This is a genomic window from Paenibacillus allorhizosphaerae, assembly GCF_042659105.1.
Taxonomy (GTDB): Bacteria; Bacillota; Bacilli; order Paenibacillales; family NBRC-103111; genus Paenibacillus_G; species Paenibacillus_G allorhizosphaerae.
This window is the reverse complement of sequence record NZ_JBHSRV010000001.1, coordinates 1325794-1441136: the sequence shown is the minus strand read 5'-3', so window position 1 is coordinate 1441136 and position 115343 is coordinate 1325794. Positions and strand designations below refer to the sequence as shown.

Annotated in this window: 102 protein-coding genes, 1 other RNA gene and 1 other annotated feature (2 of these 104 only partly in view); of the genes, 91 read left to right on the top strand and 12 right to left on the bottom strand. The window is 52.8% G+C overall.

What is annotated here, in order from left to right; translation table 11 throughout:
• The 3 genes in view from ACFQI7_RS06385 to ACFQI7_RS06375 are tightly spaced (at most 48 nt apart) and all read left to right on the top strand, a layout consistent with a single transcriptional unit that may run on beyond the window.
• Positions 1–1091, top strand: partial view of an efflux RND transporter periplasmic adaptor subunit gene (locus tag ACFQI7_RS06385; protein ID WP_218098441.1) — the 3' portion only. The gene continues 988 nt to the left of window position 1, outside the view; the window shows 1091 of its 2079 coding nt (coding positions 989–2079); its start codon lies beyond the left edge, outside the window; it ends in the stop codon at positions 1089–1091.
• Positions 1088–4231, top strand: coding sequence for an efflux RND transporter permease subunit (locus ACFQI7_RS06380; protein WP_218098440.1), 3144 nt, complete (start codon positions 1088–1090; stop codon positions 4229–4231). The genes ACFQI7_RS06385 and ACFQI7_RS06380 overlap by 4 nt, the downstream gene beginning before the upstream one ends.
• Before the next feature lie 48 nt (positions 4232–4279).
• A complete protein-coding gene (locus ACFQI7_RS06375) occupies positions 4280–7108 on the top strand; it encodes an RCC1 domain-containing protein (RefSeq protein ID WP_218098439.1) in 2829 nt (942 codons plus the stop codon).
• A gap of 107 nt (positions 7109–7215) precedes the next feature.
• Here ACFQI7_RS06375 and ACFQI7_RS06370 read toward each other — a convergent pair whose 3' ends face one another.
• The 3 genes from ACFQI7_RS06370 to ACFQI7_RS06360 form a co-directional block, all read right to left on the bottom strand.
• Positions 7216–8538, bottom strand: a complete 1323-nt coding sequence (locus ACFQI7_RS06370; protein WP_218098438.1) for an ABC transporter substrate-binding protein — start codon at positions 8536–8538, stop codon at positions 7216–7218.
• Positions 8539–8889: 351 nt separating this feature from the next.
• On the bottom strand, positions 8890–10152 hold the full coding sequence (locus tag ACFQI7_RS06365) for a glucuronate isomerase (RefSeq protein ID WP_218098437.1): 1263 nt from the start codon (positions 10150–10152) through the stop codon (positions 8890–8892).
• Positions 10153–10472: 320 nt separating this feature from the next.
• Positions 10473–10679 (bottom strand): DUF1657 domain-containing protein, encoded by a 207-nt coding sequence (locus tag ACFQI7_RS06360; protein ID WP_218098436.1) that lies wholly within the window; start codon positions 10677–10679, stop codon positions 10473–10475.
• Between the two features lie 178 nt (positions 10680–10857).
• On the opposite strand from ACFQI7_RS06360, the gene ACFQI7_RS06355 reads away from it, so the two are divergent.
• The 17 genes from ACFQI7_RS06355 (at position 10858) to leuS (ending at position 27686) form a co-directional block, all read left to right on the top strand.
• Complete coding sequence (locus ACFQI7_RS06355; RefSeq protein WP_218098435.1) at positions 10858–11718, top strand: DUF421 domain-containing protein; 861 nt, start codon at positions 10858–10860, stop codon at positions 11716–11718.
• A gap of 48 nt (positions 11719–11766) precedes the next feature.
• Positions 11767–12228, top strand: a complete 462-nt coding sequence (gene spoVAC / locus ACFQI7_RS06350) for a stage V sporulation protein AC (protein WP_218098698.1) — start codon at positions 11767–11769, stop codon at positions 12226–12228.
• Complete coding sequence (gene spoVAD / locus ACFQI7_RS06345) at positions 12229–13242, top strand: stage V sporulation protein AD (protein ID WP_218098434.1); 1014 nt, start codon at positions 12229–12231, stop codon at positions 13240–13242. It abuts the gene before it with no gap.
• A gap of 9 nt (positions 13243–13251) precedes the next feature.
• On the top strand, positions 13252–13617 hold the full coding sequence (spoVAE, locus tag ACFQI7_RS06340) for a stage V sporulation protein AE (protein ID WP_218098697.1): 366 nt from the start codon (positions 13252–13254) through the stop codon (positions 13615–13617).
• A gap of 281 nt (positions 13618–13898) precedes the next feature.
• Positions 13899–14858, top strand: coding sequence for an AAA family ATPase (locus tag ACFQI7_RS06335; RefSeq protein ID WP_218098433.1), 960 nt, complete (start codon positions 13899–13901; stop codon positions 14856–14858).
• A 2-nt stretch (positions 14859–14860) separates the two neighbouring features.
• Entirely contained in the window at positions 14861–16108 is a 1248-nt protein-coding gene (locus ACFQI7_RS06330) for a DUF58 domain-containing protein (protein ID WP_218098432.1), read from the top strand.
• On the top strand, positions 16105–18330 hold the full coding sequence (locus tag ACFQI7_RS06325) for a transglutaminase TgpA family protein (protein ID WP_218098431.1): 2226 nt from the start codon (positions 16105–16107) through the stop codon (positions 18328–18330). The genes ACFQI7_RS06330 and ACFQI7_RS06325 overlap by 4 nt, the downstream gene beginning before the upstream one ends.
• A gap of 116 nt (positions 18331–18446) precedes the next feature.
• The gene (locus tag ACFQI7_RS06320) at positions 18447–18941 is read left to right on the top strand and encodes a YqeG family HAD IIIA-type phosphatase (protein ID WP_218098430.1); all 495 of its coding nucleotides are present in this window, start codon (positions 18447–18449) and stop codon (positions 18939–18941) included.
• A gap of 7 nt (positions 18942–18948) precedes the next feature.
• On the top strand, positions 18949–20079 hold the full coding sequence (gene yqeH / locus ACFQI7_RS06315; RefSeq protein WP_218098429.1) for a ribosome biogenesis GTPase YqeH: 1131 nt from the start codon (positions 18949–18951) through the stop codon (positions 20077–20079).
• A 59-nt stretch (positions 20080–20138) separates the two neighbouring features.
• On the top strand, positions 20139–21008 hold the full coding sequence (locus ACFQI7_RS06310) for a shikimate dehydrogenase (RefSeq protein WP_218098428.1): 870 nt from the start codon (positions 20139–20141) through the stop codon (positions 21006–21008).
• Between the two features lie 56 nt (positions 21009–21064).
• On the top strand, positions 21065–21358 hold the full coding sequence (gene yhbY, locus ACFQI7_RS06305) for a ribosome assembly RNA-binding protein YhbY (protein ID WP_218098427.1): 294 nt from the start codon (positions 21065–21067) through the stop codon (positions 21356–21358).
• 15 nt (positions 21359–21373) lie between these two features.
• The gene (locus ACFQI7_RS06300) at positions 21374–21961 is read left to right on the top strand and encodes a nicotinate-nucleotide adenylyltransferase (RefSeq protein ID WP_218098426.1); all 588 of its coding nucleotides are present in this window, start codon (positions 21374–21376) and stop codon (positions 21959–21961) included.
• Positions 21951–22529: a bis(5'-nucleosyl)-tetraphosphatase (symmetrical) YqeK gene (yqeK, locus tag ACFQI7_RS06295; protein ID WP_218098425.1), complete on the top strand. Its 579-nt coding sequence runs from the start codon at positions 21951–21953 to the stop codon at positions 22527–22529. The genes ACFQI7_RS06300 and yqeK overlap by 11 nt, the downstream gene beginning before the upstream one ends.
• Positions 22530–22551: 22 nt before the next feature.
• The gene (rsfS, locus tag ACFQI7_RS06290) at positions 22552–22899 is read left to right on the top strand and encodes a ribosome silencing factor (RefSeq protein ID WP_218098424.1); all 348 of its coding nucleotides are present in this window, start codon (positions 22552–22554) and stop codon (positions 22897–22899) included.
• The gene (locus ACFQI7_RS06285; protein ID WP_218098423.1) at positions 22896–23798 is read left to right on the top strand and encodes a CvfB family protein; all 903 of its coding nucleotides are present in this window, start codon (positions 22896–22898) and stop codon (positions 23796–23798) included. Before rsfS ends, ACFQI7_RS06285 begins: the two co-directional genes overlap by 4 nt.
• A 47-nt stretch (positions 23799–23845) precedes the next feature.
• The gene (locus ACFQI7_RS06280) at positions 23846–24637 is read left to right on the top strand and encodes a class I SAM-dependent DNA methyltransferase (protein WP_218098422.1); all 792 of its coding nucleotides are present in this window, start codon (positions 23846–23848) and stop codon (positions 24635–24637) included.
• A 310-nt stretch (positions 24638–24947) separates the two neighbouring features.
• Positions 24948–25180: a binding site (T-box leader), on the top strand.
• A gap of 55 nt (positions 25181–25235) precedes the next feature.
• On the top strand, positions 25236–27686 hold the full coding sequence (leuS, locus tag ACFQI7_RS06275; protein WP_218098421.1) for a leucine--tRNA ligase: 2451 nt from the start codon (positions 25236–25238) through the stop codon (positions 27684–27686).
• A gap of 69 nt (positions 27687–27755) precedes the next feature.
• On the opposite strand, the gene comER is transcribed toward leuS, so the two are convergent.
• Positions 27756–28589 carry a late competence protein ComER gene (gene comER / locus ACFQI7_RS06270; RefSeq protein ID WP_218098420.1) on the bottom strand — a complete coding sequence of 278 codons (834 nt, stop codon included), beginning with the start codon at positions 28587–28589 and terminating at the stop codon, positions 27756–27758.
• Positions 28590–28687: 98 nt separating this feature from the next.
• On the opposite strand from comER, the gene ACFQI7_RS06265 reads away from it, so the two are divergent.
• Positions 28688–29260 carry a ComEA family DNA-binding protein gene (locus ACFQI7_RS06265; protein ID WP_218098419.1) on the top strand — a complete coding sequence of 191 codons (573 nt, stop codon included), beginning with the start codon at positions 28688–28690 and terminating at the stop codon, positions 29258–29260.
• Positions 29261–29312: 52 nt separating this feature from the next.
• Here the strand turns inward: ACFQI7_RS06265 and ACFQI7_RS06260 are convergent, their stop codons facing one another.
• Positions 29313–30851 carry an ABC-F family ATP-binding cassette domain-containing protein gene (locus tag ACFQI7_RS06260; RefSeq protein WP_218098418.1) on the bottom strand — a complete coding sequence of 513 codons (1539 nt, stop codon included), beginning with the start codon at positions 30849–30851 and terminating at the stop codon, positions 29313–29315.
• Between the two features lie 602 nt (positions 30852–31453).
• On the opposite strand from ACFQI7_RS06260, the gene ACFQI7_RS06255 reads away from it, so the two are divergent.
• The 7 genes from ACFQI7_RS06255 to holA all read left to right on the top strand — a co-directional run bounded on the left by ACFQI7_RS06255 (position 31454) and on the right by holA (position 41012).
• Complete coding sequence (locus tag ACFQI7_RS06255; protein ID WP_218098417.1) at positions 31454–32746, top strand: homocysteine synthase; 1293 nt, start codon at positions 31454–31456, stop codon at positions 32744–32746.
• Positions 32747–32760: 14 nt separating this feature from the next.
• Entirely contained in the window at positions 32761–33273 is a 513-nt protein-coding gene (locus ACFQI7_RS06250; RefSeq protein ID WP_218098416.1) for a deoxycytidylate deaminase, read from the top strand.
• An 83-nt stretch (positions 33274–33356) separates the two neighbouring features.
• The gene (locus ACFQI7_RS06245) at positions 33357–36083 is read left to right on the top strand and encodes a DNA internalization-related competence protein ComEC/Rec2 (RefSeq protein ID WP_218098415.1); all 2727 of its coding nucleotides are present in this window, start codon (positions 33357–33359) and stop codon (positions 36081–36083) included.
• A gap of 422 nt (positions 36084–36505) precedes the next feature.
• Positions 36506–37408 (top strand): EamA family transporter, encoded by a 903-nt coding sequence (locus ACFQI7_RS06240; protein WP_218098414.1) that lies wholly within the window; start codon positions 36506–36508, stop codon positions 37406–37408.
• Between the two features lie 277 nt (positions 37409–37685).
• Positions 37686–38243 carry an RNA polymerase sigma factor gene (locus ACFQI7_RS06235; RefSeq protein ID WP_218098413.1) on the top strand — a complete coding sequence of 186 codons (558 nt, stop codon included), beginning with the start codon at positions 37686–37688 and terminating at the stop codon, positions 38241–38243.
• Positions 38244–38340: 97 nt separating this feature from the next.
• On the top strand, positions 38341–39699 hold the full coding sequence (locus tag ACFQI7_RS06230; RefSeq protein WP_329958216.1) for an anti-sigma factor family protein: 1359 nt from the start codon (positions 38341–38343) through the stop codon (positions 39697–39699).
• A 293-nt stretch (positions 39700–39992) separates the two neighbouring features.
• Positions 39993–41012, top strand: coding sequence for a DNA polymerase III subunit delta (gene holA / locus ACFQI7_RS06225; RefSeq protein ID WP_218098411.1), 1020 nt, complete (start codon positions 39993–39995; stop codon positions 41010–41012).
• Between the two features lie 116 nt (positions 41013–41128).
• On the opposite strand, the gene rpsT is transcribed toward holA, so the two are convergent.
• On the bottom strand, positions 41129–41401 hold the full coding sequence (gene rpsT / locus ACFQI7_RS06220) for a 30S ribosomal protein S20 (RefSeq protein ID WP_218098410.1): 273 nt from the start codon (positions 41399–41401) through the stop codon (positions 41129–41131).
• A 187-nt stretch (positions 41402–41588) separates the two neighbouring features.
• On the opposite strand from rpsT, the gene gpr reads away from it, so the two are divergent.
• The 21 genes from gpr (at position 41589) to ACFQI7_RS06115 (ending at position 63980) form a co-directional block, all read left to right on the top strand.
• Positions 41589–42587, top strand: a complete 999-nt coding sequence (gpr, locus tag ACFQI7_RS06215; protein ID WP_218098409.1) for a GPR endopeptidase — start codon at positions 41589–41591, stop codon at positions 42585–42587.
• Between the two features lie 276 nt (positions 42588–42863).
• Entirely contained in the window at positions 42864–44117 is a 1254-nt protein-coding gene (locus ACFQI7_RS06210; protein ID WP_218098408.1) for a stage II sporulation protein P, read from the top strand.
• 27 nt (positions 44118–44144) lie between these two features.
• Entirely contained in the window at positions 44145–44501 is a 357-nt protein-coding gene (locus tag ACFQI7_RS06205) for a hypothetical protein (protein ID WP_218098407.1), read from the top strand.
• Positions 44502–44600: 99 nt separating this feature from the next.
• Positions 44601–46412 carry a translation elongation factor 4 gene (gene lepA, locus ACFQI7_RS06200; RefSeq protein ID WP_218098406.1) on the top strand — a complete coding sequence of 604 codons (1812 nt, stop codon included), beginning with the start codon at positions 44601–44603 and terminating at the stop codon, positions 46410–46412.
• Positions 46413–46469: 57 nt separating this feature from the next.
• Positions 46470–47660 carry a radical SAM family heme chaperone HemW gene (hemW, locus tag ACFQI7_RS06195; RefSeq protein WP_218098696.1) on the top strand — a complete coding sequence of 397 codons (1191 nt, stop codon included), beginning with the start codon at positions 46470–46472 and terminating at the stop codon, positions 47658–47660.
• A gap of 70 nt (positions 47661–47730) precedes the next feature.
• Positions 47731–48192: an N-acetyltransferase gene (locus ACFQI7_RS06190; RefSeq protein ID WP_218098405.1), complete on the top strand. Its 462-nt coding sequence runs from the start codon at positions 47731–47733 to the stop codon at positions 48190–48192.
• Between the two features lie 87 nt (positions 48193–48279).
• Positions 48280–49311: a heat-inducible transcriptional repressor HrcA gene (hrcA, locus tag ACFQI7_RS06185; RefSeq protein ID WP_218098404.1), complete on the top strand. Its 1032-nt coding sequence runs from the start codon at positions 48280–48282 to the stop codon at positions 49309–49311.
• A complete protein-coding gene (locus tag ACFQI7_RS06180; RefSeq protein WP_218098403.1) occupies positions 49308–50849 on the top strand; it encodes a TCP-1/cpn60 chaperonin family protein in 1542 nt (513 codons plus the stop codon). Before hrcA ends, ACFQI7_RS06180 begins: the two co-directional genes overlap by 4 nt.
• 137 nt (positions 50850–50986) lie before the next feature.
• Entirely contained in the window at positions 50987–51610 is a 624-nt protein-coding gene (gene grpE / locus ACFQI7_RS06175) for a nucleotide exchange factor GrpE (protein WP_218098402.1), read from the top strand.
• Positions 51611–51663: 53 nt separating this feature from the next.
• A complete protein-coding gene (gene dnaK / locus ACFQI7_RS06170; RefSeq protein ID WP_218098401.1) occupies positions 51664–53502 on the top strand; it encodes a molecular chaperone DnaK in 1839 nt (612 codons plus the stop codon).
• A gap of 105 nt (positions 53503–53607) precedes the next feature.
• Positions 53608–54720 (top strand): molecular chaperone DnaJ, encoded by a 1113-nt coding sequence (gene dnaJ / locus ACFQI7_RS06165; protein ID WP_218098400.1) that lies wholly within the window; start codon positions 53608–53610, stop codon positions 54718–54720.
• 182 nt (positions 54721–54902) lie between these two features.
• A complete protein-coding gene (locus ACFQI7_RS06160; RefSeq protein ID WP_218098399.1) occupies positions 54903–55061 on the top strand; it encodes a YfhD family protein in 159 nt (52 codons plus the stop codon).
• 14 nt (positions 55062–55075) lie between these two features.
• Positions 55076–55462, top strand: coding sequence for a hypothetical protein (locus tag ACFQI7_RS06155; protein ID WP_218098398.1), 387 nt, complete (start codon positions 55076–55078; stop codon positions 55460–55462).
• 275 nt (positions 55463–55737) lie between these two features.
• Positions 55738–56715, top strand: a complete 978-nt coding sequence (prmA, locus tag ACFQI7_RS06150) for a 50S ribosomal protein L11 methyltransferase (RefSeq protein WP_218098397.1) — start codon at positions 55738–55740, stop codon at positions 56713–56715.
• A 12-nt stretch (positions 56716–56727) separates the two neighbouring features.
• On the top strand, positions 56728–57417 hold the full coding sequence (locus ACFQI7_RS06145) for a site-2 protease family protein (RefSeq protein WP_218098396.1): 690 nt from the start codon (positions 56728–56730) through the stop codon (positions 57415–57417).
• 177 nt (positions 57418–57594) lie between these two features.
• On the top strand, positions 57595–58377 hold the full coding sequence (locus tag ACFQI7_RS06140; protein WP_218098395.1) for a 16S rRNA (uracil(1498)-N(3))-methyltransferase: 783 nt from the start codon (positions 57595–57597) through the stop codon (positions 58375–58377).
• Positions 58365–59777, top strand: a complete 1413-nt coding sequence (mtaB, locus tag ACFQI7_RS06135; RefSeq protein ID WP_218098394.1) for a tRNA (N(6)-L-threonylcarbamoyladenosine(37)-C(2))-methylthiotransferase MtaB — start codon at positions 58365–58367, stop codon at positions 59775–59777. The genes ACFQI7_RS06140 and mtaB overlap by 13 nt, the downstream gene beginning before the upstream one ends.
• Positions 59778–59879: 102 nt before the next feature.
• A complete protein-coding gene (locus ACFQI7_RS06130) occupies positions 59880–60308 on the top strand; it encodes an NUDIX hydrolase (protein ID WP_218098393.1) in 429 nt (142 codons plus the stop codon).
• Positions 60308–60991 carry a deoxyribose-phosphate aldolase gene (gene deoC, locus ACFQI7_RS06125; protein WP_218098392.1) on the top strand — a complete coding sequence of 228 codons (684 nt, stop codon included), beginning with the start codon at positions 60308–60310 and terminating at the stop codon, positions 60989–60991. Before ACFQI7_RS06130 ends, deoC begins: the two co-directional genes overlap by 1 nt.
• 25 nt (positions 60992–61016) lie before the next feature.
• Positions 61017–62387, top strand: a complete 1371-nt coding sequence (locus ACFQI7_RS06120) for a class I SAM-dependent rRNA methyltransferase (protein WP_218098391.1) — start codon at positions 61017–61019, stop codon at positions 62385–62387.
• A 249-nt stretch (positions 62388–62636) separates the two neighbouring features.
• Positions 62637–63980: an ABC transporter substrate-binding protein gene (locus ACFQI7_RS06115; RefSeq protein WP_218098390.1), complete on the top strand. Its 1344-nt coding sequence runs from the start codon at positions 62637–62639 to the stop codon at positions 63978–63980.
• Between the two features lie 86 nt (positions 63981–64066).
• On the opposite strand, the gene ACFQI7_RS06110 is transcribed toward ACFQI7_RS06115, so the two are convergent.
• The gene (locus ACFQI7_RS06110; protein ID WP_218098389.1) at positions 64067–64954 is read right to left on the bottom strand and encodes an AraC family transcriptional regulator; all 888 of its coding nucleotides are present in this window, start codon (positions 64952–64954) and stop codon (positions 64067–64069) included.
• Between the two features lie 128 nt (positions 64955–65082).
• Between ACFQI7_RS06110 and ACFQI7_RS06105 the strand changes: the two genes are divergently transcribed.
• Positions 65083–65886, top strand: a complete 804-nt coding sequence (locus ACFQI7_RS06105; RefSeq protein ID WP_218098388.1) for a protein phosphatase 2C domain-containing protein — start codon at positions 65083–65085, stop codon at positions 65884–65886.
• Positions 65887–66179: 293 nt separating this feature from the next.
• Entirely contained in the window at positions 66180–66767 is a 588-nt protein-coding gene (locus ACFQI7_RS06100) for a nitroreductase family protein (RefSeq protein ID WP_218098387.1), read from the top strand.
• On the opposite strand, the gene ACFQI7_RS06095 is transcribed toward ACFQI7_RS06100, so the two are convergent.
• Positions 66757–67248: a hypothetical protein gene (locus ACFQI7_RS06095; protein ID WP_230414834.1), complete on the bottom strand. Its 492-nt coding sequence runs from the start codon at positions 67246–67248 to the stop codon at positions 66757–66759. The genes ACFQI7_RS06100 and ACFQI7_RS06095 overlap by 11 nt on opposite strands.
• Positions 67245–68102 carry a DNA alkylation repair protein gene (locus tag ACFQI7_RS06090; protein WP_218098386.1) on the bottom strand — a complete coding sequence of 286 codons (858 nt, stop codon included), beginning with the start codon at positions 68100–68102 and terminating at the stop codon, positions 67245–67247. Before ACFQI7_RS06090 ends, ACFQI7_RS06095 begins: the two co-directional genes overlap by 4 nt.
• 192 nt (positions 68103–68294) lie before the next feature.
• On the opposite strand from ACFQI7_RS06090, the gene addB reads away from it, so the two are divergent.
• The 12 genes from addB to ACFQI7_RS06030 all read left to right on the top strand — a co-directional run bounded on the left by addB (position 68295) and on the right by ACFQI7_RS06030 (position 86547).
• Positions 68295–72038 carry a helicase-exonuclease AddAB subunit AddB gene (gene addB / locus ACFQI7_RS06085; protein ID WP_218098385.1) on the top strand — a complete coding sequence of 1248 codons (3744 nt, stop codon included), beginning with the start codon at positions 68295–68297 and terminating at the stop codon, positions 72036–72038.
• On the top strand, positions 72035–76162 hold the full coding sequence (gene addA / locus ACFQI7_RS06080) for a helicase-exonuclease AddAB subunit AddA (RefSeq protein WP_218098384.1): 4128 nt from the start codon (positions 72035–72037) through the stop codon (positions 76160–76162). Before addB ends, addA begins: the two co-directional genes overlap by 4 nt.
• A 30-nt stretch (positions 76163–76192) precedes the next feature.
• Positions 76193–77368, top strand: a complete 1176-nt coding sequence (locus tag ACFQI7_RS06075; protein WP_218098383.1) for an exonuclease SbcCD subunit D — start codon at positions 76193–76195, stop codon at positions 77366–77368.
• Between the two features lie 84 nt (positions 77369–77452).
• Positions 77453–80938, top strand: a complete 3486-nt coding sequence (locus ACFQI7_RS06070) for an AAA family ATPase (protein WP_377516709.1) — start codon at positions 77453–77455, stop codon at positions 80936–80938.
• A 186-nt stretch (positions 80939–81124) separates the two neighbouring features.
• A complete protein-coding gene (locus tag ACFQI7_RS06065; RefSeq protein WP_218098381.1) occupies positions 81125–81589 on the top strand; it encodes a hypothetical protein in 465 nt (154 codons plus the stop codon).
• Positions 81590–81809: 220 nt separating this feature from the next.
• Positions 81810–82334 carry a CbrC family protein gene (locus tag ACFQI7_RS06060; RefSeq protein WP_218098380.1) on the top strand — a complete coding sequence of 175 codons (525 nt, stop codon included), beginning with the start codon at positions 81810–81812 and terminating at the stop codon, positions 82332–82334.
• Between the two features lie 92 nt (positions 82335–82426).
• Positions 82427–83227 carry a VanW family protein gene (locus ACFQI7_RS06055; RefSeq protein WP_218097005.1) on the top strand — a complete coding sequence of 267 codons (801 nt, stop codon included), beginning with the start codon at positions 82427–82429 and terminating at the stop codon, positions 83225–83227.
• A gap of 210 nt (positions 83228–83437) precedes the next feature.
• A complete protein-coding gene (locus ACFQI7_RS06050; protein ID WP_218097006.1) occupies positions 83438–83599 on the top strand; it encodes a hypothetical protein in 162 nt (53 codons plus the stop codon).
• A 384-nt stretch (positions 83600–83983) separates the two neighbouring features.
• Complete coding sequence (locus tag ACFQI7_RS06045; protein ID WP_377516752.1) at positions 83984–84697, top strand: phosphotransferase; 714 nt, start codon at positions 83984–83986, stop codon at positions 84695–84697.
• A gap of 235 nt (positions 84698–84932) precedes the next feature.
• Complete coding sequence (locus tag ACFQI7_RS06040) at positions 84933–85208, top strand: S-layer homology domain-containing protein (protein WP_377516751.1); 276 nt, start codon at positions 84933–84935, stop codon at positions 85206–85208.
• 145 nt (positions 85209–85353) lie between these two features.
• Entirely contained in the window at positions 85354–85779 is a 426-nt protein-coding gene (locus tag ACFQI7_RS06035; RefSeq protein WP_377516750.1) for a VanZ family protein, read from the top strand.
• Between the two features lie 339 nt (positions 85780–86118).
• Positions 86119–86547 (top strand): NUDIX domain-containing protein, encoded by a 429-nt coding sequence (locus ACFQI7_RS06030; protein ID WP_218097010.1) that lies wholly within the window; start codon positions 86119–86121, stop codon positions 86545–86547.
• A gap of 61 nt (positions 86548–86608) precedes the next feature.
• On the opposite strand, the gene ACFQI7_RS06025 is transcribed toward ACFQI7_RS06030, so the two are convergent.
• Positions 86609–87070, bottom strand: coding sequence for an N-acetyltransferase (locus ACFQI7_RS06025; protein ID WP_268966801.1), 462 nt, complete (start codon positions 87068–87070; stop codon positions 86609–86611).
• Between the two features lie 192 nt (positions 87071–87262).
• Here ACFQI7_RS06025 and ACFQI7_RS06020 point away from each other — a divergent pair, with 192 nt between their 5' ends.
• From ACFQI7_RS06020 to ACFQI7_RS06005, 4 genes are all read left to right on the top strand, one after another.
• Entirely contained in the window at positions 87263–87757 is a 495-nt protein-coding gene (locus ACFQI7_RS06020) for an NUDIX hydrolase (protein WP_218097012.1), read from the top strand.
• 367 nt (positions 87758–88124) lie between these two features.
• Positions 88125–88760 carry a pyridoxamine 5'-phosphate oxidase family protein gene (locus ACFQI7_RS06015; RefSeq protein ID WP_218097013.1) on the top strand — a complete coding sequence of 212 codons (636 nt, stop codon included), beginning with the start codon at positions 88125–88127 and terminating at the stop codon, positions 88758–88760.
• Positions 88761–88803: 43 nt separating this feature from the next.
• On the top strand, positions 88804–89253 hold the full coding sequence (locus ACFQI7_RS06010; RefSeq protein ID WP_268966803.1) for a histidine phosphatase family protein: 450 nt from the start codon (positions 88804–88806) through the stop codon (positions 89251–89253).
• Positions 89225–91405, top strand: coding sequence for a stalk domain-containing protein (locus tag ACFQI7_RS06005; protein WP_230414620.1), 2181 nt, complete (start codon positions 89225–89227; stop codon positions 91403–91405). The genes ACFQI7_RS06010 and ACFQI7_RS06005 overlap by 29 nt, the downstream gene beginning before the upstream one ends.
• A gap of 90 nt (positions 91406–91495) precedes the next feature.
• Here the strand turns inward: ACFQI7_RS06005 and ACFQI7_RS06000 are convergent, their stop codons facing one another.
• Positions 91496–93415, bottom strand: coding sequence for an FAD-dependent oxidoreductase (locus ACFQI7_RS06000; protein WP_218097015.1), 1920 nt, complete (start codon positions 93413–93415; stop codon positions 91496–91498).
• A gap of 177 nt (positions 93416–93592) precedes the next feature.
• Here ACFQI7_RS06000 and ACFQI7_RS05995 point away from each other — a divergent pair, with 177 nt between their 5' ends.
• The 24 genes from ACFQI7_RS05995 (at position 93593) to rnpB (ending at position 114616) form a co-directional block, all read left to right on the top strand.
• Positions 93593–93937: a histidine triad nucleotide-binding protein gene (locus tag ACFQI7_RS05995; RefSeq protein ID WP_218097016.1), complete on the top strand. Its 345-nt coding sequence runs from the start codon at positions 93593–93595 to the stop codon at positions 93935–93937.
• Between the two features lie 130 nt (positions 93938–94067).
• Positions 94068–94241 (top strand): 30S ribosomal protein S21, encoded by a 174-nt coding sequence (gene rpsU, locus ACFQI7_RS05990; RefSeq protein WP_010491812.1) that lies wholly within the window; start codon positions 94068–94070, stop codon positions 94239–94241.
• 12 nt (positions 94242–94253) lie between these two features.
• Positions 94254–94697: a GatB/YqeY domain-containing protein gene (locus tag ACFQI7_RS05985; RefSeq protein ID WP_218097017.1), complete on the top strand. Its 444-nt coding sequence runs from the start codon at positions 94254–94256 to the stop codon at positions 94695–94697.
• A 130-nt stretch (positions 94698–94827) separates the two neighbouring features.
• Positions 94828–96231, top strand: a complete 1404-nt coding sequence (locus ACFQI7_RS05980; RefSeq protein ID WP_218097018.1) for an NfeD family protein — start codon at positions 94828–94830, stop codon at positions 96229–96231.
• A gap of 44 nt (positions 96232–96275) precedes the next feature.
• A complete protein-coding gene (gene floA / locus ACFQI7_RS05975; RefSeq protein WP_218097019.1) occupies positions 96276–97265 on the top strand; it encodes a flotillin-like protein FloA in 990 nt (329 codons plus the stop codon).
• Positions 97266–97298: 33 nt separating this feature from the next.
• A complete protein-coding gene (locus ACFQI7_RS05970) occupies positions 97299–97769 on the top strand; it encodes a hypothetical protein (protein ID WP_218097020.1) in 471 nt (156 codons plus the stop codon).
• A 197-nt stretch (positions 97770–97966) separates the two neighbouring features.
• The gene (yqfC, locus tag ACFQI7_RS05965; RefSeq protein ID WP_218097021.1) at positions 97967–98245 is read left to right on the top strand and encodes a sporulation protein YqfC; all 279 of its coding nucleotides are present in this window, start codon (positions 97967–97969) and stop codon (positions 98243–98245) included.
• Between the two features lie 20 nt (positions 98246–98265).
• Entirely contained in the window at positions 98266–99447 is a 1182-nt protein-coding gene (gene yqfD, locus ACFQI7_RS05960; RefSeq protein ID WP_218097022.1) for a sporulation protein YqfD, read from the top strand.
• Between the two features lie 72 nt (positions 99448–99519).
• Positions 99520–100488, top strand: coding sequence for a PhoH family protein (locus ACFQI7_RS05955; RefSeq protein WP_218097494.1), 969 nt, complete (start codon positions 99520–99522; stop codon positions 100486–100488).
• A 101-nt stretch (positions 100489–100589) separates the two neighbouring features.
• Positions 100590–102830, top strand: coding sequence for an HD family phosphohydrolase (locus ACFQI7_RS05950; RefSeq protein ID WP_218097023.1), 2241 nt, complete (start codon positions 100590–100592; stop codon positions 102828–102830).
• Complete coding sequence (gene ybeY / locus ACFQI7_RS05945; RefSeq protein ID WP_218097024.1) at positions 102827–103360, top strand: rRNA maturation RNase YbeY; 534 nt, start codon at positions 102827–102829, stop codon at positions 103358–103360. Before ACFQI7_RS05950 ends, ybeY begins: the two co-directional genes overlap by 4 nt.
• Entirely contained in the window at positions 103357–104064 is a 708-nt protein-coding gene (locus ACFQI7_RS05940) for a diacylglycerol kinase (RefSeq protein ID WP_218097025.1), read from the top strand. Before ybeY ends, ACFQI7_RS05940 begins: the two co-directional genes overlap by 4 nt.
• A gap of 25 nt (positions 104065–104089) precedes the next feature.
• Entirely contained in the window at positions 104090–104500 is a 411-nt protein-coding gene (gene cdd, locus ACFQI7_RS05935; protein ID WP_218097026.1) for a cytidine deaminase, read from the top strand.
• 5 nt (positions 104501–104505) lie between these two features.
• The gene (era, locus tag ACFQI7_RS05930; RefSeq protein WP_218097027.1) at positions 104506–105423 is read left to right on the top strand and encodes a GTPase Era; all 918 of its coding nucleotides are present in this window, start codon (positions 104506–104508) and stop codon (positions 105421–105423) included.
• 228 nt (positions 105424–105651) lie between these two features.
• Positions 105652–105795, top strand: a complete 144-nt coding sequence (locus ACFQI7_RS05925; protein ID WP_218097028.1) for a YqzL family protein — start codon at positions 105652–105654, stop codon at positions 105793–105795.
• 50 nt (positions 105796–105845) lie between these two features.
• Entirely contained in the window at positions 105846–106592 is a 747-nt protein-coding gene (recO, locus tag ACFQI7_RS05920; protein WP_218097029.1) for a DNA repair protein RecO, read from the top strand.
• A 282-nt stretch (positions 106593–106874) separates the two neighbouring features.
• Positions 106875–107684, top strand: coding sequence for a pyruvate, water dikinase regulatory protein (locus tag ACFQI7_RS05915; protein WP_218097030.1), 810 nt, complete (start codon positions 106875–106877; stop codon positions 107682–107684).
• 96 nt (positions 107685–107780) lie between these two features.
• Positions 107781–108242 (top strand): YaiI/YqxD family protein, encoded by a 462-nt coding sequence (locus ACFQI7_RS05910; RefSeq protein WP_218097495.1) that lies wholly within the window; start codon positions 107781–107783, stop codon positions 108240–108242.
• Positions 108243–108282: 40 nt separating this feature from the next.
• Positions 108283–110121 carry a DNA primase gene (gene dnaG, locus ACFQI7_RS05905; RefSeq protein ID WP_218097031.1) on the top strand — a complete coding sequence of 613 codons (1839 nt, stop codon included), beginning with the start codon at positions 108283–108285 and terminating at the stop codon, positions 110119–110121.
• Between the two features lie 56 nt (positions 110122–110177).
• The gene (rpoD, locus tag ACFQI7_RS05900; protein ID WP_218097032.1) at positions 110178–111299 is read left to right on the top strand and encodes an RNA polymerase sigma factor RpoD; all 1122 of its coding nucleotides are present in this window, start codon (positions 110178–110180) and stop codon (positions 111297–111299) included.
• Positions 111300–111411: 112 nt separating this feature from the next.
• Entirely contained in the window at positions 111412–112248 is an 837-nt protein-coding gene (locus tag ACFQI7_RS05895) for a hypothetical protein (protein ID WP_218097033.1), read from the top strand.
• The gene (locus ACFQI7_RS05890) at positions 112248–113009 is read left to right on the top strand and encodes a tRNA (adenine(22)-N(1))-methyltransferase (RefSeq protein WP_218097034.1); all 762 of its coding nucleotides are present in this window, start codon (positions 112248–112250) and stop codon (positions 113007–113009) included. The genes ACFQI7_RS05895 and ACFQI7_RS05890 overlap by 1 nt, the downstream gene beginning before the upstream one ends.
• Positions 112985–114100, top strand: coding sequence for a Nif3-like dinuclear metal center hexameric protein (locus ACFQI7_RS05885; protein WP_218097035.1), 1116 nt, complete (start codon positions 112985–112987; stop codon positions 114098–114100). Before ACFQI7_RS05890 ends, ACFQI7_RS05885 begins: the two co-directional genes overlap by 25 nt.
• 61 nt (positions 114101–114161) lie before the next feature.
• Positions 114162–114616: RNase P RNA component class A (gene rnpB, locus ACFQI7_RS05880), an RNA gene on the top strand.
• A gap of 210 nt (positions 114617–114826) precedes the next feature.
• Here rnpB and ACFQI7_RS05875 read toward each other — a convergent pair.
• On the bottom strand, positions 114827–115343 hold the 3' end of the coding sequence (locus ACFQI7_RS05875) for a S8 family peptidase (RefSeq protein WP_218097036.1). It continues 1370 nt past the right edge of the window; 517 of the gene's 1887 nt are visible here — the last part of the coding sequence; its start codon lies off the right edge, out of view; it ends in the stop codon at positions 114827–114829.

The window sequence follows — 115343 nt, the reverse complement described above, 5'->3', positions numbered from 1 at the left end:
AGCTGAACCGCGATTTATTGACGCTCACGAATGCGCAGAACAACTTGGCAATCATTATGGAATCCAACCAGCAATCGCTGAAAAAAGACCAGCTTTCGTTGCAAAACACGTTGGCTTCGCTCGAGACGAACTTGAACGTATCGAAAGCGCAGGTAGCCCAAACCGAACAAACGCTGGAAAACAATAAATCGGCAAGTTTGACGGTAAACGATGCCCAATTGCAGCAGGCGCAAAACAACCTGCGCGTTCTGGAAGAGCAGCTGCAGGACGGGGTGCTTTCTTCGCCGGTGGATGGGGTCGTCACGTCGATTAACACGCCGATCGGACAAAATGCGGGGAACAATGGCAACATCGTGTCCATCGCCGCGCTGGATCCGGTTCAGGCGAGCGTCAGCGTGTCCGAGGCCAATGTAGGCAAGATCAAGATCGGCATGGAAATGAAGGTCAACGTCCCGACGTTAGGGAAATCGTTCGACGGCGTTGTAACGGTCATCCGTCCTACGCTTGATTCAGTTACGAAGTCGTACGGCATCGACATTAAAATAAACGATCCGAAGAAGGAACTGCTTCCGGGCATGTTCGCTTCGTCAAGCTTGAAAAACGAAGGTCGCAAAGCCATTATGATTCCTGCCGACGCGGTCATCAGCCAGCCGAGCGGAAATGCGGTTTTTATCGTACAGGAAGGCAAAGCGAAAAAAGTGTCTGTCAAGGTCGGAGCCCTCACAAGCGCGATGTTTGAAATAACGAGCGGACTGAAGGAAGGCGACGAAGTCGTCGTGAAAGGCCAGGAGATGCTTTCCGACAAGGCGGCCGTTCAAGTCGTTCAACCAGGCCAGGAAGGCAGCCAGCAGCAGGGTGCCGGGCAAAAGCAGCAAGGGCAGCAAAACAATCAACAGAATGGTCAACAGAACGGTCAGCAAAAGCAAAACAACCAACAAAACAATCAGCAGCGGCAGCAGGGCCAAAACCAAGGGCAGACGCCGGCAAACGGTCAGACGCAGCAGCAGGGTCAGGGACAGCGTCCGGCACAAGGTAACGCTCCGGCTAACGGCACGCAAGGTCAGGCCGAAAGAGCAGGTGGAGGTCAGTGAATTTAGCGAATTTTTCAGTCAATCGGCCCGTAACGATTTTGATGCTAATGATTGCGCTTGTGATCGTCGGATCGATCGCAGCGCCTTTGCTTCCGGTTGACTTGTATCCGAATATGGAGATTCCTACCGCTACCGTATCGGTAAGCTGGTCGGGGGCTTCGCCGGCGCAGGTGGAAAGCCAGGTGACGAAAAGGGTAGAGGCGTCGATGGCAACCATAGCCAATGTCACCTCGGTTACGTCAAATTCACGAACCGGCTCAAGTAACGTCACCTTGCAGTTTAATTACGGCACGGATATAGAACAAGCGACACTGGAGATGCGCGACAAGCTGGACCGGGTGCGGCGCCAGCTCCCGACCGATGCCGATGCGCCTGTCGTGTCCCGTGCGGACCCGAACAGCGCGCCGATCATGAGCCTCTCGCTGTACGGCAGCGATATGGATCTGATTTCGCTGCGGGACTTGGCCGACAATATCGTCAGCCCGGCGATGCAGCGAATTGAAGGCGTCGCATCCGTAGGGGTTACCGGCGGGCGGGTTAGGCAGATCCAGGTGCTCCTTGACCAGAACAAACTTACCCAATACGGACTCACCTTCAACCAAGTGACGCAGGCGCTTTCGAATGATAACCAGTCGACCGACGCCGGTCTCGTATACAAAGGGCAGCAGCTCGTGCCATTACGCATCAACGGCGAGTTCAAATCGACGGGTGAAATCGAGAAAGTGCGCATTCCGCTTTCCCGCGGACAATCGATTCCGGTCTCGGAAGTCGGAACCATCGTCGACAAGTACCAGGATGTCACCTTCGATGCGCGGCGTAACGGCGAAACAAGTGTCAGCTTGTCGATTTTGAAGCAGTCGGACGGCAATACCGTATCGGTTGCGGACAACATTCGCGAGGCACTGATCGATATCAGAAGCAAGCTTCCGGAAGGCGTCAAGATCGACGTGTTGAACGATACTTCGAAATTTATTAAAAACTCCGTTAATACCGTTATCGAGCATACGCTGCTAGGAGCCGTATTCTCGATTATTGTTTTGATGCTGTTCCTGAACAGCATTCGCGCGACGCTCATTATCGGCGTCGTCATTCCGATTTCGGTTGTCAGTACGTTCAGTATGATGTATTTCGCCAATCAGACGATCAACACGATTACGCTCGGAGGACTTGCGCTCGGCCTCGGCTCTCTCGTTGACTTTGCCGTCGTCGTGCTTGAAAGTATTTTCCGGAAAAAAGAAGAAGGCTTGTCTCCGGTAGAAGCGGCCAAACAGGGCACCGCGGAGGTCGGTACGGCCGTACTCGCTTCCGCGCTTGCCCAAATCGCCGTATTCGCGCCGACGGTATTCATTAACGGCATTATCAAAAACTTTTTCGCACCGATGGCTTTGACGATCAGTTTTTCCCATATCGCCGCATTGTTTGCGGCGATTACGCTCGTGCCGATGCTCGCCGCCAAACTGTTGACGAAGCATCATTCCGAGGAACTGCCGGAAGGGCGGTCCTACAACCCGGCCGTTTGGTTCGGCCGAGGAATGAACCGTTTCACGAACGGGTACACTGCATTGCTTCGATGGTCGCTCGGTCATCGCTGGACGATTGTCTTGATCACGGTCGCAATGCTCGGAGGCAGCGTTTATTTGGCCCGATTCGTCGGCTCGGAGATGATGCCGCGAACGGACGAAGGGCAGTTGAATATTAACATCAGCTTGCCGCAAGGCACGAAGTTCGAGATCACCAATGACATTGCCAGCAAGGTAGAAGACAAACTGAAGGATATTCCGGACATCGAAACGGTATTTACGACGGTCGGCAGCAGCGGGGGCGGTTCGTTCCAAACCGCATCCACGAACTCGGCCAACATTTCGGTTACGCTGAAGCCGATCCATGAGCGGAAGATGAAAACCGAGAAGGTCGTTGAACAGATCCGTACGTTCACGACAAGCTACCCCGGCGCACAAATCAACGTCAACGCCCGTTCTTCCGTCAGACTTCCGGGTCTCGGCGGCGGCGGCGGCGCCGATATTACCGTAAGCTTGAACGGTCCGGATATGGCGGTGCTCGGCAAGCTGGGAGACATTGTCGCTGAAGAGCTGCGCAGCATACCAACGCTGCGGAGCGTCCAAAATACGCTGGAACGCAGCGTGCCGGCTTTTGACTTGACGATCGACCGCGACGCGGCTTCCTATTACGGCGTTACGAGGCGGGAGGTCATGACTTCCTTGCGGACGGCATATCAAGGCTCCGTAGCGACGCAGTTCAAAACGGGAGATACGCAGATCGCGGTAGTCGTGAAATATCCGCAGGAATTTACCAACAATTTGGAAAATTTGAATCAAATTATTATTAACGGTGCAGGCGGAGCGCAAATTCCTCTCAGCGCCATTGCCAAAGTGGAGCCAGGCTCCAGCCCGGTACAAATTCGCCATATTAACCAGCAGCGTCTCACGACCGTGCAAGCCTCGGTCAGCGGAGCGGCCATCGGCGATGTGGAGAAGCTGGTTCAAGAACGGCTGGATACGATTCAGGCACCGGACGGATACTCGATTTCGCTGGCGTCGAAGAGCAGCACTAATGATACATTCAAAAGCTTGTATATGATGCTGATCCTTTCCGTCGTCTTGGTCTACATGGTCATGGCGAGCCAGTTCGAATCGCTGTATGGTCCTTTTATCATCATGTTCTCGCTGCCTCCGACATTTATTGGCGCGATTCTCGGCCTCTGGCTGACTGACCGGACGATCAATATGAACTCCGTCATGGGGATGATCATGCTGGTCGGGATCGTGGTGAACAACGCGATCGTGCTGATCGATTACACGAACCAGCTGCGAAAACGCGGGTTTACGCTGCGCGATGCGCTGCTGGAAGCGGGAAGAATCCGGCTGCGTCCGATCATGATGACGACGGCGACTACCGTTTTGGCGATGCTGCCGCTTGTTATCGGATTCGGCGAAGGCGCTGAAGCTCAAGCTTCCATGGCAACCGTGGTCGCTTTCGGATTGACGTTATCGACCATGATCACGCTCGTGCTTGTGCCGGTTGTTTATATGCTGATGGATGGCGGGATTGATGTCATCCGCCGCAAGTTTAAACGGCAAGCCCCTCCATCCCTACAGACGGACAATACCCCTACCGCCTAGACAGGTACGGGCAAACCTATGAATAAAGCATGGAGGAGAAGCGGAACTATGAATGCAACCATACACACCAAATTCAATCTGGCGCTATTACTGAAGATCGGATTGGCTTTGCTCGTTATTTTCGGCTCCTTCGCAGCCGCGAGACCGGCCTGGGCGGACGCGTCCTCCCAGGCGGGAGAAGCCGGAATCGCGCAAATTACCGGCGGTCTCGGACACACCGTCGCTCTGAAAACGGACGGAACCGTGTGGACCTGGGGCGATAATCAGCGCGGAAAGCTGGGGGCCGGGAAGCTCGTCAACCGGTATACGCCGAGCCGGTTGAGCGATTTAACCGACGTGAAGGCGATCGCATCGGGAAACAACCATACGCTCGCTCTCAAGAAAGACGGTTCCGTCTGGGCGTGGGGAGGCAACAACTCCGGACAGTTGGGAGACGGCACCAGAAAAGATAGCGGTACCCCGGTCCATGTCGAAGGCCTGAACTCCATTATGGCCATCGCCGCGGGAGCAAACCATTCCGTCGCTCTTCGCGAAGACGGCGTCGTGTTTGCTTGGGGAGACAATGATTACGGCCAACTCGGCGATGTGACAACGGAAGATCACGATACGCCGAAAGAGGTTGTTGGATTACCCGAAATTACAAGCATCGCATCAGGCGTCAACCACGTGCTAGCCGTAACGAAAGAGAAAACCGTTGTCGGCTGGGGCGATAACAACGGTGGGCAACTGGGGTACGGTACGGTCGGAGGCAAAAGAACGTACCGTGTATTCGTCGAGTTCATCCAGGACGTCAAAGCGGTAGCCGCGGGAAACAACTTTTCGCTTGCGCTCAAAGAAGACGGCTCGGTATTTGCTTGGGGGTCGGATACGACAGGGCAGTTGGGAAACTCGTACGGTTACCACTACATTAACGTCGCTGCGAATCCCAAAGTGGTCACAGGCTTAAGGGGGATCACGGCCATTGCAGCCGGTAACACGCACGCGATGGCGATGTCCAAAGACGGCGATTTGTACACTTGGGGCGGCAATCAATTCGGTCAGCTCGGCATCGGCAATACCGATAATAAATTGATTTTCAGCAAAATCGCCGGATTCGAACATACGACCCTTATCGGAAGTGGTGCATTCCATGCGATGGCAATGAAGGCGGACGGTTCGGTATGGACGTGGGGGAGCAATGTAATGGGGCAGCTCGGTGACGGTTCGACAACGAACCGTACTACACCCGTCATGCTTCCGAGGTTTTCGCTGATTGTGAATAAGACCGATATACCTGAAAGCACGTTATCCTACTCCAACTCGATCACTCCGTTTCCGATTGCCGCCGGTGACGGCTTTACTGCGGTAATCAAGGACGGCCAAGTGTGGACGTGGGGAGAAAACACCTTCGGACAGCTCGGGATCGGATCGAGCGTCTTCAAAAATACGCCGCAACCGGTAAGCTCGCTTCCGGATTCCGTGCTGCTTTCCGCAAAACTCGCGCAAGCAGCGGCGCTCCAGAAGGACGGAACCGTACGGGCATGGGGCAGCAATATTTCGGGCCAGTTTGGCGATGGAACGACAGAGAATAAAAATATTCCTGCTGCCGTACCGGCTTTGACGGACGTCGTTTCTATCGGTTCTGGTACTAATTTCAGCGTATTTCTGAAAAAGGACGGTTCAGTGTGGACGACAGGCGACAATTCTTTCGGCCAACAAGGCGATGGATTGGCCGAAGATCGCACCTCACCTGCGAAGGTGGAGGGCCTTCCGTTAATTCAAGCTGTGGCGGCGGGCGGTTATCATGTTCTCGCGCTGACGCCGGACGGACACGTATGGTCCTGGGGCGATAACAGTTCAGGTCAGCTGGGCGATGGCACGACGATGCCGCGCCGCAGTCCTGTCGCCGTTCCCAAACTGGAAGAAGTGACGGCGATCGCTGCCGGCCGCAATTTCTCTCTTGCCTTGAAAGCGGACGGATCGGTGTGGGCTTGGGGCTACAACGCGTTCGGTCAATTGGGGGACGGGACAACGTCCAGCCGAAAAGAACCGGCGCCGGTAAGCGGTTTGTACGGAGTGAAATCGATCGCTGCCGGTGCATACCATGCAATTGTCGTCAAATCGGACGGAACGGTATGGTCCTGGGGCAACAACTTGTTCGGACAATTGGGCGATGGTACTACGGAGAACCGGAGTACGGCGGTGCAGGTGAAAGCGGCGACAGGCATTCAATATGTTGCGGCGGGTACTTACCATTCCGCGGCGATCGATAAGAACGAGGCCGTATGGACATGGGGCTCCAACGGGGGAGGTCAATTAGGAGACGGCGAGTACAAGAGCCGTTCGATTCCCCAAGTGATTGTCGGGTTCAATCCGATGTTTAGCGACTTGGCCGGTCATTGGGCGCAATCATCCATTGACGCGGCAGTACAACAAGGGATGGTAGACGGCTATCCGGACGGCACCTTCCATCCGGACAGCTCGATTGCCCGCAGCGAGCTTGTGAAGCTAGTCGCCTCGGCGCTGAAGTTGAATACCCCTGTACAAGAGGCGGGACAGCCATGGTACGTGCCTTATGAAAAAGCATTGCAGGATGCGGGGATTCTCCGACAGGACGACTTGCAGGGTGCTTGGGAAGACGCTGCGACCCGAGGCGAGCTGGCCCGGATAGCGGTACGCGCTTCCTCGAATGTCCCTAGCGCATCTGCTGTGGATACAGCCAGTGCGATGCAGGAAGCTTTAAAGAAGGGCATTATGCAAGGGTTGGACGGGGGGAGACTCGCACCGGAGGACACGACAACGCGCGCGCAGGCGATCGTTGTCGTGGAACGTCTTCTTGCCGTGAAAGCCGGGACTGTTTTGCCCGTAGACGTCCAGTCACTTGTGAAGACGCCATAAGCAACGACATAAAAAAACCTCTCTTTTCGGAAACGAAAGGAGAGGTTTTTTCGGTCATAAACGCCTTACGAACGGATAATCCGATTGTCTTGGCTGCCGCGGTAGGGTTATTTCATTTCCGAAAGCTTTTGATCGGATTTTTCCTGTATTTCGCGAATAAGTGTATTTACGTCTTTGTTGCCGGTAGCGATATCTTTTCTACCGTTGTTGATTTCCGTGCGAACCGTCGCATCATATCTCGTAATGACATGCGGTACGCGGGGCGTGGTTTTGAAGAACGCTTGAACGTTTTTGCCTTTGTATTCGGGCAGCTTGGAGCCGTAAGCCTTTTTGATTTCTTCGTTCTTCATTACCGTTGGCGTGCCGTATTCGCTCATCAACCGCTGCACTTCATCGGAAGTGATCGCTTTAATGACGTCCATTGCGGCATCTTTGTTTTTGCTTACGTTAGAAATGGCGAGCATATGGATGTCGACTTCCCGTCCTTGACCCAAATCTTCTTTAAAATTGGGCAGCGATACGACATCCCAGTTGACATTGGCCAAATCCGATTTGGCGTTCATAATTTGCAATGCCCAAATCGGTCTCATGGCAACATTGCGATCTTTGATGAAGCCGCCGGTGCCGTAATCGTATTTTCCCGCGTTCACAAATCCGGGAACCGCGTACGCCCGTTTTAACATGTCGAATATTTTTTTCCACTGGTCGTTGTTAACCAAAGCCTTCATCGTTTGGGTGTCCACATATGGCAAGGAAAGCGCTTGACCGATATCGGTAGCCACGCCCGGATCAAAGCCGATATAATTGATTCCATCCTGGGTACGCGTCAGCTTGCGGCCCAGCTCAACGGTTTCGTCCCAAGTCATGCCGTCTTTCGGATACGCCACGCCGAATCGGTCGAATATATCTTTATTGTAGATGAGCACGCCCAAATTGGTTGAGAACGGAATCGCATACAGCTTTCCTTTGTCGTCGAACGTTTTCACTGCATTGATGAAGGTCGGGTCAAACCGGTTCAAATCGAGGTTATGCTTTTTGACCAAATCGTTCATGTCGTATTGGAGTTCTTTGAGTAAATAGGGGGGGAACTGGGGGTTGCTGCCATAATTGATGTCGGTAAAATTGCCCGCAGCCACCAGCTCATCCATCGTCGTGCCTTTTGCATCTTTCACGACTTCGAAGGTGACATGAGGTAACTTTTGTTTGAGCGGCTCGAGTATAAATTGCTGCAGCCGGTCGTCCGAGATCCCGTTGCTTTGGTTAAACATCGTAACGGTTACGGGCTTGGGCGGTGCGGTGTCCGCCTGTTTATTGCCGGGAGGATCCGACGTATTGCCGTCGGGATTTCCTGCGTTCCCGCATGCGGTGAGAGCGGTTACAACAAACAATGCGGTGAAAAAGCAAACCGTAGTTCTATGAAACTCTTTCATCGAAAAAGCCCCTTTCTTGAAATCGGCATGGATTTTTCAATCGGCAGCGAATTCAGCAGCGAATAGGCATCGGTATCGATCATCTCTAAGTTTCGTAAAGCGACCTACGGAAAAACAAGCTGGCGTACTTCTGCATCCCCTCCGTGAGCAGTATCTATCAATAAAACGGAATATTACCCATTTAATGCGATTTTATCATATTGCCCCATCGCTGCATATAATGAAATCGCTGCGTTCAGGCTTTGCCGAAATATATTGCTGCCAGGGCAATGACTAACAACCTCCCTGCGATTGAACAGGGAGGCTATCACGAGTGATTTCCTACATCGGAGATCGGTGTCCGACGTCATTTTATAGAGTAGGGTCCGGTTTTCCAAGGAATTTCCAGAAGACGCCGCCAAGCAAATCTTCCACATCCCGGCGAATTTCCTCTTCGGTGAGACGCCATCCGGTATCGAATAAATCGCCGTATTTGTCGCATAACACTTTGGCGATAATGCCGCGGGAATGATCCCATTTGTACAGCAATTGATCGAGGATGCGGCAATCGGAATGCTGCGGAATGACGCTGCCGCCAAGCAGCTCCAGTCTCATTCGCGTAATCTCTTCGATCAAGCTCGGGTTGTTCAAAAACCACCAGCAGCCGAATACGAGCAGATTGCGGTTTTTCCGTGCTGTCACGGCGAGCTCATGCTGATTTTCGCGGGATAGCATCGTTACGAGGAATTTAACATCCTGGTACTTGCTGACGATCCGCTCCACCGTTCCGATATCGCTTTTGCCCACGCTGTCGCCCGCATCTTTAAGCGAAGGATTCACTTTCCGTTTCACGCCGATCATCATCGCAAACGGAATGTCGGCTTCCCGGGCCACAGGAATGATGCACTCGTCGATAATGCGGACGCGAACGGAATCCTCGGGATATGCAAAATCGTTAGGCAAAGATACGGCCATATACAGCGGGTTCATACGGCCGATCCAATCCTTGAGAAACCGGCGTATTTCGGCCATCGTTTCGCCCGAAAGATCCTGCTGCACCTGGTATCCTTGCTCGACAAGCTTTGTCCATGAAGTATCCCACAAATTAAGCAGCGGGTCGATCCGAAGCGCAGCAAGGAAGCGGGAATCCGTGCTTCCTCCTTTCTCCCATACACCCCGTTCATAGGCGTCGAACGGATCGTTCGTCATGACCACGGTTTTTACTTTGGCAAGCTCGAGAATGCGATTGATGTAATCGCTTGCTTTCACGTTGCGGAAGTAGGTGCGGTATTCCTCCAAATCCCGCTTCGATACATCGAATCCAAGTCGGTTCAGGACCGTCACAACCCCGCGGCATGCTTCGCTGTACGGTGTGTGCTCAATAAACAGCGTTTGCCAGATAAGGTCCGCTTGCTCCTGCTTGGACATTTGCCAGAAAGCGTCATAAGATAAGTCCGGCCGAAAACGAAAAGTTTCGGCAATCAAGTAATGATAAGTGAGCAATTCATCGACGCCCCACAGCAGCAAATCGCCAAACGATTCTGCGAACAAATGCGTATGAATGTCGGTCACCGGCGTCGTTTTTACCGTTTCCGATACAAAAGAAAGCAGCTGCTCTTTCGATTGAATAGTCATGAAAATGAATCGCCTCTCTCCGCAAGAAAAGTTTATGTTAACGTGAACAATGAACATATTATAACATTGATTTTAAAAAACGCCTATAGTTTGGGCTCCAGCACAAACTTATTTTTTATATGAGGCATATGATGCACAAGCGAGCCGACTTCCCGGATGGAGGAACTTGTATGGAGCCGTTAAATAATCGGGTTCTGCTAATTCTTGTCTTGTTTGTACTGCTTCTGATCGTCGTGTCGTTTGTATAGCCAGGCACAAGCAAAAAGAAAACAGCCTTTCACCTGATCGGGGAAGGCTGTTTTGCTGTGTACCGCAACGGATTAGAAGCCTTTGTATTGCGGCTCTTCGCTTTCGAGCTGCTGCACGCGGCTGCTCACTTGATCCACGATTTGCTGCGTTTGCTTTGCGCAGTTTTCAAAAACCGATTTTGCTTCCTGATTTTGCGTGCTCAGCGCGAACGTTTCAAGACTTGCTTGCGCGCTTTTCAAGGAAGCCAACGTTGTTTTCACCTGGGATGCCACTGTCATTATTCTCACCTCCACCCCGATAATATGTACAATCTGTATTCGGGTAATGAATGTAAAAAATATCCTATAAATAACAATTCCGATTTTGACAAATAATTTGTATGTTCCAGCAGTCCAGCAGCAGCCTTGTGTGCGTGTGACTTTGCATGGTTTGCCTCAATACAAAGGAGTGAGTAGCTTGCCGGAGTGGACACACATTGCGGTGCGATCCTTGGCCGCTGTTGCCATTTTATTTTTATTGACTCGCATATTAGGAAAAAAACAAATTGCCCAGCTTACGTTTTTCGAATATGTCGCGGGCATCACGCTCGGGGAAATCGCTGGTTTTATTTCTACCGATATCGAAGCTCATTTTATGCTTGGAATAACGGCCATATTGGTCTGGTTTTCCGTTCCGTTCCTGTTCGAATTCATTACCTTGAAAAGCAAAAGAATTCGCGAATTGGTTGAGGGAAAAGGAACGATTTTTATCAAAGAAGGCAAAGTACTGGAAGATAACTTAAAGAAAGAACGGTATTCTACGGACGAATTGCTTGGGCAGCTGCGAAAGAAAAACGTGTTTAACATGGCCGATGTCGAATTCGCCGTTCTTGAAGCGACGGGAGAATTGAGCGTTTTGCTGAAAGCGGAAAATCAGCCGCTGACACCGAAAAAGCTGGGCATTAAAGTCGGGCCGGAACAGGAAACGCAAACGGTCATCATGGACGGAAGCATAATGGACGAGCCGCTGGCCACTCGTGGATTGAGTCGGGAATGGTTGCTGACGGAGTTGGAGAAAATAGGCGTAACCTTGGAGAATGTGTTCATCGGGCAGGTGGATTCCTACGGTCAGCTACAGATAGATGTATACGACGATATGCTCCAACTCCCGCAGGCGTCTCAAAAGGAGACACTGCTCGCTACGCTCAAAAAATGCGAAGCGGATCTGGCTTTGTACAGCCTGTCAACGGACAAATTTTTAGCTAAGCGCATGTACGGTCGCTGCTCGGAGCAAATGGCCGGGGTTATCGAATCCGTGATGCCGCTGCTCAAACGGTAATTCATCGATCATACGAAGGGGGAATCGCAGTTGTCAACGAAGACAAAGATGCAGAAACTAACTTGGACACAGCAGGAATATCAGGAATTCGCCAAAAAGCGGGAACCGGCACGTCCCGTATTCAAAAATTGTATCCGCGCATTTTTGGTTGGCGGGTTTATTTGTCTCATCGGCCAATGCTTGATGCAAATGTTCATTAACGTATTTGGCTTCACGCAGCAAACGGCAGGGAACCCCACGGTCGCCGTGCTTATTTTTATTTCCGTCGTACTGACCTGCCTCGGCGTATACGACAAAATTGCGCAATGGGCGGGTGCCGGCTCGGCCGTTCCGGTTACCGGTTTTGCCAACTCCGTTTGTTCAGCGGCGTTGGAGCATAAAAGCGAAGGACTCGTTCTCGGCGTTGGCGGCAATATGTTCAAGCTCGCAGGTTCCGTCATCGTATTCGGTACGGTCGCCGCGTTCATTATCGGATTAATTCACCTGGCGCTTGGCATAGGGGGGAAATAAATGCTGAAAGGGTATCAAAGCTGGGAGTTTACGAACCGTCCCGTCATTATCGGAACCGCAACCGTCGTCGGACCGGACGAAGGCTCAGGGCCTTTGGGAGATCAGTTCGATATCGTGCACGCCGATACGATGGTCGGACAGGATAGCTGGGAAAAAGCGGAGAAAAGACTGCTGGAGGAAGCGGCCAAACTCGCCATCGAAAACGCTGGCCTGACGAAGGACCACATCCAATTTTACGTCGGCGGAGATTTGCTTAACCAAATCATCAGCAACAGCTTTGCCGTCCGTACGATGCAAATCCCGTATTTGGGCATATTCGGTGCCTGCTCCACGTCGATGGAGGGTCTTGCGATCGCATCGATGATGGTCGATTCCGGGTTCGGCCATCAGGTGATGGCCGGTACTTGCAGCCATAACAGCACTGCGGAAAAGCAGTTCCGCTACCCGACCGAATACGGCTCGCAGAAGCCTCCTACAGCGCAATACACCGTAACGGGAGCGGGGGCGGCCGTCGTGGCGAAAGAAGGCAAAGGGCCGGTCGTCACGGGGGCGACCATCGGGCGGGTTATCGATATGGGGATCAAGGACCCGTTCAACATGGGGGCGGCGATGGCTCCGGCGGCGGTGGATACAATGCAGTCCCACTTTCGCGACTTCGGGCGCGAACCCGGCTACTATGATCTGATCGTAACCGGCGACTTGGCTTCGGTAGGCTACGACATTGCTTGCGGTTTGCTGGAAAAACATAAAATTCCGATCAAACAAACGAATTATTACGATTGCGGACTGATGATTTACGATCTGGAAAAACAAAACGTACAGGCGGGAGGAAGCGGCTGCGGCTGCTCGGCAACCGTCACTTATGGACATATATTGAAAAGAATGAGCAAGGGCGAGCTGAAGCGCGTGCTTGTCGTGGCGACCGGGGCGTTGTTATCCCCTTTATCCTTTCAGCAGGGCGAAAGCATTCCGTGCATCGCGCACGCGGTAGCGATAGAAAGCGAGGAAAAATAAATGAATTGGATGCAGTTTGTGTGGGCTTTTGTGATCGGCGGAGCCATATGCGTCGTAGGCCAGCTGCTAATGGATGTATTTCGGCTGACGCCGGCTCATACAATGAGCACGCTCGTTGTTGCCGGCGCTGTCGTCGACGGCATCGTGATCGGCAATAAGAGCTTGTACGACCGCTTTATCGAGTTCGCCGGTGCCGGCGCCACCGTACCCATTACGAGCTTCGGCAACTCGCTGGTGCACGGGGCGCTGGCGGAGCTCAAGACGAACGGCGCGATCGGGATTATCACCGGCATTTTCGAGGTGACGAGCGCGGGGATTTCGGCGGCGATTATTTTCTCCTTCTTGGCTGCGCTGGTGTTCAAGCCGCAAGGATAAAACACATCATAATCCCCATTTTTCAGGCGAAGCTCCGGTATATTTCCGGAGCTTTTTTGGCGATCGATTCAAACGCCCCGAACCGCTTAGTAAAAATATTCTGAAATGTGTAATTATACAAACAATTTCAGCATTTTTACAAGTATACGCCGATTTTGGAATCCTGTACAATGTAAATAAGCTGCTTACTTTCTGTTTGTTGTCAAATAACAAGATAACTAGAACTTTAGACCTCTTGTTACGTATATATTACGAGCCCACTACTCAAGGAGGACCGGAAGATGGAGACAATGATCAGAGAAGAAGTTCAAGCGTTAAAACGCATACAAGAAAATTTGGAGTCTTGTATATTAGGCAAAACCGACGAAATTAAATTGCTGCTCACGGCGATGCTGGCCGGAGGCCACGTGCTTCTGGAAGACGTGCCGGGCACAGGCAAAACGGTTTTGATCAAAGCGCTTGCCAAATCGATTCGCGGCCAATTCCGCCGCATTCAATGCAATCCCGACCTCCTTCCTACCGATATCACCGGCGTATCCATTTATCATCCCCGGGATGAGGTTTTCATGTTCCGGCCGGGTCCGATCATGACCAATATTTTGCTTGCCGACGAAATCAACCGCGCAACGACGAAGACGCAGTCCGCTCTGCTCGAAGCGATGGAGGAACGCCATATTACCGTAGACGGGGAAACGCATGAGCTGCCGAAGCTGTTCCTGCTGCTCGCTACGCAAAACCCGATCGATTTCGAAGGAACTTATATTTTACCGGAAGCACAGCTCGACCGGTTTATGATGAAATTCAGTCTGGGCTATCCCGACGAGCAGACCGAGATGCGCATGATCGTATCACAAAGTATCGTTCATCCGCTGGAAGCGCTCGAGCCTGTTGCAGACAGCGAGCAAATTCTCTCGATTCAGCAGTTCGTCAAACAAGTACATCTGGAAGAAGCGGTTGCTGCTTATTTGATTGCCATCACGCGCTTGACACGTGAGCATCCCGCGATTTTTTTGGGCGCGAGCCCGCGGGCTACCCTCGCGCTGGTACAAGCGGCCAAGGCGTATGCGCTGCTGAATGAACGTGAATTTGTAATTCCGGACGATATTAAGTTTTTGGCGCCTTACGTGCTGGGCCACCGGATTTTGCTCCAGGCGGAAGCAAGGATGGAAGGAGCGACGGTGCAGTCCGTGCTTCAATCGGTATTCCAGCAGGTGAAAGTGCCCGTGCGTTGGGAGAAATGACGATGATTAAATCTTCCTATGCCCACAAGCTGGCGGAACGGCCGCGGTACAGCCGCAAATTTTGGGCTGTGCTCATCACCTTTTTGTGTAGTCTGGGATTTTTATTGTTCCAGGGCGGGAAGCTGGCTTTCATGCTGTTTGTCATTATATCGATTCTTAGCGTTTACTTGCTGCTCGGGCAGTGGAGCGGCATTCGGAGAACCCAGGGCAACCGCACGTTGTCAAATGTCGATTTCGGATCGACGATTGAAGCGGGCACGTCGCTCACCATTTCCTTGCAGCTGCAAATCCCGGGCTTTTGGCCGATGCCGTATATATTCGTGAAGGATCGGATGTTCCACAAGACCGGGCGGGAGCTGACGTTCGAGGCGACGCTTGTGCCCGATTGGCGCCGGCGGGCGCATTGGGAATACAAGACGCCGTCCATGCGCCGCGGGCATTATTACTTCGGCCGGACGGAATGCGTCACCGAAGATATATTCGGCCTGTTCGAGCACAGCGGCGAGCTGGATCTGCCTCAGAGCATTTCCGTGCTGCCGCAAATGGTCCCGATCCGGGAATGGCAGCAATTCCATCATATGCTGAAGGGAACGAATCACCATTCGACAACGACCCGGGCGTCCCGGGAGACGACGCAAATTAACGGCGTTCGCGAATATATTTACGGCGATCGTATTTCGCGGATTCACTGGAACGCGACAGCCAAGACGGGGACGTGGAAGTCCAAGGAATTCGAACGTGAATCGCTTCCCAAATCTTATCTCGTGCTTGACCGGTCCGTGAAAGCGTACGGCGGGGAGGAACAGTTCGAACTGGCCGTTTCGGTCGCGGCGTCCTTGTTCCAATACGGCTCTAGCCGCGATCTTTCTTTCGGCCTTGTTTCACGGGGGAGTGACGACGTTTACTTTGAACCTCGCTCGGGGCAATCCGTTTATAATGCGGCCATGCAGCACTTTATCGATGTGGAGGCCGACGGCCCGATGGGACTTAGGCAAGTACTGCTGGAGAAAGTGCAGCAGCTTGTGCCCGGCAGCTTTATGGCTATCGTCAGCCCGCTGTCCGGCGAGCCTATGCTGCAAATATTGACTTGGCTGAAGCAGCAGCAGATGAATCCGTGTCATCTTTGGATCGGCAACGATTCCACCGGCAAGGATGCCTGGATTTTGCAGCTGAAATCCAAAGGAATTACCGGCTATTCGATCCAGACGTTGTCGGAGCTTCCGGCCCGGTTGGGAGGGCGGCACGGATGACCAAAAAAATGACATGGTGGAAACTCCTGCTGTGGGGCGGTTGGACGCACCGGTTATCGGTGTTGTTGAGCGGAATTTTTCTTTTGCAGTTTACGATCTGGTTCGGCAAGGAAGACGGCATGTGGCTGGCGGAAACAGTGGTCATCGTGCAGCTCGCCCTGGTTGTAACCGCGGTGTTCGAGCACTTCCCGAGGCTTCATTGGCTTGTGCGCGGTGCGCTGGAGCTCATAGCGATCGTAACCATCAACGTGCAGGTGCTTGAACGCTATAAAGTGATCGATTCGATGGATCTGCAAAGCTTCTTTTCATCGCAATTATTTTTAAATTTGTATGAGCTTACCCCTTATCTCTGGTTTGGGCTTGGTGCCTGGGTTGCTTATTTGACCGTCATCTGGTTTGTGGAGGTCAAGTGGCGCATTTATTTGCTGCTTATCGTAAGCGTGCTTGCACTGTGCATACGCGACTCTTTCTCGTCCATTTATTTGTGGCCTCAAGTGGCTGCGGTCGTAGGCTGCGGATTGTTTCTGCTTATTCTCAGCCACTTTAGCCGCCTGCGCCGCAAAGATCCGGAAGCTTGGAACCGGCTTGCCGATTACCCCGCGTCGATCGCGGTTCCGGTCGTGAGCCTGATCAGCTTAACCGTGTTTGCGGGCGTCCTCATGCCGGAAACCGGGCCGCTGCTGACCGATCCGTACACCGCTTGGAGACAGTTCCGCGGCGAGCCGGTAAATTTCACGACGGGTAAAGGCATTCAAGTGTCCGCAAGCGTGGATGGCTATGATTCGTCCTCAGGCTATAGCCGCAGCGATACGATGCTCGGCGGCGGCTTTCAATTTGACTATACGCCGGTGATGACGATCGATACGACGCACCGCGGATATTGGCGAGGCGAATCCCGTTCGATGTATACGGGCCGGGGCTGGGACGAAAGCGACAGCGAGCGGCGAGGCGCATGGAGTGCGGTTCGTCCGGACTTTGCGGTCACGCCGGATCCCCGTCAAGCGGCGGGTAAAGTCAAAACGGTAGAAGTCGTTCAGACCGTGACGCTCCTTACGGACCAGCGCTATCCTGTATTGTTCGGCGCCTATGCCATGGAGAAAATGGTGGACATTAACGGCGCGAAGAGCGGCTTCGAGCCGCTGCAATGGAATGCGCCGCAGTCCGAGCTGCGTTACAGCGAGCGGCAGCCTTATCCAAAGACGTATACCGTCGTTTCGCAAATGCCGGTCATAGACGAAGAGGCGCTGCGCAAGCTGCCGCTAGAGGCGTCAAAGCCGGATATGGCCGAATTTTTACAGCTGCCGGACAGCTTGCCCGAGCGCGTGCGGAAGCTGGCGGCCGACCTTACCAAGGACGCGACCAACGCGTACGATAAAGCCAAAAAGCTGGAGCAGTACTTGCAAACGGCGTACCCGTATACGAATAAGCCGGATTTATCCAAAGGCCGAAGCCGCGACTTCGTTGACCGGTTTCTGTTCGAGATCAAGGAAGGGTATTGCGACTATTACTCCTCCGCTATGGTTGTGATGGCTCGTTCGCTCGGACTTCCTGCCCGATGGGTGAAAGGTTATGCTTCCGGCACGAGTGCCTATGAAGAAGAAATGCTTGGGATGACCATGGATGAGGGACTGCTGGACCCGGATATCGGCGGGTTGTACACCGTACGGAATTCGGATGCGCATTCCTGGGTGGAGCTGTATTTTGCCGGTTACGGGTGGATTCCTTTCGAACCGACCTCCGGGTTCGTGCTTCCGCGCGCAGTGCCGGAAACGGAAGTGGCCATTGATACATCGACGGTTCCGGCCACGCCGCCAGACTCGGCGGAAACGGACGGCAGTTTGATTACGGGCAAACATGTCGGTTGGGGCGCTGCAGTTCTCGTTCTGCTCGCCGTGCTTGCGTACCTTGCACGCCGCTTCCAGCTGATCGATTTGATCGCGGAATGGGCCCGCCGCAGGCGCGCGCAGCTGCTCAAGCAAAAAATCATTATCGAGTGCGAACGGCTGCTCCGCATATTCCGCCGCTACGGCTACGTGCGCGAGGAGCATGAAACGCTGCGCGAAGCGGTCCGAAGGTGGACGAAGCAGAGCAAGTGGATGACAGCGGAGCTGGATACGATCCTTCAGCAGTTTGAAAAAGCGAAATACGGCAAAACGGATGTTACCGAAGAAGATTGGCGCCAAACCGCGCAAAGCGTGGAAAAACTGCGTTCGCAAATGTAATCAAAAAGGAAAAGACCGTGCTTTCACAGCGGTCTATTTTCTTTTTTGCAACAAAAAGGACAATTATGGTATAGTTTGACGTATATAGGTCCGTCCAAATTCACGAGGTGAACGTTTTGTTGAAAAAGCTCATTCCGCAACAACAGGTTAACTCGATTTACGAAATTGATCTGCACGCATTGTACAAGCAGGGATATCGCGGCATTATAACGGATTTGGATAACACGCTGGTTGGGGCGAAAGCGCCGCTTGCCACGCCGGAGCTGATCGATTGGCTCAAGGTCGTCGGGCAAGTAGGCTTTCAGATCGTCATCGTTTCGAATAACCAACGCGAGCGGGTCACCCAATTCGCGGAGCCGCTATCCCTGCCTTTCATTTATAGAGCGAAAAAACCGACCAATGCATCTTTTCGCAGGGCGCTGCACATCATGAATTTGAAAGCGGAGCAAACGGTTGTCATTGGAGACCAAATGCTGACCGATGTGCTTGGAGGCAATCGAATGGGACTGTATACGATACTGGTGCAGCCGATTTCTCCCATAGATGAAGGTTTTTTTACGAAAGTGAACCGAAGGCTGGAGAAAGCCGCCCGGATTATGATGAAAAGGTAGGGAATGTATGTCAGCCAGTAAAGATACCACAACCGCGGACACCCGCTGCGCGGGATGCGGCGTGCTGCTCCAGCACGAGGATGCGGCGCGTCTCGGTTATGCGCCGGAAAAAGCGATGTCGCGGGAGCCGGTCATATGCCAGCGATGTTTCCGCATCAAAAATTATAACGAAGCGTCGGGCATCACGTTGAATCAGGACGATTTCCTGAAGCTGTTGACCCATGTCGGCGCAACGCAATCGCTCGTCGTCAATATCGTTGATTTATTCGATTTTGAAGGCAGCATGATATCGGGATTGCCCCGTTTTGTCGGGAATAACCCGATTGTCCTCGTCGTGAACAAAATCGATTTGCTGCCTAAGGTCACCAATTACAATCGAATCGTGAACTGGGTGCAGCGTCAAGCCAAAGAAGCGGGGCTGAAAGTGGTGGAGGTCGTTCTCTGTTCCGCCAAAAAAAATATGGGCTTTGAACGCGTCATCGAAGTGCTCGATCAGCACCGGCGCGGCCGCGATATTTATGTGGTCGGCGCAACCAACGTCGGCAAGTCGACGCTGATTAACCGGCTTATACACGATTACAGCGATCTGGATGCCGAGCTGACGACTTCGCAATATCCGGGGACGACGCTCGATTTGGTGCGCATCCCTATGGATGACGGATCGTCGATTATTGATACGCCGGGCATTGTATACAAGCACCGTCTAACCGAGCTGGTCAATAAGAAAGATTTGATGAAACTGATGCCCGGAGGCCCTGTCAAACCGATGGTGTTCCAGTTGAATGAACGGCAGACGATATTTTTCGGCAGCCTGGCGCGTTTCGATTTCATTCAAGGTGAGCGTCAGTCGTTTACTTTTTACGTATCGAATGCCATCACGGCCCACCGCACGAAGCTGGAACGGGCGGATGAGCTGTACGCCGAGCATAAGGGAGAATTGCTGGCGCCTCCGGCGAAAGCGGATTTGGACGAATTGCCCAAGCTGACGAAGCACGCGATCCGGATTCCGAAGGGCAGCGAATTGGACGTATCGATCTCCGGTCTCGGGTGGATCAAAGTGAACAGCAATGCCGGCGCGGAACTGGCCGTTCATGTACCCAAAGGAGTCAAAGTGGCCGTGCGGGAATCGCTTATTTAGACTTGCGGGTCGTTGGAAGCATTCGCTCCTAGTAGAGTAACGGGGAAAGGGAGAGAGGAATGGGGAAGCACAAGCTGGACAGTCATACGATTCTTTACGGTGTATTCGGTGATCCGGTGCGTCACTCCAAGTCGCCGATCATGTTGAATCGCGCCTTTGAGGTCGCCGGTTTGAATGCGGCCTATGCCGCGTTTCATATTTTGCCGGGGACGCTAAAGGACGCGATCGCCGGGATTCGGGCGCTGCAATTTCGCGGGGTGAACGTAACGATCCCGCATAAAATCGAGGTCATGTCCTATTTGGATGAAATCGATGAAGGCGCGCGCGTCATTGGCGCCGTCAACACGATCGTCAACGACAACGGGCGGTTGATCGGCTATAATACGGACGGCATCGGCTATGTCCGTTCCTTGAAGGAAGAAACGGGCGTCGAATTAAAAGGACGGAAAGTGCTTATGATCGGGGCCGGCGGCGCGGCCCGAGGCGTAGGTTACGCGCTTGCCAAAGAAGGCATAGAGCACATGTACATTGAGAACCGTACAAGAGAAAAGGCGGAAGAGCTCGCACGTTCGATGTCCTCCTTTTGCAGCGTATCGGCTATTGGGATGGACGAGGTTGCCCGAATATGCGACGAAGCGGTATTGATCGTAAATAACAAGTCGGTCGGAATGTACCCGAACGTGGACGAAGTCCCGATGGATACGTCGCTTATTCGCACCGGTACCGTTGTCAGCGATCTGGTGTACACGCCGCCATTGACCCGTTTTTTGCGCGAAGCGCGCGACCTTCGCGGTGCGACGATACACAGCGGGCTGGGGATGTTTATTTACCAAGGCGCTTACGCGTTTGAGTATTGGACGGGGCAGCCCGCGCCGATCGAAGCCATGCGGGAAGCGGTAGTACAATCTTTTGCGGAATCGTCTCATTAGGACGGTTCTGTTTCGCTTCAAGATCATTTTATACGAATAGAGGTAGAACAGTCAGCATGCTAACAGGCAAACAAAAAAGGCACTTGCGCTCGATGGCTCATCATTTGAATCCGATTTTCCAAGTCGGCAAAGGCGGAGTGAACGATCATTTGATCCGGCACATCAATGAAGCGATCGAGGTAAGAGAGTTGATTAAAGTATCGATATTGAACAACAATATGGACGACCGCAATGAAGTGGCGCAGCAGCTTGCAGACGGCGCGGAAGCCGAGCTCGTGCAAGTCATCGGCAAGACGATTGTGCTGTATAAGGAATCCAGGGATCATAAAACGATCGAGCTGCCGGTCTAAAAAGAGGTGAGCAGGATGAAGGTCGGCCTAATGGGGGGCACCTTTGATCCGATACATATCGGTCATTTGCTGGCTGCGCAAAGCGTTTGCGAACAAGCGGGACTCGACGAGGTTTGGTTTATGCCGGTCAATGTGCCGCCTCATAAAGAGGCGGCGCCGGGGGCTACGGCGCAGCAGCGCTGGGAGATGACGAACCTTGCCGTGGAAAGCCATCCGATGTTTCGAACGACCGACATCGAGCTTCGCAGGGGCGGCGTTTCTTACAGCATCGATACCGTAACCTTGCTCAGACGGCAGTATCCCAGTCATCATTTTTATTATATTATCGGGGCTGACATGGTACGGTATTTACCCAAATGGTATAAGATCGAAGAATTGGTTAAGCTGGTAACCTTCGTCGGCTTGGAACGCCCGGGTTTCGATCCCGGCTTTACTGAGCTCCCGCCGTCGATCCGCGAATCGCTGATGATGGTGAAGATGCCGCAAATCGATTTGTCTTCCACCCGGATCCGGGAGCGCCGCGCGGCCGGACGGCCGGTGCGTTACATGGTGCCGGATCGGGTAAACGATTATATCGAGGTGAACCGGTTATATGAATCGTGAACAACTGATCGAATCCGTGCGATCGCAAATGCCGCAGCAGCGCTGGACACATACCGAAGGCGTGATGGAAACGGCGGTTATTCTTGCGGAACGTTTCGGGGCCGACCCGGTGAAGGCGGAAATGGCGGCGATTCTGCATGATGTGTGCAAGTACTGGCGCGTTGACGAGCAGGCGCAAATTATTCGCGAAAACGGGCTTCCGGCGGATCTGCTCGATTACGATAAAGAATTATGGCATGCGCATGCGGGAGCATGGATCGCTTCCAACCGCTATGGTGTTATCGACGAAGAGGTGCTCAATGCGATCCGTTATCATACGTCGGGGCGCCGCCGAATGACGCTTCTGGACAAGGTCGTTTGTCTCGCCGATTATATGGAGCCGGGACGCGATTTTCCCGGCGTGAATAATATTCGCGAAACCGCCGAACATAGTCTAGAGAGAGCTTTGCTCGCCGGTTTTGACGGAACAATTCGTTTTCTGCTGGACAAAGGCAGAAAAATATATCCGCTCACGCTCGAAGCACGCAACGGACTGCTGGAGGAACTGGAGCAGCAAGAAGCAATGTAATTTATATTTGGGAGGAAACCTAATGACCATTCAACCGGACGATCTCATGTCCATCGTCGTCGATGCGGCCGAAGACAAAAAAGCAATGAACCTGATCGCGCTGAATCTTCAAGGAATTTCGCTTATTTCCGATTACTTCGTCATCTGTCACGGGAATTCCGAAACGCAGGTACAGGCTATTGCGACCGAAATCCGTAAACGTGCGGAGGAGCATGGGGCGCGCATTCGAGGCTTGGAAGGGATGGACACGGCCCGTTGGGTCCTGGTTGACATGGGCGACGTCGTGGCTCATGTGTTCCATCGGGATGACCGGGAATATTACAATATCGAGCGTCTGTGGTCCGACGCGAAAGTGGTCGAGCGGGTATGAAGCTTGAAGCCGGGACGTTTACAAGACTGAAAGCGGCAAGAGAAGTATCGCCGTACGGTTATTTTTTGACGGACGGTACGGTGGACGTGCTGCTGCATTATAGCGAAGCAACGGACAAAATTAAGCCGGGCGACGACGTGGACGTGTTTTTATTTTACGACACGGAAGACCGGTTGGCAGCAACCATGCGGAAGCCGCTCATTACGCTCGGGCAGGTGGCGCTGCTTGAGGTGATGGACATCCATCCGCGCTTCGGCTGTTTTCTCGAGATGGGACTTGGGCGGCATTTGCTCTTGCCGTTTCGAGAGCTGCCCGAGCTCAAGGAGCTTCGTCCCGTCGTAGGAGACAAAGTGTTCGTCGTGCTCGCTCACGACCGCCAAGGTCGTCTGGTTGCCAGGCTGGCCGGAGAGGAAGAGCTGAAGCCGCTGTGCTTCCAAGCGCCGTCCAGTTGGAAAAACCTTCGGATCGAGGCGCGGGTGTACAAGCCGCTGCAGATGGGAACGTTCGTCGTTTGCGAAGGCGGAGTGCTCGGTTTTGGAGCGATCGGCATGATTCATTCGACCGAACGGACAAGGCTGCTTCGTCTTGGGGAACAGGTGCAGGCACGCGTGACCTTTGTCCGCGAGGATGGCAATGTCAATTTGTCGATGCGCGAACGCAAAGAGGTCAGCCGCGACGAAGATTCCGAGAAGCTGCTCGCCTTCCTGCGGGAGCGGCCGAACGGAGCGATGCCCTACTCCGATGAAACGCCGGCCGATCTGATTAGCCAGCGCTTCGGGATGAGCAAATCGGCGTTTAAGCGCGCGATCGGCAAGCTGATGAGAGAAGGGCTGATTACTCAGGAAGGCAGTTGGACCTATTTAAATAAGCGCGAAGATGCTCAGCCGGTTACCGAATGAAATCGATTCGGTCCCGGCCTTCATTTTGATTAAGGAGACGAATCCGGATGGCTTATCAGCAGTTTTCATATTTGTACGACCGGCTCATGGAAGACATGCCGTATGACGATTGGGTCCGGTTTGCCCGCCAATGCTGGGACAAATACGGTTCGCCGCGAACGGTCGTGGACCTCGGATGCGGTACCGGCAGTACGGCTATTCCACTGGCGAAGCAAGGCTATGAAGTAATTGGCATTGATTTATCGGAGGACATGCTTGCGATCGCGGATCAGAAAGCGGCCGCCGAACAGCGGAGAACGCCTTTTCTGGCCGGGGGCAGCGTACAATGGTTGCAGCAGGATATGCGGGAGTGGGACATCGGGCGTCCGGCCGATGCGGTCATCTCCTTTTGCGATTGCTTTAATTATTTGCTGGAGGAAGACGACTGGGCGCAGGCATTTAAGCGGACGTATGAAGGGCTTGCCGAAGGAGGCGTGTTCCTGTTTGACATGCATACGCCATTGCAGCTCCACAATTATGCGGAGTCGCAGCCGTTTTTATTGAACGAAGAAGATATCGCCTACATTTGGACAAGCGATTTCGATTCGTCGCGATGCGAGATCGAGCATGCGCTCACGATCTTTTTTCGCGAAGGAGACAGCGAAACCGGTTCGGACGATGCGCTCACGGAGCGCTTTCAACGAATTGAGGAAGTCCACGTACAGCGGGCGTACCCGATCGTTCGGGTGGAGGAGATGCTGCGGCGCGCAGGTTTCCGGGATATATCGTGCTATGCGGATTTTTATTGGAAAAAGCCGTCGGAGGACACGGAACGGGCGTTTTTTCTTGCGGTGAAATAGAAGCCGTTTCATTGGGGCGAATCGTTCAGCGAAGACGCAATAGCAACTGAATCAAGCATAAAATCATGCCCCAAAGCGGAATCGAGAGCGCGATCCCGTTGATCAAGCCTTTCATGGAAACCGACTCCTTTGTCGTAACGTGCTGGGCGGCTGCAATGGAGCAACTGCAGCATCAGTATGGCCAAAAGAGACGGTCCTTAAACCGCAGCAGCATTCCGTCATGCAGAAATGACAATGGCATGGCAATGGGTTATGGACTTGACAGCAGGGAGTGCTTTTTCATATAATGATGTGTAAAGTTGGATACATTTACAAGGCTGTGACAGGAAGTAGTAGCTTTTACGCCCTTTTTCAGAGAGCCGGTGGCACAGGTGGAAACCGGTAAATGGCAAAGCGAACTCGTCCAGGAGCCAGAAGGTGACGGATTGGAAGATCCCAGCCGGATCGTGACCCCGCGTTAAGGGGTTCGAGTGGACGCAGGCAAAGCATGCCTGCCGTCAACTAGGGTGGTACCACGGGAATCCGAAGCTTCTCGTCCCTAGCGCAAGCTAGAGGCGAGGGCTTTTTTTGTTTACGAATTGAAGGAGGCATTTGGATCATGGCGCACGATAACAAAGTACAACAAGGGTATAACCCGCTCGTAATTGAGCCGAAATGGCAGCAATATTGGGATGAACATAAGACGTTTAAAGTGCTTGACGACGACAGCAAGCCGAAGTTTTATGCGCTGGATATGTTCCCGTATCCTTCAGGCGCCGGGCTTCATGTCGGCCATCCGGAAGGCTACACGGCAACGGACATCGTGTCCCGGTACAAGAGAATGCGGGGCTACAACGTGCTTCATCCGATGGGGTGGGACGCTTTCGGTTTGCCGGCGGAACAGCATGCGCTCGATACGGGACAGCATCCCCGGGATATTACGGTGAAAAATATTAATAACTTCCGCCGTCAAATCAAGTCGCTCGGATTTTCCTACGACTGGGATCGCGAAATCAGCACGACGGATCCGGACTACTATAAATGGACGCAATGGATTTTCATCCAGCTCTATAAAAAAGGACTCGCCTACGTCGACGAAGTTCCGGTCAACTGGTGTCCCGCGCTGGGCACGGTGCTTGCTAACGAGGAAGTCATCGACGGCTTGAGCGAACGCGGCGGCCATCCGGTCATTCGCAAACCGATGCGCCAATGGATTTTGAGAATTACCGAATATGCGGAACGGCTGCTCGAAGATTTGGAGGAGCTGGACTGGTCGGAAAGCATCAAAGATATGCAGCGCAACTGGATCGGCAAGTCCAAAGGCGCGGAAGTGACGTTTGCCATCGAAGGGCATGACGGTGACAGCTTGAAAGTATTCACGACGCGGCCCGACACGCTGTTCGGCGCAACGTACTGCGTACTGGCGCCGGAACATGAACTGGTGGAACGCATCTCGACGCCGGAGCAATCCGCGGCGGTGAAGGAGTACCAGGAACGCGCGGCGCGCAAGAGCGATCTGGAGCGGACCGATTTGGCGAAGGAAAAGACCGGCGTGTTTACCGGCGCTTACGCGATCAATCCGGTCAACGGCGAGAAGACGCCGATCTGGATTGCCGACTACGTGCTGGCCGGATACGGTACGGGCGCGATTATGGCGGTGCCGGGCCACGACCAGCGAGATTGGGAATTCGCGAAACAATACGACATTCCGATCATTGAAGTGGTGCAGGGCGGCGAATTGAGTAAAGAAGCGTACGCCGGCGACGGAGAGCACGTCAATTCCGGCTTCCTGAACGGTTTGAACACCGAACAAGCGATCGGCAAAATGATTGAGTGGCTGGAGGAGAACGGCAAGGGTCAAGGCAAAGTGACGTACCGGCTGCGCGACTGGCTGTTCAGCCGCCAACGCTACTGGGGCGAGCCGATTCCGATTCTTCATCTGGAGGACGGCACGATGAAGACCGTTCCGGAAGATCAGCTTCCGCTGCTCTTGCCAGACGTTGACGCCATTCAGCCTTCGGGCACCGGCGAGTCGCCGCTTGCGAACGTAACCGATTGGGTGAACACGGTCGATCCGGAGACGGGCATGCAAGCGCGCCGTGAGACGAACACGATGCCGCAATGGGCGGGCAGCTGCTGGTATTACTTGCGCTTCATCGATCCGAAGAACGATAAGGCGCTTTGTTCGCCGGAGCTGCAGCGCAAATGGCTGCCGGTCGATCTGTACATCGGCGGCGCCGAGCACGCGGTGCTTCACCTGTTGTATGCGCGCTTCTGGCATAAAGTATTGTACGATATCGGCGTCGTCGATACGAAGGAGCCGTTCTACAAGCTGGTGAATCAAGGCATGATTCTCGGTGAAAATATGGAGAAAATGAGCAAATCGCGCGGCAACGTCATCAATCCGGACGAAATCGTGAATGAGTTCGGTGCCGATACGCTGCGGATGTACGAAATGTTCATGGGACCGCTGGAAGCGACAAAGCCATGGAATACAAACGGGGTGGAGGGCACGTACCGCTTCCTGAACCGGGTATGGCGATTGTTCGTGCAGGAAGACGGAACGCTCAGCCCGAAGATCGGTGCAGAAGAGAATTTGGGCAGCGAGTCGTTCAAGCGGATTTGGCACCGCACGATCAAGAAAGTAACGGAGGATTACGAGGCGCTGCGATTTAATACGGCGATCAGCCAATTGATGATTTTCGTCAACGAAGCCTACAAAACCGACCGTTTGCCGAAGGCGGCCGCGGAAAACTTCGTCCAAATGCTCTCCCCGCTCGCTCCGCATCTGGCGGAAGAGCTGTGGGAGAAGCTCGGGCACACAAATTCCGTATCGTATGTGGATTGGCCGGTATTCGACGAGGCGTGGACGGTCGACAACGAAGTGGAGATCGTCGTTCAAGTGAACGGCAAAATCGCGGAGCGCGTTAGCGTTGCCGCCGATGCGGACGAAGCGACGATGCAGGAGCTCGCGATGGGACTCGGCAAAGTGAAGGATGCCATCGCCGGCAAAACGGTGCGTAAAGTCATTACGGTGAAAGGCAAGCTCGTCAATATCGTAGCAGGGTAAAAATATAAATAACCGCACAGCAGTCCAGCGCTCTGTGCGGTTCATACGGAAAAACGTGAAAGCATCGCGTTAATCGACCTTCGTTCCGAATAGCCGGCTTTCTACTTTTTCCACATCTTCATTATATTTTGCATGAGTTGTGCGGATCAGGTCGTGAAAGACCCCGTGCAGCTCTTTTTCCATTAGTCGGAGTCCTTCGGCCGTAATGCCGCCCGGAACGGCGACCCGCTTCTGGAGCGAGGCGGGCGTGAAGCCTCCGGTAGTGAGCAGTTTGCCGGTGCCAAGCAGCATCTCGCTGGCGAGGACGGTTGCTTCTTCCTCGGATATGCCCGTTTCCTCCACGGCCGCTTCCACGAACTTTTGAATAAAATAGGCGAGAAACGCCGGTCCGCAGCTTGAAAGATCCGAGGAAATCCGGGTAAATTGCTCGGACACCCGAAGCGGGCTGCTGATGTGGGACAATAAATTTTCAAGCCGTTCCTTGTCCTCCGGCATGCAACGGTCGCTGTATATGCATAATGTGGCGCCGCTCAGTACGTAATTTGTGATGCTCGGAATCACTTTAGCGATTTTGCAGGGAAGCTGATCTTCCAAATGTCTGAGCAACACCGGACTCGTGATGGAGATGAGAAGTTTGGAAGGCGATATGTCCGCACGAATCTCTTCGATGACCGTTTTGAATTCAAGGGGCTTGACGCATATAAACAGCAGCTCGGTAAGGGATGCGACTTCCTTATTGGAGAGGGCAACCTGAAGGCCCGGATAGCTATCCGCCAGAAGCTCGGCTTTGCTGATCGTGCGGTTAGTCACAAGCATTTGGTCCGGATTTAGAGCGCCGGACCGGATGAACGCTTCGATGAGAACACTGCCCATGCTGCCTGTTCCAATCATTCCTACACGCATAACCATCCCCCCTGAGTTGATCGCAGCTTTTTCAATTATATGAGCTTGAATCGAATTTATGCATGATATTCCAATTCATTGGATATGGGAGGTTGTGGATGAGCAAAGGATTGATGAATTTCGCCGTCTTTTTGGCGTTTGGCCTGATTTGCTGCGTGCTGCTGTGGCGGCCATGGGCGCCTAACGAAGCTTCGATGGGTTTCAAAAGCGCCGACGAGGAAATGCGAGCGCTGTTGCAGCAGCAAACAGAGGAGCGGCAAGCGGGCGCGAAAGCAAGCGGCAGCGGGAAAGAGGCGGCGGCCAAAGCGGCGCCGGCTCCGACAGCGAATGCGAAGGAGGCGCAGCCCAAGAACGAGCCGGCGAAGCCTGCCGATGCGAAAGGAACGCCCGAGAATGCGCCCACTGGACCGCCGGCTGAGCCGGAGGATAAGCAGACGCCACTGTCGGAGATTAAAGGAACGTCCCAGGCAGGAAAAATTAATTTAAACACGGCGACGGCCGAGCAGCTCGACGAGCTTCCGGGTATCGGTCCCAGCCGCGCCCAGGCGATTATTGCAATAAGGCAAAAGCTTGGCGGCAAGTTTACTTCGGTGGAGCAGCTGTTGGAGGTCAAAGGAATCGGAGAGAAAATGTTGTCCAAAATTGCGCCCCTCGTTACTTTGGGGCCTTGAGGCGACACAGTAAAGCAGGCTGCCGATCCCGGCAGCCTGCAATATCCTTTTTTTATTGTCCGTACCAATCCTCGACTTGCCAAATATCGGTAACCCAATCCTCATAAAAGGCCGGCTCATGCGAAACGAGCAGTATCGTTCCCGGGTATTTTTTTAACGCCTCCTTCAACGCTTCTTTGGCTCGGGCATCCAGATGGTTCGTCGGTTCGTCCAATACAAGAACGTTGCTGTCCGTCACGGTTAGCTCGCATAGACGAACTTTTGCCTGTTCGCCGCCGCTTAACGAATCGATCGGTTGTCGAATATGTTTGTCGGTCAGCCCGGCAAACGCCAGCTTTTGCCGAATTTCTTTTAGTGTCAGATCCGGACGAAACGAAGCGACTTTCTCAAGCGGCGTCTCGCTGGAAGTGACCCGTTCCTGGGCGTAGTAAGCCGCTTGTACGCGTTCGCCGAGCCGTACGGTGCCGCTCAGCGGCTTGAGATGGCCCAGCAGCGTTTTCAGCATCGTCGATTTGCCGATGCCGTTAGAGCCGACAATCGCAATTTTATTTCCACGGTTAATTTGCAGATCCAGCGGACCGAACAGCGGCATATCGTAACCGACGCGAATTTGCTTTGCCTCCGCCACCCGGGTGGAAGGACCCGCTTGAAACGGGAACGTAAACCGGGGAGGCGGTGAGGACACCGGCTTATCGATCCGGGTCATTTTATCCAATGTTTTCTCCCGGCTTTTCGCTTGCTTCGCTTTTCGAACCCGGTTCTTCTGTATAAATTGCTCCAGTCTGCCGATTTCTTTTTGCTGCCGGTCATAGGCGGTTTGGATTTGCTGCCTGCTTTGCTCATAACCGCTTCGAAACGCAGCGTAATTGCCGGTGTAACGTTTGATCGTTTGATGCTCCAGGTGAAACGTCGAAGACGTCACTTCGTTCAAAAACCGTTCGTCATGTGATACGACCAGGTAAGCCTGCTCGTATCGCTTCAAATAGCCGATCAGCCATTCGATATGCGCGTCGTCCAAATAGTTGGTCGGCTCGTCGAGCAGCAGCACATCCGGTTCTTCGAGCAGCAGCTTGCCCAGCAGCAGCTTCGTACGCTGCCCTCCGCTGAGCTGACGGATATCCCGATCGCGGCCGAACTGCAAAATGCCGAGCCCCGAGGCCACCTCTTCGATTTTCGCATCCAGTTGATAAAAGCCCGCATGCTCCAGACGGTTTTGCAGCTCCCCATACTGGGCTAACAGCCGCTCCTGATCCTGGTCCGCTGAAGCCATGGCTTCGGCCGTGCGAAACAGGTTTTGCTCCGTTTCGTACAAATGCGCAAAAGCACCTTGCAAAGCTTGCATCACCGTCGTTCCGGCTTTCAAATCGATATGCTGCTGCAGGACGCCGACTTTTACATGGGGAAGCCAAGCGACCGTTCCCGCGTCGGGGATCAGCTCCCCTGACAATATGCGCAGCAGCGTCGATTTTCCGGCCCCGTTGCTTCCGACCAGGCCGGCATGCTCTCCGCGAAGCAGCCGAAAGCTGATGTGTCTAAAAATTTGTTTATCTCCATACGTGTGTGTCACCTGTTCTACGGATACGATACTCATGTCGTTCTCTCCTTTAGCTTTCTGATGGAAGCCAACCGGAGGAACAGCAAATAAAGCTCATTTTCTATTGTTAGTTTACCGTCGTTTCATGAAAAATGGGTAAGGCGAACTCGCCTTACCCATGACAATATATCGTCGCAAGAGAGGGTTAGAGTTCTTTATCTTCTGTTCTTCGGCTGGCTTAACCTTAAAAATGGGCAGACTTCTCCCGTTTAAGCCAATTTCCGAATTAGAACAGTCGATAAAAAGAACATTTGCTTCCCGCCTCTTCATAGATTTTTGTACTGCAGCTTTAAGTTTAAATGCAACTCCGCGGTCATGTCAAGAATGCAAGAAAGAGGGTACAATTCGAATCATGGCAGCTGGTTTAGCTTTCGGAAGGACGAGGGGCTTATCCCCATATGCTTGCTTGAGTATCGTATCCGGCTGATGACACTCTGATCCCACGAGGCGGAAGTTCTCAAGCAAAAAGCAGCGTACACCAAGCCATTCTCTATCACTTTAAAGCTTTTCATAGACAACGCTTTCGTTTTCCTGATAAATATGCGAAAATAGTAACAGATTTATTCCAAATCATGTTATTTTTCAAGGAGGCGCACCACATGTCAGAAGAACGCAAGCTTGCTCTCGAAACGTTAGCCGTCCATGCCGGCCAAGAAATCGATCCGACCACTATGTCTCGTGCAGTGCCTTTATACCAGACGACCTCTTACGGGTTCCGCGATACGGATCATGCGGCCAACCTGTTTGCATTGAAAGAGTTCGGCAATATTTACAGCCGCATCATGAACCCGACGACCGACGTGTTCGAGAAGAGAGTCGCGGCGATGGAAGGCGGCCTGGCGGCGCTGGCTACCGCATCCGGTCAAGCGGCGATTACGTACTCCATTCTGAACATTGCGGAAGCCGGAGACGAGATCGTTTCCTCCACCAACCTGTACGGCGGTACATACAACTTATTTGCGATTACGCTGCTCAAGCTCGGCATCAAGGTTCATTTCGTCGATCCGAGCGATCCGGAAAATTTCCGCAAGGCAATTACACCGAAGACGAAAGCGGTATACGCTGAGACGATCGGCAACCCGCGGGGGGATGTGATCGATATCGCGGCGATTGCGGCGGTTGCGCACGAGCATCAAATCCCGTTCATTGTCGACAATACATTCCCGAGCCCGTACCTGTGCCGTCCGATTGAGCATGGCGCGGATATCGTCGTTCATTCCGCTACAAAATTCATCGGCGGCCATGGAACTTCCATCGGCGGCGTGATCGTGGACGGCGGACGCTTCGACTGGAAAGCGAGCGGCAAATTCCAAGGTCTGACAACGCCGGACCCGAGCTACCATGGCGTAGTGTATTCGGATGCGGTCGGACCGGTCGCTTACATCATCAAAGCACGCGTACAGCTGTTGAGAGATATGGGCGCCGCTATTTCCCCGTTCAACTCGTTCCTTCTGCTGCAAGGCCTGGAAACGCTGCACCTGCGGATGGAGCGTCACAGCTCCAATGCACTGAAGGTCGCTCAATTTCTGGAAAGCAATGAAGCGGTCGCGTGGGTCAACTATTCCGGACTTCCGAGCCATTCCTCGTATGAGTTGGCCCAAAAATATTTGCCGAAGGGGCAGGGCGCAATCCTGACGTTCGAAATTAAAGGCGGCGTCGATGCGGGGCGTAAAGTGATCAACAATGTGAAGCTGTTCTCCCATCTGGCCAACGTCGGCGATTCGAAGTCGCTGATCATTCATCCGGCCAGCACGACCCACCAGCAGCTTACGGAGCAGGAGCAAGTGAAAGCGGGCGTGACGCCGGGCATGATCCGGTTGTCCATCGGAACGGAATCGATCGACGATATACTGCATGACTTGGGTCAAGCGATCCAGGCGAGCCAGCAGTAAGGAGCGCTTGTACGATGATAGCGCGCAAAGATTGGGACACTTACTTTATGGATATGGCATACATGGCATCGACCCGATCGCAGTGCGGACGTCGTCATGTGGGCGCCGTGCTTGTGCAAGGGAAAAAACTGCTCGGAACGGCGTATAACGGCGCGCCGATGGGCGTGCCCGACTGCTCGGAAGCGGGCTGCATGCTCGTGGAGGAGTTCGAAGCGGTCACGGAATCCGGAGCCGAGCGGATGATCAAGAAGCAGAGGTGCATTCGCACGATTCATGCGGAACAAAATTTGCTGCTGTTCACGGACCGGAAAGACCGGGAAGGCTCCGTCGTATACGTAACCGACCAGCCTTGCTGGACTTGTGCGAACATGCTCGCGAACAGCGGCATCGTGGAGATCGTATTCCATCGCTCGTATCCGAAAGATAGCGAGAAGGTAAGCGCCTTGATGGAACAACGGCATATCAAGTTCCGAAGCTTGACCGGCTACGAACCGCCGCATGGAACGCTTACCGAAGTGCACAATTGAATCTTTGAACCTTGAGGAAGAACCTCTAGTTGCCCGTTGGCAAGTAGAGGTTCTTTTTCGTATGCGGAAGGAGGCGCGAAACAATGAACGAAAGGCCGATCGTCGGCATTGCCGTCTGCTGGATACTGGGCTACATGCTTGCCCTGGTTTGGCAAGCGGAGGTATTGAATCTTTATCTCAGCATGGGAGCGGGGCTAGCGTGCTGCATGGTCCTGATGTACAAGCCTCGGGGGAAATCCGTGATCGCAGCACTGCTGATCGTCGCTGCCGCCGCAGGCATCTTCGGCCACTATGATGGACGTAACAAGACAGCGCTGCCGCTGCCGGCGGATGCGGAACCGGAAGTAAGGGTCCGCGGAACCATCGTATCGACGGTAGAGGTGGACGGCGATCGCGTCAGCTTTCAGATAGAAGCGGAGGCGATCGGCGGGGAGGACGGAGCAGGTGCAAAAACGGATGCGGTGCCCGGAGACACAGTCGACCGAGACGACGCCGAGGCGGCAGCAGAAAGCGGGTCACAGGGGATGGAAGAATCCCCCGGCACGGAGCGGGTTGGCGTCGGTCGTGCCGCGGACGCGAGCTCGAATAACATGCTTGTCCCCTCGAAAAAGGAACGGTTGATCGTATCCGTCCGGCTGCTGAAAAAGACGGAACAAGACACTGCGAAAGAGTGGCAAAGGGGAGACCGGATCGAACTGAGCGGAACGATCAAGCAGCCTTCCGTTGCGCGCAACTTTGGCGGCTTCGATTACCGCAAGTATTTATACTACAAGCATATTCACTGGCAGTTGACGGTCAAAGGACTCGGTTCCGTCAACGTCACGCCGCCGGACAAGTGGGGAACGTGGTTGCCGCTGCACTGGAACGACCGGTTCCGCGGCTTGCTTGCAGACAAAGTAGAGCTGCTGTTCCCGCCGGAACAAAACGGGTTTATGAAAGGCATGCTGATCGGGTTGACGGACGAGATCGATCCGCTGCAATTCGACCGCTTTTCCCGTCTCGGCTTGACGCATATTATTGCCATCTCGGGGCTTAATGTGGCGATTTTCCTGGCTTGCATTCTCTGGGTGCTGCGCAAGCTCGGAATGACCCGGGAATCGTATTTGATGACCGCGATTGCGCTGGTCCCGTTGTATATTATGGTGACGGGAGCGTCGCCTTCCATTGTCCGCGCAGGAATCATGGCCATGATCGCATTGTACGCGGCCTACCGGAACCGGATGAAAGACGGGATGAATATCGCTTTTATCGCCGGATTAGGGATGCTGATTTGGGATCCTTACTACTTGGTCGATGTCAGCTTCCAGCTATCTTATCTGGTCACGCTCGGCATCATGCTCGGCGTTCCGCAAATGAACAAAATGCTGCCCATGTCGCAAAAAAAACTCAGAGACGCCCTGTCGATTACAGTGGTGGCGCAGCTCATATCTTTTCCGATCTCCATCTATTATTTCAACCAATTCTCGCTGCTGTCGCTGGCGGCCAACTTCATTATTGTTCCCGTCTTTAGTACGTTTGTTATGCCTGTCGGAACGGTGGCCATGCTCTCGGCGCTTCTGTATCCTACGATGGGCGTATGGATCGGGTGGGCTGTCGTCAAAGTCAATGCGCTGCTGTTTGCCGTCGTCGAGTGGTTCAGCCGGCTGGACGCGTTTCAAACATTATGGCCGACGCCGAGCCCAGTTTGGATTTTATCGTATTACGGCCTTCTGGCGATGATCGGTTGGTGCGTGCATATCGCTCGGGAACGAAGAGAGCAGGAGACGGTAGCGAGTGCGGCCGTTCCTATGCTTTATACCGACAGGGAAGCCCGCTGGCAAAGCCGGCTGTCCGCCATGAACAGAAGTTTGCTCCTGCCGGTAAGCGTGTGCGGCTTCATCGTTTTATTATGGTTCGGTTATTCGCTGGAATCCGGTAAAGCGGAAGGAAGGGTTCAGTTTCTTGACGTTGGGCAAGGGGACAGCATTCTCATTCGAACGCTGGGCCGGGGGCATACGATACTGGTGGACGGCGGAGGGACGGTTACGTTTCGGAAGCCGGGCGAAGAATGGAAGCAGCGGCAGGAGCCTTACGAAGTAGGGAAGAAATTGCTCGTGCCGTTATTGAAAAAGCGGGGCGTACAAACGATCGACGAAATCGTACTTACGCATCAGGATGCAGACCATTACGGAGGACTTCAGGCCGTGCTGGAGCAAATCCCCGTTCGCAGGCTGCTGTTTAACGGTACGCTCAATCCGGGGGCGGCCGTGGAAGCGTTGTTCCAAACGGCGCTGAACAAAGGAACCGAGCTTGTGAGAGTGAATGCCGGCGATAAGCTTGAAGCCGGGGAGCAGACGGTGCTGCATTTTTTGTCGCCGCTAGCGGATGAAGGCAGCAATGATATCAGGCTGGAGAAAAAACAAAATCCGAGCTCCGTCGTGTTTTTGATGGAAATGGCCGGAACGCGCTGGCTGTTTACCGGCGACATGGATCAAGCGGCGGAGCGAAGAGTGATTGCGGCATGGTCCGAGTTGGAACGGCGAACCGGCGTCGGCAGCGGCATCGGTCCGGTCGATGTGGTCAAAATCGCACATCACGGATCGAAAACATCCACCTCGCTCGAGTGGCTAGCGGCTTGGCAGCCGAAGCATGCCGTCATCTCGGTCGGCGTGAATAACATATACCGCCACCCCAGCCCACAGGTGATCGATCGGTTAACGGCAAGCTCGATCAGCGTTCACCGGACCGACCGCCACGGTGAAGTCCAGATGGTTGCGAAAGAGGGCAGGATACGAATGCGAACCAAGCTGGAGGACGCGGCTGCAAAGTAGGCTATGCGGAAAAGAAAGAGCCCCACAAGCCTGCGCGGCTGTGGGGCTAAGTGATTTATATATCAAAAAGGGGGTCGACTATTATTATAGGCGCCGAACATTAATGCCAGATGAAATTAACATTGCAATTTGGTTACAAAAATTTTGGAAGCGGATCACAGCTCCTTTCGCCGGAGTTTGTGCATCTGATGCTTCGCATCCGCGTTGCGGGATGATGCATACGGGCTCGCAGCACGTATTTCATAATCTTCCGAAGCAGACGATAAGGGTGTCGGTGTAATTAGGCAGCTGTATGGCAAAGGTTGTGGAGGAGCCGTTTTTTTGTTATATTAATCATTTGTGCGGGAGAAACCAAACCGGGCATCCGGGCTGCGTTTTGTCCTTGCGGGTGGGTGAGGGATGCAAAATATGAGGTATGGTTTATGTTTTTGAAGGAACGAACGAAAGCGAGCTTGCTGCTGCTCATCGGCGCCGCATCCTACGGCGTACTGTCCACTTTCGTGAAGCTCGGCTACAAGGATGGCTTTACGCCTGGCGAAATAACGGGGAGTCAGGTCGCTTTCGGATTTATCGCTTTATGGCTGATGTGCATTCCTTATTATAGGAAGCTGAAGCAAATATCGCTCAAAGCGATTTTGAAGCTGACGGGAAGCGGCATATTTACCGGGTTGACTGGTATTTTCTATTATTTTTCGCTGCAAAATCTCGATGCATCGTTCGCCGTCCTGCTGCTGTTTCAGTTTACCTGGATGGGCATGCTGCTGGAGTGGATGCTTCACGGCAAAAAGCCGGGGCGCAATCAAATCGTCGCGATCGTCATTATTCTTGCGGGGACGCTGCTTGCGTCGGGTTTGAGCGGGTCTTCGCTTGACCGATTGAGCTTTGCGGGGATCGGACTTGGAATTCTCGCAGCCGCGAGCTACACGCTGAATATGTATTTTAGCGGTAGAGTGGCGACGGAAGTGCCGACCTTGTTTCGAAGCACATGGATGGTTACAGGCGCTCTGCTGATCGTGCTAGTTGTATATCCTCCGCAGTTTTTGTGGAACGGATCCATCGGCAGCGGACTATGGTTTTGGGCTTTAATCCTCGGCCTGTTCGGCATGATCATTCCGCCGTACTTGTTCGCCAAGGGAGCACCGCAGTTGGACACCGGTATCGCCGCCATTCTTGGCGCCGTGGAGCTGCCGGTCGTTATCGTGATCTCCAGCTTGCTGCTCGGCGAACGTACGGGCATATTGCAATGGCTCGGCATCTTGCTGATTTTCGCGGGAATCGTCGTATCCGAAAAGAAGAAACCGAAGGGCGCGGCCGCGCAACCGTAATCTTATTTTACCCATGACGGACCTTGAATTTCTGATCGTTTCGATTATGAATTCAGGTCCGTTTTGTATGCGGCTTTAGAAAACGGTTGATTACGGGCGCAGAATGGCAAGACGAAGCGGCGGCATACCAGATCGAGCGTAAAAAATTGGCTGCCGCCGCGCGTGTTCTTTACTATGTACCTGCTACCCAAAATTTGATATCCTGAATAGAGTTATAGGAAGTGCAACATTTTTAGGAAACGTTTCGTTTATAAGGTTGCAAGAGAGGGGGATCCCAGTGGTAGCGCCAGAATTAATCAAGGCTGCCCAATCGGGCGATCGCGACGCTCTAATTACCCTACTGCGAGAAATCGAGAATCATGTCTATCGCACTGCTTATTACATTCTGGGCAATGAGCAGGATGCATTAGACGCCGCACAGGAAGCATTGATACGAATATATACCAAAATCAACTCCTACGAGGAAAAAGCTCAGTTCAAGACCTGGGTGCAGCGCATCGTGACGAATTTGTGCATCGATAAATTCCGGAGAACGAAGCCGACCGTCTCGATTGAACAGCACGATCTGAGCTTTACCGACCATACGACGGTGGAAGACGAAGTGATGTCTTCGTATATAGCCCAAGACATCCGAGAAGCCATCGACAAGCTCCCGGAGCATCATCGTTCCGTGGTGGTGCTTAGGTATTTGCAGGATTTCTCGTATAACGAGATTGCGGAGTCGCTTGATTTGCCCATCAATACGGTGAAATCGTATTTGTTCCGGGCGCGGCAGCAGCTTCAGACGATCCTGCGCGACTATAAGAAGCCCAGAGGCGACGCGGTACGGGGATAGACGAACATACAAGAGCAATCGCGGTTGCTTGCCGGAGATAGCGGGAGCAATGACGAGATGGGATATACGAATCGTTAAAGAAAGGTAGTGTACGGGGATGATGTGTCAAGAGGTGATCGAGCTGATGCAGAGATACCTTGATCGGGATCTCGAAGAGACGGAATACCGCCGGATGCTCCAGCATCTGCAGCAGTGCCCGGACTGCACAGAGCTGTTTGAGCGTCTCGTGAACTTATCTCATGAGCTGGAATCGTTGCCCAAAGTAACGCCTCCGTTCAGTCTGGTCGACGCCATTATGCCGAAGCTGGAGCAACTGGAGGCATCCGGCGAAACGCAAGACTTTCGCTTGGCGCAGCATGCCGGAGCGGATGCAGACATGAATGCGGCGGCAGCGGAGCGGAAGGCGCCGGGCGGCTGGCGCAAAAGTATAAAAGATTGGATCTCCTTCCCGGTGTTTGGCGGTGTCGTAGCAGCCGGACTGGTTGTCGGTTTCTTCCTGTTCGGCCAGCCGCCATCCTCTGAGAAAGATGCCGGCAGGATCATGCTTTCATTGCCGAACGGCGGGTCGGAGCAAAAAGCGGGGAGCGCTGCGGACAGCGGTGCATCCGTGAGTACGAAAGCGGCTCCTTTACAGGAACGGCCGCCGGGCGATGCGAAGCCGGAAGCATCCGGCGGAAACAAAGCGGAGAAAAAGGATGCCGCCGTCGTGGAGAAATTCGCGCCGGCTGACGCTACCGCCCCGGCTGCGGGCGGCAATGCAGTGCCGCCGTCCAGCCCGGCGCCGCAGACGCAGAAGCCGTCTCCGAAGACGGTTGAGCCGCAGCAGAAGGCATCGGAGCCCGCGGGCAAAGCGCAGCCTCAGAATAACGCGGCCGAGCGCAATGTGACGCCGTCGACGCCGGCGCCGGGCGCGAACGCGGAGCAGCAGGGTGTATCCGCCACGCGAGAGCAGGCCGAGCCGGAACAACCGCAATCGCAGCCGCTTGCCGGCATAAAGCCGGAAGATGCGAAGTCGTTAACCATCGCTCCGAAGGCCGACGGTTCTCAAAAGGGCGGAGAGACCGCGGATAGCGGAGTAACGCCGGAACAACCGCCGGCGGCGGATGCCGATCAACGGCCCGCGGATGCGGTCGGACCGAAGCTGCCTTCCGAGAAATCGGGCACTGGAGCCTACGGCATTGCAGCCATGCCGTCCGCGTCTGCCCCGGTAACCGAGGTTTCGACCACGGACGGCGCATATAAGGCGATGATCAAGGACGGACGAGTGATCGTATACGACAAGCAAGGCAAAGAGGCATACGCGTCCAAATACGAATGGAAAGACGGCGACTTCAAAGTCGAGCTCGCCGATTGGTCTGCCGAATATAAATTGACATATCGGGTGAAAGCTTCGGATCAGGTCAAAACGTTTGTCATCGCGATGAAAAATTTGACGGAGACGGAGAGCAAACCTTGAAGCGGCCTAACATACAAGCAAGCTTTCAAGGAAAATTTAAAAAATTAGGCACAAAATGACGCACACATAACAGGCCGAGTACGTATATATAAGTATACGTACACGCGATTCACGTCGTATGACCACCTGAGCGGATCGTTTCTAGAGCTTTCCCTCAGGTGTTTATATAGATGGGTTTCGGACGAAGGGATTACGTCGAACCGCCGAGAGGCGGCTTTGACGTAATCCCTTTGTTGTTGGTATGATGAAAAGAACATAGATGACGGTTATTACGGAGACGGAGTTGAAGCGCGATGGATGTCAAAACGGCGGTCAGGCAGATTAACAAAGGACAGCATAAACCGGTATATGTTTGCTACGGACCGGAGACTTTTCTGATGCAGGAGTTCGTCGAACGGCTCACGGACAAGCTGGTGGAGCCGGGCCAGCGCGAATTTGCGATCAATAAATACGATATGGCCGAAACGCCGCTGGATACGGTGATCGACGAAGCCGAGACGCTGCCGTTCATGGTGGCGCACAAGATCGTGATCGCTTCCAATGCGCTTTTCCTTACCGGGGCGAAAGAAAGCGGCAAAGTGGAGCACAAGCCGGAACGGCTGCTGAATTATTTGAAAGCTCCGGCCGACTTCTCGATCATCGTATTTACCGTGGATGCCGAGAAGCTCGATGAGCGAAAGAAGCTGGTGAAGGCATTAAAGGAGTCGGATGCGCTGATCCCCTGCACGGTGTTGTCGGAAAGCGAGCTAACACAGTGGGTTCACCGCGAAGCGGAAAAAGCGGAGCTGCATTTTGCCCCGGGAACGGCGGAGCAGCTCATTATGTATACGGGCACAAGCCTTCAGGCGTTGGTCAAGGAGATCGAGAAGTGCGCGCTGTTCGTCGGAAAGGGCGGGACGCTGACGATTCCGGATCTCGAGCAGCTCGTTACCCGCAGCATTGAGCAAAATATTTTTCAACTGATCGAGTATATCGTTCAGGTGCGGCTCGAACAGGCGTTCACGATGCTGGCCGAGCTGTTGCGGCGCAAAGAAGAACCGATCAAGATCGTAGCGCTCATCGCCCGGCAAATCCGCATCATGTTTCAGGTCAAAGACTTGTCCCAGCAGGGCTACTCCCAGCAGCAGATGGCCGGGCAGCTTGGCATTCATCCGTATGCGGTCAAGATCGCGGCGGGACAGGCCGAGCGGTTCGAAGCGAAACGACTTGCCCAGCTATTGCAGCAGCTGTCCGATCTGGATTATCAGATGAAGAGCGGCAAAATCGATAAAGTGCTCGGGCTCGAAATGTTTTTGCTGAAGCTTGCCTCGTGAATTGAAAGGAAGATAACAAAAAAGACCATGTTCCCATTACAGGGACATGGTCTTTTTACAAGATCGGATGCAACGGTCAGCAGCGCTGAACGATTCCAATCTTCGCTTACTTGCCATTACGCTTGTGCGGAAAGCTGGTTCAGCTTCTTCGCTAAGCGGGATTTTTTGCGGGCAGCGGCGTTTTTATGGATCAAACCTTTGGTCGCTGCTTTATCCAGCTTCTTGCTGGCTGCGATCAGAGCGGATGTTGCCGTTTCAACGTTGCTGCTTGCGGCAGCCGTTTCGAAAGCTTTCACAGCAGTACGAAGAGCGGATTTGTGAGATGCGTTGCGCATACGGCGCTTTTCGCTCACTTTAACGCGTTTGATAGCGGATTTAATGTTTGGCATGACGTTCACCTCCTACTACAACTTGCAATAAAACACAAATCATCTTTGTTGACAACTCTTGATATTCTAACATGACCCATATTAAAAAGCAATAGAGTGGCAGGTGCGCTTCCGGAATCTTTTGCATAAGGCTGCCTTCTTTGTCAAACAATATACGAGCGAGAAAAGGATGAAGGGAGACGAGCAGATGGAAGCGGATTTGAGCGCATATTCCGTCAGGACGGATTTGGCTTTAGAAGCAAGAGACTTGGCGTCGGCATCGGAGCCGAATATTCCGGGCGTCATGTCGTCCGGATACGAGCAGGAAGGAATCAAGGTCAGCCTGATCGATATTACATCCGAACAAGGAGCGCAAGCGCTCGGCAAACTTCCCGGGCACTATATCACGCTTGAAGTTCCCGCGCTCCGGCAAAAGGACAGCGATTTGCAGGACCGGGTCGCCACTGTATTTGCCCAGGAGTTCGAAAAGTTTTTGCAAAAGCTGAACATCGCAAAAAACGCCAGCGTCCTTATCATCGGCCTCGGCAATTGGAATGTTACCCCCGATGCGCTGGGACCGCTGGTTGTGGAAAATATGACGGTGACGCGCCATTATTTTGAACTGGTGCCCGATCAGGTCAGTCCGGGCTACCGGCCGGTCAGTGCCGTTGCACCGGGCGTTCTTGGAACGACGGGGATCGAAACCGGCGAAATCGTGCAGGGTATCGTCGACAGGTCGAAGCCGGATTTGGTCATTGCGATCGATGCGCTCGCCTCCCGGTCGCTGGAACGGGTGAATACGACGATCCAGATCGCGGATACAGGCATTCACCCAGGCTCTGGGATCGGCAACAAGCGCAAAGGGCTCACGATCGATACGCTCGGCGTGCCGGTCATCGCCATCGGGGTCCCTACGGTCGTCTACGCTTCAACGATCGTGAACAACGCCTTCGATATGATGCACAATCACTTTAAAAAACAGACGGCGAACACCGGACAAATTCTCGGCTTGATGGATCATTTGCAGGAAAACGAACGGCTGCAGCTGGTGAAGGAAGTGCTGAACCCGTTAGGCCATGATCTGCTCGTGACGCCGAAGGAAATCGATCAATTCATTGAGGACATCGCCAACATCGTGGCAAGCGGTTTGAACGCTGCGCTGCACGAGGCGATCGATGTCGACAACGTTGCGGCTTTTACGCATTAACGCTGTGCAGCCAACCATAAAGAGCGGGTGCGAGTCCCACGAGCGGGATGCCTCGCTTTTTTTGTTGCAATCTAGTAAATGTTTACTCTCTTTTTTTGTTCGGTGCGGTTCTATCTTCTTCGGCCTCCTCATAGATTGTTTACTAGAGTACGGGAAAGGAACAGAAGGCTAGTGACCCATTCACGGATATGGCGCCTTCGACGGACGAATCGCGGTGTACTGAAAGCACTTGTATCGCGGCGAGCATCCAGGACGAAGATTGAGGAGGAATTGACTATGAAACGGCCGGCTGTGATGTTGAACTTGGAAAAATATGCGAAAACGGGACAAACCATAGGCGTTTATACGCGAACCCTCTCCTATTTAATAACAGGCTGTCTTATCTTTTTTATTTTGCTTGGATTGCTTGGTTACATTCAGTCCAAAGTGACAAGCACGACGCCTTCTTCTTCCATGAAAGGACTTGCTTCGTCGGTATCGAGCCGATTTTTCATGGACATGATGGGAATGGAGGTGCCGCATCTGAACACGGATCGGAAAGCGTTCACTTTCTCGCAGTCCAACGTATCCGGATTTTTGTTCTCGCTCCTTACCGATTTGAATCCGAAAGATCCGCGAACGCTCATCGCCAGAGAGGTTCCGGGGATGGCGCAGGACCGGGCCGTGCTGCTCAGCCCGTCGGGTTTTGCTGCGGATTCTCCCGAAGACTATACGCCGCGCTCCGATGTGTTCAATCCGCAAAACTTGGGGGACGCAGGCTCTATCACTGCCAATCCGGGCGCTCCCGCAAACGAGAAAGCTGGGGAGGTGCAAGGACCTTCCATACCGCATCCGGTTGCTTCGCCGCCGATTACCGCGGGGAAAAACGTAGCTTTCATCTATCAGACGCATAATCAGGAATCGTACCTTCCCGAGCTGCCGGGAGTCAAAGATCCGGACAAGGCATACGACCCGAAAAAAAATGTGACGCAGGTAGGCTTGCGACTGGCGCAAATGCTGGAGAAGGAAGGAATCGGCGCCGTTCATTCGGATAAAAACTATCCGGCCATCGAGAAAGGGTTCAACTACTATTATTCCTACAAATATTCCATGAAGACATTGCAAGAAGCGATTTCGGGCCATCCCGATTTGAAATTTTATTTTGATATTCACCGAGATTCGCAGCGTCGCGACAAAACAACGGCTAACATTAACGGAAAAGATTACGCGCAAGTGTACTTTATCATCGGCGGCAAAAATCCGAACTGGAAGCAAAATTACGAGTTTGCCGAACAGATCCATCAGGTGCTCGACACGAAATACCCGGGGTTGTCGAAAGGGATTCATGCCAAGTCCGGGGAAGGCAACGGCGTATATAACCAAAATTATTCGGAGAACAGCGTGCTGATCGAAGTCGGCGGCGTCGATAACAGCCTCGAGGAATGCTATCGTACAGCCGATGCACTCTCCGTCGCCATCTCGCAAGTGATTTTGAATGCGGAGAAAGTGGACGCGCCGGCACCATCGCAAGAACCGAAGAAACAAAGCTGATAAAAGCTTGGACGGGAGTGGGGAAAGATGAGACGGAACGGGTGGATCAAAATGGGAGGCGTCGCGCTCGCGATGGCCTTCTGCCTCTTTTTCGGCGTAACGCTCGCCGCGCAAGGAACGGAGCGGGTAGGCGGGCCGCTCGTCCGGAAGGAGGAACCCGCGAAATCGCGTTCTTATAGCGCAGCTCCGGCGGGGGCGAGCACCGCGGCGGTCCCCGTCAAACCAAAGGCGCCGGCTAAGCCCGCAAAACCCGAACCCGCGGCCGTTCCCGGTGGGGATACGGGCATCAACCGCGTAGGGAATAAGGCGGGAGATTTGCTGCAAATCGCGGCGTATCACAGCATCCGGTTCATCGTCGCGCTGTTCGAGGCGATTCTCCGCTAGCTTTTTTGTACAAGGAAAGCGGTCCATTGCTGCCGGCCTTCACAACTGCTATAATCAGAAGTATTGTAAATTTGCAGGTTAGTGAGGTTTTTGCCGACGATGGATATCCAAGCCAGACAGAAGAAAATAAGAAACTTTTGCATTATCGCCCATATCGACCACGGGAAATCAACGTTGGCGGACCGGATTTTGGAGTTTACCGGCGCACTCACGTCGCGTGAGATGCAGGAACAGGTGCTCGACCAGATGGATCTGGAACGGGAACGCGGCATCACGATCAAGCTGCAAGCCGTCCGTTTGAACTACCTCGCCGATGACGGCGAACAATATATATTGAATCTGATCGATACGCCGGGACATGTCGACTTTACTTATGAAGTATCCCGGAGCCTTGCCGCCTGCGAAGGCGCGCTGCTTGTCGTCGACGCGGCGCAAGGAATTGAAGCGCAGACGCTCGCCAATGTGTATTTGGCGCTGGATAATAATCTGGAAATATTGCCGGTCATCAATAAGATCGATCTGCCGAGCGCGGACCCGGAGCGGGTGAAACAGGAGATCGAAGATGTCATCGGTCTTGATTCAAGCGATGCGGTGCTGGCTTCGGCCAAGGCCGGGATCGGCATTAAAGAAATTTTGGAGCAGGTGGTTCAAAAAGTTCCGGCCCCGACGGGAGACACGGATAAACCGCTGAAGGCGCTTATTTTCGACTCGCACTACGATCCGTATAAAGGCGTAATCGTCTACGTACGGGTCATCGACGGCTCGATTCGCGCCGGCTCCAAAATCAAATTTATGGCGACGGACAAAGTGTTCGAGGTCATCGAAGTCGGAGCCTTCAAGCCGCGGATGGGAACGGTCGATTCGCTGGAGGTTGGGGATGTTGGTTTTATCGTGGCCGGTATCAAAACCGTCGGCGACACACGAGTCGGGGACACAGTGACCGACGCCAAAAATCCGACGCTGGAGCCGCTGCCCGGCTATCGCAAAATCAACCCGATGGTATTCTGTGGACTGTACCCTATCGAGACGAGCGACTACAACGACTTGCGTGAAGCACTGGAGAAGCTGCAGCTGAATGACGCTTCCCTAAGCTTCGAGCCGGAAACGTCCACCGCGCTTGGCTTCGGCTTCCGCTGCGGATTTCTCGGCCTGCTTCATATGGATGTCATCCAGGAGCGGATCGAGCGCGAATTCAACATCCCGCTCATTACGACGGCGCCGAGCGTGGTGTTCCGCGTCACGCAGACGAACGGCGACGTGCTCAATATCGAGAATCCTTCGCTCTTCCCGGAGACGGGAAAAATCGATTTCGTCGAAGAGCCGTACGTCAAGGCGTCGATCATCGTCCCTAACGACTATGTAGGAGCGATCATGGAGCTTAGCCAGAATAAGCGCGGCGAGTTCGTGAACATGGAATATCTCGATACGACACGCGTCACATTGACCTATCAAATTCCGCTGTCAGAGATCGTGTACGACTTTTTCGATCAGCTGAAATCGAGCACGAAAGGCTACGCTTCCTTCGATTACGAGCTTTCCGGCTACAGACAATCGAACCTCGTGAAGATGGATATTTTGCTGAACGGCGAGCAGGTCGACGCGCTGTCATTCATCGTGCACCGCGACCGGGCTTATAACCGCGGACGGATCATTTGCGAAAAGCTGCGGGAGCTCATCCCGCGGCAAATGTTCGAAGTGCCGATCCAGGCATCGATCGGACAAAAGATCATTGCAAGGGAAACGGTCAAAGCGATGCGCAAAAACGTTCTCGCCAAATGTTACGGCGGCGACATTTCCCGGAAACGGAAACTGCTTGAGAAGCAGAAGGAAGGGAAAAAGCGCATGAAGCAGGTTGGCAGCGTCGAAGTGCCGCAGGAAGCGTTCATGGCCGTGCTTCGAATCGACGAATAGATGAAACGATAACATGTGAGCAGGTGCTGCCGGATGGACCGAGCGCCTGCTTTTCACATGGGAAAGGAAGCTGCCGTGTTACAGAGAATACAGACCCCCAAAGCGGTGTACATTCATATTCCGTTTTGCACGAATAAATGTCATTATTGCGATTTTAACTCGTATGTGCTGAAAGGCCAGCCAGTCATGGATTATCTCGACGCGCTGGAACGGGAAATGGAGCAGACCGTGCGGCAGGTGCCTCCGGGCGAGATCGAGACGATCTTTGTAGGCGGGGGCACGCCGACCGTACTGCTGCCGGACCAGATGGAAAGCTTTTTGAACCGTGTGCGCACGTATTTTCCGACTCAGGCGCCGAACGTCGAATTTACGATGGAAGCGAATCCGGGGACGACGGATTTGGAGAAACTGCAGGCGATGAAAGCCGGCGGGGTCAACCGGATCAGCTTCGGCGTACAGTCGTTCAACAATGCGCTGCTCGAAGGAATCGGGCGTATCCATAATACGGATGATGTGTATCGGAGTCTGGAAAATGCGAGAGCGGCCGGCTTTACGAATATGTCGATCGACTTGATGTTCGGACTTCCCAAGCAGACGATCCAGATCATGCAGGACACGCTGCAGGAAGCGCTCGCGCTGAACTTGCCGCACTATTCGATCTACAGCCTTAAGGTGGAGGAAAATACGCTGTTTCATACGCTTTATCAGCGCGGACAGCTGCCGCTGCCGGAAGAGGACGAAGAGGTCGGCATGTTCGATCTCATCATGGATACGCTGCGCAGTGCCGGTTATGGGCAGTATGAGATCAGCAATTTCGCGCGGCCGGGATTCGAAAGCCGCCACAACATGATGTATTGGCGCAATCAGAGCTATTACGGACTCGGGGCGGGCGCGCATGGATACGTGCACGGCCGCAGGCATGTCAATATGAAAGGAGTGCAGCCCTATATTGACGCCACCCGCAAGGGACTGCCGATTCTCGAAATGAGCGATGTCGGCCGCGAGGAAGCGATGGAAGATTTCATGATGGTCGGTCTTCGGATGCGCAGAGGGGTGCGCGATGCGGATTTCTTGGAGCAGTTCGGCTGTAAGCTGGAGTCGGTATTCGGCAGCGTGATCGACAAATTTCTGCGGCTGGAGCTGCTGGAACGTACGGAGGAAGGCTACAGGCTGACCGACCGCGGCATTCCGCTCGGCAATGAAGTGTTCGGCGAATTTCTAGGCGTCGCGGAAGCAAAAAAAGATTGATTACTTATACGATTCGTTGTATATTTATTCATATATTTTTGACTTCGACAGACGAATGGTGGGATAGGCAGTGGTCGTTACATGCAGAAAAGCGACGGAACAGGACGTCGATAAATTATATGATATTATTCAGGGCTATGCCGAGCAAGGGATTATGCTTCCGCGGTCGAGAGAAGTGCTATCTTCCCAGATCGATACGTTTGTCGTCGCGGAGGACGAAGAACGGCTGATCGGATGCGGTTCTTTGACGAGGCTCGGACAAGACCTGGTGGAAATTCGTTCGCTCGGCGTCATGGACGGATACAAGGGAAAAGGTATAGGAAAGGCGATTGTGAACCGGCTTGTGCAGGAGGCGGGCGAACAAGGCATTCCGAAAGTGATGGCGCTGACGTACGAGGTTGCTTTTTTCGAAAAAAACGGCTTTACCGTCGTCCCGAAAGAAATTTTTCCCGAGAAAGTTTGGCGCGACTGCATTCATTGCAAAAAACAGCATTGCTGCGACGAAATCGCTGTGCTGAAAAGGCTTGATTGAACTTGACACGGACCCTTTGGGTCTGTTATTTTTGTATTAGCTTAGCACTCACCTGAATGGAGTGCTAACGATCCGGAGGTGAAAGTTATGTTGACCGAACGTCAGCGCCATATTTTAAGTGCCATCGTAGATGATTATATTCGTTCAGCAGAGCCGATCGGCTCCCGCAGCATTTCCAAGCGCGGTAACGTCGGGTTCAGCCCAGCCACCATTCGCAACGAGATGTCAGACCTCGAAGAGATGGGATTTTTGGAACAGCCGCATACTTCGGCCGGACGCATTCCTTCTAATAAAGGTTATCGATATTATGTAGACCATTTGATCACATACGGGCAGCTGCCGTCCAATGAAATCGAAGTGTTGAAGCAGTTTTTTACGGGGAAAATGCAGGAGATGGAAAGCGTTGTTCAGCAGGCGGCGATTATGTTGTCGCAGCTGACGCCGTATACTTCCATCGTGCTTAGTCCCGAGATGCTCAGCACGACGCTGAAGCATTTGCAGATCGTTCCTCTGAACGAAAGAACGGCTGTTGCGATTATCGTGACGAACACCGGACAAGTGGAGAACAAGACCGTTACGATCCCGGAAGGAATACCGATGCAGGAGATCGAGAAATTCGTGAACCTGCTCAATGCACGGATGAAAAACGTGCCTCTGCTTCATTTTAAGGCGAAGCTCTATACGGAAATCGCCGCCGAAATGAGCAGTTTCGCCGCAGGGTACGAAGAACTGCTCGGCATGCTCGATCAAGTGATCGACCGCGGTGAGGAAGAGCGCATCTTTTTAGGCGGTACGACGAATATTATGACGCAGCCCGAATTCAAGGACGTCGATAAAGTGAAAAGCATTCTCGACTTGCTTTCGGAAACGCCGAAGCTGCTCAGACTGTTCGACGACGCCGAATCCGACGGAGGCATCCATGTGCGGATCGGCACCGAGAACAAGTTGCAGGCTTTTAATGATTGCAGTTTGATTACGGCCAGTTATTCCGTTGCGGGCCATCATCTCGGAACGATCGGCATACTCGGACCTACGCGAATGGATTATGCGAAAGTCATTAAACTGCTGGATCATTTGTCCAAAGATATGACCCATCTAATGGAGCGATGGTATCGATGAACCCAGTGAACAAAGCGGGGCAGGAAGGCGAGGAAGCTTACGCCACGCTGCGCAACAATGCAGGTGCGATTCGGGCGATTTGCTCGGCCGTCGAAGGCACTTTGGGTCCGAAAGGGCTCGATACGATGCTGGTCGGCGCTCAGGGCGAAGTGATCATAACGAATGACGGCGTGACCATTCTGGAGACGATGGACGTATCGCATCCGGCGGCCCGGCTGCTCATTCAAGTGGCGCGCTCGCAGCAACAACAGGTCGGTGACGGCACTACGACGGCCACGGTGCTCGCAGGAGCGCTTGTCGCCGAAGGCGTCGCCCAGGTGACACGCGGCGTGCCGGTGGCGAAAGTCGTGCGCGGCATCCAGGACGGCGTCGCTGCGGCGCTCAACTCGATAGCCGGTCGCGCTCGGCTCATCGAAGGGCTGGACGATCCGATACTGTACCGGATCGCCTATATCGCCGGACGAGAGCATGCCGATCTGGCCGGTCTCATCATCGACGGGGCGAAGCGGCTCGGGCTGCAAAAGCTTCGGGATGCGTACTTTCGTTTCTCCGACGTCGTACTGTCGCACGGCAAGGCGCAGAACGAAGTATGGCCGGGGTTGCTGATTCAGAAGAAACCGGCGAACGCACAGTTCGACTTCCCGCCTTATCCGGCCAGCGTGCTGCTGTTTCAGGATGCATTCGAGCCGGAAACGGTCGATGACGAAGCGCTCATGACCGAAGCGGGCTTCCAGAAGCAGATGCAGCTGCGCGAGCAGTTTCGCGCCACGCTGGCGAAGCTGGCCGAGCTTCGCATCGGGCTGGTCGCGTCCGAGCGTGGCGTCGACGCGGAAGCGGAGCAGTTCTGCACGGACCATGGCATCATGGTCCTGCAGCGGCTGCCGCGCGCGGAGCTGCGCCGCATCGCGGACTATACCGGCGCGCGGCCGATTCGCCGCAGCGGACTGCTGAAGCCTGCCGCCGAGCTGGCAGGCTATCTCGGCTTCGCCGGGCACGCCGCTTACGACGAGCGACTCGAATGCGTGCGTCTTGCCGAAGGCAAAGGCCGCCCGCAAGTATCGATCGTCGTCGGCGCCAGCACGAGCGAGGTCGTCGGCGAGCGGCTGCGCATCGCCCGCGACGCGGCTTCGAGCGTGCAGGCGGCGCTGCGCGGCGGGTATTTGCCCGGCGGCGGGGCCGCCGAGATGGCCGCTGCGCACGAGCTCGAGCGGTACCGCGAGACGGTGCAGGGCATGGAGGGCTTCGGCATCGCCGCCGTCGCGCAGGCGCTGCGCAAGCCGCTGGCGCAGATCGTCGTCAACGCGGGGTACAACCCGCTGGAGAAAGTCGAGGAAGTGCGGGCTGCGCAAATCGCGGCGCGAAGCGATGGCCTTGGGATGGATTGCGATACCGGAACGGTGGCGGATATGCTCGAGCATGGAATCGTCGATCCGGCCGAAGTGAAGCTGCATGCGCTGCAGGCGGCGGGCGAGGTGGCTTGCGCCGTATTGCGGATTCATACCGTGATCAAGATGCGGCAGCCCCACTCGGAACAATAGCTTTTTACTTCAAGCGGTTTCCCGCCCAATCCGGGTGGTTACAATAGAAATAATGATGATCTTTTCGTGTATCGAATCGATCGCGGAGCACAGATGCAAACGGCTATGGCCGGATTCGGTTAAGGAGGTGACAGACATTGAATACGGAACAACAACAAAAAGCTTCCCAAGCGGAAGAAACGAGCGAACGCGAAGGGCAAGCTACATATGATGCGAATGCATCGGAACAGGCGGATGCATCGAATCACGCTGCCGAGGCCGGAAACGAACAGGCGCAGGCAGCGGAAGCTTCCGAGCCACAAGATGCTGTCAGGCAAGAGCTGGAGCAGCTCAAGAAGCAAGCGGAAGAAAATCAACAGCGTTACTTGCGGGCACAGGCTGACTTTGACAACTTCAGACGGCGTACAATAAAGGAAAAAGAAGATTTCGCCAAGTATGCGTCCTTGAAACTGATCGAGCAGCTGTTGCCGGTCGTTGACAATTTCGAGCGCGCGCTGGCCGCAAGCAAAGACAACAAGGATCAAGAGGCTTTGGCCAAAGGCGTCGACATGATTTTCCGCCAGCTCGATCAAGTGCTGGCCGGCGAAGGATTACAAGCGATGTCGGCAGTGGGAACTCCCTTCAATCCCGAATTTCACCAAGCGATCATGCAGGTGGAATCCGAGGAATACGAAGAAGGCATCGTTGTCGAAGAGGTGCAGAAAGGCTACATGCTGAAAGATAAAGTTCTGCGTCCCGCCATGGTTAAAGTGAGCTCATAGATAAACATTCCTACTAAAAATAAGCAGCGCAAACGATAAGGAGGATTCCTTTAATGAGTAAAGTAATCGGGATTGACTTGGGTACGACGAACTCTTGCGTAGCCGTGATGGAAGGCGGCGAAGCGGTCGTTATCCCTAATGCGGAAGGCAATCGCACAACCCCTTCGGTTGTCGGTTTCAAGAAAGACGGCGAGCGCATCGTCGGCGAAACGGCGAAGCGTCAAGCGATCACCAATCCGGATCGTACCGTCATTTCCATTAAGCGTCACATGGGTACGAACCATAAAGAAAAAATCGATGATAAAGACTATTCCCCGCAGGAAATTTCGGCTATGATTTTGCAAAAGCTGAAAGCCGATGCGGAAGCATATTTAGGCCAGACGGTAACGCAAGCGGTTATTACGGTACCTGCTTATTTCAACGACAGCCAGCGTCAAGCAACGAAAGATGCCGGTAAAATTGCGGGTCTGGAAGTGCTTCGGATCGTGAACGAGCCGACGGCGGCCGCACTGGCATACGGTCTTGAAAAAACGGAAGACCAAACGATCCTGGTATACGACCTTGGCGGCGGCACGTTCGACGTATCGATTCTCGAGCTCGGCGACGGCTTCTTCGAAGTAAAGGCAACAAGCGGCGACAACCGTCTCGGCGGCGACGACTTCGACCAAGTGATTATCGATTACCTCGCAGCCGAGTTCAAGAAAGAGCACGGCATCGACCTTAGCAAAGACAAAGCGGCCGTCCAACGTCTGAAGGACGCTGCGGAAAAAGCGAAAAAAGAACTGTCTGGCGTATTGACGACGACGATCTCCCTGCCGTTTATTACGGTAGTCGACGGCGTGCCGCAGCACTTGGAAGTCAACTTGACCCGTGCGAAATTCGAAGAGATTTCCGCACATCTCGTGGAAAGAACGATGGGCCCGACGCGTCAAGCGTTGAACGATTCCGGACTGTCGCCGGACAAAATCAACAAAGTCGTGCTGGTCGGCGGTTCTACGCGGATTCCTGCCGTGCAAGAAGCGGTGAAACGCCTGATCGGGAAAGACCCGCATAAAGGCGTGAACCCGGACGAAGTTGTTGCGCTTGGCGCCGCCGTTCAAGCCGGCGTATTGACAGGAGACGTGAAAGACGTCGTATTGCTCGACGTAACACCGCTATCGCTTGGGATTGAGACCGCAGGCGGCGTATTCACGAAAATGATCGATCGCAACACGACGATTCCGACGACGAAATCGCAAGTGTTCACCACATACGCCGACAGCCAGCCTAGCGTAGAAATTCACGTGCTGCAAGGCGAGCGCGCCATGGCGGCGGACAACAAGACGCTTGGGCGTTTCATCTTGGGCGACATTCCGCTTGCACCGCGCGGCGTACCGCAAATCGAGGTTACCTTCGATATCGACGCGAACGGCATTGTGAACGTGTCTGCGCTGGATAAAGGCACAGGCAAGAGCCAGAAGATTACGATCACATCCTCCAGCGGTTTGTCCGACGATGAAATCGACCGCATGATGAAGGACGCCGAATCCCATGCGGAAGAAGACCGCAAGCGCAAAGAGGTTGTGGAAGTCCGTAATCAGGCAGATCAGCTCGTCTACTCCGTAGACAAAACGATCAAAGACCTTGGCGATAAAGTGGATCAAGGCGAGATCGATAAAGCGAATGCGGCGAAAGAGAAAGTGAAGAAGGCGCTCGAGGGCGACAACCTGGACGAGATCAAGGCAGCGACTGAAGAGCTGACGCAAATCGTGCAGCAGCTTTCCGTGAAGCTTTATGAGCAAGCATCGCAGCAGGCGCAAGCAGGCGGCGAAGGCGCAGAAGGCCAAGGCGCGTCCAAAGGCAAAGACAATGTCGTCGATGCAGATTATGAAGTAGTTGACGACAAGAAGTAAGAAGTTATATGATAAAATCACGCGCGAAAGTCAAAGCCGGTCCGTTGGCTTTGACTTTCCGTGTGTTTATCCGGTATGTGAGCGCAAGGAATGGGAGTGTAAGCGATGAGTAAACGCGATTATTACGAGGTGCTGGGTGTCGATAAGTCATCCTCGCAGGAAGATATCAAGAAAGCTTACCGCAAGCTTGCCCGCCAGTATCACCCGGACGTTAACAAGGCGGACGACGCGGAATCGAAATTTAAAGAAGCGAAGGAAGCGTATGACGTCCTGAGCGACGATCAAAAGAAAGCGCAGTACGACCGTTTTGGCCATGTGGATCCGAATCAAGGGATGGGCGGCGGCGGACAAGACTTCGGCGGCTTCGGCGACCTGTTCGATATGTTTTTCGGCGGCGGCGGCCAGCGCAGAAATCCGAACGCGCCGCAGCGGGGGAACGATCTGCAGTATACGATGACGATCGAATTCAAGGAAGCCGTTTTCGGGAAAAAGACCGAAATCAACATACCTCGCACGGAGACATGCGATACGTGCCAAGGCAGCGGAGCGAGACCGGGTACGAAACCGGAAACTTGCGGCGTCTGTCATGGATCCGGACAGCAGGAAGTGATACAGAACACCGCTTTCGGACGCATCGTGAACCGCCGCGTCTGCTCGGCTTGTCAAGGGCAAGGCAAGATCATCAAGGACAAATGCGGCACGTGTCACGGTGCGGGGAAAGTGAAGAAGCAGCGCACGATTTCGCTGAACATTCCGGCCGGCGTCGACGACGGAGCGCAGCTTCGCGTCAGCGGCGAAGGCGAGTCGGGCACGCGCGGAGGTCCTTCAGGGGATTTGTATGTCGTCATCCGGGTCAAGCCGCATGAGTTTTTCGAACGCGAAGGCGACGATATTTATTGCGAAGTGCCGCTGACGTTTGCCCAAGCCGCGCTCGGGGACGAGATCGAAATTCCGACGCTGACGGAGAAAGTGAAATTGAAAATCCCGCCAGCTACGCAAACCGATACGTATTTCCGGTTGAAGGGCAAAGGCGTACCGCGTTTGCGTGGGCACGGTCAAGGGGATCAGCATGTGAAGGTCGTCGTCGTAACCCCGACTAGTTTGAGCGAAGAGCAAAAAGAGTTGCTGCGCGAATTTTCCCGCTTGAGCGGCGAGCAAACGCATGAGCAGCAGCAGTCGATCTTCGAACGGATGAAAAAAGCATTTTTAGGCGAATAATTACAGCTGCATACGAGAACGGAACGGACACTGCTGGCTTTTGGCGCGGCAGTGTCTTTTGCATATTCAAGGCGAATTTGCGGACAATAGAAGCAGGTTTTGAAAACCTGCTTGTAAAGTACAAATATGACGAAGATGATCCGGACAACGGACAACCGAATTGCAGAAGGAGGACATCCGACGTGGACTCGAACTTGAATCAAGAGCCGCAAGGCGGAACCCGTAAGCTGCCGATTGCCAAACAAGAAGATGTAGAATTCTCCGCTGAAGCAGCGGATCGCGACGATCTGGAAGCACTGGAGCGGGCCGAAGAGGCCGATGCAAGGCAAGAGCAGCAGTAGAAAGGATGAGGACGATGGCGGAAAGAGGCATTTTGGCCTACTTTCATTCTCCGCAGGAAGCGGAGGGCTGTGTATCAAAGCTGAAGGCACTGCGTGCGATCGATGTGCAAATCGATAAAATCGGGCAATATCCGGGACACGGAATCGATGAGACGTATAACCCGCTCAGTAACAGCGACTTTGCCGGGCTGGCACATTTGACCTTGGGTGCGGCGCCTTCCAGCCAGGATGCGCGTATATTGATGGCGGCGAATCCTGATGCAAGCGGGATGAGCGACGGCGGACACGATTTTTACACCGACGATATGACGCGCCGAGATACGCTGTTGACCGTTGTGGTGGACGAAGCCACGTTCGATCAGGCGCTACGAGTTATCGAAGAAGCCGGCGGCCGAATTTAGCCGTAAGTATTTTAGGATCGGCAATGCCGCTAGGGCATAACGAATGACCATCCTTTGGGTAATGAACGGTTTTCCGCGGTATCCTATTGCGGAAGGCCGTTTTTTATATCTTTCATCATATGAACATCTTCTCATCGCATGGACTGGAACGGAAGCTTTTCCGGCTTTTGCGGTAGATTGCCCGAATTTCGGCGTTTAAGCTGTTTTACCAGCGTACATAATTGTTGTATACTAGGATTTATGGCTTGTAGAGAATGATTGGGGGTTTATACCGCGTGCGTTGGCATGAAATTACGGTTCATACGACCGAAGAAGCAATCGAAATGATTTCGAATTTTATACATGAGCTGGGGGCGGGCGGCGTCTCGATCGAGGAATCGGGAACGCTCAACAAACCACGGGACACGTCGCTCGGGCAATGGTACGAGCTGCCGCTCAACGATATTCCGGAGGGCCGGGCCGTTATCAAAGGCTACTTTTCCGAAGGAACGAATATGGACCGGATTCTTGAGGATTTGAAGGTGTCGGTTGACCAGTTGGCCGAGTACGACATCGATACGGGACATCCCACCTATGAACTGAAGGATGTGGACGACGAAGACTGGGCCAACGCCTGGAAGCAATATTTCAAACCGCTTCGAATAACGGACAAGCTGACGATTAAACCGACGTGGGAGGACTATGCTCCGGCACCTGATGAAGTGATCATCGAACTCGATCCGGGAATGGCCTTCGGCACGGGCACGCATGCAACAACCGCGCTATGTTTGAAAACGCTCCAGGAAGAGATCAAGGGTGGAGAAGAAGTAATCGATGTAGGAACCGGTTCCGGCGTGCTGGCGATCGCAGCGGCGAAGCTCGGGGCGAAGCATGTGCTTGCGCTTGATCTCGATCCGGTGGCGGTATCCAGCGCAACCGAGAATGTACATCTGAACGGGATGGAAGATCAAATCACGGTAAAGCTCAGCGATCTGCTTCAAGTGCTGAACGAGAATGAATCCGGAACGGGTGCAAGCGCGCTCGGCGTGAAGCTCCCGGTCAAAGTGGTCGTCGCTAACATTTTGGCCGAAATCATCCTGTTGTTCGTCAAAGATGTGTATGACGTGCTGGCTCAGGGCGGCACATATATTGTGTCCGGCGTAATCAAGGCGAAGCAGGAACAGGTGGAACAAGGGCTGAAAGCTGTTGGCTTCACGATATCCAGAGTAAACGAGGACCAGGATTGGGTCGTCATCGTTGCTCAAAAGGGATAGGCGGTGTAACGGTTGGATTGGAACAGTTTCCTCCCTTTTCCGATAGAGCAGCTGCCCTTTGTGTTTCTGGTGCTGCTCATCGGATTTTCCGTGCATGAATTTTCTCATGCGTATCTCGCCGACCGGTTCGGCGATCCGACTCCCCGTTCGATGGGGCGGTTAACTTTAAACCCTCGCGTCCATCTCGACGTGCTCGGGATGATCTTTTTTCTGCTGATCGGGATCGGCTGGGCCAAGCCGGTGCTGGTCAATCGCAGCAAATTCAAAAGACCGCGCCTGATGGGGATCGCCGTTTCGTTTGCGGGACCATTCAGCAATCTTGTGTTGGCATTTATATCGATGCTCATTTTATTTGCGCTCTATCAATTCAAGCTGCTCGATAGTATGTCCGAAGGCGTCAATATGGCGATCAAGCTGTTTTTCTCCTTGATGGTTACGCAAAATATATTTTTGTTCATTTTGAATCTCATTCCGTTCCCTCCGCTGGACGGTTACCGGATCGTAGAGGATTTGCTGCCCCGCCGCTGGATGGCGAGAGTGAAGCAGTACGAGCAGTGGCTGTTCTACGCGATTTTGATCATGTTCTTTATTCCGCCGATTCGGGCGGTGACGCTGGGGCCGATTTTCGCTCAGCAGGATTCGATTATCCGGCTGTTTTCGACCGCGGCGGAGCATATTTTTGGATTTGCCGTAAGACTTTGACGACTGGCATTTTACGAGAAAAAGTTGTAAGATGAAGGTTGACCGTTTTTGCGTGTTTGCTGCCAAAACGGTCAGACCAATTATAGGGATCTTTGAGCACAATATAGGGATCTTTGAGCCTGGCTCAAAGTCTCTCCGCTTCAAAGTCTCTCATTTATTCGGATTGAAGGGTACCGCATGCAAAGATACTTTATAACGCCGGCGCAATTTGCCGGAGATACCGTTTTGATACAAGGCGATGACGCCCATCATTTAATACGAGTGATGCGGGCAAAGCCCGGCGACGCGTTTATTGTAAGCGACGGCGAAAGCCGGGAAGCGATCGTGAAGGTTCGTTCCGTCGGGAAAGACGAAGTGCTGGCCGATCCGGTCGAGTGGCTGTCGATGGAAAACGAGCCTCTGGTTGACATATGGATCGCGCAGAGCTTGCCGAAAGGCGATAAGATGGAGCTTGTCATTCAAAAAGGAACGGAAATCGGGGCTGCTCTGTTTTTGCCGTTTGTGTCCGAACGCACCGTCGTTCAGCTGGACAGCAAGAAAGAAGGCAAGCGGGTCGACCGCTGGCAAAAGATCGCCAAAGAAGCGGCCGAGCAGGCTCACCGCAATAAAGTGCCCGTCGTAGAATCGCCGCTTACGTGGAAAGAGCTGCTGCAGCGCGTTTCGGAAGCGGACTGCGCCTGGATCTGTTATGAGAAGGAAAGTACCCAGGAGCTTCGCTCGGCCATTCAACAGGCGCTTGCGCCGAAGGAAGGCACAGCGGGCAGACGGAAGCTGATCTTGATTATCGGACCGGAGGGCGGCTTCACGGAGCAGGAAGTGACGGCGGCGGAGGCAGCCGGATGCCGCTCGATTAGCTTGGGCAAACGTATACTACGAACAGAAACGGCTGCAATGGTCGGCCTTACATGCATTTTATATGAAGCCGGAGAGATGGGAGGAGAGACAGCATGGCGACAGTAGCGTTTCATACGCTTGGATGCAAAGTTAATTTTTACGATACGGAAGCGATTTGGCAGTTGTTCAAGCGGGAAGGCTATGAGCAGGTAGATTTCGAGTCGACGGCTGATGTATATGTCATCAACACGTGTACGGTTACAAATACGGGCGACAAGAAGAGCCGGCAAATGATTCGCCGCGCCGTTCGCCGCAACCCGGAGGCCGTTATTGCCGTTACGGGCTGTTATGCGCAAACGTCCCCCGCCGAGATTATGGCGATCCCGGGCGTAGATTTGGTCATCGGTACGCAGGACCGGGATAAAATCATGACTTACGTGAATCAGCTGAATGGGGAACGTCAGCCGATTAATGCGGTGCGCAATATTATGAAAACCCGTTCGTTCGAGGAGCTCGACGTACCGGATTTCGCCGACCGAACGAGGGCGTTTCTGAAAATTCAGGAAGGCTGCAACAATTTTTGCACCTTCTGCATCATCCCTTGGTCGCGCGGGCTAATGCGCAGCCGCGAGCCGGAGAGCGTCGTGCGGCAAGCCCGCATGCTCGTAGAAGCCGGTTATCAGGAGATTGTATTGACCGGTATCCACACCGGCGGTTACGGCGAGGATATGGAAGATTACAGCCTGGCGAAGCTGCTCTGGGACCTGGATCAAGTCGAAGGGCTGAAAAGGATTCGGATCAGTTCGATCGAGGCGAGCCAAATTACCGACGAAGTGCTCGAAGTGCTGCAAAAGTCGGACAAAATGTGCCGTCACCTCCATATTCCGCTTCAAGCCGGCGACGATGAAGTGCTGAAGCGGATGCGCCGTAAATATACGACTGAGGAGTTCGCGGCCAAGATCGAGCATATTCACCGGATTATGCCGGGTGTTGCGATTACGACCGACGTCATTGTCGGCTTCCCGGGCGAGACGGAGGAAATGTTCCGCAACGGGTACCGCTTTATGGAGCGGATGGGCTTCTCCGAAATGCACGTGTTCCCGTATTCCAAGCGGACCGGTACGCCTGCGGCGCGGATGGAAGATCAGGTGGACGAGGAAGTGAAAAACACCCGGGTGCACGAGCTGATCGATTTGTCGGAACGGATGCAGCTGGCGTACGCGCAAAAGTTCGTCGGCACCGTACTGGAAGTCATCCCGGAACGCGATTACAAGGGACAGCCGGGAGCCGGACTTTTGATGGGTTACACGGATAACTATATTCAGCTTGTATTCGAGGGCAAAGAAGAATGGATCGGGCAAGTGTGCCGCGTGAAAGTGACGGAAGCAGGCGTCAACGAATGCCGCGGCGAGCTCGTGGAACAGCCGACAGGTTCCTTGACGGTGCAAGGTTCCAAAGCCCGCCAAAGCTCGGGCGGTAAGGCGTCCGAGACGATCCCGGGTCAAGCGGCGAAAGCGATCGTATAATGTAAAGCTCCTGTTCAAGCACATAAAGGATTTCACCTGACTGCGGCTGGCCGGCCACAAAGGTGAAGTCCTTTCATTTACACTAATGAAAGGGTGATGTCGATGAAGGAGATTTCAGCGGGAGGCGTCGTATTTCGCAAGGTCGGGAATGACTTGCAGGTGCAAATGATTCAGGACCGTTACGGCAAAATTACGCTGCCGAAAGGAAAGATGGAATCGGGCGAAACGGTTGAACAAACCGCCCTCCGGGAAATTCGGGAAGAGACGGGCATCGAAGGTGCCATTTTACAACCGCTGGAGACAATCACGTATCAGTTCAACCTGTCAGGTGTCGGGCTTGTCGATAAAGAAGTGCACTATTATCTGGTTGAAGCAACGGGAGGCACGCTGCAGGCGCAGGTGGAGGAAATACGCGGCGTAGAATGGCTGCATCCGCTCGAGGCATGGCATCAGCAAACGCACTCCGGTTACGGGAATAACGATTCCGTGTTAAAAAAGGCGCTGCAAGCGCTGGGCTACGAGGTGAACTAATGACTAATTTCGATAAGAAACAGATCGCTTCCTATATCGACCACACGCTGCTAAAGGCGGAGGCCGATGAAAGCGCCATTCGCAAGCTGTGCGAGGAGGCGAAACAGTACGGATTTTACAGCGTTTGCGTGAACGGAACCTGGGTGCCGGTATGCCGCGAGCTGCTGCAAGGGACAGGCGTCAAAATCGCAGTCGTGTGCGGTTTTCCTCTAGGAGCGAACGACAGCGCGGTAAAAGCGTACGAAGCTGCAAAAGCAGCCGAGCAGGGTGCGGAAGAGATCGATATGGTGCTGCAGATCGGCCGGCTGAAACAGGGAGATTACGATGCCGTTCGAGAGGACATTCGGGCTGTCGTGAAAGCTGTGGAAGGACAGGCGATCGTGAAAGTAATTTTTGAAACCGGCCAATTAACCGATGAGCAGAAAATCGCCGCCTGTCGTCTGTCGGAAGAAGCGGGAGCGCATTTCGTTAAAACGTCCACAGGTTTCGGACAAGGCGGAGCGACGGTTGAAGATATTCGCTTGATGCGGGCGAACGTGTCCGCGGCGATCGGAGTGAAAGCGTCCGGCGGCGTTCGCGACTTCGAAACGGCGGTGAAGATGATCGAAGCCGGGGCTACAAGGCTCGGAACGAGTTCCGGGGTAGCGATAATAACCGGACTCCAGAGCAGCTCGTCTTACTAATTTCGAAGTTGGAGGCCAAGCATCGATGGCAGCAGTTTATTTGCAGAAGAAACGGAAAAAAAGGCTGGAGGAAGGACATCCGTGGGTGTTCCAGTCGGAGATCGAACGGGCGGAAGGAGAAATCGCCACCGGCCGGATCGTATCCATACATAATCATATCGGGCAATATTTGGCGTCGGGTTACTATAACCCGGCATCGCAAATCGCCGTCCGGGTCGTTTCGTACGAGCCTTTGGAGGCGATGAATTTTGATTTTTTCGCGCAAAAATTCGAACAGTGCAAGGCGCATCGCGAACGGTTCGTACCGGATGCACGCGCTTACCGTTTAGTGTATGGGGAGGCGGATTTTCTTCCCGGGCTCATTGTCGATAAGTTTGAGGACATATTGGTCGTACAAATCTTGACGCTTGGCATGGAGCAGGCAAGAGAGCAGCTGTTGGAAGCGCTTGTCCATGTCATGCAGCCGGCGGGTATTTACGAGCGCAGCGATGTTTCCGTTCGCGAATTGGAAGGATTGGAGCAACGGACGGGCTGTCTTTACGGCGATTGTCCTCGCTACGTTACCATTCGCGAGAACGGCCTGTTGATCGAGGTCGATATCGAGCAAGGCCAGAAGACGGGCTACTTTTTCGACCAACGGGAAAACCGCGCCGCACTGGCGCCGCTCATGCAAGGCTGGGGCCGCCGCAGCGGGATTGAGTTGATAGATCGGGTACAAGACGATGGATCGACCAAACGGATGCCGGTGAACCCGAACGGCAAAGAAGTGACATTTCCTTACTGGGACGGCGCGACGGTGCTGGAATGCTTCTCGCATACGGGAAGCTTTACGCTTCATGCTTGCCGGTACGGGGCGAAAAAAGTAACCTGTCTCGATATTTCGGAGCACGCGGTGGAGACGGCCCGGCGAAATGTCGAGTTGAACGGTTTTTCCGACCGGGTGGAGTTTGTCGTTGCCGATGCGTTCGATTATTTGCGCGAGCAGGTCAAAGGGCTGGATCAGCGGATGGAGCGGGCCCAAGCCGATGTGAGGAAAGTCGATACGTCGCAGCCGCTTGCGGGCAAGGGACGCACTTGGGACGTCGTCATTCTCGATCCGCCGGCTTTTGCGAAGTCGCGTGGAGCGGTGGAAGGCGCGTGCCGCGGTTATAAAGATATTAATCTGCACGGGATGAAGCTTGTCAACGAAGGCGGGTATTTGGTGACGGCCAGCTGTTCGTATCATATGAAGCCGGAGCTGTTTCTCGAAACCGTTCATGCGGCAGCGACGGATGCGGGTAAAATTTTGCGGCTTATCGAATTCCGTGCGGCAGGAAAAGATCATCCGCGAATTCTCGGGGTTGATGAAGGCAACTATTTGAAATTCGCGATCTTTGAAGTTCGCAGCAAGCGGTAGTTTGACGCAGCTTGTACCGTTAGTTCTATCAGTAAGGCAGGTCTATACTCGGTCCGTTCAAGCGGCACACGCAGCTTCATCCCGGGAACGAAGGGAAAAAGCGGCGATGTGCCGTTTTTTTGCATTGCTCGAAAATGACCTTCCTGCATCGGAATTTGGCATACAAGGCATGCGGTTTTCCGGTACGATGAAGCTAGAAATCAGCGATCCGTTGAAGATTGACAGAGTGATCCAAGGAGGGTACATTTCATGAAACACAGTGCATGCAAATTCAGAACCACACGCTGGTTGTGTCTGGCCGTAGCTATGGTCTCCATCACAGGGTGCGCGAAGGATGCAGGGGCGCCGGCCCAGGGGACGGATGCGAAGACGGAAGCGCCAAAAGCCGAGACGTTCACTACGGAGCCGGTAACGGTAACGTTGTTCTCCAATTCGGCAGGGATCAATACGGAGAAAGATTTGGAAGTGTTGGCCGCTCCGGTTCGCAAAAAATATCCGAACATTAAGATCGAGCAGATCAAAGGAGCGAAGATCGACGAGTTGATCACCGCCGGGGAAATTCCCGATCTTATAGCTACGACCCATTCGGGGATGATGAATATGCTGCAGCTTGGACTCGGCAGCGATCTCAATCCGATGGTGAAGGCGAAAAATATGGATCTGAACCGGTTTGAAACCGAAATTGTGAAAGCGATCAAAAATTACGGTAAAAACGGCGAATTGTACGGCATTCCGTATGCTATGAACTACGGGGTGCTCGTCTATAATAAAGACATTTTCAACAAGTTCGGCGTTCCTTATCCGAAAGACGGCATGACGTGGAATGAATTGCTGGAAGTGGCCAGAAAAGTGACCCGTTCGGATAACGGCGTACAGTACATCGGCTGGGACGGCGGAATTGAGGTATATACCCGTTCGCATGCCATCCCGCTGATCGACGAGAAGCAGGAGAAACCGCTCCTTGCCTCCGTACCTCTCCAAAATGTATTCAGCTATCTTCGCAACTTGTACAACATTCCGGGAATCGTCGATGAAAAAGGAAAATATTCGTATGGCGGCGTCAATTATTTTATTAAGGACCAGAAGCTGGCTATGTATCCGTTCTGGATAGCGGGGTTAACGAGCCGGGTACAAGCATTGGCGGATGGGGGCAATAACTTTGATTGGGATTTGGCTGCATTCCCTAGCGCCGAAGATCGGAAGGGTGTCGGCCGGGAAGTGGAATTTCAATCGCTTATGGTGACGCCGATGAGCAAAAACAAGGAAGCAGCCTACCGGGTGATGGAAGTAATAACGAGCACCGAAGTACAGACGGAATTGAACCGGGATTACAGCTTGACGGTCCTCAACAATCTGGAGCTGCGCAAGCAATTTGCGAAAGGGCTCAAAGTGTATGAAGGCAAAAACATGGCGGGAATATTCTCGGTCAAACCGGCTCCGGCAACGCCTATCACGCCGTACGATTCAAAGTTGACTTCCTTTTTGTCCGAGGCTGTCAAACGGATGGTGCAGGAGCATCAGGACGTGAACACGGTACTGAGAGAAGCGAACGAGAAGGCGGAAAAATATATTCAGGACGAGAAGACGCGTTAAGCGATCTTTTGCGGCGAAAGGCGGGAGTAATTTCGGACGTTCCGGGCGTTACTCCCAAATCAACCGTGAGCTTTAATGGCAGCAATTCATTTCATTGTTTTGGCATATGAAGCGCGGTATTCGCTTGGGGTTATGCCGGTCATTTCCTTAAATATGCGCGAGAACGTCCGGTACGATTCGAAGCCGACTTCTACCGCGACGTCATGAATGCCCATATCCGTTGCGATCAATAACCCGGAAGCTCTGCGCAGGCGCAGCGTATGAATATATTGCAGGAAGCCTTGTCCCAAATACTTTTTAAAGGATCGATGAATCCAGGAGGCGCTGACGCCAAACTGTTCGGATAACAACGTGGAGTCAAGATCGTCCATGTAATGATTATGAACGTACTGGATCATTTCCCAGAAGTGATCCTTGGGATGAGGCTGAAGCGATTTTTCGCCGGGAACCGGGAAAGAAGGCCGGGAGCGAATGTACAAGACGATCGCTTCCGTCAATTTTGCACGAATCAGTGCGTTTCTTCCCGGGGAGGAACCGGAATATTCATGGAACAGCTCGAGATAAATGCGTTTCATCTTCTCAAACGCTTCGCCGGACAAATCCGTATAAGCGGGAAACTCTTCTACGGAATTCATGAATAGATTGCTCAGCTCCGGGTCTGATTGCGGTCCGACGGCCAAGCTGATGTCAAACAAGCAATTATACACCTGGAGCGGGGGGCCGGACTCCGTCGTATGAAGCTCATGGATATGGTGCGGTAGCAAAAAGGTGATCGTGCCAGGGCGCAATTCATGGGGCTTTCCGTTAATCAATTCCGTTCCGTTTCCTTCCACGATCAGCGCGAGTTCGGCAAAATCGTGATGATGCAGTCGTTTCCTCTTATATACCGTCACGTGCCGCATGAAAAAAGGAAGCTGTTCTTTGCTCAAATTCGCGATGGAAACGACATCCTGATAGACCGGGAAAATGGACATAAACAACCTCCTTTGCAAGGAATATGGAAAGTTTTGCTTAAATTATACGATATTGCGAGGTTTCGATCTACTCTAGTTTCTTAACTTTGCAATCTCTTCAACTTGTCGAATGGAAAGGATGAGAAATCGTGAAATGGCAGGCAGCAACGAGGAAAAGCTTTCAAAAGCGGGAAGCTGAGGATGCTTATGTCGTTAATGAAAGAGCGGGTGTGTTCGGCGTTTTCGACGGGGTCACGCCGATGGATGATTATAAAGACGACGAAGGACATAACGGCGCGTTCATCGCATCGAACTTGTTCAGGGAACATTTTGCGCGCCTGTCCGGTCCTTGCGACGCGGCGGCCGAACTGGTGGAGGCGAATCGACGGTTAAGAGAGCGGATGCATTCCTCCCAGCTCGATATGACGCAGAGGCATCTGCTCTGGTCGACATGCGCCGTAGTGGCCGTCGTACACAACAACAAGGCGTCCTACGCGCATGTTGGAGATTGCATGATCATCGCGCTCGACAACCGAGGAAATACCACCGTATTAACAAAAGACTATGTAGACGGAGTATTAGCCAGAGCGGAGGCGAAGAGAACATTAGACCGCAAACAGGGCGTATTCGTACCGGAGGAAGCTTATTTCCAGGAGCAGGCCCATCAGCAAGCTTATCAGCGATGGATGGCCAATACGCCGGAAGGGTACGCCGTTGCGAACGGAATGGAAGAGATGGGACAATATATTCAAATCGGTACGGTAGAGACAGCCGAGCTGCAATCATTGCTACTCATATCGGATGGAATGGTGTATCCGGAGGGCCGCCACGAAGAAGTGATCCATAAAGTGCTGGAGATCGGCCTTGAAGCGTACATGCTGGAAATGGAAGATTGGGAGCGAAGCCATCGCGTCCGGCCTGATGATAAAACCGCGATCCTGCTGAGTTTCTAAGGAGCGGCGGAATGCATGCTCCATAAAGCTACTTGATTTTCATACGGGAGAGACCTTGAGAAATGGCAATGGGCCAGCAGTTGGACGGTAAAATCACCGCTGCCTTCGATACCCAAACAAGCTGTATGTTGAAAACGATGAACAGCACACGGGTACGATAAGGTAAGTGAATCTTAGAGCCATCTTAAAAAAAGATGGCTCTTTGTCGTCATATTGCGGATTGACGCTCTCCAGGCGTGAATGTATCATAAGGTTTAATGTTATGACAAAGCTTGCTTTCGGAGGATGAACAGATGAAAGACGATATGACGCTTTACGAGGCGATCCGAACACGGCGAAGTATCGGCCGCGTCAAGAGCGATCCGGTAGAACGCGATAAAATTGAACGGATATTGGAGGCGGGAAATTGGGCGCCCAGCCATATGTGTACGGAACCGTGGCGGTTCTACGTCATGACGGGATCGGGTCGACAAATATTGGCCGACGCTTATGCCGATATCGCTGCTGAGAACGCATCCAACTTAGCGAAGAAGGAAATGGAAGTGCTTAGAAGCAAACAAGGGGCGAAAGCGTTCCGGGCCCCGCTTGTCATTGCCGTTGTGGTATCGCCTTCCGCTGCCCCCGGAGTTATTCGAATCGAAGAATTCGCCGCAGCCCATTCGGCAGTACAAAATATGCTGTTAACGGCGCACGCGCTCGGACTGGGAGCCATATGGCGCAGCGGCGAACCGATGTACCATCCGCGGATGAAACGAGCATTCGAACTGCAAGAGGGTGAAGAGCTTGTCGGCCTTCTCTATATAGGATATCCGGATATGACTCCCCCCGCTGCGAACAGAAGAACGTCGGCAAGTAATAAAACCGTATGGATTACGGAGTAGAAGGTTGCGCAAGCCGGGCTCCGAGCAAAGAGCCTGCATACAGGCTGACAGCCGAAATCAACGTGCCGATTCCGATGTACTTCCAGACATACGGGGTACAGTAGAACGGAAATTCTTCGCACAATACGCCGAAGCCTGCGGCAGGAAAGGCATGTCCGTACCAGGAAGCGGGAAAGCCCGATGCAAGCAAGGTGGCGAGGAAGACGATAATGCCTTTTTCAACGAGAAAAGCTACGACCAGAGCGTGCATGATGTAACGGAACATGTAACGGGCCGGAGCATATAAACCGAGACCGGCAAACGGGATGACGGTAAAGACGGCGCCATAGTAAATGGCGGAAATATTACGCGATTGATCGGCAGGCACTTGGCTGAACAAAGAATAAGTCATCCCGGCGAGCATGTACATCAGACAAAAGCTGGCTCCGTAGACGATAGCAATGAGAAACGTCATGGATATCCAAGGGTATCGCGCGTTCATTGGACCGCTCCCAGCAGCTCCGCCGCCTCCTTCTTATGGATTCTTTTGCTCACTTGCAGCAAAGAGCTGACGGCCGCCTTCTGGACGGAAGCGGATTCGTCGCGCAGCAGGATACGCAGCGCAGGACTGAGCCGCTGTACGTGCAGCGCCGCTTCCGGTGCCGAGAATAACCTGGCCGCATGGCGTCTGATGAAACGGTCTTCGCTCACCGCCCATTTCATGAGTCTTGCTTCCACATCTTCGGTGTAATACCGCAGCAGCCCGCTCCAGGTTCGCGGGGCCAGTTCTTTTCTGACAACCGGATCGTTATCCCGCATGAGCGGCTCCAGCATATCCAGCAGGAGCGGGCCCCAGGCGGGATTTTTCGCGTTCGAAGCAAGCTGGACGGCGGCAATGACCGCTCTTCTGACGAACGGTGATTCATTGCGAGTCCACGTCTCCAGCATGGGGTAAAACAACGCAAAGTGTTTCGCAAGCACGGCTCCGCATGCTTTAGCCGCCCATTCTCGAACCGGCGCATGGCCGCTTGCTGCAAGCCGCTGCAGCAGCGCTGCTGCGCGGTCGGGATCCCCGCCATAATGAACGGATAGTATGAATACGGCCAATTCCTCGCCGAGCTCCTGTTCTGTGGCAGACAGTGCTTCCGCAAGAAGCACCAGCTCCGCGCTGTCGTAATCAAGAGCGGCTTCGATATATTGAACGGCATTGTGCTGCAATGCTTGCCGCGGTGTGCCTGCGAGTCCTGCAAGCTCATTTTGAATCCGCGCCAGCAGCTCCTGAATTGAACCATTCTTCGCAGCGGCGGCAAGCCCCTCCTCCCAATCGGGCTTGCGGGAATTCGTAGTCGGCTGCATCCGGGTCACTTCCTTTGTTTGGAATCTTAGCATTATTGTATAAGAAATTCGCGTAAAGAACAAGTGTTCTTATTCGTTCGGTATGATATAATGATGGAATAAACCAAAACCTACCTTTTCCCTAAACCGAGTCATTTTTGGTAGAATAGTAGAGTCAATGGCAAACGATTCGGAGATTGAGGTGAGACTTTTATGGCATTTCGTTTTGTGCTCGGCCGGGCAGGCAGCGGCAAGACGGAGTTTTGCCTGCGGGATATTAAGCGCAAGCTGATCGAGGCGCCGAACGGACGGCGTTTGATATGGCTGGTGCCGGAGCAGGCGACGTTTCAGGCGGAGTATGCACTCATCTCCGCGCCTGAACTGGGGGGAACGCTTCGCGCGCAGGTGCTCAGCTTCCGCAGGCTTGCATGGCGGGTCATGCAGGAGGTCGGAGGGACGGCAAGGCTGCCGATCGACGAAACCGGCAAGAAGCTGCTGCTTCACCGTATTTTACATAAACATAAAGACCGGCTGCGCCGGTTCCAGGCTTCCACGGATCAGACAGGCTTTCTGGATAATTTAAATCAGCTGTTCAGCGAATTGAAGCGATACTGCATAACGGGCGAAGGGCTTCGGCAGTGGTACGAGACCCGCGCCCGATCCGGCGGCCAGGGCGAAACCGGAGCGGCGCTAGAAGACAAGATTCACGATCTGCAATTCGTCTATTCCGAATTCGAGGCTGAACTTTCACGTCTGTACCTGGACGGAGAGGACTACTTGACTTTGCTCGCACAGCAGCTGCAGCAGTCTACCTATGTACGCGGAGCCGAATGCTGGGTTGACGGCTTCCACGGGTTTACGCCCCAGGAATTCGCGGTACTCGAGCAGCTCGCGCTATACAGCGACAACGTAACGTTAACATTATGCCTGAATAAAGATTACATAACGCAAGAACGTCCGCATGAGCTTGATTTGTTTCATCCTACAGCCCGGACTTTGATTCAACTGCGGGAGCGTTTGCCGCAAGCGGGCGTACATATAAACGAAACGGTTATGTTGAACGGCGATCCGCCGGTTCGGTTCGAGCACAATCCGATGCTGGCGTATTTGGAACGTCATTTTGAAGACCGGATTAAACGGCCGTACAAGCCAGCCGTTCCGACGATCGGGAAGTCTCCGGTGCGTATCTCGGCGGCGGTAAACCGGAGAGCGGAAGTGGAGGGGGCGGCCCGCGACATCGTCTCTCTTGTGCGCGACGAAGGGTTGCGATGGAGGGATATTTCCGTTTCCGTGCGCAACATTGAAGCTTACGGAGATTTGGTGGCCGGGACGTTCAAGGATTACGGCATCCCGCACTTTTTCGATCAGAAACGATCGGTGATGCATCATCCGCTTGTCGAATTGATCCGCTCATCGCTCGAAGCGATCCGAAACGGGTGGAAATACGATGCGGTTTTCCGCTGCGTGAAGACGGATTTCTTTTTGCCGATCGGCTCGGGCGACGCGGACGAACAAGAGGCCGTGCGGATCGACAGGCATTTAATGGATCAATTGGAAAACTACGTGCTCGCTTTCGGCATTCAAGCAAGCAAATGGATCGATTCGCGAGATTGGACTTATTCGTACCGGACGACCCTGGATGAAGCGGGGGATGGGCCGAACGCTGCGGATGAAAAGTTTTTGAATGCGATGAACGCTTGCCGCAGGCGCATTGCTGAACCGCTTGGTCAACTGCAGCAGCGGATGCGGAAGCGGGCGAACGTTCGCGACCGGGTGGAGGCGCTGTATGAGCTGCTTGTCGGTCTGCACGTACCGGAGAGGCTGGAGATGTGGAGCCAGGGCGCGCTTCGCGAGGGCAAGCCGGAAAAGGCAAGAGAGCATTCGCAGGTATGGGACCGTGTGATGGATATGCTCGATCAACTGGTGGAACTGATGGGGGAGGAGCCGACGTCTCTGGAGCTGTTTACGGAGCTGGTCGAGACCGGCATGGAGAGCATCAAGCTCGGATTGGTGCCGCCGACGCTGGATCAGGTGCTGATCGGGAGCATGGACCGTACAAGATCCGGTCAAGTAAAGCATATGTTTGTGCTCGGCGTGAATGAAGGGGTTATGCCGGCCAAAATAACGGAAAGCGGCGTTCTGACCGAAATGGAGCGGGAGCAGCTCGCCAGCGCCGGACTTTCTATGGCGGAAGGCAGCCGCAGACGGCTGCTTGACGAGCCATTCCTGATTTATTGCGCCTTCTGTACGCCATCCGGCGGATTATGGCTCAGCTATCCGCTAGCGGATGAAGAAGGAAAATCGCTGCTCCCGTCCGATGTGCTTCGTCAAATGAAGCGGATGTTCCCGCAAATAAGCGAACGGCTGCTGATGACCGATCCGGCTCCGGGGACGCCGCTGAGCGAACAGATGGAATATGCGGTAAGCCCGGACAAGGCGCTCTCGCATCTGATCGTTCAGCTGAAGCTGTGGATGCAAGGAAAGCCGGTGGGCAGCGTCTGGTGGTCAGTATACAACTGGTTCGCCCGGCAGCCGGAATATGGCGCCAAGCTGTCGCGCCTGCTGCAGTCGCTGCTCTATACGAACCAGGAAGCGTATTTAAGCGCGGAAACAAGCCGATTGCTATACGGAGACCGCATCGAGACCAGCGTATCCAGAATGGAACGCTTCGTGTCTTGTCCATTCTCGCAGTTCGCTTCACACGGATTACGTTTGAAGGAACGCCGCATATTCAGGTTGGATGCGCCCGACGTCGGACAGCTGTTCCATTCGGCGCTGAGCTTGTTTGCGGAACAGACGATGAAAGAAGGCGTGGATTGGGGCGCGCTTACTCCGGGAGAATGCGAACGGCGGGCGGCGATTGTCGTCGACATGCTTGCTCCGAGGCTTCAAGGGGAAATATTGCTAAGCTCAAAACGCTACCTCTACATCGCCAGAAAGCTGAAGCAGGTGATCAGCAGGGCGGCGGTAATGCTGGGAGAGCATGCGAAGCGCGGACAATTTCGTCCCGTCGGGCTCGAAATCGGCTTCGGGAGCGGCGAGTCCATACCGCCGATGCAGTACCCGTTGGCCAACGGAGTCCAAATGGAGCTTCGCGGCAGAATCGACCGGATCGACCGAGCCGACACCGAGCAAGGGACGCTGCTAAGGGTCGTCGATTACAAATCGAGCGGCAAAGCGCTTCAGATGTTCGAAGTGTATTACGGGCTCTCGCTGCAAATGCTGGCTTATCTTGACGTTATATTGACGCATTCCCCGATTTGGCTTGGCAAGGAGGCGAAGCCGGCGGGCGTGCTTTATTTCCACGTACATAATCCGGTGTTGAACGCAAAGAACGGATTAAGCAGCGATGCGGTGCAAGCGGAGCTGCTCAAAAAGTTTAAGACCAAAGGAATGCTCACGGCCGATCCGGAAATAATCCGACTGATGGATAGCGGACTGATCGGCTCAAGCGGATACTCGGACTTGCTTCCCGCTGCGCTCAAAACGGACGGCAGCTTCTACAAAACGTCCTCCGTCGCGACGGAGCAGCAGTGGGATACGGTTCGCCGTTATGTCAAGCGGACGATCAAGAACATCGGCGAGTCGATGACGGACGGATGCATCGACATTACGCCTTACCGGTCAGGGGCAATGACCGCTTGCGGGCAATGTGCTTACAGGTCCGTATGCCACTTTGACCTTCAGTTCGAGGGGAATGCCTACAAGACGCTGGCTCCTATGGGGAAAGAGCTTGTGTGGGAGCTGATGGAACAGTCTAATGTGAGCGAGAGCAGTAAAGGCTTACGCAGCGGGGAACGAACTCTGGGATCAACGAAGGATGCGTCCCGTCCGTTCCGTCCGGCCGCTGCCAAACCGCTGTCCATCGCTGAAATGGAGATTGCGGCATCGCAGCAGGACGAGGAACGGGAAATGATGAAAGAACGCAGTGTGGACGACGGAGGAGAAACGCCATGATCGATAAAATACCGAAACCGGAAGGCAGCACCTGGACCGACGATCAATGGGACGCTATTGCCATACGCGGCCATTCGATGCTGGTGGCGGCTGCAGCCGGCTCGGGAAAAACGGCGGTGCTGGTCGAGCGGATCATACGGCGCATTTCCGATGAACGGGACCCGCTCGACGTAGACCGGCTGCTGGTGGCAACGTTCACGAAGGCGGCCGCAGCGGAAATGCGCCACCGGATCAGCGAAGCGCTGGAAAAGGCGCTCGCGGCAAATCCGGGATCGGATCATTTGCAGCGCCAGTTGGCGCTCATTCAGCGGGCTTCCATTACGACGCTTCACTCGTTTTGCATGGAAGTCATTCAGCGGCATTACCAGCTTATCGGACTCGATCCCGGATTCCGCATCGCAAACGAAACGGAAAGCGCCTTGATGCGCCAGGATTTGCTGGAGGAGCTGCTTGAAGAACGATACGGCGCAGCAGAAGAAGGGGACGCCTTCTGGCGGCTTGCCGATACGTTCAGCGGCGACAAAAATGACGACGCGCTGTTCGGGCTCATTCAACGCTTATATGACGATTCCCGCAGCCATCCATGGCCCGATCATTGGCTGCGCCAAAGCGCAGCCATGTTCGAACGGGAAGTGGCGGGTGACAACCCATGGGTGCCCAGCTTGCTGACTTCCGCGCGGCTGGAGCTGCTCGGCGCGGCTGCGCTGCTTCGCGAAGCGCTCTCGATCACCGGGCAACCGGGAGGGCCTGTTCCGTACGAAGCAACCCTGCGGGATGATTTGGCCTTCGTCGAATCTTTGCTGGAAGTATCGGATTCGCATGGTTGGGAACCGTTATACGATGCATTTCAACGGGCCGCATTCGGAAAGCTGAAACCTTGCAAAGGCGACCAGTACGACAAAGCGCTTCAGGAGCAGACGAAGGAGCTGCGAAACGAGGCGAAGGATCGGGTCGCGGCGCTGCGGGAGGAGCTGTTCGGACGAACTCCGGAGCAATTCAATGCGGAGCTGAAGGCGATGGCACCGCTAATGCAGACGCTCAGCGAGCTGGTGATCGACTTCGGAGAGCGGTACCGACAGGCCAAGATAGCCAAGCGGCTCGTCGATTTCGCCGATCTGGAGCATTATTGCTTGCGAATATTGTGCGCGGAGGAGTCGGGTCCGGGACAGCTCGTCCCGTCGCCTGCCGCCCTGGAATACCAGGAGCAGTACGCCGAAGTGCTGCTGGACGAATATCAGGACACGAACCGGGTGCAGGAAGCGATAGTGGAATTGATCTCCAGACCTGTGCCGGGAAACCGATTTATGGTTGGAGATGTGAAGCAGAGCATTTACCGGTTTCGTCTGGCAGAGCCGGGGTTGTTTCAGGAAAAATATAAAAGCTACCGGGCGAACGGCACCGATCCGGGACAGCGAATCGATTTGGCGCGCAATTTCCGCAGCAGACGCCAGGTCGTCGACGGGACGAACTATATTTTCCGGCAAATCATGCAGGAGACGGTTGGGGAGATCGCTTATGACGACAGGGCGAAGCTTGTTTACGGCGCAGGCTATCCCGAGCCGGAGCAGGATGTCGCCGCAGAACTTGTGCTGATCGACCGCTCGGCCGAAGGTTCGGCGGAAAGCCGGGACACGGAGTTCGAGGATACCGGATCGGCCGGTTTGGAAGATGAGGGAGGAGCTGGCGCAGACGAGACGGCTGCGGATGCGCGCGAACTTCAGACCGTTCAACTGGAAGCCCGCTATATCGCCCAGCAAATCCGTGCTATGACGGGAATGGACGGCGGGCGACCGCTGCAAGTTTTCGATAAATCGGCCGGAGGCATGCGGGATGCCGTATACCGGGATATCGTCATCCTGCTGCGCGCGACACAGCAATGGGCGCCGGTGCTGATCGAGGAATTGCAGCTGCAGGGCATTCCGGCCTATGCGGAGCTGAACAGCGGCTATTTTACGGCGACCGAGGTGCAGGTACTGTTGTCGCTGCTGAAGGTAATCGATAATCCTTATCAGGATATTCCGCTCGTATCCGTACTCCGATCGCCGATCGTCGGTCTACAGGCGGAAGAGCTTGCCCATATACGCATAAACAGCAAGCATGGAGCGTACTACGATGCGGTTCGCGCGTATGCAAGGGATGTGGGCAGCGAGGCGGTACAAGCTCGAGGAATAGAAGATAAAGATGTACCTCTATTCGCAGCAATGGAGGGAAAGAACCCGGAACAAATTGCAATGGAACAAGAAGCGGCTGCGACATTAACAGAGGATACAAGTACGGTTGTGCCATCCAACACGGTTTCGTCTCGAGACGGAATGGAAAAACTCGAAACGGCAGCAGAAGCCCGTAGCCAGGCGGCAGATGGTCTAGTCGGGGAGCAGCTTCCCAAACATCCGGATCTGCAGAAAAAGCTGAATCTTTTTTTGGCGCAGCTGAAGGAGTGGCGGCGCGAGGCGCAGCAAACGTCGTTGGCCGATTTGATCTGGGATATATACCGCGTGACCGGTTATTTTGATTATGTCGGCGGTCTTGCCGGCGGCCAGCAGCGTCAGGCAAACCTGAGGGCGCTTTACGATCGGGCCAAGCAGTACGAAGCCACGTCTTTCCGCGGTCTGTTCCGTTTTCTGCGGTTTGTCGCGCGCATGCAGGAGAGCGGAGGAGACCTTGGAACCGCAAGGGCGCTCGGTGAGCAGGAAGACGTCGTTCGCATCATGACCATCCATAAGAGCAAAGGCCTGGAGTTCCCCGTCGTGTTCGTGGCGGGGATGGCCAAGCAGTTTAACCGGCGGGATCTCGCGGATTCTTTTATGCTGCATAAGGAACTGGGTTTTGGCCCGAAATATATGGAGCTGGAAACCCGTGTAAGCTATCCAACGCTGCCTTGGCTTGCGATCAAACGCAAAATTCAGCTGGAAATGCTCGCCGAAGAAATGCGGGTGCTCTACGTTGCGCTGACGCGCGCAAGGGAGAAGCTGGTGCTGGTCGCTACGGTCAAAGGAGCGGAAAAGCTGGCGGCGTCGTGGTCCAGATTCCTTTCGCACGAGAGCGAGGCCCTTCCCGATGATGCGGTGGCCAACGCGCGCTGCTACCTCGATTGGGTCGGACCGGCCTTGATCCGGCATCCGGACGGTCAACCGCTGCGTGAAGCCGGGGGACTCGAATACCGCAGTCAACCATTCCTTTTTGGCGAAACGTCGGAATGGCGCGTCCGTCTGCTTCAGCCGGACATGTTCGCCGGCATGACGCAAGCTGCGGTATCGTCTGCGCCGGTTGACGGAGACCGGTGGGCATCGCTCTTCCGTTTGGAGCCGGTGGACGGGTCCGTACAGACGGAGCATGAAGTATGGCGGCGCCTATCCTGGAACTATGCGCATCCGGATGCAACGACGGTGCTATCCAAGACGTCGGTGACGGAGCTGAAACGGTTGTCCGAGCATCACCGGTTGATGGAGCTGCTGTCGGATGAGCCGGAACCGCTGCTTTTGCCCGGAATTAGCGGTGCACCTGCGGCGGACTCGACTATGTTTCCTGTAAAGACGGAGCCGCAAAGCGGCGGTTTTCGACCCGTGATCGTGAGGAGACCGCGTTTCCTCGAGCAGCAGAACATGAATGCGGCTGAACGGGGATCGGTATTTCACGCGGTGATGCAGCATATTCCGCTGGAAAGTGAACCGGGGGAGCCGGAAATTCAACGTACGCTTGCTTCTATGGTGGATCGGGAGCTGCTGACGGAAGCCCAGAGGGCGTTAGTCGATCCAAAAGGAATCGCTGCTTTTTTCCAAAGCGCTCTCGGGCAACGCATGCTGCGCACGAAGCGGGTTCATCGCGAAGTGCCGTTCAGCTTCGGATTGCCCGCACGCGACGTTTATGGAGCCGACCAAGGCGGATTATCCGATGAAGTGGTCATGCTGCAAGGGGTTATCGACTGTTTGATCGAAGAGGAAGAAGGGCTTGTGCTGCTTGACTATAAAACCGACAGGCTGAAGGGCGGTTCTCCCGCGAAGGTAGCGGAAGGCTATCGGCTGCAGCTCGATTTATACGGCAAAGCGGTGGAACGGATTTGGAAACGTCCTGTTTTGCACAAATTTATCTTTTTATTTGACGGGGCCCATGTTGTCGAACTGTAAGATGTACGGGACTGAGAAAGGAGATAAAGCATGCGGATACTACATACAGCGGACTGGCATCTCGGCCGTTCGCTGGAAGGAAGGAGCCGGCTGGCGGAGCAGGAGGCTTTCATCGACGAGCTGTCCGATCTCGTAAACTCGCAGCAGATCGATTTGGTGTTGCTTGCCGGGGACGTATACGATACGGTCAATCCTCCTGCTGCGGCGGAGCAATTGTTTTACGACGCGCTGGCGCGACTGTCGGACCAAGGCCGCCGTCCGGTCTACGTAATCGCAGGCAACCATGATCACCCGGACCGGCTGGCTGCAGCCGCTCCGCTTGCCCGCAAGCTCGGCGTCACGCTCGTCGGATTGCCGGAGGCGAGGGTCTATGAGACGGGCATCGAACGAACCGGAGAAAAAGCGGTGCTGTTCGCGCTTCCTTATCCTTCCGAGTCGAGGCTGCGGGAGCTGCTGTCGGACGACATTCAGGAGGAGTTGCTGCGTGCGGCATATTCCGAACGGGTAGGCCATCTGGTGCAGGCGCAGGCGCGTCACTACCGCAAGGATACCGTAAATCTGCTTATGAGCCACTTGTATGTGCTTGGCGGCAAAGAAACGGAATCGGAACGTCCGATTCAGGTAGGCGGTGCCTACACGGTCGATGTGACGGCGCTTGCAGCCGGCGCTCAATATGTGGCGCTCGGTCATTTGCACCGTCCGCAATATATCAAGTCGGAGACGATGATGCGTTATTGCGGCTCTCCGCTCGCGTACAGCTTTGGGGAAGCCGGCTATGCCAAATCGGTGACCGTTCTTGAGATCAAGCCGGGATCCGTGCCGCACGTTGAGGAAGTTTATTTGTCCTGCGGCCGTCCGCTCGTGGAGTGGAGAGCCAAGGGGGGGCTGGCGGAAGTGCACCGGTGGCTGGATGAGGGAAAGGATGCGAATGCGTGGATCGATCTGGAAGTGCATTTGAACGAGACGATGTCGCTTGAACAAATCCATACGCTTCGGCAAGCCCGAGAAGGGCTGATTCATATACGTCCGGTTTATCCGGAGCTGGAGCAAGCCGCGAAGGAAGCCGTCTCGGCGGCGAAAATGCCGATGGACGAGCTGTTTCGCCGCTTCTACGAACGGCAAACCGGCGGCGCTCAGCCGGAGCCGGAGCTTGTCCGGTTGTTTCTGGAGCTGCTGTCCGCCGATGAGGAAGACGTTGAGGCGTAATATGGCAGTGGGCTGAATTTTGTGGAAAATTTTTCTATAACCTTTCATTTCCCATATTGATCATAGGAAGAAGGAGGGCTGCACATGCGGCCGATTCATTTGCAAATATCCGGCCTGCAAAGCTACCGGGAGGTTCAGGAGATCGATTTTACGGCGCTGACGGAGGCCGGGGTGTTCGGTATTTTCGGGCCGACCGGGAGCGGCAAATCGACGATTCTCGATGCGATTACGCTGGCGCTGTTCGGTAAAGTGGAGCGAGCGTCCGGAGGGACGCAGGCGATCATGAACCAGTCGGAGTCGACGCTTTCCGTATCGTTTACGTTCGAACTCGGTTCCGCCGAAGGGGTGCTGCGCTACCGGGTCGACCGTCAATTCAAACGGACCGGCGATGTATCGGTGCAAGGCAGTTTAAGCCGTTTGATTCACCTGAAGGACGGCGAGACGCTGGTGCTTGCGGATAAAGCAGGTGATGTAAACCAGCAGGTTCAAGCCATACTTGGATTGTCCATGGCCGATTTTACGAGAGCGGTCGTGCTGCCGCAAGGGAAGTTTGCGGAGTTTTTGACGCTGACGGGAAAAGACCGCCGCGCGATGCTGCAGCGGCTGTTTCATCTGGAGCCGTACGGCGACCGTCTAAGTGCGAAAACCGCTTCACGCTATAAGGAAACGGACGTGGCGATCAAGGAGCTGCAGGCTGAGCAGCAGGGTCTCGGCGACGCTTCGACCGAGGCGCTCGGCGGTGCCGAAACGCGGCTCCGCGAAGCGCGCGAGGCTGCTCGTACGCTGCGCGAACGGCTTGCGGCCTGCGAGCGCCGCGCCGCCGAGCTGCGCGCCGTGCGCGAGCTGCAGCGGGAGCTCGCCGCCGTCGCCGCGCGCGAAGCGTCGCTGGCCGCGCAGACGCCGCATGTGGCGGCGCTTGAGGCGCGGCTCGCGCGTGCGGCGCAAGCCGAGCGGTTGCGCCCGCTCGTGCGCCGGCTCGGCGCCGCGGCCGCGCAGCTCGCGAGGGAGCGCGAAGCCGCCGCCGCGATCGCCGCAGCGCTCGCGGCCGCACGTGGCGCGCTGGCGCAGGCGCAAGAGGCGCACGCCGCTGCGCGTGAGGCGCTGGCTGCACAAGAGGCGCCGCTCGTGCTGCGCCTCGAGCAGCTGCGCCAGGCGGCGGCGCTGGCCGCCGAGCTCGCGGGCGACCGCGAGCGGCTGGCCGCGCTGGCCGCGGAGGCGGCGCAGCTGGAGGCGCAGCTCGCCGCCGGCCGCGCGGAGCAGGCTCGCGAGCGCGAGCTGCGCGAGAAAGCGCTGCAGCGCCAAGCGCAGCTGCAAGCGGAGCTGAAGCGCGCCGAAGTGCCGAGCGCGTACCGCCGGCAGCTGCAGGAGGCGCTGCAGGAGAAGCGCGAGTGGGAGCGCTTGGAGAAGCAAGCGGCGGAGCTCGATGCGGAGCTGCGTAAGCAGCAATCGGAGCTGGAACGACTGAGCGATGCGAAGGCAGCATTAAAGCAGACGGGTTCGGACTGGATTGCAAGAGGGACAATGTGGTTGCAGGAAGCTGCAGGAATACATAACGATTTGAATCGTATGGAACATGCATTAGCGAGCTGGTTTACGGCAATTCCGCAAAAAATTGCCGAGCTTCGAGCGTTGGAGAAGGCAGCGGAGCTGGGGAAGCTGGCCGAGCAGCTCGCCGCGCATTTGCATGAAGGCGAGGCTTGCCCGGTTTGCGGTGCTACGGAGCACCCTCATCCGATAGGAGCGGAGCGTCTGTCGAATGTACGAGCCGATGGTTCGCCGGACAATGAAGTCGCGCAGTTGGAGCAACTGCAGCAGCAAGCCAGAGAGCTGCAGCTTACCTACCGGCAGCAATTGCATACATTACAAACGCTGGAGGGGCAGCTTCGGCAGGTTCCACAACCGCTGACCTCTTCGGACGATCAACAAAAAGGTCAAGGCGGCCTTCCGAATCCCGGATGGCTGGAAGCGGCGGCAGCAGCCGGCAGTGTCACCGATGAGACCAGCGTAGCCATTACAGCGGCTGAGCTTCAATTGAAGCAGCTTATATTATCCGTCAAGGAATCGGCGGATGCTTTGGTTGGCGTGGAACGGCAGATTCAAGAACTGCAATCGTCGCTTCAACACTTGCTTCAAGAGAAACGCCAAGCGGATCAGCGGGAGCAGGAGCTTCATGCCCGGGAACAGGCCGTGCAAAGCCTACTCGCCGCTCAGGAACAGAAGCATGTGGACTTAAAAAAGGCGATCAGGGATTTGCAGCAAAGCTGGCCGGGCAAATTCTCTGATTTCGATCCGAATCGAATCGTCGAGGAAGCCGAAAGCTTGCAGCAACGGGATCGGCTTGCGGAAGAGTTGCGCGAGCGGTTAGAGAAGAGCGTCGATTTCCTCGCAGAAAAGCAGGAAAAGCTTGAACGATGGCAGCTGGAGCTGGGCGATATGGAGAAATTATCCGTGAAAGCCGGCGCTGAACGTCATAGCTTGGAACTGCTCATTTCACAAAAAGGGGAGCAGCTCAGGTCGTGGATAGGCGAACACGATGCAACGGCACTCGCATCCGAAGCGCAGGCCAAGCTGACGGCCCTTCGCGAACTCGCTTTGAGTACCGCTGAAAAGCTTGAGGCTGCACAAGCTTCTATGCAGCAATGCGCCCAACGGGATGCAGCGGCCAGACAAGCGGCCGAATCGGCCGTGCAGCTGGATGCGGAGCTTCAAGCCGAGTGGGCACAGCAATCTGCAGCGGAGCGGTTTGCTTCGGTCGACGAAGTGAGTCAGTCGCTGCTTTCCCCTGAGCAGCAAACGGCGTGGCAAGCCGAAACGGAGGCGCATCGCAAGCTTCAGCACCAGCTCGCAGCCAGAAGGCATGAGCTTGAGGTCGAGCTGAACGGGCGTGAAGTATCTGAAGATACATGGTCCCGTCTTGAAGCCGAACTTAAGGAATGCAAGGAACAAGATGAAGCGGCACTGCAGGCCACGGCAAAAGCGGAACGTGATTGGGAGGAGCTTCAGGCGAAGCATATGCGTTGGTCGGAGCTGGAATCGCAGCGCTCTTCGCGCCAGCAAGAACTATCGCTGCTTGCTAAGCTTCAAGCCGCTCTTCGCGGGAACGCATTTGTCGAGTTTTTAGCCGAAGAACAGCTCCTGCATGTCAGCCGCAGCGCTTCCGAACGTTTGGGTCAGCTCACGAGGCAAAAGTACGCGATCGAAGTCGACTCGGGCGGCGGGTTCGTTATTCGTGATGATGCAAACGGAGGCGTGCGCCGTCCGGTTACGACGCTTTCGGGCGGGGAGACATTCCTTACTTCATTATCGCTTGCCCTGGCGCTTTCCGCGCAAATTCAGCTGAAAGGCCAATACCCGCTCGAATTTTTCTTTCTCGATGAAGGATTCGGCACGCTTGACCAAGAGCTGCTCGAGGCGGTTATTACGGCGCTGGAGAAGCTGCACCTGGATAAGCTGACGGTCGGAGTGATCAGTCATGTACCGGAGCTGCGTGCCCGGCTGCCGCGTCGTCTTGTAGTTCAGGCTGCTGAGCCGGGTGGCAAAGGAAGCCGAATCTCTTTGGAGACCATGTAGCGTACGCAGCTCGGGCTATATTTCTGGTTTATAAGATATAAACGGGTCTAGATAAAACCGCAATCGAATATTTTATGATCACCGAAAGCATCGGGAGGTTTCCAAGGTCTCATATAGACTTGGCAAGCCTCTTTTTTATTACCCAAAAATTGTAATTTTGATATACTCAATTAGGAAGGTGAACTCATGAAGATTCTGCTTTCAAAGCGAAACGAAGAGTCGTTGACCGTAAAGCTGATCTATTTTAGCCAGGAGGACGTCACCAAGATCAAACAATTGCCCGGGAGAAGATGGCTTCCGGAAGAAGCGGTCTGGTCTGCTCCTTATACACTTGGGGTTATCGAACAATTACTAGACCTCTTAAAGGGCTGCAGCATCGAGATGGAGCCGGCCTTGGCAGAGGAATGCGAGTCTCTTCAATACAAGCACACCTCTCTTGGAGTGACTACTGAGTATACTTTTACATGGAATAATGAACGAGAGACTCAATTGAAGAATGAGTTAATTGCCAGAGGGTACAGTTCCAAAACCATTAAGGCTTATTGTGGGCAGGTTGAACGTTTTTATGGATACACGGTTGAGCACGGGGGATCGTGGAACGATCGCGTTCCCTTTACTTGTTGGGCCGCCAGCGCTCTCACGCCTACGTGAATCAAGCGATCAGCGCTATAAAATTTTATGTTCATCACGTATTGAAGCAACAAGAATGTGCCCCTTATGTACGTCCCAAAAGGAGAAGCGGACTTAGGCAGACAATCCTGCAGCCTAAGTCCTGACGGATCCGGAGCTACCGTGCCTCAAGGCTCTCGGATTCGTGAATACAAGAACGTTTACTGATAGATCTGCAATCTGTTTTATTGGGGGGTATTCTATGGAGCTTCCTATTTTTAAATATAATCCAAACCCTGTTAGCATAGGTGTAATTAAAGAAGAAAAAACTATGTGCCCTATCTGTAATGAAGAAAGGAATTACGTATATGAAGGACCTTTTTATTCAATAGATGAAGTAGAAGGAATTTGTCCGTGGTGTATTAAAGATGGCTCAGCAGCAGGTAAATATGATGGTGAATTTCAAGATGTAAGTAATCTTGAAAAAGTTAGTAGTAAAGAATATATTGAGGAACTTATTTACCGGACACCCGGTTACTTTGGATGGCAACAAGAAAGGTGGTTAAGTCATTGTGACGATTTTTGTGCCATTGTTGGATATGTTGGTTGGAAAGAATTAGAACACCTAGAAGAAGAACTAACAGATGATATTGAAGAAATTAGAAAACGTAAGAAACTAACTAAAGAGGAATTTAAAAGAAGTCTAATAAATAAAGGTCATCATCAAGGTTACTTGTTTAGATACATTCATTGTGGAAAACATCGTTTATATACAGACATGTCTTAGAATCTCTAAGAAGGCAGATCCTTCACATAAATCCGAAAGAAACGAAATAAATTATATGTACTTAAAACTCTTAAGAATTGAGGATTTTCTCAATGAAGAAAATATTATTGAGGTATTTTCCTTTTTTATACAAGTTGAGAGTTCAGCAACTTATATTGATGAGACATCTTATGAATTTAAACCCCAAAATAAAATATGCACGTGGTAGAAAGCCTGATGAGTTTGATTTTGTTTGTAAGAAGCATAAATCCGTTTTAAGAAGAGTCCTAGCTAATTCGGATCCAATATTACAAGAAAATAAAATAAAAAATATAAAAATTGCTCTTGAGCATATTGATGGGATAGTGATAAACCCAGGAGAGACATTTTCTTTTTGGAAACGAATAGGTAAAACAACAAAAGCCAAGGGTTATATCGAAGGTTTAATGTTATCAAATGGAGCAGTTCGAACTGGTACAGGAGGTGGACTATGCCAATTAGCCAATATGCTATTTTGGCTTGCTCTTCATACACCGCTTGAGATCAAAGAACGTCATCATCATAGCTTTGATATATTTCCTGATGATAGAAGAGTTGTTCCTTTTGGGACAGGAACAAGCGTCTTTTATAATTATGTAGATTTGCAATTTTACAACCCAACAAACTATACGTTTCAATTTAATATATATTTATCTGATGAATTTCTGGAAGGAACGATAGTTTGTAACGCGGAATTGGAATTCATATACAAAGTGGAGGAAAAAAATCATCAGTTTTATCAAAAAGAGAACAGGTGGTATAGAGGAAATGAAATATGGAGGATGGAAATAAGCAAGTATAATAACCAACTTGTTAATGAGGAATTAATAATTAAGAATAATTCAGAAGTTAAATACATGAAATCAAACGAATGAACTGAATCTTTGTTAGAAATTCAATGATGTAACCCATATATTTTCTAGTGATACAACCCAATGATTAAATAAAATCTTGAAGGGATACAAAATGACAATATTTGGTACAATTACAGCGATAGTTCTGGCAATTTAATTTCTATATTTCTCGGACCATATGGAATATTAGTTTTAATATCTGTAACCTTTGGATTAGTTTTAAGTACGCATTTGAGAAACAAAGAGATTTATTCTGATATACAGAGAATAAAAGAAAAGTTAGGCATTGTAGATAAAGACGATTTTAACATGAGTAATGAAGAGATTGAAGAAGAATTAAAACAGTATATTGAAACGGATGAAAAAGATAGTAAAACTAAGAAAGAGCAGTAGAAAAATTTAATATCGTATGCATTCGCTTTTGCTCCTAGACTTGACATATGCGATTCGAGGATGTCCTGCTCAGGTGAACAATGTTGTGACAAGCCATTCGAGTTCGTAAATATCAAGCACGTTAATTTGTGATCAGCTAAAGCTGTGATACGGGATTACTCTTAAAGATACCGTGAGTTCGTGACTAGAAAAATGTAAGCAAGAAGGAGCTCAAGATGCTAACCGATACAAAGATCAAAGAACTGTTGAATACATCGAGTGAGAAGCTAAGTGCTTTGAGTGGCGGCAGAAATCATTCGGTTTTTTTGTATCGTGAACGCGACGAACGACTTTGTATAAAATTGTTTCACTCCGTTAAAAGAAAGACAAACAAAAAATGAATGGATCGCATTAAATGCTTTAAATGATTATACCGAGGGAATTACCCCGAGACCTCTACGTTTTATCGAAGAAATTGGTGATTGTTATATTATTGTTATGGAATATTTAAATGGTAGCAGATTATGTGACATTCAGAACATTACTACGATAGAACTATGCGCTTTAGCCAATGTATTGAAGACATTTAATTCGTTGCCCGTGAGAACATCGTCGTATACATTACAACCGGTAATCTGCAACTCATCTTGTATGCTTTCAAAGGTCCGGGAGTTTTTTGGCAATCATGAGAATATAAGATTTCAACAGACTTCTGAAGCATGGGACTTAGCGAGAAATTGGGTATTTAGTAAAGAAGCAGAACACTTAAAGTATGCCGGGGAACAAGTATTTTCACGTGGCGATCCAAACTTAGCTAATTGCTTGTGGGATGGTAATACAGTGAGAGTCGTTGATTTTGAATATGCTGGAAGCACGGATAAAGCTTACGATTTAGTGGATTTCGTAGAACATGTGGACTCTAGAAAGATTGGAGAAGACTCCTGGCGGTGGTTTATAGAGCAATTCGAATTATCTAAACGAGAAGTTGTTAGATTTGTAAATTCACGTAAACTTGCTTCACTATTTTGGCTTTGCAAATTTTGGCCTACGAGCGAAAGTGATGGAGATTATACTGCATTTAATAACCAATTCAATCGAGTACGAGCACTGTTTAACTAAAGATGGTAAGACCAAAATCATTTTTACGCTACAGGCCCTGCGCACACTAGTATCGTCAAGGTAATCAAGAAGATTGCATCGGGTAGATAACTCTGCAATGACGACAAATACTCTGTAGAATTATTCGACAACATGATCAATTGGCTAAGAAATAATAAACCCGAATAAATACATGCTCGTCCAACATTCGGATTGCCTTCTTTCATAGTGGTCATCTCTCGGATCGCGGCTCAGCATCCCCCGCAAGGAGGATTTTTTTCGGATCAGCGGCTATCCTGACGGTACGATGCGGCCGGATGCACCGATTACGCGCGTCGAAGGGGCGAAAGTGGTGAACCGGTTATTCGGCTACGAAGAACGATCCGCTACCGCTTTTGCTGATGTTTGCGATAGATGTGGTCATATCGGAGTCGGGTGTGAAGCTGCGCAATTCGGTCGTTACAGGCGACTTGAAGATCACCGGTTCGGTCGGGGCTGTTCTCCATTATCCTCGCGCGTTTACAGTACGTAGATTTTGCGATAAGCTGGGAATATTCAGGCAAGGCTGAATTACGAGATAAGATACGGATGATTTGATAGCGGAGCAAATCACGTATAACAAATTTCGATTAACGGCCGAGAGCGGTGAGTAATTGAAGAGCAATGGTCAGAAAACAATGCGCGGGCTTGTCTGGTTAATCTTTATTAGCTATAGTAGCTGTTTATTGTATTGGATGTTTTTGGGGTTTGGCAGAACAGTCCATGCTGAAATCCGATTTAACTACGTTCCCTTTAAAACAATACTGCATTTTATGAGTACGATGAAACCGGGCAATGTAAAGATACCTATAATAAATTTAGCCGGGAATATCGGCGTGTTCATTCCTTTTGGAGTCATGCTACCCTATTTATTCGCGAGATTAAAAAGGCTATATTTGTTCTCATTGTGCTTTATAGGTTCGATCGTGATTCTGGAATTGTTGCAAGCGCTGCTTAAAATGGGCACAGCAGATGTAGATGACGTTATATTTAACTTCATCGGCGGATTAATAGGTTATGGACTATTTGGTGCGCTTCGCATACGACAAAACAATTGGATGTGATGAATAAGCAAACCTGTATAACGATGCTGCAGTTTTTCGGATGGATCGAGGAGTCAGCCTCCGCCGAACATTGTGGAATCGGGCGACATCTCCGTAAGCATCAGATCGCGTACCGTTTACGGGCTCGCATGGGCGGTGCCAGTCTCCATTACATTGCCTAATCCGGAACAAAACCACAGATCAAAGTCTATACAATCGCAACGATAAGCAGATTTCTACGGTTAACCACGTTTATTTACAGCCTCCTCATATAAAGGGTTCACCTCATTTCTTAGAACATTGCCGAATGCTTATAAACATGCGAATCCGATGATCCGATTGAATGGAGGGAAATCACTATTGAAAATAAGAAATTCGGCCAAAGCACTAATCATCCAACATAATAAGTTACTTGTGACGAAGCTGCAGGATGAGAGCGGGATATTCTACTTATTGCCGGGCGGCGGACAAGAAGCGGGAGAGAAGCTCCAGGAGTGCTTAGTTAGAGAATGCATCGAGGAAACCGGATTTGTAATCGAGGTTAAGGAGCTGCTCTTTGTCAGAGAATGCTTTGCAGATAAAGATATTCATAGAGTAGAATTTATTTTTAAAGGCGATATTGTACGGTACACGGAAGCTACAGTCATGGATCATAATCAATTGGGAATGGAATGGCTGGAACTTGATACGATTCTCGGCGCACCGCTGTATCCACGAGAACTTAGAACCATAATTGCAGCTTACATCATTGGTCATAAAGCGCAAATCTATTTGGGTGAAATACAATAGGAATCGATATGTATTGATGCTGCGCGATTGTCTTCAGTTGTGAAGCTTCCAAAGATTCAACTTATAAAATATGAATAATCATCGCGTTTTCATCACAATTTGAGAACTTTGAGCAATGCACGCAATCTTTCCAAACCTTTGGCATAGGGAGCTGTTTTTTATCAACAAGTTGGAAACCGCACTTTTGAAAAAAATCAACCTGATACGTTAAAGACAAAATGGTTTGAACTCCTAGAGACTTGGATTCATTAATAACCGCAGTAACAAGATTTTTTCCAATCCCCATTCCGAAAAGCGTAGATGAAACGGTAAGGGAACGTACTTCCGCGAGATCCTTATCTAAAATATGAAGACTTACCGTTCCAACGACTTCACCTTCTTGTTCCGCAACAAAGAAACACTGCAGATGTTCATATAATGAGCTGAGAGTTCGGTGGAGAAGCTTGCCTTCATCCGCGTAAGTACGGATAAGCTGGTACATTTTTTCAGTATCCTGCATAGTGGCTTTTCTTATTTGGTACAAGTTAAACACCTCCCTCTTAAAAAAACAGGATGGTATTAATATACATAAATGTGAATAAAAATACAACATGAAAAATCGCTCTATACTATCACGAGTCCTTCAAATATCGCCCGTAACCTCATACCGCATTCGTTTTGCCGTTATAACCCAATGATTTGCATCTATTGCAATTAAATAATCCAAATACGGAGGATGTCTATGAAATATCACCGCCATCTTGGAGTTTACGGAATATGTGTGAAGGATAGAAAATTGCTTGTCATTCATAAAAATGGAGGGCCATACACAGCAAGATATGATTTGCCGGGAGGCAGCATCGAGCCGAATGAAACGATATTGAACACACTGACCAGGGAATTTCTTGAGGAAACGGGCATACAAGTACGGATCGTTAATCATATTGGAACTAAAGATTTCGTCGTTCCATGGACGAGAACCGGGTTCGACCATACACATTGCCATAACATTGCCGTACTGTATGAGGTTGAATACATTGCGGGAGATATTCTACATTCACCCAATATTGATGACTCGTTAGGAGCAGAATGGATAAATGTATCCGACATGAACGAGAGCAATGCTTCCCCGCTTGTATTGACGGCCAAAGAGTGGATGGAATCCGGGGCGTTGGATATAAGCACGAAAGTATACCGGGAATGGACGATAAAGCGTCTGGAGACATTTTAATTGATTTTCAAGAATATTTGGGTGTGTGCATAAGGCCTGTTCCAGCACTCAAGCTATCTCCAAATTCATATAAATTCGAACGGCAGTTCGGTGGGCGAAAACGACTGGATGCAAAAAACGTTTCTAAATAAGCTGATAATATTTTCTTAAATTGATTTTGAGTAGGGATGCATGGAATCTGCGGTCGAGCTTTGATTCGAGCCGCTGGCTCGTGATGAGGCACAGCTTCGGCCGGTACAGCAATGAGTATGAGGATGCATTTCCTATCATGCAAGCGAATATAAAAATGAGTTTATAACCACGGGCGCATAACGGAGGCAATGCAGCAAGCGGGATAAAACCTATAAATCGAAAAGAGGACAACCCGATGAAAACAAATCCATTTCAGCACCGAATCACCTCGGAACAGCAGCTTCGGGAGTTACTTGGCTATCCAAGCGAGTTGGTGGCAAACAAATCCATAACCCACATCGACGAGCACTGCCGAACATTTATCGCGCAATCGCCGATGGTATTTATAGCAACGTCGGATCGAACAGGGGCATGCGATGTGTCCCCTCGAGGGGACGGCGCCGGGTTTGTGCACGTCGTTGACGACAACCATCTCGTAATTCCGGAACGTCCGGGCAATCGGCGGTTGGACTCATTAAGAAATATTTTATCGAATCCGAATATCGCGATCATTTTCTTGATCCCGGGCCTGGAAGAAACGCTTCGAATCAATGGGAAGGCCTGCATTATTAACGATGATTCCTTATTGGACAAGATGAAGGCCCACGGCAAAGCACCGCTGCTCGGTCTCGGCGTGGAAGTGGAAGAGTGCTACATGCATTGTGCCAAAGCATTCAAAAGATCGAAACTGTGGGAGCACGATGCTTGGCCTGAACAAGCGCAACTTCCGGTTGTTGCCCGAATTTTGGCCGACCACGTCAAGATGCAAGGCGTAACGGCCGAAGATGTGGCCAAGTCGTTGAAAGAGAGCTACGAAAAGCGGCTGTATTGAAATACTTCAGCAAGCCGAACAAGTGACGGTATGCCATCCTTTAATGTCGCAATACGAATGGATCGTTTCCTCCCCGTACACCAGATCGTTACAGATGGCAGCGATCATCAATAAAAGCTGGGGGCTCCCAGTTAAAGTTGAATTTGATTTGCACGAATGGACACCCGATCAATGGCAAGCGTCTTCCGCCGAAGAAATTGCCGAACTGTATCATGACTATGTGAGGCATAAAGGCTGCTGTCCGCCAGGGGAGCAGAAGCTGTGGGAAACAAAAGATAGTTTAATGCAGCGGACAAGCAGCGTACTAAAAAAATATGTGGGCGCATTCAACCTCATTGTCGTATATCACGGAATGGTCATCGCGTCGCCGTTACCATATTATTCCTGCGACCGGCAGGCCTTTCGCAACGTAAGCTGTTGTATAATGGAAGTACGATTACATAGAGAAGAAGGGGGAGTCACGGGTGTCATCCGGCAACAGACAGAAAAATAGTTTGCATCGTAGCGAACTCGGACGAGCGGACGCTTCCACAACTTTACGCCATAACCGCCGTCGTCTTCGCAACCGTAAGTTGCTTACGGTTGCAATTTGCACAAGCCTTGCGCTGGCTGTCCCCCCTTGGAGCGGCAAGGCGCATGCAGACGCCATCTGGGACCGCTGGCAGGCAGCCGACGCGGCTGTGGCGAAAGGCGATCCAAGCGCGGCTGTGCCGCATTGGAAGTTTCTTGTCGAGCACTACGCGTCCAAGGGCGATTGGGAGAGCGCGGCGCTGTTTAGCGGCAGGCTGAACGAATATTTCGACCAAACCAAAGATTATGAGCAAGCGATCCGTTATTATGAGCTGGAGAACGAATATTGGCTCAAATTCGGGAAAGACTGGGGGGCGGCCGACCTTCAGCGTGCGGATCAAATTCGGACGATCGCCGAACTGTACATGACAGTCAGCGATACGGAGACGCTGCGGAAGCGCTCCGCGCCTGTGAGCGGCAAGCTGGCCAAGTATGAGCCGGAATATGGCAGTTATATCGGGTTGTACAGCGAGCGCGATCCGAAAATGCAAAATTATTTCGATCGTTCCGAGCAGTTTTACGGCAAAAAACACGCGCTGTACCTCGCGTATTCGCCGGTAAACGCTACGTTCCCGAAGGAGTACGCCACTCGGGCCAAGCAGGCGGGTGCCGCGCTGCAAATTGCATGGGAGCCGTCGGAAGGACTCGATGCCGTGACGGAATCAGTAGTTCGCAGCTGGGCGAAGGGTGCGAAAGAAGCGGGAATCCCGATTTTTTTGCGCTATGCGAGTGAAATGAACGGGGATTGGGTCAAATGGCACGGCGATCCGCAGCTGTATATCGAGAAATTCCGCATGGTCCACGACATGATGGCGCAGGAAGCACCGAACGTGGCGATGGTATGGAGCCCGGCCGACGTGCCGATTTACGCCATGGACGCCTATTATCCAGGGGACGATTACGTCGATTGGGTAGGCGTCAGCTTGTATACGGAGCCTTACGAGAACGGGGATCCGCAGCAGGCCAATATGCAGGCGACCAGTCCGATTGAACGGCTTGATTATTTGTACAATAAATTTGCCGACCGCAAACCGATCATGCTTAGCGAGTCGGGCGTATCCCATTATGCGAACAAGCCGGACGAATCGTTTGCCGATTACGGATTGCTGAACTTGCAGCGGTTGTACGAAATAATGCCGGCCAAATACCCGCGGCTGAAGTCGATTACCTATTTTAACGTAAACCTGGCGATGACGGAATCGAAGAACAACTATTCGCTGCGCGATAACGATGCGATTTACAAATTGTATAAACAAATGATCGCTTCGCCTTTTTATTTGAACAAAGTGGAGAATGGGGCAAAGCCCGCCGATTTGCGAGGGAACGTGCCGGTCGATGGAAACCATGCGTTTACGAAAAGCACGCATATTACGCCGTTTGTGAAAATACCGGATATATATATCGGCAAACTGGAGTATTATGTGAACGGCAAATTGATCGAAACCCAGACGAATCCGCCTTTCGGAATAGACCTGAAGGCGGGAGACGTGCCCGAAGGCTCCGTAATTGAACTGGCAGTCTATAATAAGCAAGGAAGCAAGGTCACATCCAAGTCGTTCCCGATTCGCTCCGATATTTCCATTATGCTAAACGGCAAGGAGCTGGCATTTGAACAGCCGCCGGTTATTCGCGAAGGCAATACGCTTACGCCGATCCGCGCGATTTTCGAAGCGATGGGCGCAACGGTGAAATGGGATGCCGCGACGCGAACGGCTACCGCCCAGAAGGGCACTACAACCGTCGCCGTTCAGGTCGGAAGCGACACGGCGCTCCTGAATAACGTTCCCGCCACGCTGGAGATGCCGGCCCAGCTCATAAACGATTCAACGATGGTACCGGCCCGATTCGCAGCGGAAGCGTTCGGGGGTGCGGTAAGCTGGGATGGAGACACGCGCACAGTACAAATCAACAACGACGGCAAGGCGGTGGCGCAAAAGGCCGACGCAGCGGCCTGGTCCACGGCCGTGGTCACATCGCAGGGGGAGGGCGACGAGCCGCAAAACGGAGCCCGACTGGTTGCCTGGTTTAAGCTCCAATTCGCGAAAATCGCCAAATGGTGGGGGGATTTCGCATAAACATAAACGCGTAAACAACATAAAAGCTCAGCTCTCTGCACACCGGGTATACGATGGCAGAGGACTGAGCTTTTTTAATAGAACCGATGGTTACACGCGAACAGGAGCTTTCATTTCCTCCAAAATCGCTTTTGCGGCTTGGCGTGCGCTGGAGAAAGCGCGCTCCGCGAGCTCCCCCTTGCCTTCGCAGCCGTCACCGCAAAAATAGAACGGCACATTGACGATACGAGTCGGCAGCAGCTCGTTGCCTTTTATGTTTTTGACGCTGGCGACCATCGCTTTTTTCGAAACGCGTTTCACTTCCGTCGCGTCGCGCCAGCCGGGATAATACTGATCGAACAAAGCTTCCATTTGCTTCGTCTTGGCGTCCAGATACGCTTTGCGTTCCGCTTCGTCCGCAAAGCTGTCGCTCAAGTACGCGATTCCTTGCAGCAGCTGCCCGCCTTCCGGTACGAGCGTATGATCGGTTGCCGAGACGTCGCTGATGAACAGCTTGTTGTCCATGTCGCTGATATAACTGAACGGCCGCGCTACGACCTGCTTCAAGCCGATATCGTACACCATGACTTCGGTTGCCGTATTCTCCTCGTAAGGAGCGAGAAACGGCTCCCACGGCGTGCCTTTGAGCAGCTTGCATACTTGCTGCACCGGCATTGCGAAGATTACGCGGTCGAAGGCGAGCTCCCGGGTTTTCGAACGCAAATAAAACTTGCGGTCGGCATAACGGATGCTTTCGACGCCTTCCTGAAGCGCGATGTCCCAACGGCCGGAAATTTCGATCTTCTGGCGAAGCTGATTCGTAATGACAGCCCAGCTTCCGAGAATGTAGTTGACCGGTTTTCCCGACAAAAATAAATTATGATAATATTCGCTGATCACGGGTCCGGGTACTTTCCGCGCCTCTTCCGGCGTGATGAAGAAGTTCGAGCAAACCAGATGCTCCCACAGTTCTTTCACGTCTTCGTCGGCATCGGACTGCGCCAAGTAATCGCCGAGCGTCTCATAATTTCTGACGTTATGAATGTTGGCGATAATAGCGGTAATTTCCCCGACAAAACGCACCTTTTGCATCGGGTTCAGAAGTTCGGTGCGCATCAAATTGACAAAATCGAGCGGCGCCGGCGTCAACTGCCCGTTTTTGGCGTACATCACTTTGCGTTTGTCGACCTGCTTGGAGCTGAAGGATAAACCGAGCTCGCGCTCCATTGACGAAATGGTATGCCGGTCGATCCCGTAGATCGCATGGGCTCCGTAATTCAGCGTAAATCCAGCCTTTTCATAAGTAAACGCCCGGCCGCCAAGCTGCGGACTGCGCTCGAACAGTGTGCCTTCTATGCTTGCGTTCTCCGACAAATAAGCGGCAGCGGACAAACCCGCTAAACCGCCTCCGATAATGGCTACTTTCATCATTTGATCCCCTTTCTTTTCCGGCTCCACAAGAACCGATTTCGCACTTTGGTTCGAACGAAGACCCGACCACACCCATGCAAGCTGCCCTCGCATCAGATCGTTCAAATCTTGATCTTCCTTCGTGCACCATAGAAACAACGTGCCCATGTAAGTCGCAACGAGCAGTCTGGCTTTGTCCGGATCCGGCAGCCAACGCAGCAAGCTTTCGAACAACGTTCGATTGAGCTCATCCGTTGCCGATTTCAGGCTTTCGTTTTGCAGTGACAAGGCGAGGTAGCTTCGCATCAGGCGGGGGGAACGATCCGCCATATCCGTCAGATCCAGCATCAGCCGGTTGATATGACTTTCAAGCGAGGGCACCTGAGACGGTGTCCGACTGGCCCATGTTTGAATCAAGGCGGACTGCTTCAGCGGAATTTCGCGTAATATTTCATCTTTCCCTTGAAAGTAATGATAAAATGTCCCTTTGGAGGTATGGGTTGCCGCGATAATATCGTCGACGGAAACCTGCTCGTAGCCTTTTTCGATAAAAAGCTTGAGCGCGACCTCCATCATATACTCCCTTTTTTTACGGGTTGCGGCGCGCATGAACTTACTCATAGCATCTCCCTGCCTTGCCGTTTCAATGATTAATAACATTATATGCAATATTAGACTTGGAGTCTATAAAAATTCATGAGCACAAACCATTTCGGAGAAAATCGGGCATTGGATTTTTAGGCGCCAATTCGTTATGATAGAGGAATGATTATCCAGCGGAGAGCGAGGTGGACAAGCATGGATTGTATTTTTTGCAAAATTGTTGAGGGCACGATTCCTTCCAAGAAAGTGTTCGAGAACGATCACGTCGTCGCTTTTCACGACATTCAGCCGGCCGCGCCCGTACATATGCTCATTATTCCCAAGAAGCATATCGCGGCGATGAACGACGTAGCGGAGGAAGATCTGCCGCTGATCGGCGAAATTCACCAGGCGGCCCTTCAAATCGCCCGCGAGCAAGGTGTAGCGGAATCCGGCTACCGGCTCATAAACAACTGCGGCAAGGACAGCGGACAAGTCGTCTTCCACTTGCATTATCATCTGCTTGGCGGCGAAAAGCTCGGTGCGCTGAACGCAAAATAACGTCTCGCCTCCGTGCTTACAATTGTTTGTGCGTTTAGGTTGACACTCTGTTTCTTTATCGCCTATAATGAAGTTTGATGAATGTCTTTTTTTTCGTCTTGGACGGTCTGTTCGGAGGGAGGGAAAACTGGTGTCAGAAACTCGAGTTCGCAAGAACGAAACTATAGATGCTGCACTTCGCCGCTTTAAGCGTTCTATCGCTAAGGATGGCGTTTTGGCGGAGGTCAAGAAACGCAAGCATTATGAGAAGCCTAGCGTAAAGCGCAAGAAGAAGTCAGAGGCTGCTCGTAAAAGAAAGTTCTAGGAGGCTTAATCGATGAGCTTAAGCGAGAAATTAAACGATGATATGAAGCTCGCGATGAAGAGCCAAGACAAGTTTAAACTCTCCGTAATCCGTATGGTTCGTGCCGCTATCAAGAATATTGAGATAGATCAGCGAAAAACCTTAGATGACCAAGAAGTGCTTGACGTTCTGAATCGCGAGATCAAACAGCGTAAAGATTCCCTCCAAGAATTTGAAAAGGCCGGTCGTGAAGATTTGGCCGAAGGACTGAGGGCCGAAGTAGCCATCTTGATGGACTACATGCCGCAACAGCTGTCGGAAGAAGAAGTAAAAGCCATTGTACAGCAGACCATCCAGGAAGTGGGAGCTTCTTCCAAAGCGGACATGGGGAAAGTCATGGGCGCATTGATGCCTAAAGTCAAAGGACGGGCTGACGGCAAGATTGTCAACCAGTTCGTACAGCAGCTATTGTCTTGACAACAACAACGAAGAACACTCCTCAACCGGAGTGTTTTTCTTTTTTTTAGCCGGCGAATGAATCAAACGTCCGATTGCTGCGTAATACCGATTAAGGCCAAAATACATGTAACTGAAGGAGGTAGTCGATATGCGAAGGCGATTTCGATCCGATCGGCGGTTTCAGGCCTTGCATGCGGTTCGGGTCCGTTGGCTCCTCGCGGCGATGGCGGTGCTGCTGGTCCTCACGTTATTTCCGGGTCTGGAGCGAAAAGCCTCGGCCGAGACGGGTTCGCCTCCAGCGGCAGCGCCCGTTGTCATCATCCCGGTTCACCATACGATCGAGACGGGACTGGAACAGTTCCTCATGCGGGCGTTCAGGGAAGCGCAGGAGATGCGGGCGATGCACATTATTCTCGATATCGACACGCTCGGTGGCAGAGTCGATTCCGCCGAAGAAATCGGCGAGTTGATCAGGGGCAGCACGATACCGACCATAGCGTACGTTCATGGGAAAGCGGTATCAGCCGGCAGCTACATTGCCATGAATGCCGGTAAAATCGCGATGGAACCCGGCAGTTCGATCGGCGCCGCTGCCGTAGTCGACGCTGCGGGCAACGAAGTGGAGAGCGTTAAGGTCGTCGCGCATTGGTCGAGTCAAATGAAATCGGCAGCCGAGCTTCGCGGGAGAAATTCCCGGATCGCCGAGGCGATGGCGGATAAGAACGTCGGCGTCACGATGCCGGAGATTGGCCGAACGGTGGAAAAAGGTCAAATCTTGTCCTTGACGGCAGAAGAAGCGCTGAAGGTCGGCTATGCGGAGACGATAGCGAACAATGTGCAGGAAGTGGTCCGGTTCATCAAAGCGGAGGGGCATCCAGTCGTAAACATTGAGTTAAGCGCGGCGGAGCGGTTTGCAAGATTCATTACGCAGCCGTGGGTGTCGATGCTGCTGCTGTTTATCGGGATCGCCGGCGTCGCGATCGAGATTTTCGTGCCGGGCTTCGGCATCCCCGGCATCCTCGGCTTGATTGGCTTCGGGCTTTATTTCTTCGGCCATTATATTGCAGGTTTTGCCGGAGTAGAGGATCTGGTGCTGTTCGCACTGGGTATCCTACTGCTGCTGATCGAAGTATTCGTATCCAGCTTCGGCATTCTAGGGATATTGGGCGCGATCAGTTTGATCAGCGGTGTCGTGATGGCTGCTTACAATACCCAGAAAGCGATGCTCAATCTCGGGCTCGCCTTCATCCTGGCCGTGATCGTTGTCGCGATCGTCATCAAATACTTTAAGCATCGCGGCGTCTGGAACCGTTTTATTCTTCGCGAGCAGTTGACTTCCGAGAAAGGCTATACGTCTGCGAAGTCGAGAACCGATCTCATCGGCATGACTGGCCGGGCGCTCACGCCGCTGCGTCCGTCTGGCACGGCTTTGTTCGGCGAGGAACGCGTCGATGTCGTTACGTCGGGAGATTTCATCCCTGCGGGACGGGACGTCGTAGTGGTACAATCCGAAGGAACGCGTGTCGTAGTGAAGGAAAAGAATCGCGAATAGCGGTTCGGCATAGCTTATTTATAATTTTGAGAGGAAGTGTAAATATGGATTCAATGGTTTATATTTTTCTACTAGCAGCGATCGTCATTATCGCGCTGTCGGTCTTCTTCAGCTTCGTGCCGGTCATGCTGTGGATTTCCGCACTCGCTTCGGGGGTGCGTGTCGGTATTATTACGTTGGTCGCGATGCGTTTGCGTCGAGTCATTCCAAGCCGGATCGTCAATCCGATGATTAAGGCGACGAAGGCCGGCTTGGGGCTGACGATCAACCAGCTCGAGAGCCATTTCTTGGCGGGCGGTAACGTGGATAGGGTCGTCAACGCGCTGATCGCGGCGCATCGCGCCAACATCCATCTGGAGTTCGAGCGTGCGGCGGCGATCGATTTGGCCGGTCGGGACGTATTGCAAGCGGTACAGATGAGCGTTAACCCGCGGGTGATCGAGACTCCGACCGTATCTGCGGTTGCAAAAGACGGTATCGAAGTGAAGGTTATCGCCAGAGTAACGGTTCGGGCCAACATCGAACGGCTCGTCGGCGGCGCCGGGGAAGAGACGATTATTGCGCGGGTAGGCGAAGGGATTGTAACGACGGTCGGTTCTAGCGGATCGCATAAGGATGTATTGGAAAATCCGGATATGATCTCGCGTACCGTGCTTGGCAAAGGACTTGACGCCGGAACGGCGTTTGAAATTTTGTCCATCGATATCGCGGATGTGGACGTAGGCAAAAATATCGGCGCCCATCTGCAAACGGAGCAGGCGGAAGCGGACAAACGCATCGCCCAGGCGAAAGCGGAAGAACGCAGAGCGATGGCCGTGGCGCAGGAGCAGGAAATGCTGGCGCGCGTCGTGGAGATGAAGGCGAAAGTCGTCGAAGCCGAGTCGGAGGTTCCGCAAGCCATGGCCGAGGCGCTGCGCGCAGGCAAGATGGGCGTCATGGACTACATGAATTTGAAAAATATCGATGCCGATACGCAAATGCGATCCTCATTAGGCAAAATGAACGGATCGGGTAAAGACGGAGAGAATTCCTAACGAACCGGTCCGCGGAAAGGCGGAGATCAGCCGATGAATATCATTGATTTTATTCTCAACAACTGGTTTTTTGTCGTCATTTTATATGTGGTGCTCAGCACGTTCCTGAAGCGCGCGAAGGGCGGCGGAAGTGCTAAACCGCGGCGGCCCGGCCGCTCGCCGGGAAAAGGCGGCATGCCGCCCTTCGGAGGCGGCGGCGGTCCTTCCGGCTGGCCCGGGCAGCACGCCGACGATCCGGCGCCGGCGATGACGCAGGCGGCCCCCGCCCAGGCTCCCGCGAAAGCGGCGAATGCCAAGCCGCAAGCAGCCGCGTCGGCGGCTCACGCTTCGGCCCGCAGCGATTCGCGGCAGAACCGGCTGCAGCCTCAGCCTGAGCCGTCTGCCGCTGCCGGCGAGGCTGCTGCGGCAGCCCTTTCGGTTTCGCCGCAGGATGCGCTGCACGGCGTCGTCTGGGCCGAGATTATGGGCCCGCCGCGCGCGAAACGACCTTACCGCTATAAGTGAAAATGAAATGTACCAATACCTTTTCCGGACGGATGCGAGACGTTCCGGGAAAGGTATTTTTTTGTCCCAAAAACCGGCTCCCCTGACGGTACGCGGCGCTTTCATCATATTTTCCATTTTTCCGCATATGGTGTAAATAGCCTGTGTTCCGCGGATGGAAGCCTTTGGCGCAGCCAATTCACCTAAGGAGGTTAAGTATGCGCAGCCTGACCCGTCGATTCAACCAGTTCACCGCCAAACTGCTTGACCTGCCTCAAGATGTAGTGATGGACTTGCCGCGTATGACGATGATCGGCAATCGGCAGCTATATATTGAGAATCATCGGGGAGTGCTGCATTTTTCAAACGAGTCGCTGAAACTGGCCTTAAGCAAGGGAAGATTGGAAGTATACGGACAGGAGCTTGTGATCCGCGCCATTATGACCGAAGAAGTGTTCATAGAGGGCGTCATCCAAGATATCAAATATATCCCGTAGCCGGAAAGGGGAAGAAATCCGTGAAATCATCATACCTGGATCGCTTGCGCGGCTTTGTTGCCATTGAAGTGAAAGGAGCTCGGCTGGAGACGCTGCTCAATCTGATGACGGAAAAACGAATGTCCGTATGGGATATTCGGTACAGCGGCGAGCAAAGGGCGGAGCTGTGCATCTCGATCAGCGATTTTTTCGCGCTTCGGCCGCTCTTGAAGCAGACAGGCTCTAGAACGCGGATAAAAGCCCGTTACGGCTTGCCGTTCTGGCTCGGTCAAATCGCAAAGCGCAAATTTTTCGCCATCGGTATCGTCTGTTTTATTATCGGCATTTATTTGCTATCCTCCGTCGTTTGGCAGGTGCGGGTCGAAGGAAACGAGCTGCTCGCGACCGAACAAATACTGCAGGCGGCGAAGCAAGAGGGCGTATACAAGCTGCAGTGGAAGTTTCGTTTGAAAGATCCGGACGAGCTGTCCAGGCAGTTGCAGAGCCGTCTGCCCAAAACAGCCTGGGTCGGCGTAGAGGTGCGCGGCACGAACGTCATTATCAAAGTCGTCGAAGCGACGGTGCCCGACAAACCGCCGCTGATGAATCCCCGTCACCTGGTCGCGTCGAAAAGCGCGATGGTGACCGAAATTTTCGCGGAAAAGGGCCGTCCAGTGGTCAAAACGAATGCCTACGTGCGCAAAGGCGACATATTGATCTCCGGTATTTTGGGAGATGAAGTGAATAAGCAGACGGTCGTCGCCTCAGGGCATGTGAAAGGTCTTGTTTGGTACAAGCCGACCGTCGAAGTGCCGTTGTCGCTTCAATATAAAACGTATACCGGCGAGTCCCGGAAACGTTTTTATTTGGTGTTCGGCAGCAGAGCGATCCAGCTTTCCGGCTATGGTAAAATTTCGTACGAGCATTATGAAACGATACCCGAGCGCAAAACGCTGCAGTGGAGAAATTTCGTGCTTCCTATCGGTTGGATTAACGAAAAGGTGATGGAAGTAAGCATCGTGGATCAGCCGGTCGATCCGAAGGAAGCTTCGGCGATCGGAATGGAGCAGGCGATTTCCGAAATTTTGGCAGACGCTGGCAAAGATTCGCGTGTCGTTTCCCAAAAAATTTTGCATGAGAAGGCGGAGAATGGTAAAGTTTATATGGAAGTGCTTTTGGAAGTCGAGGAACAGATTGCGGTCGAACAGCCGATCGTACCATAAAACTTTACACGTATGATTTTGGGCGCCGCGATTGCGCCTTGCCCAAAACACCGGAGGAGAGACAGCCTGTTGATTGAACAAGCGACCACCGCAAAAGTTGCATTGAAAAACACCGCTGAAGGACTCGCTTTATTCGGCCCGCAGGACAAGTTCCTGCGCCTGATCGAGCAGGAAACGGATGCGACCATCTTCACGCGCGAGGAAGAAATCGTCATTCAAGGATCGGCGCAGGATGCGGCGCGTCTGGAGCAGCTGTTTTCCGTACTGCTTCAGCTGATCCGCAATCAATATACGCTAACGGAGCGCGATGTGCTGTATGCTTTGGATTTGTCCGGGCAGATGAAGGCGGATCAGCTCCTTGACTTGTTTAAAGGCGAAATCGCCGTCACACACAAAGGGAAGCCGATACGCGTCAAGACGATCGGGCAAAAGCAGTATGTGAACGAAATAAAGCAGAAGGATATTGTTTTCGGCATCGGACCGGCCGGTACGGGGAAAACGTACATTGCCGTCGTTCTCGCCGTTACTGCGCTCAAGGAAGGGAAAGTCAAGCGGATCGTGCTGACGCGGCCGGCGGTCGAAGCGGGCGAAAGCCTCGGATTCCTGCCGGGCGATTTGCAGGAAAAGGTTGACCCGTATTTGCGGCCATTGTATGATGCACTTAACGACGTGCTAGGACCGGAGCAGGTGCTCAAATCGCTGGAGCGCGGGCTGATCGAGATTGCTCCGCTTGCCTATATGCGCGGACGTACGCTCGACGATTCCTTTATTATATTGGACGAAGCGCAGAATACGACGCCCGAGCAGATGAAGATGTTCTTAACGCGCCTCGGGTTCGGCTCCAAAATGGTCATTACCGGCGACGTGACGCAGATCGACTTGCCGCGGGGCAAATCTTCCGGGCTTGTGGAAGCGCACCGTATTTTAAGCCGAATCGAAGAAATCGGGTTTATTATGTTCGCCGAGGCGGATGTCGTCAGACACTCCCTCGTGCAAAAAATCATTATGGCCTACAACGAGGGAAATGAAAGCCAAGGATGATCACCTTGCGGCGTCTGCGGTGCCGCGCGTTTGAACTACAAAATCGAACAATCACCGGAGCGCATACTTCCTGAGATTTAGAGAAAGGGTGAACCTTTCCGATGAAACCCAAGGTTTCGATTCAAGGCAAATTTCAATACCGGCTGGCCGGTTGGAGATACAGCGCCCTCGTGCGCTTTCTTCTGTTTTTTGTGCTGGCGGTCGTGATTTACTTTGCCCTATATCACCGGGTCGTTCCCCAAACCTACGACATCCAGCTGGGCTCCATTGCCGAGAAGGACATTTTGGCGCCTCGGTCGATACCGAACGAAGTCGCTACGGAAAAAGCGAAAGAAGAAGCGGCCGGCCGGGTTCAGCCTGTTTATAAAATCGTTTCATTGAAAAATGAAATTGCCGTGGAGACGATCTTCGAGAAGCTGCAGCAAATTAACAGCGATCAGGACGTTTCGCTCACGGATAAAGTCAATATTTATAAAACGGTCATCCCGACGATGATCGAGGATCATTTGGACCGGGTATTAAAAACGTTCGCCGACAGCGGGCAAACGAACGAGCTGCTGATGGTGGAAATGCGCAAAAACTTCAGGGAACAGCAGTACCGGATTCCGGAAGAGTCATTCTATAAAATTCCGCGGCTGACCAAAGACGATTTGGCGGCTATGGAGCCGGTGGCTAAAGAAATCGTATCGAAGCTGATGAACGATCAGATTCTCGACGCGCAAACCGTACGCGTGAAAGTTCCCGAGCTGGTGAACGCTTCGACGCTCAGTAAGAGTATTACGAGGGAACTCGTGCAGGAGCTCGTTCGCGCGGCGCTTACGCCTAATAAGTTCTACGATCAGAAAGGGACTGACGAGGCGAAGGGGCATGCACGGGATAGCGTCAAACCGGTGCTTATCAATAAGAATGACGTACTGGTCGCCAAAGGCGAAGAGATTACCAAAGAAATTTACGATCATTTGAGCAGCCTGGACTTGCTGAAGGACGATACGAGTTATTGGCCGCATTTGGGACTGTTTTTATTTACTATGCTGCTGTGTCTTGTGCTTTACATGTATATCCGTCAAAGCACTTTATCGATCAGCTACTACAACGTGCCGCTATTGATGTTCGTTCTCATTGTCATTATGACGATCGCCGGCATGAAAGTATTTTCGATGCTGCAAAATCTCGAATATCCGTATATCGCATTTCTGGCGCCGACGGCCATGGGAGCGATGCTGCTCGCTATTTTGCTGGATGCCCAGCTTGCCTTCGTCGCCGCCGTCGTCTTCGGCATTATGGCCAGCATCGTATTTAATGCCGATCATGTGCAGACGTTCGACTACAAGTACGGGCTGCTGACATTGACCAGTTCCTTTGCGGCAACGTTCTCGATCCAGCGTGCCAGCCAGCGCGCTTCGATCTTGAAGGCAGGACTGATGGGTTCGATCTTCGGCGTCGTGCTGGTCGCCTCGCTGCTGCTGTTCGAAGACCACGAGGCGAACAAGGAAGCGCTCTTTGCAGCATCCTTCGCCCTAGGCGGCGGGCTGCTGACCGCAGTATTCGTGATCGGCCTACTGCCGTTTCTGGAGGTCGCTTTCGGCATCTTGTCGCCGCTGAAGCTGGTGGAGCTGTCGAATATGAATCACCCGCTGCTTCGCAAGCTGCTCACGGAAACGCCAGGGACGTACCATCACAGCGTGATGGTGGGGAATTTGGCGGACACGGCTGCGGAAGCGATCGGTGCGGACGGATTGTTGTGCCGGGTAGGCGCGTACTATCACGATATAGGGAAAACGAAGCGCCCGAGCTATTTTATTGAAAATCAGACGAATATGGAGAACCCGCATGACAAGATCGATCCGGCACTCAGCAAATCGATCATTGTCGCGCACGCCCGTGACGGGGTGGAGATGCTGAAGGAATACAACATTCCGAAGCCGATTCGCGATATTGCGGAGCAGCATCACGGAACGACTTTGCTGCAATATTTTTATCATAAAGCGAAGAAGCAGGCGGAAGAAAAAGGCGAGAAACCGCCGGAAGAGAGCGAATACCGGTATCCGGGGCCCAACGCGCAGACGAAAGAAGCGGCGATCGTCGGCATTGCCGATTGTGTCGAGGCCGCCGTAAGGTCGCTGCGCAATCCGACCGTGGAGCAAATCGACTCCATGGTACGCAAAATCATCAAGGGCCGGCTGGATGACGGGCAGTTCAACGAATGCGACCTGACGATCAAAGAGCTGGACAGAATCGCCAAGGCGCTCAATGAGACGCTGCTCGGCATATTCCATTCGCGGATCGAATACCCGGCCGACATCTCGCACAAACCCGACAATACGAAAGAGGTGAAGCCATGAGTTTGCAGCTTTCATGGAATACGGAACAAGAACAATTCGACATTTCTCCCCAATTCATCGATAAACTGGAGGAATTGCTTCGGCTCTGCGGCGAACAAGAAAACGTTAGCGATGGCGAAGTGGCGCTTACATTCGTCGATGATGAGGCGATTCAAGAGCTGAACAAGCAATACCGCGGACTGGACAAACCGACGGATGTGCTATCGTTCGCCATGCAGGAAGTAGGCGACGAGGAGCTTGAAATCATTTACGACGAAGAAGACTTGGACGATACGAACGATTCGGTTAACGGTGCCGACGGAGACGAGGAAGACGGCTTCGAGGAACCGCTCGGAGACATCGTCATCTCCGTACCGCGCGCGATCGCTCAGGCGGAAGAATACGGTCATTCCGTCGAGCGCGAGCTCGGGTTCCTGTTCGTACACGGTTTCCTTCATTTGATCGGTTACGATCATCAGTCCGAGGAAGAAGAGAAAACGATGTTCGGCAAGCAGGAGCAAATTCTTCAGAAAGCGGGGCTTACCCGTTGATTCAGCCGACCAAATGGCAGCGCAGCTTCCGTTACGCATACGAAGGAGTCAAATATGCTCTGGCGACACAGCGGAATATGAAGTTTCACTTTTTTGCAGCGCTGGTCGTTCTGGTACTGGCTTTCTTCTTTAACCTATCGAAGTTCGACGTATTGTTCATTCTGCTCGCCGTTACGCTGATGATTGTTACAGAGCTGATCAATACAGCCGTTGAAAAAGCGGTCGATCTGGCGATGCCGGACATTCATCCGCTCGCCAAGATTGCCAAAGATACCGCTGCAGCCTCCGTTCTGGTGTCTGCAGCTTTTGCCGCTGTTACGGGCATGATCATTTTTTACGAGCCGGTGGACAACCTTTTTCGCATAGCACGCAGCAGCGAGGGACAATCATTCACCGCAGGAACCGTTTGGGTGCTGCTCACGCTCATCATTTTAACCGTCATCGTAGTTGAAACGCGGTTCGCAAGCAAGGGCAACCGGGCGAAGCCGAGTTTGCTGACCGCCGTCGCTTTTGCCGTCGCCACCTTGCTCACATGCCAGGTTCAAGAAACGCTGCCGTCGCTGCTCGGATTTTTTTTGGCCGGCGTGCTGCTGGTCGTATTGTACGACCGGCGAACACGAACGCTCGCCTCTCTTTGGTTAGGCGCATTGCTGGGCAGCTTCATTACGGTTTTGGCTTACTATTTGTATCACATCAACTTATAGCCCGGGAAAGGGGCGGTTTCGTCCGATGACGAAAGAAGAACTGATTGCCAAGGCGCTGGAAGCGCGCGAAAGAGCGTATACGCCGTATTCCAAATTCAAAGTGGGCGCCGCATTGCTAGATTCCAAAGGCCATGTTCACCTGGGCTGCAACGTGGAGAACGCCGCTTACGGGCCGACCAACTGCGCGGAGCGGACTGCGCTGTTCCGGGCGATCGCGGACGGGGAACCGGCTAGGTCGTTTCAGGCGATTGCGGTCATTGGCGATACCGATCAGCCGATTTCGCCCTGCGGCGTATGCCGGCAAGTGCTGGTCGAGCTTTGTACCCCGGACATGCCGGTTTATTTGACCAATTTGCGGGGCGAAGTCAGCGTAACGAACGTCGGCGCGCTGCTCCCGGGCGCATTCACATCACATGATTTAAACGGAGGAAACTAAACATAATGTCATCGAAAACACAAGAGGACGGAAAAAAGTTTAAATCAGGGTTTGTGGCCATTATCGGTCGTCCGAACGTAGGGAAATCGACTTTAATGAATCAAATTATCGGGCAAAAAATCGCCATCATGTCCGATAAGCCGCAAACGACAAGGAACAAAATTCACGGCGTATACACGACCGGCGAAGGACAGATCGTCTTTCTTGACACGCCGGGCATACATAAGCCGCAGTCCAAGCTCGGCGATTATATGATGAAGACGGCGCAAAACGCGCTAAGCGAAGTGGACGCGATCCTGCTGCTGATCGACGTGGTCGAGGGGCTCGGCGGCGGCGACCGGTACATCATCGAAAACTTGAAAAAGATCGATACGCCCGTATTTCTCGTCATGAATAAGATCGATCAAGTTCACCCGGAAGCGCTGCTGTCCATCATTACGACATACAAAGATCTGTACCCGTTTGCGGAAATTGTGCCGATCTCGGCGATGCACGGCAATAACGTGAGCACGCTGCTTGAGCAAATTATGAAGTACTTGCCTGAAGGGCCGCAGTATTATCCGGCCGACCAGGTGACGGATCATCCCGAGCAGTTCGTCTGCGCCGAGCTCATTCGCGAGAAAATATTGCATTTGACGCGCGAAGAGATTCCGCATTCCATCGCCGTATCGATTGAAGATATGAAGGTGGAAGATAATGGGGTCGTGCACATCTCGGCCGTCATATATGTAGAGCGGGATTCGCAGAAAGGCATCATCATCGGTAAAAAGGGCGCGCTGCTCAAAGAAGTCGGGCAAAAGGCGCGAGCCGACATCGAGGCGCTGCTCGGATCGAAAACATTCCTGGAGCTGTGGGTGAAAGTCAAGAAAGATTGGCGCAATCAAGAGAGGGTGCTGCGCGATCTCGGGTTCCGTCATGATTGACAGGCAGCTTTGCCGGATGCGTCCGATTGCCGGATAGAAATGCAAAGGAATTGGGCGCATCTGATGTTTCAAATCATGGTTTGGCGTTTAATCAATCCATACATGCCAGTTTTTACGCAGCATACTTCTGACCCAATCGTATCATCCTAAACTTGCAACAGGTATTTTAGTCATGTTACCGCGTCGCAGAGACTTGCTATCGGTTGTTGGGCAAAGGGAGGATGTACCATGAGAGATTTTTCGTGGAAGTATTTTTCGATAACCGGAGATGTGGATGCTTACCTGCTTTATAAAGAAATGATGAACCAAGACGGGGAAGAACTGGACGAAGACGAAGAGCCGGAGGCGGAACTGGGCGACTGGATTCAGTAGTATTCGTTCAAATGGCAGTTATTCAAGTTTTAGACCGGGAGAGGCTGAACGTGCAGTACAGAGTGCAGGGGATTGTCATTCGCAGTATGGATTACGGGGAAGGCAACAAAATCATTACGCTGCTGACGAGAGAGCATGGGAAGCTCAGCGTCGTGGCGCGCGGCGCCAAAAAAGTAAAAAGCCGTTACGGCTCCTCTGTTCAGCTCTTTACTTTCGGAGATTATTTATTTTTTAAATCCGGACAGCTCGGAACGCTGAATCATGCGGAAATTATCGAGCCGTACCATAAAATCAGGGAAGAGTTGCACAGGGCTGCACATGCCTCCTATCTGGCCGAATTAACGGATCGCATGCTGGGGGATCAGGAGGGGCAGCCTTTTATATTCGACCAGCTCAAGGGCAGCTTGACGGCCGTTCAAGAGGACAAAGATTTCGCCATCGTTGACCATTTGTTCGAGATGAAAATGCTGATGTTCGCCGGGTACACCCCTGAGCTGACGCAATGCGTCGTATGCAGTGAGCATGCGGAAGCGGCCGCTTTCAGCGTCGGTTTGGGCGGAATGTTGTGCGAGCGCTGTATTTTGCGTGATCCTCAGGCCATTCGGATCTCCTCGGGAATACTGAAGATGCTAAGGCTGTTCATACAAGCGGATGTTCGCAGACTCGGACAAATCGATGTCAAACCTCAGTCGAAAGAACTGCTGAAACAATTGATGCGGTCGTATATGGATACACATGTCGGCTTAAGGCTGAAATCGCGTGATTTTCTGGATCAAATGGACAAGTATGGCGTATAAACCGTATTCGTAAGTTGAGTATAGCCGCTGGACTATTTTGAAGAATAATTGACATGATTTGGGCATAATGATATTATGAAATGATACATCTTTTGAACAACTCTCGTTCTAGGTCTGCCTACAGGCTTTAGCGGCGAGTTTTTTTTGTTTCAACACGTGAAAGCGAGCTCTGAAACATTTCATCGTCACAGTCGTAGTAGCTGTAAGAGGCTTGTACGCAGGGGTGGTTGAAACCGGTCCAATCGGCACGATTGGAACAACGAGCGGAAAGGCGGGGACATCATGCAGCAAACAAAACCGGTCATTTTCGTAGCGTCCGATTCGGCGGGAGAAACAGGAGAAGCCGTCGTTCGGGCCGCGGCCGTACAATTTTATCCGCAGCAGGTCGAAATTCGGCGCATTCCTTTTTTGCAGGATAACTCCGACATCGACCGGATGATCCGCACCGTACTGGAGCGCAGCGGCATTATCGTTTTCACGCTGGTTATACCGGATTTGCGGGATTATTTAATCGAGCAGGCGATCCGATACCGAATCCATTACATCGATCTGCTCGGACCGATCATCGAGAAACTCGAAGCATCGCTCCATCAGGAAGCGCGTCATCAGCCGGGCATGATTCATAAATTGGACGAAGATTATTTTAAAAAGGTCGAAGCGGTCGAGTTTGCGGTGAAATATGACGACGGAAGGGATTTTAACGGGATTTTGCAGGCGGATATCGTGCTGGTGGGCGTTTCAAGAACGTCGAAGACGCCGCTTTCCATGTACCTGGCCCATAAAATGTTCAAAGTGGCCAACGTTCCGCTTGTTCCTGAAATTACGCCGCCGGATCAGCTGTTTACCGTATCGAGCAAAAAGATCGTCGGGCTGCGCATCGATCCGATGAAGCTGAACGTGATTCGCACCGAACGGCTCAAAACGCTCGGGCTTCCGGGGAACGCATCTTATGCGAACGTGGAGCGAATCGACAAGGAACTGGAGTACGCGGATTCCATCATGAAGCGGATTGGCTGTACGGTGATTGACGTGTCCAACAAAGCCGTGGAGGAAACGGCAAGCATCATCATCGATATGTACCGTTCGCGCTAAACCGTTTTTTAGCCGGATCCAAGAAGGATTTTTTGCAATTTTGCCGTATATACTATTTTATAGTACTCCAGTCACACTTTTTGGCGGTATAAGATGATGACAATGAAAATTATAGTGGATGCAGACGCTTGTCCCGTCAAGCCGGAAATCATACGTGCGGCGGCGGATTTTGGAATCGGGGTACGGATGGTCGCTTCCTTCGATCATCGGCTTCAACCGGCCGAAGGCGTAGAGATCGTACAGGTGGATCGATCCGATCAGTCTGTGGATTTGTACATTGCGAACCATATCAAACCCGGCGATGTGCTGGTAACGCAGGATTTCGGTCTGGCTGCGCTTGCGCTGGGCAAGAGAGCACTAGCGATGTCGAATCGCGGACAGCTGTACAACGACCTCACCATCGATTTTTTGCTCGAACGCCGGCATGAACAGGCGAAACAAAGGCGCGGCGGCAAGCATACGAAAGGTCCGCGAGCCTTTACGGATGAGGATCGAGTTTTTTTTCTACAATCTTTGACAAAAGTTTTGCGAAGTTTGCAGGAGAATGCATCCAAATAGCGAATAGTTATACGTGTTAATTTGAATGAAGGTGGATAATATGAGTAACGGACGCACTCCTGAACAAGTGATTGACGCTGTCCTGAAAGCTCATGACATCGTAGAGGTCGTCGGCCGGCATGTTCATCTGACGAAGCAAGGACACTACATGAAAGGTCTTTGTCCTTTTCATTCGGAGAAAACACCTTCTTTCACCGTCACACCGGAAAAGCAAATATACCATTGCTTCGGTTGCGGAGCGGGAGGGAACGCGATCCGGTTCATCTCGGAAATAGAGGGGCTTACTTTCAGTCAAGCATTGCGCAAGCTGGCTTCCGAAGCGCATTTGGATCTCGGATTGCAGCCGCAGCAGCACAGCGCCGCAGAAACGAAAGAGAGTGCGGAGAGGGCGAAGCTTCTTGAAGCGTACGAATTGGCCGGGAAACTGTACAGGTATCTTCTGCTGAATACGGCGGAAGGCAAGCCGGCGCTTGAGTATTTGCGCTCCAGAGGACTTACCGACGCGTTGATCGAGCTTTTTGGCATCGGCTATGCGCCGGCCGGCTGGGATACGATGGCCAAGTTTTTGGAGAGCAGGCAGTTTCCGCTGCCATTGCTCGAGCAAGGCGGACTGATATCGGCGAGACAGGACGGAAGCGGCTATTTCGATAAATTCCGCGACCGCGTCATGTTTCCCATTCTCGACTGGAAAGGGCAAGCGATTGCCTTCGCCGCGCGATCGATGGGAGACGCGCAGCCCAAATATTTGAACAGCCCGGAGTCGATGCTTTTTCACAAGAGCCGCACCTTATACAACCTGCATCTGGCCAGGCCGCAAATTCGCAAATCGCAAGAGCTCGTGCTGTTCGAAGGTTATATGGACGTGATCCAATCCTGGGAAGCGGGCGTGACGAACAGCGTCGCTACAATGGGCACGGCCTTGACGGCGGAACATGCCGAAGCCATCAGACGGCTTGCCGAACGAGTGGTCGTTGCATATGACGGCGACGGAGCAGGACAGACGGCGGCTTACAAAAGTATTCCGATATTGGAGAATGCGGGATTAAACGTACGCATCGCTCTCTTGCCCGGCAACCTCGATCCGGACGAATATATTCGAAAGCACGGTTCTGAACGATATGTACGCGAAGTGATTACAACCGCCGTACCGTCGATCAAATATAAGCTTTTGTATTCTCGCAAAAATTTCAGGCTGCAGGAGGATGGAGAGAAGCTCCGTTATATAAGGCAAGCTTTCAAGCTGATCGCAACCATCGCATCGCCGATAGAACGGGAGCATTACGTCAAAGAGCTTACGAACGAGTTTCAGCTAAAGTTTGAAACGGCTATGCAGGAGCTGAACGAAATCAGGCTCCAGTCGGAAAAAAACGAAAGATTTGGGGATAATAAAGATAAACCGTGGAATAATGTTATGAATGACGGGAAGCCCCGCGAACAAGCCCCGGCGATTTATCCCGCTTATCAATTTGCGGAACGTCAGCTGCTATCCGTCATGATGGCGGACCGGGATATTTCCGGGTATGTTCAAAAGCAGCTCGGCGAACATTTCAATGTGGAAGCTCATGCTGCGCTCGCCGCGTACTTGTATGCGTATTACGCCCAAGGGAACGAGCCGAACGCCAGCACGTTCATCGGTACATTGCAGGATGATAAGTTGGAGAGCTTAGCGAGCTCGCTGACTTTAATAGATAACCGGAATGGGATCAATGATGCTGTCATTGACGATTACATCCGGGAAATCCAAAAATTTCCTTTGCTGCAGATGCTTGAACAAAAAAGAAAAGAAATCAAACAGGCAGAGCGTTCAGGGGATATAACCACGGCTCTGCAATTAGGCAGTGAGATTATAGCCCTAGAAAAGAAGTTGAAATCATCCTGATCTTTCGTCAGCGCCACGCGTCAGGATGAAATTCTAGGGAGAAGGGAGCCCGAACTATGGCGAACGATCAACGTACAGAGATAGAGACGGAACTTACGTTGGAGCAAGTGAAAGATCAATTGATTGAGCAAGGGAAAAAGCGTTCTTCCTTAACGTACAAAGATATTATGGAGAAGCTGGCTCCTTTCGATCAAGACCCGGAGCAGATCGACGAATTTTTCGAGCAACTGCAGGAAATGGGGATCGACGTAGGCAACGAAACGGACGAAGACCACGAGATGGGCAGTCCGATGGAGCATGATCATGACGAATTTCACTTTGATGACGATTTGTCGCTCCCGCCAGGCATTAAAATCAACGATCCGGTACGGATGTACTTGAAAGAAATCGGCCGCGTTCCGCTGCTCTCGGCAGAGGACGAAGTCCAACTGGCCAAGCGAATCGAGCAAGGCGACGAGGAAGCAAAGCGCCGGCTGGCGGAAGCGAATCTGCGGCTTGTCGTCAGCATCGCGAAGCGATATGTAGGCCGCGGCATGCTGTTCCTGGATTTGATCCAGGAAGGCAATATGGGTCTGATCAAAGCGGTCGAGAAGTTCGATCATGACAAAGGTTTCAAGTTCAGTACGTATGCTACCTGGTGGATTCGACAGGCGATTACGCGCGCGATCGCGGACCAGGCCCGGACGATCCGGATACCGGTACATATGGTAGAAACGATCAACAAACTGATACGGGTGTCCCGCCAGCTTCTGCAAGAACTGGGACGTGAACCAACGCCGGAAGAAATTGCGAAAGAGATGGATCTTAGCACCGATAAAGTAAGGGAAATCATGAAGATTGCACAGGAGCCCGTTTCGTTGGAAACGCCGATCGGGGAAGAGGACGACTCTCATTTGGGAGATTTCATCGAGGATCAAGAGGCGCTCGCTCCGGCCGATGCAGCGGCTTATGAGCTGCTAAAAGAACAGCTTGAGGATGTGCTTGATACGTTAACCGAGCGCGAAGAAAACGTACTTCGCCTGCGATTCGGGCTTGATGACGGTCGGACGAGAACGCTGGAAGAAGTCGGCAAAGTATTCGGCGTTACCCGTGAACGGATTCGTCAGATTGAAGCGAAAGCGCTGCGGAAGCTGCGCCACCCGAGCCGAAGCAAACGGCTTAAAGATTTTCTTGAATAAATTCCATTTCCGAGACCTTGCTGCATCTCCTGCAGTAAGGTCTAATTTTTTATTCGGCTCCGGCCGATAAAAAATATGGAGTACGATACGATGCATTCGGGGGACGCCGGCCATGGACGATAAGAAAAAAACGTTAATTCGCGAAATCGAGCACTGGCGAAGGAGCAAATTGCTGCCTGAGCAATACTGCGATTTCCTGCTCAATCTATATTTGGAAGACGGCCGGGAAAAGCCGGCTCAAGCCGCCTGGTTCGGTCTGAACACCATGAACATACGTAACAGTAATTGGAAAAACTGGTTGCTCATTTTCGGTATCTTGAGCCTCTTATGTATAGCTGCTCTTAATTTTAACGCTTTTGATTTACCAATGCAAATCGGGACGTCCATCCTTTTTTTGGCATGTCTCTACGGATGGAGCGGGGTCAAGCGGGAAAAAGAGCCGCCCGCGGCGCTTGTTCTGCTTGGGATGGCTTCTTTATTTTTGCTGTTTATCGGCGTTTATTTAATGAAGATGCATGGGTTGGAAGATTCCGTTCCGGTGGTCGCCTATGTCGTGCTGGTAAGTGTCGTATGGATCATGACGGGGCTGGTGGCTCGCTTTGCTCTGTTCCATCTTTGCGGTTGGGTCAGCCTGGTGTTTTGCTACGGATGGCTGCTGCATCATCAACTCGCTACGATCCAATGGGTAACGCTGGAGCTGAGCTGGGTGCCGCTGGCTATCGTTTTTTGCTGGATGTCCTGGATGGTTCACGAGAAAAGCCGTCAGACGGGCTTTGTATTCTTCGCGGTCGGGCTGATCGTTTGGTATATGCCGGAAATGTATGGTATGCTTTATTCCGAGCAATACGGCGAAATGACAGTGCAGTGGTTGCTGCTTGGTAAAATCGTCATCGAAGCGGCACTGCTATTCTTTTTTCGAAAAAAATGGACGGAATGGGTTGTTTTTTAATGTTGCGATTATCAAAGCGATTGGAAATGATTGCGGAAGAAGTTCCTGCGGGAAGCCGCTTGGCCGACATCGGATCGGATCATGCGCTGTTACCTGCTTATTTGGCTGAGCGGGGGACGATCGTTAACGCGGTTGCCGGAGAAGTCAATCCGGGTCCGTTCGAGGCGGCAGCCAAGCAGGTTCGCTCTTCCGGTCTTGAGCATAGGATTGACGTGAGACGCGGAGATGGACTGGAAGTAATTGCCCCAGGTGAAGTTGACGTTATTACGATAGCCGGCATGGGCGGTGCGCTTATCGTATCGATCTTGGAAGCGGGAAAACCGAAGCTGGAAGGTGTAACGCGTCTTGTTCTTCAGCCGAATGTCGGTGAATCGCTTGTGCGCGCCTGGCTTTTGGAACACAACTGGGCGTTGATCGGAGAGCGCATCGTCGAGGAAGACGATAAAATATATGAGATATTGACGGCCATCGCTCCGGGACAAGGCGATATGACGAATGCTCGGATATATGAGCCTCTGGCATTATCGGGGAAAACGATAGCCGATCGAAATGTTTTGCTGAAGATGGGGCCTTACTTGGTAAGAGAAGCTTCTTCGGTTTGGGTAAAAAAATGGCGCTTCGAATTGGAAAAGCTGGACAAAATATGCGCTGCCTTAGGCCGCTCGGAATTAGACGCGTCAAGGCAAAAAGAAGATGAGTTTCGTCAGGAAATGAGAACCATCGAGGAGGTGCTAGCATGTACGCAAAAGGCCAGGCCGTAATTCAATTGATGGAAGAGCTTGCTCCCAAAGCGTACGCTGTTCCGGACGATAAAATCGGGCTGCAAATCGGCACGCTGCAAAAAGATATTCGCAAGGTGCTGGTCGCGCTGGACGTGACGGAGGAAGTGGCGGCCGAAGCGATCCGCGAGCAGGCAGATTTGATTATCGCGCATCATGCCGTTATTTATCGTCCGCTGCCGCATATCCAGACGGATACGCCGGCAGGACGCCTATACGAGCGGCTCATCAAACATGACATTGCAGTATATATTGCCCATACGAACCTGGACGCCGCCGACGGCGGAATCAATGATATGATGGCGGAAGCGATCGGTTTGACAGAGACCGAGCCGCTGGATGAAGTACATACGGATAAATTGAAGAAGCTTGTTGTCTTCGTCCCTGTCGATTATGCCGATAAAGTAAGGCAGGCGATGTTCGACGCCGGGGCAGGATGGATCGGCGACTACAGTCATTGCAGCTTTAATATTGAAGGAAGCGGAACGTTTCTTCCGCGTGAAGGCACCGATCCTTTTATTGGAAAACAGGGAAAGCTTGAAACGACGAAAGAAATCCGGATTGAAACGATAGTCCCGCAAAGCGTTGAGCGACGCGTCGTGCAAGCAATGCTAAAGGCTCATCCTTACGAAGAAGTCGCTTATGATTTATATTTGCTTGATTTGAAAACAAGAACGTTCGGGCTTGGCCGCTCCGGTAAGCTACCGAAGCCGCTAACGCTTGGGGAGCTTTGCGAGCAGGTGAAGCAGGCGTTTGACGTACCGATGCTGAGGGTGGTCGGTGATCCCGATCGAATAGTGCGCAAAGCCGCGGTATTAGGCGGTTCCGGCAGCCGGTACATGAAGCATGCGCTGTTCAAAGGAGTCGATGTACTCATTACCGGTGACATCGATTATCATACGGCGCATGACGCGTTAGCCGCGGGCATTGCGTTAATCGATCCGGGGCATAACGTGGAAAAAATTATGAAGCAAGGCGTCGCGGCATATTTGCAGCGGAAGCTGGCCGAGCGAAAGTGGGCAACGGCTGTCGTGCCTTCGGAGCTGAATACGGAGCCGTTTCGGTTTGTGTAAAAGCACCAGTTGTTTTTTTGCCCGATTCCTTGTATACTAGCAAATGCATCTATTGCAGAAGAAAGTTTGACAGACAATCGCTGGTGGCTTGGCCACGAGAGGAAAGTCCGGGCTCCATAGGGCAGAATGCTGGATAACGTCCAGTCAGCGCGAGCTGAAGGCTAGTGCCACAGAAATGGACCGCCGATGGCCGCGCAAGCAATTGCGCGGATCAGGTAAGGGTGGAACCGTGGTGTAAGAGACCACGAGGAGCGATGGTGACATCGGTCCTGGTAAACCCCATTTGGAGCAAGACCTAGAGGAACGCACGTCTTCTATTGTTGACAACGGACACCGGCTTTGCTGGTGTAACAGTTGCAACGGGAGTCAGCCTTTGCCCGAGGCGCGTTCGGGTTGGTCGCTTGAGCCAGGCAGCAATGTCTGGCCTAGATAGATGATTGTCGCTTCAACGGTGGGAGGGTGGCACCCGTTACGACCACTGGAAGCACAGAACCCGGCTTACGGCAAACTTTCTTTTGAGCCATGTCGCAACTACGTCAGACTCGACTGACGTCAGTTGTCGACGAAAGCAACTTACATTGTGCTTTGCTAATTGTCAGTTGTCGACGAATTGCAACTGTTACAGCAGACTTCCGCCGATGTAAGTTGACATTATCCGCAATAGCTGCTTCATAGACATGTAAAAAAACCGCCTCAAGGGCGGTTTTTTGCTGTGCATAAACTTGGTCATCTACCGAAGAACTGATTCCAGAAACGATTCCAGCCGAACCCTTCATCAATCGGTTGATTGCGCGCGGCATTGTCTTCCTGTGTCGCAGTCCCGGCATTACCGCCGGCCGCTTTCAATGCGGCTACAACATCGATCAGGCCGTAGCCGAAATATTTGTCTTTGCCGGATGGGCCGATGTCCATAGCGGTATCGCGCATGATTTGCATCACTTCCGTGTTTTTCAGGCTCGGATTCGCCGAACGAATCAGCGCTGCGAGTGCCGTTACATGCGGGCTGGCCATGGAAGTACCGGACAGCGCCGCGAATTGGTTATGCGGATACGTGCTCGCAATGCTTACTCCTGGTGCGGCGACATCAATATAATCGCCGTAGTTGGAAAATGAAGCTTTGGCTTTGTTCGAATCGGCAGCAGCAACCGCGAACACTTCCGGATAAGCTGCCGGATAACCGGGTCTTTCCGTATTGTCGTTGCCGCTGGCTGCGATCAGAACGACATCGTGATCATAGGCATAT

What these genes read in the sequence shown, in the direction of transcription:
- ACFQI7_RS06075 (WP_218098383.1), top strand. Translation starts at nt 76,193, where the DNA reads ATGCGGATACTACATACAGCGGACTGGCATCTCGGCCGTTCGCTGGAA.
- yqeH (WP_218098429.1), top strand. Translation starts at nt 18,949, where the DNA reads ATGTCAGCCAGTAAAGATACCACAACCGCGGACACCCGCTGCGCGGGA.
- ACFQI7_RS05970 (WP_218097020.1), top strand. Translation starts at nt 97,299, where the DNA reads ATGAATATCATTGATTTTATTCTCAACAACTGGTTTTTTGTCGTCATT.
- ACFQI7_RS05895 (WP_218097033.1), top strand. Translation starts at nt 111,412, where the DNA reads ATGGACGATAAGAAAAAAACGTTAATTCGCGAAATCGAGCACTGGCGA.
- ACFQI7_RS06090 (WP_218098386.1), bottom strand. Translation starts at nt 68,102, where the DNA reads ATGCAGCCGACTACGAATTCCCGCAAGCCCGATTGGGAGGAGGGGCTT.
- ACFQI7_RS05885 (WP_218097035.1), top strand. Translation starts at nt 112,985, where the DNA reads ATGTACGCAAAAGGCCAGGCCGTAATTCAATTGATGGAAGAGCTTGCT.
- ybeY (WP_218097024.1), top strand. Translation starts at nt 102,827, where the DNA reads ATGAGTTTGCAGCTTTCATGGAATACGGAACAAGAACAATTCGACATT.
- ACFQI7_RS06110 (WP_218098389.1), bottom strand. Translation starts at nt 64,954, where the DNA reads ATGTCCATTTTCCCGGTCTATCAGGATGTCGTTTCCATCGCGAATTTG.
- ACFQI7_RS05910 (WP_218097495.1), top strand. Translation starts at nt 107,781, where the DNA reads ATGACAATGAAAATTATAGTGGATGCAGACGCTTGTCCCGTCAAGCCG.
- yqeK (WP_218098425.1), top strand. Translation starts at nt 21,951, where the DNA reads ATGAATCGTGAACAACTGATCGAATCCGTGCGATCGCAAATGCCGCAG.
- ACFQI7_RS06205 (WP_218098407.1), top strand. Translation starts at nt 44,145, where the DNA reads ATGAGACGGAACGGGTGGATCAAAATGGGAGGCGTCGCGCTCGCGATG.
- ACFQI7_RS05890 (WP_218097034.1), top strand. Translation starts at nt 112,248, where the DNA reads ATGTTGCGATTATCAAAGCGATTGGAAATGATTGCGGAAGAAGTTCCT.
- ACFQI7_RS05925 (WP_218097028.1), top strand. Translation starts at nt 105,652, where the DNA reads ATGAGAGATTTTTCGTGGAAGTATTTTTCGATAACCGGAGATGTGGAT.
- ACFQI7_RS06155 (WP_218098398.1), top strand. Translation starts at nt 55,076, where the DNA reads ATGGCGGAAAGAGGCATTTTGGCCTACTTTCATTCTCCGCAGGAAGCG.
- ACFQI7_RS05915 (WP_218097030.1), top strand. Translation starts at nt 106,875, where the DNA reads ATGCAGCAAACAAAACCGGTCATTTTCGTAGCGTCCGATTCGGCGGGA.
- ACFQI7_RS06180 (WP_218098403.1), top strand. Translation starts at nt 49,308, where the DNA reads ATGAACCCAGTGAACAAAGCGGGGCAGGAAGGCGAGGAAGCTTACGCC.
- ACFQI7_RS06250 (WP_218098416.1), top strand. Translation starts at nt 32,761, where the DNA reads ATGATAGCGCGCAAAGATTGGGACACTTACTTTATGGATATGGCATAC.
- ACFQI7_RS06115 (WP_218098390.1), top strand. Translation starts at nt 62,637, where the DNA reads ATGAAACACAGTGCATGCAAATTCAGAACCACACGCTGGTTGTGTCTG.
- ACFQI7_RS06035 (WP_377516750.1), top strand. Translation starts at nt 85,354, where the DNA reads ATGCGCGGGCTTGTCTGGTTAATCTTTATTAGCTATAGTAGCTGTTTA.
- hrcA (WP_218098404.1), top strand. Translation starts at nt 48,280, where the DNA reads ATGTTGACCGAACGTCAGCGCCATATTTTAAGTGCCATCGTAGATGAT.
- ACFQI7_RS06140 (WP_218098395.1), top strand. Translation starts at nt 57,595, where the DNA reads ATGCAAAGATACTTTATAACGCCGGCGCAATTTGCCGGAGATACCGTT.
- era (WP_218097027.1), top strand. Translation starts at nt 104,506, where the DNA reads ATGTCATCGAAAACACAAGAGGACGGAAAAAAGTTTAAATCAGGGTTT.
- gpr (WP_218098409.1), top strand. Translation starts at nt 41,589, where the DNA reads ATGGAAGCGGATTTGAGCGCATATTCCGTCAGGACGGATTTGGCTTTA.
- ACFQI7_RS06280 (WP_218098422.1), top strand. Translation starts at nt 23,846, where the DNA reads ATGGCTTATCAGCAGTTTTCATATTTGTACGACCGGCTCATGGAAGAC.
- ACFQI7_RS06130 (WP_218098393.1), top strand. Translation starts at nt 59,880, where the DNA reads ATGAAGGAGATTTCAGCGGGAGGCGTCGTATTTCGCAAGGTCGGGAAT.
- ACFQI7_RS06255 (WP_218098417.1), top strand. Translation starts at nt 31,454, where the DNA reads ATGTCAGAAGAACGCAAGCTTGCTCTCGAAACGTTAGCCGTCCATGCC.
- addA (WP_218098384.1), top strand. Translation starts at nt 72,035, where the DNA reads ATGATCGATAAAATACCGAAACCGGAAGGCAGCACCTGGACCGACGAT.
- dnaK (WP_218098401.1), top strand. Translation starts at nt 51,664, where the DNA reads ATGAGTAAAGTAATCGGGATTGACTTGGGTACGACGAACTCTTGCGTA.
- leuS (WP_218098421.1), top strand. Translation starts at nt 25,236, where the DNA reads ATGGCGCACGATAACAAAGTACAACAAGGGTATAACCCGCTCGTAATT.
- ACFQI7_RS06370 (WP_218098438.1), bottom strand. Translation starts at nt 8,538, where the DNA reads ATGAAAGAGTTTCATAGAACTACGGTTTGCTTTTTCACCGCATTGTTT.
- ACFQI7_RS06240 (WP_218098414.1), top strand. Translation starts at nt 36,506, where the DNA reads ATGTTTTTGAAGGAACGAACGAAAGCGAGCTTGCTGCTGCTCATCGGC.
- ACFQI7_RS06065 (WP_218098381.1), top strand. Translation starts at nt 81,125, where the DNA reads ATGAAGATTCTGCTTTCAAAGCGAAACGAAGAGTCGTTGACCGTAAAG.
- ACFQI7_RS05985 (WP_218097017.1), top strand. Translation starts at nt 94,254, where the DNA reads ATGAGCTTAAGCGAGAAATTAAACGATGATATGAAGCTCGCGATGAAG.
- lepA (WP_218098406.1), top strand. Translation starts at nt 44,601, where the DNA reads ATGGATATCCAAGCCAGACAGAAGAAAATAAGAAACTTTTGCATTATC.
- ACFQI7_RS06260 (WP_218098418.1), bottom strand. Translation starts at nt 30,851, where the DNA reads ATGAGTATCGTATCCGTAGAACAGGTGACACACACGTATGGAGATAAA.
- ACFQI7_RS06325 (WP_218098431.1), top strand. Translation starts at nt 16,105, where the DNA reads ATGACCAAAAAAATGACATGGTGGAAACTCCTGCTGTGGGGCGGTTGG.
- ACFQI7_RS06330 (WP_218098432.1), top strand. Translation starts at nt 14,861, where the DNA reads ATGATTAAATCTTCCTATGCCCACAAGCTGGCGGAACGGCCGCGGTAC.
- ACFQI7_RS06310 (WP_218098428.1), top strand. Translation starts at nt 20,139, where the DNA reads ATGGGGAAGCACAAGCTGGACAGTCATACGATTCTTTACGGTGTATTC.
- ACFQI7_RS05980 (WP_218097018.1), top strand. Translation starts at nt 94,828, where the DNA reads ATGCGAAGGCGATTTCGATCCGATCGGCGGTTTCAGGCCTTGCATGCG.
- yqfC (WP_218097021.1), top strand. Translation starts at nt 97,967, where the DNA reads ATGCGCAGCCTGACCCGTCGATTCAACCAGTTCACCGCCAAACTGCTT.
- dnaG (WP_218097031.1), top strand. Translation starts at nt 108,283, where the DNA reads ATGAGTAACGGACGCACTCCTGAACAAGTGATTGACGCTGTCCTGAAA.
- rpoD (WP_218097032.1), top strand. Translation starts at nt 110,178, where the DNA reads ATGGCGAACGATCAACGTACAGAGATAGAGACGGAACTTACGTTGGAG.
- rpsT (WP_218098410.1), bottom strand. Translation starts at nt 41,401, where the DNA reads ATGCCAAACATTAAATCCGCTATCAAACGCGTTAAAGTGAGCGAAAAG.
- ACFQI7_RS06360 (WP_218098436.1), bottom strand. Translation starts at nt 10,679, where the DNA reads ATGACAGTGGCATCCCAGGTGAAAACAACGTTGGCTTCCTTGAAAAGC.
- ACFQI7_RS06000 (WP_218097015.1), bottom strand. Translation starts at nt 93,415, where the DNA reads ATGAGTAAGTTCATGCGCGCCGCAACCCGTAAAAAAAGGGAGTATATG.
- ACFQI7_RS06015 (WP_218097013.1), top strand. Translation starts at nt 88,125, where the DNA reads ATGAAAACAAATCCATTTCAGCACCGAATCACCTCGGAACAGCAGCTT.
- mtaB (WP_218098394.1), top strand. Translation starts at nt 58,365, where the DNA reads ATGGCGACAGTAGCGTTTCATACGCTTGGATGCAAAGTTAATTTTTAC.
- floA (WP_218097019.1), top strand. Translation starts at nt 96,276, where the DNA reads ATGGATTCAATGGTTTATATTTTTCTACTAGCAGCGATCGTCATTATC.
- cdd (WP_218097026.1), top strand. Translation starts at nt 104,090, where the DNA reads ATGACGAAAGAAGAACTGATTGCCAAGGCGCTGGAAGCGCGCGAAAGA.
- yhbY (WP_218098427.1), top strand. Translation starts at nt 21,065, where the DNA reads ATGCTAACAGGCAAACAAAAAAGGCACTTGCGCTCGATGGCTCATCAT.
- deoC (WP_218098392.1), top strand. Translation starts at nt 60,308, where the DNA reads ATGACTAATTTCGATAAGAAACAGATCGCTTCCTATATCGACCACACG.
- spoVAD (WP_218098434.1), top strand. Translation starts at nt 12,229, where the DNA reads ATGCTGAAAGGGTATCAAAGCTGGGAGTTTACGAACCGTCCCGTCATT.
- ACFQI7_RS06230 (WP_329958216.1), top strand. Translation starts at nt 38,341, where the DNA reads ATGATGTGTCAAGAGGTGATCGAGCTGATGCAGAGATACCTTGATCGG.
- ACFQI7_RS06100 (WP_218098387.1), top strand. Translation starts at nt 66,180, where the DNA reads ATGAAAGACGATATGACGCTTTACGAGGCGATCCGAACACGGCGAAGT.
- ACFQI7_RS06210 (WP_218098408.1), top strand. Translation starts at nt 42,864, where the DNA reads ATGAAACGGCCGGCTGTGATGTTGAACTTGGAAAAATATGCGAAAACG.
- ACFQI7_RS05995 (WP_218097016.1), top strand. Translation starts at nt 93,593, where the DNA reads ATGGATTGTATTTTTTGCAAAATTGTTGAGGGCACGATTCCTTCCAAG.
- ACFQI7_RS05950 (WP_218097023.1), top strand. Translation starts at nt 100,590, where the DNA reads ATGAAACCCAAGGTTTCGATTCAAGGCAAATTTCAATACCGGCTGGCC.
- spoVAE (WP_218098697.1), top strand. Translation starts at nt 13,252, where the DNA reads ATGCAGTTTGTGTGGGCTTTTGTGATCGGCGGAGCCATATGCGTCGTA.
- rsfS (WP_218098424.1), top strand. Translation starts at nt 22,552, where the DNA reads ATGACCATTCAACCGGACGATCTCATGTCCATCGTCGTCGATGCGGCC.
- ACFQI7_RS06285 (WP_218098423.1), top strand. Translation starts at nt 22,896, where the DNA reads ATGAAGCTTGAAGCCGGGACGTTTACAAGACTGAAAGCGGCAAGAGAA.
- addB (WP_218098385.1), top strand. Translation starts at nt 68,295, where the DNA reads ATGGCATTTCGTTTTGTGCTCGGCCGGGCAGGCAGCGGCAAGACGGAG.
- hemW (WP_218098696.1), top strand. Translation starts at nt 46,470, where the DNA reads ATGGGAAAGGAAGCTGCCGTGTTACAGAGAATACAGACCCCCAAAGCG.
- ACFQI7_RS06010 (WP_268966803.1), top strand. Translation starts at nt 88,804, where the DNA reads ATGTCGCAATACGAATGGATCGTTTCCTCCCCGTACACCAGATCGTTA.
- ACFQI7_RS06300 (WP_218098426.1), top strand. Translation starts at nt 21,374, where the DNA reads ATGAAGGTCGGCCTAATGGGGGGCACCTTTGATCCGATACATATCGGT.
- ACFQI7_RS06375 (WP_218098439.1), top strand. Translation starts at nt 4,280, where the DNA reads ATGAATGCAACCATACACACCAAATTCAATCTGGCGCTATTACTGAAG.
- comER (WP_218098420.1), bottom strand. Translation starts at nt 28,589, where the DNA reads ATGCGTGTAGGAATGATTGGAACAGGCAGCATGGGCAGTGTTCTCATC.
- spoVAC (WP_218098698.1), top strand. Translation starts at nt 11,767, where the DNA reads ATGCAGAAACTAACTTGGACACAGCAGGAATATCAGGAATTCGCCAAA.
- ACFQI7_RS06055 (WP_218097005.1), top strand. Translation starts at nt 82,427, where the DNA reads ATGAAGAAAATATTATTGAGGTATTTTCCTTTTTTATACAAGTTGAGA.
- ACFQI7_RS06335 (WP_218098433.1), top strand. Translation starts at nt 13,899, where the DNA reads ATGGAGACAATGATCAGAGAAGAAGTTCAAGCGTTAAAACGCATACAA.
- ACFQI7_RS06120 (WP_218098391.1), top strand. Translation starts at nt 61,017, where the DNA reads ATGGCAGCAGTTTATTTGCAGAAGAAACGGAAAAAAAGGCTGGAGGAA.
- ACFQI7_RS06070 (WP_377516709.1), top strand. Translation starts at nt 77,453, where the DNA reads ATGCGGCCGATTCATTTGCAAATATCCGGCCTGCAAAGCTACCGGGAG.
- ACFQI7_RS06020 (WP_218097012.1), top strand. Translation starts at nt 87,263, where the DNA reads ATGTCTATGAAATATCACCGCCATCTTGGAGTTTACGGAATATGTGTG.
- ACFQI7_RS06060 (WP_218098380.1), top strand. Translation starts at nt 81,810, where the DNA reads ATGGAGCTTCCTATTTTTAAATATAATCCAAACCCTGTTAGCATAGGT.
- ACFQI7_RS06245 (WP_218098415.1), top strand. Translation starts at nt 33,357, where the DNA reads ATGAACGAAAGGCCGATCGTCGGCATTGCCGTCTGCTGGATACTGGGC.
- ACFQI7_RS06095 (WP_230414834.1), bottom strand. Translation starts at nt 67,248, where the DNA reads ATGAACGCGCGATACCCTTGGATATCCATGACGTTTCTCATTGCTATC.
- holA (WP_218098411.1), top strand. Translation starts at nt 39,993, where the DNA reads ATGGATGTCAAAACGGCGGTCAGGCAGATTAACAAAGGACAGCATAAA.
- ACFQI7_RS06365 (WP_218098437.1), bottom strand. Translation starts at nt 10,152, where the DNA reads ATGACTATTCAATCGAAAGAGCAGCTGCTTTCTTTTGTATCGGAAACG.
- dnaJ (WP_218098400.1), top strand. Translation starts at nt 53,608, where the DNA reads ATGAGTAAACGCGATTATTACGAGGTGCTGGGTGTCGATAAGTCATCC.
- ACFQI7_RS06265 (WP_218098419.1), top strand. Translation starts at nt 28,688, where the DNA reads ATGAGCAAAGGATTGATGAATTTCGCCGTCTTTTTGGCGTTTGGCCTG.